Origin of the sequence: Arthrobacter sp. LAPM80, from assembly GCF_046736435.1 — a bacterium.
GTDB lineage: Bacteria > Actinomycetota > Actinomycetes > Actinomycetales > Micrococcaceae > Specibacter.
The window spans coordinates 400,648-511,798 of sequence record NZ_JBCHVD010000001.1 but is presented as its reverse complement, the minus strand read 5'-3'; the positions used below and the strand labels follow the sequence as shown (position 1 = coordinate 511,798).

The 111,151-nt window shown below is 64.8% G+C and carries 97 protein-coding genes (1 of these 97 cut by a window edge); 21 read left to right on the top strand and 76 right to left on the bottom strand.

All coding sequences use genetic code 11. The annotated features are described in order from the left end of the window. The first annotated feature begins 107 nt into the window (after positions 1-107). The 6 genes from AAGW05_RS02315 to fabF all read left to right on the top strand — a co-directional run bounded on the left by AAGW05_RS02315 (position 108) and on the right by fabF (position 6,817). On the top strand, positions 108-1,442 hold the full coding sequence (locus AAGW05_RS02315; protein WP_411802837.1) for a DUF2254 domain-containing protein: 1,335 nt from the start codon (positions 108-110) through the stop codon (positions 1,440-1,442). Between the two features lie 185 nt (positions 1,443-1,627). Then, positions 1,628-2,947 carry a PucR family transcriptional regulator gene (locus AAGW05_RS02310; RefSeq protein ID WP_411802836.1) on the top strand — a complete coding sequence of 440 codons (1,320 nt, stop codon included), beginning with the start codon at positions 1,628-1,630 and terminating at the stop codon, positions 2,945-2,947. 133 nt (positions 2,948-3,080) lie between these two features. Continuing rightward, positions 3,081-4,034 (top strand): ACP S-malonyltransferase, encoded by a 954-nt coding sequence (locus AAGW05_RS02305; RefSeq protein ID WP_411802835.1) that lies wholly within the window; start codon positions 3,081-3,083, stop codon positions 4,032-4,034. Beyond that, complete coding sequence (locus tag AAGW05_RS02300; protein WP_411802834.1) at positions 4,031-5,092, top strand: beta-ketoacyl-ACP synthase III; 1,062 nt, start codon at positions 4,031-4,033, stop codon at positions 5,090-5,092. The genes AAGW05_RS02305 and AAGW05_RS02300 overlap by 4 nt, the downstream gene beginning before the upstream one ends. Positions 5,093-5,179: 87 nt before the next feature. Continuing rightward, the gene (locus AAGW05_RS02295; protein ID WP_411802833.1) at positions 5,180-5,425 is read left to right on the top strand and encodes an acyl carrier protein; all 246 of its coding nucleotides are present in this window, start codon (positions 5,180-5,182) and stop codon (positions 5,423-5,425) included. Between the two features lie 129 nt (positions 5,426-5,554). Beyond that, the gene (gene fabF, locus AAGW05_RS02290) at positions 5,555-6,817 is read left to right on the top strand and encodes a beta-ketoacyl-ACP synthase II (protein WP_411802832.1); all 1,263 of its coding nucleotides are present in this window, start codon (positions 5,555-5,557) and stop codon (positions 6,815-6,817) included. Positions 6,818-6,957: 140 nt separating this feature from the next. Here fabF and AAGW05_RS02285 read toward each other — a convergent pair whose 3' ends face one another. The 22 genes from AAGW05_RS02285 to ffh form a co-directional block, all read right to left on the bottom strand. After that, entirely contained in the window at positions 6,958-7,461 is a 504-nt protein-coding gene (locus AAGW05_RS02285; RefSeq protein ID WP_411802831.1) for a DUF3145 domain-containing protein, read from the bottom strand. A 217-nt stretch (positions 7,462-7,678) separates the two neighbouring features. Next, positions 7,679-8,614 (bottom strand): tyrosine recombinase XerC, encoded by a 936-nt coding sequence (locus AAGW05_RS02280; RefSeq protein ID WP_411802830.1) that lies wholly within the window; start codon positions 8,612-8,614, stop codon positions 7,679-7,681. 577 nt (positions 8,615-9,191) lie between these two features. Beyond that, on the bottom strand, positions 9,192-10,397 hold the full coding sequence (gene dprA, locus AAGW05_RS02275) for a DNA-processing protein DprA (protein ID WP_411802829.1): 1,206 nt from the start codon (positions 10,395-10,397) through the stop codon (positions 9,192-9,194). 20 nt (positions 10,398-10,417) lie between these two features. Then, positions 10,418-11,971 carry a YifB family Mg chelatase-like AAA ATPase gene (locus AAGW05_RS02270; protein ID WP_411802828.1) on the bottom strand — a complete coding sequence of 518 codons (1,554 nt, stop codon included), beginning with the start codon at positions 11,969-11,971 and terminating at the stop codon, positions 10,418-10,420. Next, a complete protein-coding gene (locus AAGW05_RS02265) occupies positions 11,971-12,327 on the bottom strand; it encodes a YraN family protein (protein ID WP_411802827.1) in 357 nt (118 codons plus the stop codon). The genes AAGW05_RS02270 and AAGW05_RS02265 overlap by 1 nt, the downstream gene beginning before the upstream one ends. 205 nt (positions 12,328-12,532) lie before the next feature. Beyond that, positions 12,533-12,865 carry a DUF2469 domain-containing protein gene (locus AAGW05_RS02260; protein WP_103467284.1) on the bottom strand — a complete coding sequence of 111 codons (333 nt, stop codon included), beginning with the start codon at positions 12,863-12,865 and terminating at the stop codon, positions 12,533-12,535. A gap of 92 nt (positions 12,866-12,957) precedes the next feature. Further along, a complete protein-coding gene (locus AAGW05_RS02255) occupies positions 12,958-13,632 on the bottom strand; it encodes a ribonuclease HII (protein WP_411802826.1) in 675 nt (224 codons plus the stop codon). Continuing rightward, positions 13,632-14,516 carry a signal peptidase I gene (lepB, locus tag AAGW05_RS02250; protein ID WP_411802825.1) on the bottom strand — a complete coding sequence of 295 codons (885 nt, stop codon included), beginning with the start codon at positions 14,514-14,516 and terminating at the stop codon, positions 13,632-13,634. Before lepB (AAGW05_RS02250) ends, AAGW05_RS02255 begins: the two co-directional genes overlap by 1 nt. Positions 14,517-14,605: 89 nt before the next feature. Continuing rightward, the gene (gene lepB / locus AAGW05_RS02245; protein WP_411802824.1) at positions 14,606-15,256 is read right to left on the bottom strand and encodes a signal peptidase I; all 651 of its coding nucleotides are present in this window, start codon (positions 15,254-15,256) and stop codon (positions 14,606-14,608) included. 15 nt (positions 15,257-15,271) lie between these two features. Continuing rightward, positions 15,272-15,631 (bottom strand): 50S ribosomal protein L19, encoded by a 360-nt coding sequence (gene rplS, locus AAGW05_RS02240; RefSeq protein WP_411802823.1) that lies wholly within the window; start codon positions 15,629-15,631, stop codon positions 15,272-15,274. A 251-nt stretch (positions 15,632-15,882) separates the two neighbouring features. Next, the gene (gene trmD / locus AAGW05_RS02235; protein WP_411802822.1) at positions 15,883-16,680 is read right to left on the bottom strand and encodes a tRNA (guanosine(37)-N1)-methyltransferase TrmD; all 798 of its coding nucleotides are present in this window, start codon (positions 16,678-16,680) and stop codon (positions 15,883-15,885) included. Further along, a complete protein-coding gene (rimM, locus tag AAGW05_RS02230) occupies positions 16,680-17,249 on the bottom strand; it encodes a ribosome maturation factor RimM (RefSeq protein ID WP_411802821.1) in 570 nt (189 codons plus the stop codon). Before rimM ends, trmD begins: the two co-directional genes overlap by 1 nt. Positions 17,250-17,390: 141 nt before the next feature. Beyond that, positions 17,391-17,633 carry an RNA-binding protein gene (locus AAGW05_RS02225; protein ID WP_026555249.1) on the bottom strand — a complete coding sequence of 81 codons (243 nt, stop codon included), beginning with the start codon at positions 17,631-17,633 and terminating at the stop codon, positions 17,391-17,393. A 1-nt stretch (position 17,634) separates the two neighbouring features. After that, on the bottom strand, positions 17,635-18,042 hold the full coding sequence (gene rpsP / locus AAGW05_RS02220) for a 30S ribosomal protein S16 (protein WP_411802820.1): 408 nt from the start codon (positions 18,040-18,042) through the stop codon (positions 17,635-17,637). A gap of 301 nt (positions 18,043-18,343) precedes the next feature. Continuing rightward, complete coding sequence (locus tag AAGW05_RS02215; RefSeq protein ID WP_411802819.1) at positions 18,344-18,796, bottom strand: hypothetical protein; 453 nt, start codon at positions 18,794-18,796, stop codon at positions 18,344-18,346. A 59-nt stretch (positions 18,797-18,855) separates the two neighbouring features. Next, positions 18,856-19,740 carry a VOC family protein gene (locus AAGW05_RS02210; RefSeq protein WP_411802818.1) on the bottom strand — a complete coding sequence of 295 codons (885 nt, stop codon included), beginning with the start codon at positions 19,738-19,740 and terminating at the stop codon, positions 18,856-18,858. Positions 19,741-19,822: 82 nt separating this feature from the next. Then, the gene (locus AAGW05_RS02205; RefSeq protein ID WP_411802817.1) at positions 19,823-20,368 is read right to left on the bottom strand and encodes a GNAT family N-acetyltransferase; all 546 of its coding nucleotides are present in this window, start codon (positions 20,366-20,368) and stop codon (positions 19,823-19,825) included. Between the two features lie 25 nt (positions 20,369-20,393). Beyond that, entirely contained in the window at positions 20,394-21,134 is a 741-nt protein-coding gene (locus tag AAGW05_RS02200; RefSeq protein ID WP_411802816.1) for an alpha/beta fold hydrolase, read from the bottom strand. Positions 21,135-21,192: 58 nt separating this feature from the next. Beyond that, positions 21,193-21,516 (bottom strand): oligopeptide/dipeptide ABC transporter ATP-binding protein, encoded by a 324-nt coding sequence (locus AAGW05_RS02195; protein ID WP_411802815.1) that lies wholly within the window; start codon positions 21,514-21,516, stop codon positions 21,193-21,195. A gap of 84 nt (positions 21,517-21,600) precedes the next feature. Then, complete coding sequence (locus AAGW05_RS02190) at positions 21,601-21,906, bottom strand: hypothetical protein (RefSeq protein WP_411802814.1); 306 nt, start codon at positions 21,904-21,906, stop codon at positions 21,601-21,603. A 69-nt stretch (positions 21,907-21,975) separates the two neighbouring features. Beyond that, positions 21,976-22,599, bottom strand: a complete 624-nt coding sequence (locus tag AAGW05_RS02185) for an ABC transporter substrate-binding protein (RefSeq protein ID WP_411802813.1) — start codon at positions 22,597-22,599, stop codon at positions 21,976-21,978. Between the two features lie 342 nt (positions 22,600-22,941). Beyond that, a complete protein-coding gene (gene ffh, locus AAGW05_RS02180; protein WP_411802812.1) occupies positions 22,942-24,498 on the bottom strand; it encodes a signal recognition particle protein in 1,557 nt (518 codons plus the stop codon). Between the two features lie 308 nt (positions 24,499-24,806). On the opposite strand from ffh, the gene AAGW05_RS02175 reads away from it, so the two are divergent. Beyond that, positions 24,807-26,291, top strand: a complete 1,485-nt coding sequence (locus AAGW05_RS02175) for a glucose-6-phosphate dehydrogenase (protein WP_411802811.1) — start codon at positions 24,807-24,809, stop codon at positions 26,289-26,291. Positions 26,292-26,326: 35 nt separating this feature from the next. Here AAGW05_RS02175 and AAGW05_RS02170 read toward each other — a convergent pair whose 3' ends face one another. The 3 genes from AAGW05_RS02170 to ftsY all read right to left on the bottom strand — a co-directional run bounded on the left by AAGW05_RS02170 (position 26,327) and on the right by ftsY (position 29,560). Then, positions 26,327-26,665: a P-II family nitrogen regulator gene (locus tag AAGW05_RS02170; protein ID WP_411802810.1), complete on the bottom strand. Its 339-nt coding sequence runs from the start codon at positions 26,663-26,665 to the stop codon at positions 26,327-26,329. Continuing rightward, positions 26,662-28,053, bottom strand: coding sequence for an ammonium transporter (locus tag AAGW05_RS02165; protein ID WP_411802809.1), 1,392 nt, complete (start codon positions 28,051-28,053; stop codon positions 26,662-26,664). The genes AAGW05_RS02170 and AAGW05_RS02165 overlap by 4 nt, the downstream gene beginning before the upstream one ends. Positions 28,054-28,366: 313 nt before the next feature. Further along, on the bottom strand, positions 28,367-29,560 hold the full coding sequence (ftsY, locus tag AAGW05_RS02160; RefSeq protein WP_411802808.1) for a signal recognition particle-docking protein FtsY: 1,194 nt from the start codon (positions 29,558-29,560) through the stop codon (positions 28,367-28,369). Positions 29,561-29,633: 73 nt separating this feature from the next. On the opposite strand from ftsY, the gene AAGW05_RS02155 reads away from it, so the two are divergent. Then, complete coding sequence (locus tag AAGW05_RS02155) at positions 29,634-30,863, top strand: MFS transporter (protein ID WP_411802807.1); 1,230 nt, start codon at positions 29,634-29,636, stop codon at positions 30,861-30,863. Between the two features lie 32 nt (positions 30,864-30,895). Here AAGW05_RS02155 and smc read toward each other — a convergent pair whose 3' ends face one another. Then, positions 30,896-34,528, bottom strand: coding sequence for a chromosome segregation protein SMC (smc, locus tag AAGW05_RS02150; RefSeq protein ID WP_411802806.1), 3,633 nt, complete (start codon positions 34,526-34,528; stop codon positions 30,896-30,898). Positions 34,529-34,779: 251 nt separating this feature from the next. Between smc and AAGW05_RS02145 the strand changes: the two genes are divergently transcribed. The 4 genes from AAGW05_RS02145 to AAGW05_RS02130 all read left to right on the top strand — a co-directional run bounded on the left by AAGW05_RS02145 (position 34,780) and on the right by AAGW05_RS02130 (position 44,461). Continuing rightward, entirely contained in the window at positions 34,780-35,805 is a 1,026-nt protein-coding gene (locus AAGW05_RS02145; RefSeq protein WP_411802805.1) for a 3-oxoacyl-ACP synthase III, read from the top strand. Then, positions 35,799-38,483, top strand: coding sequence for an alpha/beta fold hydrolase (locus tag AAGW05_RS02140; protein WP_411802804.1), 2,685 nt, complete (start codon positions 35,799-35,801; stop codon positions 38,481-38,483). Before AAGW05_RS02145 ends, AAGW05_RS02140 begins: the two co-directional genes overlap by 7 nt. After that, positions 38,480-39,511 (top strand): NAD-dependent epimerase/dehydratase family protein, encoded by a 1,032-nt coding sequence (locus tag AAGW05_RS02135; protein WP_411802803.1) that lies wholly within the window; start codon positions 38,480-38,482, stop codon positions 39,509-39,511. Before AAGW05_RS02140 ends, AAGW05_RS02135 begins: the two co-directional genes overlap by 4 nt. 198 nt (positions 39,512-39,709) lie before the next feature. After that, entirely contained in the window at positions 39,710-44,461 is a 4,752-nt protein-coding gene (locus AAGW05_RS02130; RefSeq protein ID WP_411802802.1) for a DUF4082 domain-containing protein, read from the top strand. On the opposite strand, the gene AAGW05_RS02125 is transcribed toward AAGW05_RS02130, so the two are convergent. The 9 genes from AAGW05_RS02125 to coaD all read right to left on the bottom strand — a co-directional run bounded on the left by AAGW05_RS02125 (position 44,462) and on the right by coaD (position 54,788). Further along, on the bottom strand, positions 44,462-45,475 hold the full coding sequence (locus tag AAGW05_RS02125; protein WP_411802801.1) for a TolB family protein: 1,014 nt from the start codon (positions 45,473-45,475) through the stop codon (positions 44,462-44,464). It lies immediately after the preceding gene. Then, positions 45,472-46,773 carry an MFS transporter gene (locus AAGW05_RS02120; protein ID WP_411802800.1) on the bottom strand — a complete coding sequence of 434 codons (1,302 nt, stop codon included), beginning with the start codon at positions 46,771-46,773 and terminating at the stop codon, positions 45,472-45,474. Before AAGW05_RS02120 ends, AAGW05_RS02125 begins: the two co-directional genes overlap by 4 nt. 11 nt (positions 46,774-46,784) lie before the next feature. Further along, complete coding sequence (locus AAGW05_RS02115; RefSeq protein WP_411802799.1) at positions 46,785-47,012, bottom strand: hypothetical protein; 228 nt, start codon at positions 47,010-47,012, stop codon at positions 46,785-46,787. Between the two features lie 1,124 nt (positions 47,013-48,136). After that, positions 48,137-50,881 carry an NPCBM/NEW2 domain-containing protein gene (locus AAGW05_RS02110; RefSeq protein WP_411802798.1) on the bottom strand — a complete coding sequence of 915 codons (2,745 nt, stop codon included), beginning with the start codon at positions 50,879-50,881 and terminating at the stop codon, positions 48,137-48,139. Between the two features lie 219 nt (positions 50,882-51,100). Continuing rightward, on the bottom strand, positions 51,101-52,048 hold the full coding sequence (mutM, locus tag AAGW05_RS02105; RefSeq protein WP_411802797.1) for a bifunctional DNA-formamidopyrimidine glycosylase/DNA-(apurinic or apyrimidinic site) lyase: 948 nt from the start codon (positions 52,046-52,048) through the stop codon (positions 51,101-51,103). Then, positions 52,048-52,827: a ribonuclease III gene (gene rnc / locus AAGW05_RS02100; protein ID WP_411802796.1), complete on the bottom strand. Its 780-nt coding sequence runs from the start codon at positions 52,825-52,827 to the stop codon at positions 52,048-52,050. The genes mutM and rnc overlap by 1 nt, the downstream gene beginning before the upstream one ends. A 57-nt stretch (positions 52,828-52,884) precedes the next feature. Then, positions 52,885-53,088 carry a 50S ribosomal protein L32 gene (gene rpmF, locus AAGW05_RS02095; protein WP_054011667.1) on the bottom strand — a complete coding sequence of 68 codons (204 nt, stop codon included), beginning with the start codon at positions 53,086-53,088 and terminating at the stop codon, positions 52,885-52,887. A gap of 59 nt (positions 53,089-53,147) precedes the next feature. Beyond that, positions 53,148-53,627: a YceD family protein gene (locus AAGW05_RS02090; RefSeq protein WP_411802795.1), complete on the bottom strand. Its 480-nt coding sequence runs from the start codon at positions 53,625-53,627 to the stop codon at positions 53,148-53,150. A gap of 645 nt (positions 53,628-54,272) precedes the next feature. Continuing rightward, complete coding sequence (coaD, locus tag AAGW05_RS02085; protein WP_411802794.1) at positions 54,273-54,788, bottom strand: pantetheine-phosphate adenylyltransferase; 516 nt, start codon at positions 54,786-54,788, stop codon at positions 54,273-54,275. A gap of 122 nt (positions 54,789-54,910) precedes the next feature. Between coaD and AAGW05_RS02080 the strand changes: the two genes are divergently transcribed. The 4 genes from AAGW05_RS02080 to AAGW05_RS02065 are packed head-to-tail and all read left to right on the top strand — an operon-like array spanning position 54,911 to position 58,060. Beyond that, positions 54,911-55,126 carry a helix-turn-helix transcriptional regulator gene (locus AAGW05_RS02080; RefSeq protein ID WP_411802793.1) on the top strand — a complete coding sequence of 72 codons (216 nt, stop codon included), beginning with the start codon at positions 54,911-54,913 and terminating at the stop codon, positions 55,124-55,126. Further along, positions 55,123-56,094 (top strand): SDR family NAD(P)-dependent oxidoreductase, encoded by a 972-nt coding sequence (locus tag AAGW05_RS02075; RefSeq protein WP_411802792.1) that lies wholly within the window; start codon positions 55,123-55,125, stop codon positions 56,092-56,094. The genes AAGW05_RS02080 and AAGW05_RS02075 overlap by 4 nt, the downstream gene beginning before the upstream one ends. Beyond that, complete coding sequence (locus AAGW05_RS02070) at positions 56,091-57,287, top strand: aminotransferase class I/II-fold pyridoxal phosphate-dependent enzyme (protein ID WP_411802791.1); 1,197 nt, start codon at positions 56,091-56,093, stop codon at positions 57,285-57,287. The genes AAGW05_RS02075 and AAGW05_RS02070 overlap by 4 nt, the downstream gene beginning before the upstream one ends. Beyond that, positions 57,287-58,060, top strand: coding sequence for a spermidine synthase (locus tag AAGW05_RS02065; protein ID WP_411802790.1), 774 nt, complete (start codon positions 57,287-57,289; stop codon positions 58,058-58,060). Before AAGW05_RS02070 ends, AAGW05_RS02065 begins: the two co-directional genes overlap by 1 nt. Positions 58,061-58,181: 121 nt before the next feature. Here the strand turns inward: AAGW05_RS02065 and AAGW05_RS02060 are convergent, their stop codons facing one another. The 7 genes from AAGW05_RS02060 to thiL all read right to left on the bottom strand — a co-directional run bounded on the left by AAGW05_RS02060 (position 58,182) and on the right by thiL (position 65,975). Continuing rightward, positions 58,182-59,258 carry a Gfo/Idh/MocA family protein gene (locus AAGW05_RS02060; protein ID WP_411802789.1) on the bottom strand — a complete coding sequence of 359 codons (1,077 nt, stop codon included), beginning with the start codon at positions 59,256-59,258 and terminating at the stop codon, positions 58,182-58,184. After that, positions 59,218-59,460 carry a hypothetical protein gene (locus tag AAGW05_RS02055; protein WP_411802788.1) on the bottom strand — a complete coding sequence of 81 codons (243 nt, stop codon included), beginning with the start codon at positions 59,458-59,460 and terminating at the stop codon, positions 59,218-59,220. Before AAGW05_RS02055 ends, AAGW05_RS02060 begins: the two co-directional genes overlap by 41 nt. After that, entirely contained in the window at positions 59,450-60,856 is a 1,407-nt protein-coding gene (locus AAGW05_RS02050) for an SPFH domain-containing protein (protein ID WP_411802787.1), read from the bottom strand. The genes AAGW05_RS02055 and AAGW05_RS02050 overlap by 11 nt, the downstream gene beginning before the upstream one ends. A 287-nt stretch (positions 60,857-61,143) precedes the next feature. Then, on the bottom strand, positions 61,144-61,722 hold the full coding sequence (rsmD, locus tag AAGW05_RS02045; protein ID WP_411802786.1) for a 16S rRNA (guanine(966)-N(2))-methyltransferase RsmD: 579 nt from the start codon (positions 61,720-61,722) through the stop codon (positions 61,144-61,146). Between the two features lie 27 nt (positions 61,723-61,749). Beyond that, the gene (locus tag AAGW05_RS02040) at positions 61,750-63,945 is read right to left on the bottom strand and encodes an ATP-dependent DNA helicase RecG (RefSeq protein WP_411802855.1); all 2,196 of its coding nucleotides are present in this window, start codon (positions 63,943-63,945) and stop codon (positions 61,750-61,752) included. Between the two features lie 34 nt (positions 63,946-63,979). Then, the gene (locus tag AAGW05_RS02035; protein ID WP_411802785.1) at positions 63,980-64,918 is read right to left on the bottom strand and encodes a DAK2 domain-containing protein; all 939 of its coding nucleotides are present in this window, start codon (positions 64,916-64,918) and stop codon (positions 63,980-63,982) included. 40 nt (positions 64,919-64,958) lie between these two features. Then, complete coding sequence (gene thiL, locus AAGW05_RS02030; protein ID WP_411802784.1) at positions 64,959-65,975, bottom strand: thiamine-phosphate kinase; 1,017 nt, start codon at positions 65,973-65,975, stop codon at positions 64,959-64,961. 173 nt (positions 65,976-66,148) lie between these two features. Between thiL and AAGW05_RS02025 the strand changes: the two genes are divergently transcribed. After that, positions 66,149-66,913, top strand: coding sequence for a C1 family peptidase (locus AAGW05_RS02025; RefSeq protein WP_411802783.1), 765 nt, complete (start codon positions 66,149-66,151; stop codon positions 66,911-66,913). Between the two features lie 87 nt (positions 66,914-67,000). Here the strand turns inward: AAGW05_RS02025 and AAGW05_RS02020 are convergent, their stop codons facing one another. The 19 genes from AAGW05_RS02020 to AAGW05_RS01930 are packed head-to-tail and all read right to left on the bottom strand — an operon-like array spanning position 67,001 to position 89,875. After that, positions 67,001-68,389 carry a DUF6519 domain-containing protein gene (locus AAGW05_RS02020; RefSeq protein WP_411802782.1) on the bottom strand — a complete coding sequence of 463 codons (1,389 nt, stop codon included), beginning with the start codon at positions 68,387-68,389 and terminating at the stop codon, positions 67,001-67,003. Next, on the bottom strand, positions 68,386-70,680 hold the full coding sequence (locus AAGW05_RS02015; RefSeq protein ID WP_411802781.1) for a hypothetical protein: 2,295 nt from the start codon (positions 70,678-70,680) through the stop codon (positions 68,386-68,388). Before AAGW05_RS02015 ends, AAGW05_RS02020 begins: the two co-directional genes overlap by 4 nt. Then, on the bottom strand, positions 70,677-73,871 hold the full coding sequence (locus AAGW05_RS02010) for a putative baseplate assembly protein (protein WP_411802780.1): 3,195 nt from the start codon (positions 73,869-73,871) through the stop codon (positions 70,677-70,679). The genes AAGW05_RS02015 and AAGW05_RS02010 overlap by 4 nt, the downstream gene beginning before the upstream one ends. Then, entirely contained in the window at positions 73,868-76,552 is a 2,685-nt protein-coding gene (locus AAGW05_RS02005; protein WP_411802779.1) for a putative baseplate assembly protein, read from the bottom strand. The genes AAGW05_RS02010 and AAGW05_RS02005 overlap by 4 nt, the downstream gene beginning before the upstream one ends. Continuing rightward, positions 76,549-76,911 (bottom strand): GPW/gp25 family protein, encoded by a 363-nt coding sequence (locus AAGW05_RS02000; RefSeq protein ID WP_411802854.1) that lies wholly within the window; start codon positions 76,909-76,911, stop codon positions 76,549-76,551. Before AAGW05_RS02000 ends, AAGW05_RS02005 begins: the two co-directional genes overlap by 4 nt. A 5-nt stretch (positions 76,912-76,916) precedes the next feature. Continuing rightward, entirely contained in the window at positions 76,917-77,240 is a 324-nt protein-coding gene (locus tag AAGW05_RS01995; RefSeq protein WP_411802778.1) for a hypothetical protein, read from the bottom strand. Positions 77,241-77,262: 22 nt separating this feature from the next. Continuing rightward, entirely contained in the window at positions 77,263-77,769 is a 507-nt protein-coding gene (locus tag AAGW05_RS01990; protein ID WP_411802777.1) for a phage baseplate assembly protein V, read from the bottom strand. Further along, positions 77,766-78,893: a hypothetical protein gene (locus tag AAGW05_RS01985; RefSeq protein ID WP_411802776.1), complete on the bottom strand. Its 1,128-nt coding sequence runs from the start codon at positions 78,891-78,893 to the stop codon at positions 77,766-77,768. The genes AAGW05_RS01990 and AAGW05_RS01985 overlap by 4 nt, the downstream gene beginning before the upstream one ends. After that, complete coding sequence (locus tag AAGW05_RS01980) at positions 78,886-79,206, bottom strand: LysM domain-containing protein (RefSeq protein ID WP_411802775.1); 321 nt, start codon at positions 79,204-79,206, stop codon at positions 78,886-78,888. Before AAGW05_RS01980 ends, AAGW05_RS01985 begins: the two co-directional genes overlap by 8 nt. 2 nt (positions 79,207-79,208) lie before the next feature. Continuing rightward, positions 79,209-79,859, bottom strand: coding sequence for a hypothetical protein (locus AAGW05_RS01975; RefSeq protein WP_411802774.1), 651 nt, complete (start codon positions 79,857-79,859; stop codon positions 79,209-79,211). Further along, a complete protein-coding gene (locus AAGW05_RS01970; RefSeq protein WP_411802773.1) occupies positions 79,856-80,404 on the bottom strand; it encodes a hypothetical protein in 549 nt (182 codons plus the stop codon). Before AAGW05_RS01970 ends, AAGW05_RS01975 begins: the two co-directional genes overlap by 4 nt. Before the next feature lie 7 nt (positions 80,405-80,411). Beyond that, entirely contained in the window at positions 80,412-82,349 is a 1,938-nt protein-coding gene (locus tag AAGW05_RS01965) for a DUF4157 domain-containing protein (protein WP_411802853.1), read from the bottom strand. A 1-nt stretch (position 82,350) separates the two neighbouring features. Continuing rightward, a complete protein-coding gene (locus AAGW05_RS01960) occupies positions 82,351-82,617 on the bottom strand; it encodes a hypothetical protein (RefSeq protein ID WP_411802772.1) in 267 nt (88 codons plus the stop codon). Beyond that, complete coding sequence (locus tag AAGW05_RS01955) at positions 82,607-84,586, bottom strand: ATP-binding protein (protein WP_411802771.1); 1,980 nt, start codon at positions 84,584-84,586, stop codon at positions 82,607-82,609. The genes AAGW05_RS01960 and AAGW05_RS01955 overlap by 11 nt, the downstream gene beginning before the upstream one ends. Further along, positions 84,583-85,872 (bottom strand): DUF4255 domain-containing protein, encoded by a 1,290-nt coding sequence (locus AAGW05_RS01950; protein WP_411802770.1) that lies wholly within the window; start codon positions 85,870-85,872, stop codon positions 84,583-84,585. The genes AAGW05_RS01955 and AAGW05_RS01950 overlap by 4 nt, the downstream gene beginning before the upstream one ends. After that, complete coding sequence (locus AAGW05_RS01945; protein WP_411802769.1) at positions 85,869-86,702, bottom strand: hypothetical protein; 834 nt, start codon at positions 86,700-86,702, stop codon at positions 85,869-85,871. The genes AAGW05_RS01950 and AAGW05_RS01945 overlap by 4 nt, the downstream gene beginning before the upstream one ends. Then, a complete protein-coding gene (locus AAGW05_RS01940; protein ID WP_411802768.1) occupies positions 86,699-87,430 on the bottom strand; it encodes a hypothetical protein in 732 nt (243 codons plus the stop codon). The genes AAGW05_RS01945 and AAGW05_RS01940 overlap by 4 nt, the downstream gene beginning before the upstream one ends. 6 nt (positions 87,431-87,436) lie before the next feature. Beyond that, positions 87,437-87,964: a phage tail protein gene (locus tag AAGW05_RS01935; protein WP_411802767.1), complete on the bottom strand. Its 528-nt coding sequence runs from the start codon at positions 87,962-87,964 to the stop codon at positions 87,437-87,439. 9 nt (positions 87,965-87,973) lie between these two features. Further along, positions 87,974-89,875 (bottom strand): phage tail sheath family protein, encoded by a 1,902-nt coding sequence (locus AAGW05_RS01930; RefSeq protein ID WP_411802766.1) that lies wholly within the window; start codon positions 89,873-89,875, stop codon positions 87,974-87,976. 346 nt (positions 89,876-90,221) lie between these two features. Between AAGW05_RS01930 and AAGW05_RS01925 the strand changes: the two genes are divergently transcribed. Continuing rightward, the gene (locus AAGW05_RS01925; protein ID WP_411802765.1) at positions 90,222-91,010 is read left to right on the top strand and encodes a GNAT family N-acetyltransferase; all 789 of its coding nucleotides are present in this window, start codon (positions 90,222-90,224) and stop codon (positions 91,008-91,010) included. A 121-nt stretch (positions 91,011-91,131) separates the two neighbouring features. Here the strand turns inward: AAGW05_RS01925 and hutU are convergent, their stop codons facing one another. Together hutU and AAGW05_RS01915 are read right to left on the bottom strand one after the other, a co-directional pair. Then, positions 91,132-92,811: a urocanate hydratase gene (gene hutU, locus AAGW05_RS01920; protein WP_411802764.1), complete on the bottom strand. Its 1,680-nt coding sequence runs from the start codon at positions 92,809-92,811 to the stop codon at positions 91,132-91,134. 243 nt (positions 92,812-93,054) lie between these two features. Further along, complete coding sequence (locus AAGW05_RS01915) at positions 93,055-94,254, bottom strand: acyl-CoA dehydrogenase family protein (protein WP_411802763.1); 1,200 nt, start codon at positions 94,252-94,254, stop codon at positions 93,055-93,057. Positions 94,255-94,531: 277 nt separating this feature from the next. On the opposite strand from AAGW05_RS01915, the gene AAGW05_RS01910 reads away from it, so the two are divergent. Then, positions 94,532-95,998, top strand: coding sequence for a purine-cytosine permease family protein (locus AAGW05_RS01910; protein ID WP_411802762.1), 1,467 nt, complete (start codon positions 94,532-94,534; stop codon positions 95,996-95,998). Positions 95,999-96,447: 449 nt separating this feature from the next. Here AAGW05_RS01910 and AAGW05_RS01905 read toward each other — a convergent pair whose 3' ends face one another. From AAGW05_RS01905 to AAGW05_RS01890, 4 genes are all read right to left on the bottom strand, one after another. Continuing rightward, positions 96,448-97,317, bottom strand: coding sequence for a PRD domain-containing protein (locus AAGW05_RS01905; RefSeq protein ID WP_411802761.1), 870 nt, complete (start codon positions 97,315-97,317; stop codon positions 96,448-96,450). A 57-nt stretch (positions 97,318-97,374) separates the two neighbouring features. Further along, positions 97,375-97,848 (bottom strand): PTS glucose transporter subunit IIA, encoded by a 474-nt coding sequence (locus AAGW05_RS01900; protein ID WP_411802760.1) that lies wholly within the window; start codon positions 97,846-97,848, stop codon positions 97,375-97,377. A gap of 38 nt (positions 97,849-97,886) precedes the next feature. Then, a complete protein-coding gene (locus AAGW05_RS01895) occupies positions 97,887-99,437 on the bottom strand; it encodes a PTS transporter subunit EIIC (protein WP_411802759.1) in 1,551 nt (516 codons plus the stop codon). A 325-nt stretch (positions 99,438-99,762) separates the two neighbouring features. Further along, entirely contained in the window at positions 99,763-100,602 is an 840-nt protein-coding gene (locus AAGW05_RS01890) for an IclR family transcriptional regulator (RefSeq protein WP_411802758.1), read from the bottom strand. Positions 100,603-100,746: 144 nt separating this feature from the next. Here AAGW05_RS01890 and AAGW05_RS01885 point away from each other — a divergent pair, with 144 nt between their 5' ends. Next, positions 100,747-101,937: a CaiB/BaiF CoA transferase family protein gene (locus AAGW05_RS01885; protein ID WP_411802757.1), complete on the top strand. Its 1,191-nt coding sequence runs from the start codon at positions 100,747-100,749 to the stop codon at positions 101,935-101,937. Between the two features lie 200 nt (positions 101,938-102,137). Then, positions 102,138-102,656: a DUF3515 family protein gene (locus tag AAGW05_RS01880; protein WP_411802756.1), complete on the top strand. Its 519-nt coding sequence runs from the start codon at positions 102,138-102,140 to the stop codon at positions 102,654-102,656. A gap of 46 nt (positions 102,657-102,702) precedes the next feature. Here AAGW05_RS01880 and AAGW05_RS01875 read toward each other — a convergent pair whose 3' ends face one another. From AAGW05_RS01875 to AAGW05_RS01835, 9 genes are all read right to left on the bottom strand, one after another. Then, a complete protein-coding gene (locus AAGW05_RS01875; RefSeq protein WP_411802755.1) occupies positions 102,703-103,842 on the bottom strand; it encodes a methyltransferase in 1,140 nt (379 codons plus the stop codon). Positions 103,843-103,918: 76 nt separating this feature from the next. Beyond that, entirely contained in the window at positions 103,919-104,098 is a 180-nt protein-coding gene (locus AAGW05_RS01870) for a hypothetical protein (RefSeq protein WP_411802754.1), read from the bottom strand. After that, positions 104,086-104,763 (bottom strand): hypothetical protein, encoded by a 678-nt coding sequence (locus tag AAGW05_RS01865; RefSeq protein ID WP_411802753.1) that lies wholly within the window; start codon positions 104,761-104,763, stop codon positions 104,086-104,088. The genes AAGW05_RS01870 and AAGW05_RS01865 overlap by 13 nt, the downstream gene beginning before the upstream one ends. A 431-nt stretch (positions 104,764-105,194) precedes the next feature. After that, positions 105,195-106,196 carry a hypothetical protein gene (locus AAGW05_RS01860; protein ID WP_411802752.1) on the bottom strand — a complete coding sequence of 334 codons (1,002 nt, stop codon included), beginning with the start codon at positions 106,194-106,196 and terminating at the stop codon, positions 105,195-105,197. Beyond that, the gene (locus AAGW05_RS01855) at positions 106,180-107,406 is read right to left on the bottom strand and encodes an ATP-binding protein (RefSeq protein WP_411802751.1); all 1,227 of its coding nucleotides are present in this window, start codon (positions 107,404-107,406) and stop codon (positions 106,180-106,182) included. The genes AAGW05_RS01860 and AAGW05_RS01855 overlap by 17 nt, the downstream gene beginning before the upstream one ends. 101 nt (positions 107,407-107,507) lie before the next feature. Next, positions 107,508-108,173, bottom strand: coding sequence for a LuxR C-terminal-related transcriptional regulator (locus tag AAGW05_RS01850; protein WP_411802750.1), 666 nt, complete (start codon positions 108,171-108,173; stop codon positions 107,508-107,510). Between the two features lie 390 nt (positions 108,174-108,563). Beyond that, positions 108,564-109,700 (bottom strand): D-alanine--D-alanine ligase family protein, encoded by a 1,137-nt coding sequence (locus AAGW05_RS01845; RefSeq protein ID WP_411802749.1) that lies wholly within the window; start codon positions 109,698-109,700, stop codon positions 108,564-108,566. Between the two features lie 3 nt (positions 109,701-109,703). Continuing rightward, positions 109,704-110,732, bottom strand: a complete 1,029-nt coding sequence (locus tag AAGW05_RS01840; protein WP_411802852.1) for an NAD(P)H-dependent glycerol-3-phosphate dehydrogenase — start codon at positions 110,730-110,732, stop codon at positions 109,704-109,706. A gap of 5 nt (positions 110,733-110,737) precedes the next feature. Further along, positions 110,738-111,151 carry the 3' portion of a lysophospholipid acyltransferase family protein gene (locus tag AAGW05_RS01835; protein WP_411802851.1) on the bottom strand. Its footprint extends 420 nt past the window's final position, so only the last 414 of its 834 coding nucleotides appear in the window; its start codon lies off the right edge, out of view — the gene reads right to left on this strand; the stop codon is at positions 110,738-110,740.

The following is a 111,151-nucleotide window of genomic DNA, read 5'->3' as shown; positions in this document are numbered from 1 at the left end:
GCAACTGTGGCCGGTGAAACCCCAGCGGGTTTCACCGGCCACAGCCGTACCACCCCAACTACACAGGAGCATAAGATGACCTTGCAGATGCGCTTTCCGGGTGTTCCATGGCGGATGTGAACGGCAGGAGCGCCCGGATCGTTGATGCCGTGCGTACCCAGTTGTGGCCGGTCCCGGCCATCGCCGTGCTCCTGGCACTGGCCGCAGGCACGGTACTGCCTGCCATGGACGTTGCTGTGGACGGGAAGCTTCCGGAGAATATTTCGGGATTTCTGTTCGGCGGAGGACCGGATGCGGCACGGGCTGTGCTGCAGGCCATTGCCGGCTCCCTGATCACCGTTACCTCACTGACGTTCTCCCTGACGGTGGTCACTTTGCAACTGGCCAGCAGCCAGTTTTCCCCCAGAGTGCTGCGCACCTTCGCTGCTGACAGATTTGTTCACTACACCCTGGCGCTGTTTATGTCAGCCTTTGCGTTTGCGTTAACGGTGCTGCGGCGTGTCCGCAGCAGCGACGGGGCAGTGCCGGGGTTCGTGCCGGAAATTTCCGTCACAGTAGCCTTCCTGCTCTCGATCGCCAGCATTCTGGGGCTGGTGCTGTTCCTAGCACACCTGACAAATGAAATTCGGGCCGAAACCATGATGCAGCGGGTTGCCGATGAAACCATGGCAACCTTGGAACGCAATTTTCCCCACGACGCCGGCCCGCCGCGCCACGCCCCTGCCGCCGGCCCCGGGGCCATCAGGCTGGAATCCGCGCGTACGGGATTCCTGACGTCGGTTGACCGCGAGGATCTGCTGCGCCTGGCAGTGGCTGAGGGTGCTGTCATCAGGGTGGACAGCCTGCCAGGTGCCTCACTGGTCCGGGGCGTCCCATTCGCCACCGCATGGCCGCTGGATTCCCACACTGAATTCGAGGCAGGGAGGGTGGACCGCTTGAGCCACGGCACCAACGCCGCCATTCACACAGGAAGCGAACGCACCCAGGTGCAGGATGCTGCCTTCGGTTTCCGTCAGTTGGCGGACGTCGCGGCACGGGCGCTCTCCCCGGGGGTCAACGACCCCACCACGGCCGTGCACGTGCTGGGCCATCTCTCCGGGCTGCTGTGCCAGATCCCTGGCAGGGTTCCCGGCACCCGCTGCCTGGTTGATGAAGAGAACTCGGTCCGGGTGGTGTTGGAGCTTCCGGAGATGGCCCATTTCCTGGACCTGTCCATGGCCCAGCCACGTCTCTATGGGACCGGTGATCCTGAGGTGGCAAGGCGCCTGCTGGAACTGCTCCGGGAAGTCTCCTGGTGCGATAAGGCAGGTTCCCACCGCCACGCAATCCTCGACCAGGCCCAAAGAATGGAAGCCGCTATTTTCGCGGCCGGGCATTTACCCCAGGACCGTGCGGCACTGCTCGAACAGGCTCGCGCACTGGTGGCCGCCAACACGGCGTAGGCTCCGCGCACACCTCGCAGCTCACACACCATCCACACCCCGGCATGGACGGCATCACATCCACGCTGCTGTACGCCGCCACACCCGGCACAGCGGGCGGTCCGTTTTCTGCATCCACGGGCAGCCCGGCGTCGCATCGCGGGACAAATGGGAGCACCCCCCAACTAAGGACATATCCTCAAGACATGGCAGTAAAAAAAATACCGGCAGCACCGCAGCCGGCCCAGGACTCCATGGGAGCAACCGCCGCCCCGGCAGCACCAAGCCAGCACGGTGATGCGGCTGTGAATCGCCCCTCGGAAACCTTGGAGCGGCTGCGTGCAAGTGTCGGCATGCTCTCCACCATGATGCGCCGGGAACTTGAAACAACGCTGCCCTGGTACCGACGGCTCAGCGCCGATGAACGGTCCTCCCTGGGCTTGGTGGCGCAAAACGGCATCACTGCCTTTGTGTCCTGGTATGAACACCCGTCCTCCCCCAGCTGGGTCCTCTCCGACGTCTTTGGCACAGCGCCCACCGAACTGACCCGCTCCATCAGCCTGCAGCGCGCGCTGCAATTGATCCGCACTGTGGTCCAGGTCGTTGAGGACCGTGTTCCCGAGCTGGCGGCCCCCGAGGAACAGACAGCACTGCGCGAGGCCGTCCTGCGTTATTCGCGCGAGGTGGCCTTCGCTGCCGCCGACGTCTACGCCAGGGCTGCGGAAAACCGCGGGGCCTGGGACACCAGGCTGGAGGCACTGGCCGTTGACGGGATCCTGCGCGGGGAAAACACCGACGCCCTCCAGTCGCGCATTTCAGCCCTGGGCTGGACCACCCACGGGCACTTCACCATCATGGTTGGCCCTGCGCCGTCGGAAGGCAACGCCATGTTCCTGGCAACCCTGCGCCGCGCCGCCGGACGCTTTGCCGCCGACGTCATGGTTGGCATCCAGGGCGACAAGCTCATCCTCGTGCTGGGAAACGTGGCGGACCCCGAATCCGCCTACGTGCGCCTGAGTGACCTTTTCGCCCCCGGACCCGTGGTGTACGGCCCCATGGCGGCAACTCTCGCGGATGCCACAGCTTCGGCGAAGGCAGCCTTCGCCGGCATCGCCGTGGTCAAGGGCTGGTCCTCCGCACCCCGACCGGTGTCAGCGGAGGACCTGCTGCCCGAACGGGTGATCGGCGGGGATGAATCCGCCCGGCGGGCATTGCTGGTGGGCATCTACCGGCCCCTGCTTGCAGCCTCCAACGGCCTGGTGGAAACCCTCGGCAGCTACTTGCAGGGCGGGCACTCGCTCGAGGCGGCGGCACGGGAACTTTTTGTGCACTCAAACACTGTCCGCTACAGGCTCCGCCGTGTCTGCGACGTTACCGGGTGGGACCCGCTGATCCCCCGCGAGGCATTCGTCCTGCAGACGGCACTCATCGTCGGCAGGCTGGCCACGCCGACGAAACAGCCCGCAGTGAAAACGGCGGCGGCGAGGCCTGCGGGCTCAACGGCGCCTCCCGTGACAACAACTTAGTACTTTTCACCTAAAAGAAGTCGATGATTGCCGCCACACGGCGCCACTCTTGTAGACTTCCTACAAATTGTGCCGAAGAGCTTGGTGCAGGGAAATACCCTCATCGGCCACTAAGTTTGGAAAGCTGGTTAATGTGCTTGCAATAGTCTGCCCTGGACAGGGCTCCCAAACCCCCGGCTTCCTTTCACCATGGCTTGAACGCCCGGGTGTGCAGGAGCAATTGGCCGCCCTCAGTGATGCCGCTGGCATTGACCTGCTGGCCCACGGAACCACATCCGATGCTGAAACCATCAAGGACACCGCCGTTGCGCAGCCGTTGATCGTGGCGGCCGGCCTCATCACGGCCCAGGCCTTGTTGGGCGCGGACGTTGCCGCAGCCCTCGCGTCCCGCCCGGTGGTCGTTGCCGGACACTCGGTCGGTGAAATCACCGCAGCAGCCCTGACAGGGACACTTTCCAGCGCGGACGCCATGGCGTTTGTGCGCGAACGTGCCAATCGCATGGCCGACGCCGCAGCCGCAACCCCCACGGGCATGGCAGCGGTCGTGGGCGGGGACCCCGATGAGGTCATCGCCGCCATCGCCGCCGCCGGGCTGAGCCCGGCCAACATGAACTCTAAGGGCCAGACGGTTGCCGCCGGCACGCTGGAGCAAATTGCCGCCCTTGTCGCCGCCCCGCCGGCCAAGGCCCGCGTCATCCCGCTGCAGGTTGCCGGCGCGTTCCACACCCACCACATGGCCCCCGCCGTCTCAGCCCTGAAGACGCTCGCCCCGTCGCTGACCCCCCACGCACCCAAGGTGCCGCTGCTGTCGAACTACGACGGCGCCGTCGTGCCTTCAGGGGACGCGGCACTTGAGTCCCTGATCGCCCAGGTGTCCCGGCCCGTCCGTTGGGACATGTGCATGGAAACCATGTCAGCCATGGGCGTGACCGGCCTGATTGAGCTGGCCCCGGCCGGCACGCTGACCGGCCTCGCCAAGCGCGGCATGAGCGGCGTCACCACCGTTGCCGTCAAAACACCCGATGACCTGCCCGCCGCACTCGAACTGCTGGCAGCACACGCTTCGCCCGAAGAAGGATCACTGTGAGCACCGCAACCTTGAAGCAAAGCCCCACCCATGCGGGCGCAACCATCCTCGGCATTGGCGCCTACCGCCCGTCAATCATCGTCACCAACGATGACGTCTGCCAGTGGATCGACTCTTCCGACGAGTGGATCCAGCAGCGCACCGGCATCATCACCCGCCACCGCGCCCCCAAAGACGTCTCAGTGGTGGACATGGCCGTTTCCGCAGGCGCCGAGGCCCTGAAGAACGCAGGCATCGAGCCTTCGCAGCTCGGCGCCGTGCTCGTCTCCACCGTCACGCACCCGTACGCAACGCCGTCGGCCGCCGCCCAGATCGCCGACAGGCTCGGCGCCACACCGGCCCCCGCCTACGACATCTCGGCTGCCTGCGCCGGCTACTGCTACGGCGTGGCACAGGCCGACGCCCTAGTCCGTTCGGGCTCGGCGGACTATGTCCTTGTCATCGGTGTGGAGAAGCTTTCCGACGTCATCGACAACCACGAGCGCACCATCTCCTTCCTGCTCGGCGACGGCGCCGGCGCCGTGGTGATCGGCCCCTCCGACGAGCCCGGCATCAGCCCCTCGGTATGGGGTTCGGACGGCAGCAAGTGGGACACCATCGGCATGACCCACTCCCAGCTGGACATCCGCGACTTCAGCGAGCAGGCAATGAAGGGCGACGGCGTCGACCTGGCTGCCGCCGACGAAGCCCACTCCACGCTGTGGCCCACCCTGCGCCAGGACGGCCAGACTGTGTTCCGCTGGGCCGTGTGGGAGATGGCAAAGATGGCAAAGAAGGCCCTCGAAGCCGCCGGCATCACGGCCGATGATCTGGGTGCCTTTGTGCCGCACCAGGCCAACATGCGCATCATTGATGAGCTCGCCAAGCAGCTGAAACTGCCCGGGCACGTCATCATCGGCCGCGACATTGCAGACGCCGGAAACACCTCGGCAGCATCCATTCCGTTGGCAACACACCGCCTCCTCGCGGAGAACCCGGAGCTCTCCGGTAAACTTTCGCTTCAGATCGGCTTTGGTGCCGGACTGGTGTACGGCGCCCAAGTGGTGCGCCTGCCCTAACAAACGTATCCAGCCACAACCGTGGCTGGATCTACATGCCTGAAACGATCAAGTTCTTTGATCACAGTAAAAGAAAAGGAGCCATCAATGGCTAGCAACGAAGAAATCCTGGCTGGTTTGGCCGAAATCGTCAACGAAGAGACCGGCCTGGCCCCCGAGGCTGTCGAGCTGGACAAGTCCTTCACCGATGACCTGGACATCGACTCCATCTCGATGATGACCATCGTGGTCAACGCTGAAGAGAAGTTCGACGTGAAGATCCCGGACGAGGAAGTCAAGAACCTCAAGACCGTTGGCGACGCTGTCACCTTCATCGCAGGCGCACAGGCTTAATCAGCCTGAACCGGCCCAGTCCGCGCAAGCGGACCGGACATGGTGGTTGGCCGGATATGCAGGACGCCGGCCAACCACATCACCATTCTTTTTAGCCCTGCCCCACAATTTTTTTCAGAGAGTTGAACCATGGCCCGCAAAGTAGTCATCACCGGTTTGGGCGCCACGACGCCCATTGGCGGCGACGTCCCGACCATGTGGAAGAACGCCCTCAAGGGTGTCTCCGGCGCCCACACGCTGACCGATGATTGGGTGGAAAAGTATGACCTTCCCGTCCATTTCGCAGCCAAGGTGACAACTCCTGCCACGGATGTCCTGAGCCGTGTTGAGGCCAAGCGCATGGACCCCTCAACACAGTTCGCCGTAGTCGCCGCCCGCGAGGCCTGGAAGGACTCCGGCATCGAGGAGATCGACCACGACCGCCTTGCCGTAGCGTTCGCAACCGGCATCGGCGGCGTATGGACCCTCCTTGACGCATGGGACACCCTGCGTGAAAAGGGTCCCCGCCGTGTCCTGCCCATGACAGTGCCCATGCTCATGCCCAACGGCCCGGCAGCAGCAGTCAGCCTGGACCTCGGCGCCCGGGCCGGCGCTCACACCCCGGTTTCCGCCTGCGCTTCAGGCACCGAGGCTATGCACATTGCCCTGGAGCTCATCCGCTCGGGCAAGGCAGATGTTGTCATGGCCGGTGGCGCGGAAGCCGCGATCCACCCGCTGCCGATGGCTTCCTTTGCGGCCATGCAGGCCCTCTCCAAGCGCAACGACTCCCCCGAGACGGCATCACGCCCCTACGACATCAGCCGTGACGGCTTTGTCATGGGTGAGGGCGCCGGCGCACTCGTACTCGAGGCCGAGGAGCACGCGATCGCCCGCGGTGCACGCATTTACGGCGAACTGGCAGGCACCTCCGTCACGGCCGACGCGTACCACATCACAGCACCGGACCCCGAGGGCCTGGGCGCAACCCGCGCACTCAAGGCCGCCCTGTTCGACGCCCGGGCCATGCCCGAAGATGTGTGCCACGTCAACGCCCACGCCACCTCAACACCTGTTGGCGACCGCCCCGAGTACACGGCACTGAAGGCCGCCCTGGGCGAGCACGTGAACAACGTGTGTGTTTCCGCCACCAAGTCACAAATGGGCCACCTGCTCGGTGCCTCAGGTGCCGTGGAGTCGGTCCTGACAGCGCTGGCCGTCTACCACCGTCTGGCCCCAGTCACGATCAACCTGGAAAACCAGGATCCCGACATCCCCCTTGACGTTGTCACGGGGACCCCGCGCGAACTGCCCGAGGGCGAGATCATGGCCCTGAACAACTCCTTCGGCTTCGGCGGGCACAACGCAGTTGTCGCCATCCGCAGCACCGGCCCCAAGGTCGAACTGCCCAGCTAGTCTGCGGTCCGGTGGCGCCCGCCCCAAGTGGGTGTAACAAAACAAATCTAACCCGCAGTAGCGGTCGAAAATCGTGAATTTCCGCTGTTTTCGACCTCTACTGCGGGTTGGTTTGTTTGGGGCGCTTAATTTTTAGGGTGTCAGCCCACGTGATGGAGCCAGCGCACGTTGGCACCTGCCGCTGCGTGGCGGAACGGTTCAAGTTCCTCATCCCACGCCTCACCCAGGGCAAGCGAGAGTTCCTGGTAGACGCGTGACGGGTCGCCCTTGCCTGTCTCATAGGCGTAGCGGATGCGGTCCTCGGAAACCATGATGTTGCCATGGACATCGGTGACGGCATGGAAGATGCCCAATTCCGGTGTGTGGGACCAGCGGGAGCCGTCGACGCCGGCACTCGGGTCCTCGGTGACTTCGTAACGCACATTGGCCCAGCCGCGCAAGGCGGACGCCAGGCGTGCCCCTGTTCCGGCAGGCCCGCGCCAGGCCAGCTCGGTGCGCAGCACATTGGGCGCCGCGGGCTGTGCAGTCCACTGCAAGTCCGTGCGCTGATCCATTACACCGGCAATGGATGACTCAATATGCGGGCACATGACAGCAGGCGCCGAGTGCACAAACAAAACACCGCGTGTGATTTCTACCTTCATTCCATCCTCCATTGCAGTAGGTGCGTCTTCCCCAACGACCTTCTCAGGATGAATTTTTCGGTACGCGGAGCCTGTTCCAGCCAGCCCTTGTTGTCCGGGTTTCGGCCCGTCTTTTTGTCTTTGAACGATTGCTCTCTCTCATTGTGCCGTAGCCGGGCGGTTTACGCCACCGTCGGGATAATCCCCTAATGCCGCCGAGGATTTTCTCAGCCGGCGCTCAGGCGCGGGGGTGGGCGGTGCGGTAGCTCTCACGCAGCCGTTCCACTGAAACATGGGTGTAAAGCTGGGTCGTGGCGAGGGAACTGTGGCCAAGGATTTCCTGCACGGATCTCAGGTCAGCCCCGCCGTCAAGCAAGTGCGTGGCGGCCGAGTGGCGCAGGGTGTGCGGGCCCGTTGCGGAGGTGTCGCCCAGTGACGCAAAGAGCCTGTCCACGACAGTGCGCACCGTTCGTTGGTCAATGCGCCCGCCGCGTTGGCCGAGGAAGAGCGCCGCGCCGCCGTGGGGCTGGTGCAGTGTTCCCCGCCCGTGGTTCAGCCACTGGCCCAGCGCAGCATCCGCAGGAAGGCCAAAGGGCACTGTCCGTTCCTTGTTGCCCTTTCCCACGACGCTGATGGTGCGTCGTTCCCTGTTCACGTCGAGGGTGTCCAGACCGGTCAGTTCACCGACGCGGATGCCCGTGCCATAGAGCAGTTCAACCATGGCCAGGTCCCGCAGGGCCACGGGGTCCATGGATTGGGCGGCGGCTGACATGTCCTCCAGGAGGCGCCCCAGCTGTTGCTGCTGCAGGACGGCGGGGAGGGACTTCTCACGTTGTGGTGCCCGAAGCCGCAAGGCGGGGTCCACGGCGATGATTTCCTCCCGCAGCGCCCAGGCTGTGAAGCTCCGGGCGGTGGCTGCACGACGTGCGAGGGTGGAGCGCGCCAGCCCGGCTGCGCTCTGCTCCCCCAGCCACCGGCGCAACGACCCCAGGTCCAGCTCGGCCAGAGTGGTGTTCCCCTCGGCAACGGCGTGGATCAACAGGGCATCAATGTCCCCGCGGTAGGCACGGATCGTATGTTCAGAGCGGCGCCGCTCCGTGCGCAGGTATCGTTCAAAGGCATCGGCGGCATGAGCCAGCGCAGGAGGCAGTGCCAGGCGTTCTTCGGAATCCACACCCCCACTGTGCGCTGTCGGACCTCGCGGGGCAAGTTGCCCCGCCGCAAGGCCGGAAACCCGGCTGCCGTCGGCCCTGAACCGGCTGTCGGGAACAGGAAATTCTGGCTGCTCGTTGGCGTTTTCGACTAGCCCGGGTTTGCCGACTTCAGGTAGACACCCAGGCGCCTTCGCTTAATGCCTTGGAGATGGCGGATATGGCTGCATCATTCCTGATGACGATCGACTCCCATCGGCACTGGCGCCTGTTCCCAGTGTTGGGAGGGTGAACGATATGATGTCGCTGCCGCGGACCTGGTTCAGATTTAGGGCAAGCGCCTAGTCGCCGTTGAGCTTCTGCGGGCCGACTGAGAACGTGTAGTTTCCATGCAGCGAGGTGAAGGCCTCAGGGACGTTGACGTCCCCTCCCCAGGGCATCGGTGATGCCTGGGCGGGCCGGACCTTCAGTGGGTTTCACCGGCCGTGAGGACTCATCGGGCAAGGCGTTGGAAATCTTTTGCGCCTGCGCCGGGCCGGTACCGGCTGGTCTGCGTCTCCGGTCAGAGTGTAGATACTGCCACTACAAGCGGTCAGAGTTCTATTGGGGCTTTCGCTTCCATCCCCCGGCCAGCCGTTCGGCGAGACCGAGGGCTTCCAGCCTGCCCAGTCCCGCCATAACCGTTGGCGCGCTGAGCCCGGCGACAACGCTCAGCTTTTCCACGCTTGTGGCGCAGTGCAGCGGCAGCGCGTCCACCAGCAGAAGGTCGGAGGTGGACAGCCCATCATGGAGCGCTGCCGTGGACTCGGGTTCTGTGGCCAAGAACTCCCCCATGGCTCCCGCCAGTTCGGCAATGTCGGCAGCGTCGCTCACGCAGACGGCCGAGCCCTCCCTCAACAGCCTGTGGCAGCCTGCGGAGTTTGCCGAATACACCGAGCCGGGCACGGCCCCCACGACCCTGCTCAATGTTTCTGCATGGTGGGCCGTGTTGAGCGCCCCCGAGCGCCACCTGGCCTCGACCACGACCGTCACTGAACACAACGCGGCGATGAGGCGGTTGCGTTGCAAGAACCTGTAGCGCGTCGGGTTGGTGCCCGGCGGAACCTCTGCCACCACGAGCCCCCGATCCACAATGGATCGCAGGAGGTCCTCATTCCCTGAAGGGTAGAAGCGATCGACACCCCCTGCCATGACGGCGATCGTGGGCGCAAGTGAGCCGTCAAGGGCAGCACCGAGTGCGCCACGGTGTGCGTACGCATCGATGCCGTAGGCTCCGCCACTGACCACGGTGAATTCCCTTTGAACCAACGACGCGGCGATTTCAAGGGTCACATTTGCCCCGTAGCTGGTGCTGTCCCGGGAACCGACGACGGCGATGCACCGTGACTGGTCCGGAATCCACGGGTGGGAACCCCTGCACCACAAGGCGATGGGCGCCCCCAGCTGAAGGTCATCAAGAGCGTGCGGCCAGTGGTCATCCTCGGGGACCAGCAGGCCCCCACCCAGTCTCTTCACTGTCTCCAGGTCACGTTCGGGGGCTGCGTCGTCCAAGCGCGGCCGCCAACGCCCCAGCACCTCAGCCAGGCCGGCCCACCGTTCGATGCCCGCCGCGTTGAGGACCTCTGTCACCTGCCGTTCAATCACGGCGTTTGATGTGTCGTTACCTTCAATGAATGACACCGCCCCCTCCGGTCCCAAAGCCGCTATCAGCGCCAGCCCCGGCATGTCCGACGGTTCCATCAGCCGGGTCAGCGCCGCCCGGGCCACCCGCAGTCCGTTGCCCGCGAAATTATGTCCACGTCTCATTTCTTCCCCTTCCATTGCCTTCACATCCCTTCGCCGCGTTGCCGCAGCGTCAGGGCCAGTCCGACGTCGTCGCTGCCCGGGTGGTCATGTCCCTGCAGGTCGGCCACAGTCCAGGCGAGGCGGAGAACTCTGTCGTAGCCGCGGGCGCTGAGCACCCCCAATCCCATGGCCTTGTCTAACAGCGCGGTGTCGTGTCCGCCCAGCCGGAGCTGGCCGCGCAGGATCCTGCCGCCCAGGTCCGCGTTGTGAACAAGCCCCCACGGTTTTAACCGTTCGCCGGCAATGTCGCGGGCCAACTGCACCCTGGTGGCCACCTGGGCCGTTGATTCACGCGGGCCGGTGTCAGCTAATTGGGACAACTGCACCTTGGTGACCTGCAACTGGATGTCCACCCTGTCCAGCAGCGGGCCTGACAGCCTGCCAAAGTAGCGCCTGCGCGCCATGGGCGTGCATTCGCAGTTCAGGCCCTTCCCTGTCGCCTTGCCGCACGGGCAGGGGTTAGCGGCCATGACCAGCTGGAAGCGTGCCGGGTAGGAGGCTGTCCCTGCAGACCTGTGCAGCACCAGCTCCCCGCTCTCCAGGGGCTGCCTGAGGGCGTCGAGGGTGCGTTTGTCGAACTCCGGCGCCTCATCGAGGAATAAGACGCCACGATGGGCACGCGTGGCCGCCCCGGGCCGGGGTATACCGCTTCCGCCGCCAATGATGGCCGCCGTGCTGGCCGAGTGGTGGGGACGTTCATAGGGTGGGCGGCGCATCAATTTTGCGACGCCTGCACCCCTGTGGTCCAGGGAATGGATGGCAGTGACCTCCATGGCTTCGGCGTCGTTCAAGTCGGGCAGGAGCCCGGGCAACCGCTCGGCCAGCATGGTTTTGCCGGAGCCCGGCGGCCCCACCATCATCAGGTGGTGTCCACCGGCCGCCGCTATCTCAAGGGCCAGCCTTGCCACCGGCTGGCCGGCAACATCCGACAGGTCAACAGCCGCCTGTCTACCGGGCATTGCGGCGCTGGTTTCGGCGGCCCCTTGAGCCGGCTCCCAGCCTCCTTCGATGCCCTGCAGCCCCGAGGGGTCGGCGTCAAAGTCAATCGCCACTTCTGCCAGGCAGTCGTAACCGCGCACCTTGGCTCCCTTCACCAGCTGCGCCTCTGCCAGGTTCGCGGCAGCAACGACAAATTCGGTGTACCCGGCCGACAACGCGGCAAGCACGGCAGGCAGCACGCCGCGTACAGGCCGCAGCCGCCCGTCGAGTCCGAGCTCCGCAATGAATACTGTTCCGCCGGTGTGCCGGACGTTCCCTGCGGCGTTCAGCGCCGCCATGACGATGGCCAGGTCAAATCCCGAACCCTTCTTCGGCAGCGATGCCGGAACCAGGTTCACGGTGATCTTCCGCCTGCTCAGCGGGATCCCTGAGTTTTGCGCGGCCGAGCGGATCCTGTCCCGGGCCTCCTGCAGCGATGCGTCGGGGAGGCCAAGCAGGATGAAGTTTGGCAGCGTTTGGCCGATGTCAGCCTCGACCTCGACGATGTGGCCGTTCAGGCCCACCAATGCCACGGCCAGGGCCCGGCCCATCCCCATCAGGCCACGCCCTTGAGGTGGTCAACGCTCGGCTCTGCATGGCGGTCAAGGATGATGCCGACGGCGTCGATCCGCAACGGGCCAATGACCCTCTGGTGTTCCCGGGCCCACAGCACGGCCAGCGTGCGCAGCCGGGCCAGCTTTGCCCGGGTCAACGCCTCAAGCGGATCGCCGTAGCGGCGGGAGCTGCGCGTCTTGACCTCAACAATAACAAGCTCGTCCCCGTCGAGCGCCACAAGGTCTATCTCCCCGCTGGCGCAGCGCCAGTTGCTGTCGATGACCCGGATGCCGCGGTCTTCTAAGTAGTCGGCCGCGACCCGTTCGCCGTGGTGGCCCAATGCATCTTTTGCTCTCATGACTGCCTCCACTGCCAGCATGGCTGGCAACGGGGCGGCACGAAAGGCGCCCTGCACCGATTGTGGACAGCCTCAGGGCCTGTCCCGGCTGTGGGGGAACAACGGCACGCACGGCCGGGGCGCGGCGCAACACAAGGACGACCGCGAAACCGAAGTTCCGCCGTCGTCCTTGTGTTTAGTTGTCATCGCCGTGGACGGCGCTGGCTCAGCCCAGGGGGCCGAGTTCGCCGTCCTTGGGGATCTGCAGGTCATCGGACTTGATGAGTTCTTCAACGTTGACGTCTTTGAACGTAATGACGCGCACGTTTTTCACAAATCGGGCCGTCCTGTACACGTCCCAGACCCATGCATCCTGCAGGGTCAGGTCGAAGTAGACCTCGCCGTCTGCCGATCGCGCCTGCAAATCGACGTGATTGGCCAGATAGAAGCGCCGTTCGGTTTCCACGACGTAGCTGAAAAGATTCACCACATCACGGTATTCGCGGTAAAGCTGCAGCTCCATGTCGGTTTCGTAGTTTTCGAGATCTTCGGCACTCATGCTTCCATCATCCATCACATGGGACCCACTTACCCAACGGCGCGGGCGCTAAGGCGCCGCCGGGCGGGTGAAAAATGTGCCTGCCACCGAGGCTAGACGAGCCGCCAGGTCTTGCGGTGGTAGTCCGTGGCGCCGCATTCCAGGATGGCTGCACGGTGCGCGGCTGTGCCATATCCCATGTTCGAAGCCCAGCCGAAGGCCGGGAACTGTCCGTCGAGGCCCGTCATGATTCCGTCGCGTGCAACCTTCGCCAGCACGCTCGCGGCCGCAACCGACAGGCAGGTCATGTCGGCCTTGATGCGGGTTTCAATGCGCCACGGCGCGGGCGGCGCCTGCGGAGGTGCGAGCGTAAACAGGTCCAGGCCGGCCTGCACAGGTTCGCAGAGCCAGTCCTGGTTGCCGTCCAAAATCACGAAGTCAGGGGCCACGGTTGCCACGGCCTGCGCCATGGCCCGCGTTCCGGCCAACCGGAGAGCGGCGACCAGACCCAGCGCATCAATTTCGTGGGCGGCGGCATGCCCGACGGCGCTCGCTTCGGCCCAGTCCTCAATCGCGGGAACAAGCGCTTCACGAACGGCGGGGCGTAGCAGCTTGCTGTCCTTCACGCCGGGCAGTTCCACAGCCGTTCCGGGGCGGATGATCACCACGCCGACACTCACGGGACCGGCCAGGGAACCCCTGCCCACTTCATCACAGCCGGCAACCACGGCGTAGCCCTGTGCCGCCAGTTCGCGTTCCCAGTCAAGGGTGGGTGCCGCGGCGGCCACTACTTGCCTGCCGGGACGTGCTTGGGCGAACCGACGCTGACGGAGGTCTTCGGCGCCGGGACGTCAGCGAACACGTTGGGGTAGTTCCCCAGGACGCCCCACCTTGTCAAAGGCCACGCAATGACAACGGCCCTACCTTCAACGGCAGAGATCGGCACGAAGCCTGTGCCATTGAAGGACTCGTGGTACCTGGAATCCTGGGAGTTGTTGCGGTGGTCGCCCATGACCCACAGGTGGCCTTCGGGAACTGTGACGGCAAAATCTGTATCCGACGGCGCTGCCCCGGGATACAAATACGGCTCGGTGATCGCCTGGCCGTTGATGGTCAGCTTTCCTTTGGCGTCGCAACAGATAACCCTGTCGCCGGGCATGCCGATGACCCTCTTGATCAGGTGCTGCTGGGAGCTGTCAGGTGCCAGGCCGATGAACGTGGCCACCTCGCCCACCCAGCCAATCGGGCCGCCGTTCGTGGTTTCGGGCTTCAGCCATCCCAGGGTGTCCTTGAAGACGACGACGTCTCCGCGCTTGAGTGCGAACGGCTCGGGCACGAGCAGGTTCACGAACACCCTGTCCTGGATCTGCAGGGTGTTTTCCATGGACCCCGACGGGATGTAAAACGCGCGGAACAAGAAGGTCTTGATCAAAAAGGACAGGACAACGGCAATAACAATGATGGTGAGCAATTCCTTGCCCCAGGCCCACGCCTGCCGGCCGAAGCGCGCGGTGGCCGTGCCGCCGTCGTCGGGAACGCCGTCGTTCTTATCATGGTGGCCGGGCGTCAAATGCCGGGCACGCGGGTGCTGGTGGACCTGATCGTCGGGGGTGTCCTGCGCGTCGCCGTGGCTGTCCGCGCCTTCGGCATCCTCCGGAACGTTTTCTTGCATCAACGTCTGTTTCCTTAGCAAAGTTCAGTCTCAAAGAATTCTCGTGTGCACCGGGCCGGTGCTTGGGCGGTGCGGCCGTCGCCGTCCTGCTAGGGCAACGCGGTGTCGATCGGATGAATCCGCCCCAGCGGCCACACATTCGCAATCGGGGAGCCAATGACCCTCGCGGTGGAGATCAGTCCGCCGCCGGGCATGCCCAGCAGAGAGCGCGAGTCCAGTGAAACGCTTCGGTGATCTCCCATAAGCCACAATTTACCCTGCGGGACTGTCACCTCGAACTTCAACGCGCTGGGTTCATCGCCGGGATACAGATAACCCTCGCTGACGGCTACCCCGTTGATTTCCAGCAGACCGTCGGCTGAACAGCATTTGACCGTGTCGCCGGCAACACCGAGGACGCGCTTGACGTACACGTTGTTGTTGGGGGCCAGGCCCAGCCATTGCGCAGCACCCACGACGCCGTCCGCGAGGGGACCTGAGCCCGACTTCAAGGGCGTGAAGGAGCCACGGCCGTCAAAGACCACCACGTCCCCGCGCTCGATGGGGTGGCCGGCAAAGGCCATGCGTGAAACCAGGACGCGGTCGCCTGTCAGAAGCAGCGGCTCCATTGATTCCGAAGGGATGTAATAGACATCAACCCAGACGTTGCGCACCAGCGCAAGGCTCAGGAAAACGAGGGCGACTGCAAAAACAACAAAACGCCAGCCCAGTTTCCTGGACTGGCGTTTCGCTTGGGTCAAAGTGCGTTTCCCGAATTACTTGGTGGGAAGGTTGTCGCGCTTTTCCTTGATCTTTGCAGCCTTGCCGCGCAGGTTGCGCATGTAGTACAGCTTGGCGCGGCGAACGTCACCCTTGGTGACAACTTCGATCTTGTCCAGGACCGGGGAGTGTACCGGGAAGGTACGCTCTACGCCGACGCCGAAGGAGACCTTGCGGACCGTGAAGGTCTCGCGGATGCCATCGCCCTGGCGGCCAAGGACGAAGCCCTTGAAAACCTGGACACGTGAACGTGAACCTTCAATGATGTTCACGTGAACGTTGAGGGTGTCGCCGGCACGGAAGGCGGGGATGTCGGTGCGCAGGCTGGCTGCGTCGACAGAATCGAGAAGATGCATTTTTCTCACTCCAGGTAAACGCCACAGGTCATTTACTTTGTGTCACGATCGCCATGGACGGCACGGGGCCAGTCACGTAGATCGAAAGAATTGGACCGGATTCCTTGGACGGATCACCGGTGTGCCGCTCTGTTGACTGACGTTCCCCCTGTGGCAGGAACGAGCCCAGTAGGCACATCTATACATTTTGCCACACTCAATGCCGAGAGACCAATCGCATGTCACGGATCAGACCCGTGGATGCAACGCCGCTAGGAGTCCTCGCGGCGCACTGCACGGCCATTGACGACGGCGTAGCCCAGTTCCCAGAGGACGTTCTTCTCTGTCTTGCTGAAGTTGGAGACGTCGAGGATGTCGATCAGGTCGGGGCGGCGCTGGGCAGTGCGGCGCAGCTGGAGTTCCTTGCGGAACTTGGCAATCTTGCCGTGGTTGCCGCTGAGCAGGACGTCGGGAACGTCGCGCTCACGCCAGCTGGAAGGCTTCGTGTACACGGGGTACTCCAGCAGACCGTCCGAATGGGATTCCTCAATGAGAGATTCCGGGTTGCCCACGACGCCCGGGATCAGGCGGCCGATGGCTTCAACCATGGCCAGCACGGCAACCTCACCGCCATTCAGGACGTAGTCGCCAAGGCTGACGGGGCGGACTATGTAGCTGTCGGCAGCCCATTCGAGCACGCGCTCGTCAATGCCTTCGTAGCGGCCGCAGGCAAAGACAAGGTGTTCTTCCTCTGCCAGCTCGTAGGCAAGGCTCTGGTTGAACACCTCACCTGCCGGTGACGGCACGATCAGGGTTGGTCTTGAGCCTTCGGCCACGGGGCTGGCTGCCGCGATGTCCGTCAACGACTGGGCCCAGGGTTCGGGCTTCATGACCATGCCGGCGCCGCCACCGTAGGGGGTGTCATCCACGGTTCGGTGACGGTCCTGGGTGTAGGAGCGCAAGTCATGTACTGCGAGCTCGAGCAGACCCTCGGTGCGGGCCTTGCCGATCAGGCTCAGGTCAAGGGGTGCAAGGTATTCGGGAAAAATGCTGACGACGTCAAAACGCATTATTCGGGCGTTCCTTCCGCGCCGGGGAGGAACGCCGCCTCACCCGATTCGTCGTTCTCGCCGGCTTCCTTGTTCACGCTAAACAGGCCCGCGGGAGGGGTCAGCAGAACATATCCCGCTTCGAGGTTGACCTCGGGGACGATCTCGTCGACGAAGGGCACCAGGACCTCGTCGCCGTCGTTGTCTTCAATGATGAGCAGGTCCTGGACGGCCTGGGTGCGCAGCCCGGCGACCTTGCCGACCTTCGTTGCGCCGACCCGGACCTCAAGGCCCAGCAGCTCGTGTTCGTACCAAGCGTCGTCGTCCTCGTCGTCGTCCGATTCGAAGAACAAGATGGCGCCACGCAGCAGTTCGGCATCGTTGCGGGTATTGGTGCCCTCGAAGCCGAGCAGAAGGATGTCCTTGTTCCAGCGCGAGCTCTTGATGGTCAACGTGCCCAGTTTCTTGGGCTCCGCCTCGAACTGTGCGCCAACGGCGAACCGGGAATCGGGGGCGTCGGTGAGGACAAGCACTGTCACTTCGCCCTTGATGCCGTGGGGCTTGCCAATCCGGGCAACCTGAACCTGCATGGGTACTCCTAGGTACTTGCTAAAAAATAAGGGAAAAAGTTTGGCCCCGTCACCATTATGGTGCCGGGGCCAAACATGTGGCTTTACTGCTGAAAACTAACTTCGTCCACCCGGGGGCGGCGCAAAGCTTCTCGGCTCAGGTTAGCGGCGGCGGTCGGTGTCGACTACGTCAACACGGACCGGTTCGCCGTTGGCCAAGGCTGCCACCACTGTGCGCAATGCACGGGCGGTGCGGCCCTGACGGCCAATAACCCGGCCAAGATCGTCTTGATGAACGCGCACTTCGAGGGATTCCCCGCGGCGGTTGTTCTTGACGCTCACCTTGACGTCCTCGGGAGAGTCAACAATCCCGCGGACTAGGTGCTCCAGCGCTTCAGCCAACAAGTTACTCGGCCTCGGTGCTCTCGGCAGCCTCATCAGCGTCGGCCTTCTTGGCCTTCTTGGTGATGGCTTCCTTGACAACGACGTTCTTGGCTTCGGGAGCGACGAAGGCAACCTTGGGAGCCTTGGTCTTCAAGGTGCCTTCGGCGCCCTTGATGCCCTTGAACTTCTGCCAGTCACCGGTGATGCGCAGGATCTTGGCTACGGGCTCGGACGGCTGTGCGCCGACTGAGAGCCAGTACTGCGCACGGTCGGTGTCGACCTCGATGAAGGAAGGCTGCTCGGTCGGGTGGTACTTGCCGATCTCCTCGATGGCACGGCCGTCACGCTTTGAGTGTGAGTCCATGACGACGATGCGGTAGAACGGTGCGCGCATTTTACCAAAGCGCTTAAGGCGAATCTTTACGGCCACTTTTGTGGTTACTCCTGGTTCGAAAAAGGGGCGAAATCCGTTTCACGCTCCCGTGGGGCGGGCCGATCTGCGGAATTCTAAGGACAGGATCATCACGCGGAGAGAGGGGCCACGTGGATCGAGTACCTGTCCATTATGCCAGATTAACAATGCATTGTGCGACGCGTTACGTCAGGGGCTGCCCGTGTTGTTCGCCACGCGACGCCCGTTCCCGGTCCGCCGCAGCGAAAATGACACCGTTGGCGGGAAATGATCCCTGTATACGGGTGTCATAAACCGCGAACGGTGTCATTTATGAAATTCACGCGGCCGAGTAGAAGAACAGGCCCATCTTGGCGTTGCCCTCCGCGGCGGCGACGGCGGCAACTGCCATGGCCGTCAGTGCCCGCAGCAGCGGCTCGGTCACCTCGGGGGTGGACTCCATTTCCTCGGCAGCAGCCCACTGTGCAGCCAGCTCCACAACGTCCTCGGGGTCTTCAGGGGCGTCGAGCTCGGCGAAGACCTCAAGAAGTGCGTCGGGTACGGCGAAGAGGTTATCGAGCTCAATGTCGACGAGGCTGAGCTCTGCTGCGACGCCCGTTGCGTGGACCGCCTTCACGGCAAACTCGCCGAGGACTTCGATTTCAAAGTCACTCAGGCCGGGTGTCGGCAGGACAGGCACGTCGATGGCGGGCGACTTCCCGGCCTGGCGGGCCTTGGCGCGGGCAACTGCCTGGTGGTGGTCGGCGATGAAGAACTCTGAGTAATTGGCCACGCATGTGCCTTTCAAGTTGAGGTGCCGGGGCGCTGGCGCCCCGGGCGTGCCCTGCTGCATTATTGCGCGGGCGTCATGGCATCAACACTAACGCGAATCCGGTTCTTCCACGGATCTTCGAAGGTGAGGTGTGCGCCGTCATTCGCGACGGCGATGCGCTTGGCGGCCAAACGTTCGGCCAGCGCACCCAGGTCATCGGCACCCGGCAGGGCAATGCTGACCTCACCCAGCCCGAGCGTATCCTTGCGGGGACCGGCGCCGCGGCTGTTCCAAACGTTCATGGCCATGTGGTGGTGGTAGCCGCCGGCCGCAACAAAGAGCGCCTGCCCGTGCCAGCCTGCGGTCTTCTCAAAGCCGAGTGCTTCAACATAGAACTGCTCCGCGGTTGCCACATCGCCCACCTGCAGGTGGACGTGGCCGACGGCGGCCAGCGCCTCGCGCTGTCCTGTCACCGACGCCTCGCTCAGGTGCTGGTTGAGGTACTGCTGTGGCGGCAGGGCGACATTGTCCATGTGGACGGTTCCGTCGGCCCACGTCCATGCGTCGCGGGGACGGTCCCAGTACAGTTCAATGCCGTTGCCCTCTGGATCGGTGAAGTAGAAGGCCTCGGAGACGAGGTGGTCGGCGCTGCCGACGAACGCGTGCGGCTGGTACTGGGCGGCGCTTGCCACCGTGGCAGCCAGGGCAGCCTGGTCCTTGAACAGCAGTGCCGTGTGAAAGAGGCCGGCCTCGCCGCGGGCCGGCAGGGTCAGGCCCTTGGCCGGCTGCAGGTGCACCAGCAGCGTCGATCCGCGCCCGAGGTACTGGCCGCCGTCGGCCTCGGCAACAATGTCAAGGCCAAGTGCCTTGTGGTAGTAGTCGCCCATGACGGCCATGTTGCCAACCTTGAGCATGACGGTGCCCATCTGCAGGTCGCCGGGAAGAAGGTCGGGTGTGGTTGCCATGATTGCTCCAAAAGAGTTGTTGTTGGTGTTCATCATAGCAAACTAGTTGAAGCTTCAAGTTATTCCATGCAAGGCAATTTCCTCACCCGTGGGTGTGGAAGCGCTCTGATGGCACAGCCGGGCCGGCAGGCAAAACAACCCGCATGGCGATGCGGGGGCCAAAGGCGTCAAGACCCAGTGCCGCCTCCTTGCGGCGCAGCGCAGCCAGTTCGGGCCCCCACATCCCTGCCGGAAATTCGACAAACCCGCAACTGGCATAAAACGGGGCGTTGAAGGGCACCTTCGAAAAAGTGCTGAGGGTCATGGCTGCGAATCCGGCCTCACGGGCCCACGCCTTGGCCGCGGCAACCAGGGCGCGCCCGATCCCCTGGCCCGCATGGTCGGGGCTGACGGCAAGCTGTTCAAGGTGCGCCTGTCCATCCACGATTTCCAGGCGCACAAATCCAACAGGGGGCCGTCCTGCCACCATGATGTGGAACGCACCTGCGTAGTCTTCGGCCGTTCCGGGCGGCGGAAAGTCCCCGTAGGCCATGGGTGGGGTGAGTTCGCCGAAGGCCTGGTCGGCCTCCGCCTCAAGTTCGGGCAGAAGCGAAAACTCACTGAGCGCCGCGGGGCGGATTTCAAGCATGCAGCCAGTGTAGTGCGGAGCCATCTCAGGCCGCGGGCCCGCTTACTGTGTGGTCGGCAATGAATTGTGTGATCAGGGCGGCACCCTCCTGCGTGTCCTGCGGCCGGTGTCCGCCGCGGGTAATCACGTGCCGGGCTCCGGTGGTTGCCAGGTAGTCGGCGATCTCCTCATAGAGGGGCTCCCAGCCGCCGGTCATCACGAGGGTCGGCACGCCGGGGACGATGTGCAGCGGCGCCTTCCACGGCGGGGCCTGCAGGTGGATGCGTGCGGCGACCCGGGCCGCGGTCTCGGTGTTGGCAGGGATTCCCACCACGCCCGCGGACGAGGTGCTGGGCCCGGCCAGCGCACCTGTGAGCCGGCGGAACTCGGCGGCAAAGGCGGCGTCTCCCATCGAAGCGCTGCGTGCGTGAAGCGGTTCGAGATGTTCGCGATACGCGAGTGCCGCAGGCAGTTCGGCCGTCAGCGACAACAGGGAAGGCTCCACCAGGACCAGCGACCTGACGAGCTCGGGCCTTTCCACCGCGGCCATGACAGCGGTGATGGCGCCCTGGTCGTGCGCCACAAGGTGGCCACCGTCGCCGAGCGCATCCACCACGATGCGCGCATCTGCGGCAAAGTCGGTGGGCACGGGAGGTTCGACGGCGTCGAACCCTGTCCGCTTGAGGAAAAGGCAGTCATAGTTCCCGGCCATCAGGTGCTGGCGCGGCCACGCTCCGGCCCCGTAGCCGTCGAGCCCGTGGACAAACACAATCCGGGTTTTCGTCATTGAAGCAGGTTACCGGATCACCCTGACAAACCGTCGATGGGCGCCTGCCGCGGCGGTGTCAGGCGTGGAAGCTGTAGCCGCTGGGCGGATTCATGGCGGAGGGCAGCTCGCCTGCCACACCCAGCTTGGCCTTCGCCCGCTCTGCGACCGAATCGGGGATGGGCACTGTGTCGATCAGCCCGCGCGTGTAGGGGTGTTGCGGGTGGGCATAGACTTCCGCGGCCGGGCCCACCTTCACCATCTTGCCCAGGTACGGCGCCGCATCAAAGATGAACGACAGGGCGGTCGCGATGTAGTCAAAGGGCTTGTTGCGGCGGACGGCCTGGTAGATGCCCACGGGGACGGCGACAATCACCGTCAGCAGCAGGGTGAAGACGATCATGGCACTGCTCGATCGTGCCGGCCGTTACGGGAGTTCATTTCCTCCACCGACCTGTCCCCAGTTATTTTCCGGTTCCGACGGATGTCAGTAGTGCCATTCCTCGGGTGTGAGGTTCCCATACGGGCTCTGGGGCGTGACACCCTTGAGCGCATTGGCTACCCGGGTCAGGCTGTACGTGTAATGTGGCTGCCAAATCACCGGCACATCCTTGGCTAGGGCGTTCTCGTAGGCCTGCATCACCGCCGGACCTCGCTCGGTGGTGGTTTGGTTGCCACTGGAATACTGCAGGGTGAAGCTCAGCTTCTGCCCCGAGGTGACACCGACCCCACATTCACCGGCACCCGTTCCCGGTTTGGTGCACGTTGCGGCCTGGCGTGACGCTCCAGCCATTGTCTGTCAGATATTTTGTGGCCGTTGCGATATGCAACGAATACGGATTGGTCTTTTCCGTGGACGCGATCAGCGGGCTGTCCGGGAATAGCGGCACGGGCCGGTGGTCTCGACACCGTGGTTCGTGGCCGCGGAGGTCAGGGTGCCCCGCTGGTCAACAACGGACTGCAATGCCTGGCGCAAGTACAACGGCTTGAAGATCGGGCCAACCGTGGGGTTGTTGGAGTTGATCGGGAAGTAATTGGCGCCGTACAGGTTCCAAGGCGCCAGGGCGTAGGTGGCACTGAGCGGGTTCGGACCGGCCTGATCAGGTGTGGTGTCGGTGGGCCCGGGCGCACTCAAGCCCTGTGTTGGGAGGTAGCCGAAATCGATGGTTGTGGCGCCTCCCAAGACGTTGAATTCGGCCGCGTCAGTGGTAAAGGGAACCTCAATGAATTCCTTCAGGGACGCCTCCACCGGGTCTGAGTACTTGGCGTTGGGACCAAAGGTGATGAGTCCGTCCGCATTGAAGCTCTTGAGCGTCCAAGGCCCGTCAACAACCTGCCAGAGCGGGTACGTGGGAAGGGCCTTCGACGGGCCCAGCTGGTTGTACAGCATCCACTGCTCGCTGTACGCCTTGCCTGTAGTGAACACCACCGTCTGTGCATCGGGGGCATATGCCGAGACAATGTTGTCGGGGAATTGCCCGGCCACAGAGACGGCAAAATTGCGTTTTCAGCCTGGGCCATGGTGAACCAGAACAGGACGTCGGTCGAGGTGATGGTCTTGCCGCTGTTGCTGTAGACGGGCTCGGTCGCAAGGCTGAGTGAATCGCTGACGGCAGCCTTCCCATCAGCTCCGAACCAGTACAGCGGCCGCTACATCAGCTACTGCAGGTCCGAAATATTGGAAACCGAAAGACTCGCTGTCTCCGCCCTCCCCCAAGTGATCGCGAAATTTGCAGTATGGACCCGTCGGGGGTTCTCCTTGAGAATCCCCGACGGGTCCATATCAATGCCTCGGCACAGTATTTGCCTGCAGTTTACAGCTTTTCCTCTACTTGCCCAGGAACTTCTCAAAACCCTTGGGCAGGTTCAGGCTGGAGGGATCGAAGTCCTCGGCACCGGCGCCAAAGGAGGCACCCGTCGGCAGGGAGCGGGGCGCGTTGGCCTTCTCCTGTGCGGCCTTGGCCGGGTTGCCGGACCTGGCCTTCTTCTTGGCACCCTGCTTGCCCTTGCGTGCACTGTTGAAGCCGCCGGGGCCGGCAACGCCGGGCATGCCAGGGATGCCACCGCCCTGGGCGAGCTTCTTCATCATCTTCTGGGCCTGGCCAAAACGCTCCAGCAGGCCGTTCACCTCGGACACGTGGACGCCGGAACCCTTGGCAATGCGGGCACGGCGGGAACCGTTGATGATCTTCGGGGCGACACGCTCGTGCGGCGTCATGGAGCGCACGATCGCCTCAACGCGGTCGATCTCGCGCTCGTCAAAGTTCTCAAGCTGCTGGCGCATGCCTGCGGCGCCGGGCATCATCATGAGCATCTTCTTCATGGAGCCCATTTTGCGGATCTGCTGCATCTGGGCTAGGAAGTCATCGAGCGTGAAGTCTTCCTGGTCGGCGAACTTCTGCGCCATGCGCTCGGCTTCGCCCTTGTCCCAGTTCTTTTCAGCCTGCTCGATGAGTGTGAGCACGTCGCCCATGTCAAGGATGCGGCTGGCCATGCGGTCAGGGTGGAACAGTTCGAAGTCGTCGAGGGACTCGCCCGTGGAGGCGAACATGACGGGCTTGCCTGTCACCGACGCAACGGAAAGCGCGGCACCACCGCGGGCGTCGCCGTCGAGCTTGGTCAGGACGACACCTGTGAAGTTGACGCCTTCGTTGAACGCCTGGGCCGTGTTGACGGCGTCCTGGCCGATCATGGCATCGATGACGAAGAGGACCTCGTCGGGGTTGATGGCGGCGCGGATGTCCGCGGCCTGCTTCATCAGTTCGGCGTCGATGCCCAGGCGGCCCGCGGTGTCAACGATGACGACGTCGTGCAGCTTGGACTTGGCCTCGGCCAGACCGGCCAGGGCGACGGCCACGGGATCGCCGGTGGCCGATTCGAATTCGCTGCTGACGCCGGGGTGGGGTGCGAAGACGGGAACCCCCGCGCGCTCACCGTTGACCTGGAGCTGCTTGACGGCGTTGGGGCGCTGCAGATCCGCGGCAACCAGCAGGGGGCTGTGGCCCTGACCCTTGAGCCACTTGGACAGCTTTCCGGCAAGGGTGGTCTTACCCGCACCCTGCAAACCCGCCAGCATGATGACGGTGGGAGGGTTCTTGGCAAGGTTGATGCGCCGGGTCTCGCCGCCGAGGATGGCGACCAGTTCCTCATTGACGATCTTGACGATCTGCTGGGCCGGGTTCAGGGCCTCGTTGACCTCGGAACCCAGGGCACGCTCGCGGACCTTCGCGGTGAATGCACGCACCACGGGCACGGCAACATCGGCGTCCAAAAGGGCGCGACGGATCTCGCGCACCGTGGCGTCAACGTCGGCTTCGCTCAGCCGGCCCTTGCCACGGAGGTTCTTGAAAGTTGCTGTCAACCGGTCAGATAGGGAGTTGAACACGCGCCGCGCACTTCTTTCGTCAGGGGTTAACCAACGCCCACGCGACCCGGCAGGTTGGCCGGGCCGCGCTGGGGACGCGGCAATTTACGTTGATCAGGATGAGACCGGCAGGACAGGCGCTTGGCACTGCCCCACTCCCTTTCCTGAGGGACTCAACTATCAAGGGTATCAACTGCTCGGCTCCTTCGCAGCACGCACCGCCCAACTTCGCCAATTCGCGTGCAGGAGACCGCACGCAGCAAAATTACCACTCGGAGGGCGCAAGGGTGCAGAAAATCCGACATGTTTGGTGGCATGCTGAAGACGTGATGAAACCCACTTCAGTCCCCGCCAGTCCCCCTGCCACGCACGACGCCGGGTCCCCGGCCCCCTCTCCCGGCGCCGCCGGGCGGATCAAGACCCTCGTTATTTTGGGCGCTTCCGGCGATTTGACCGGCAGGCTGCTGCTTCCCGGCGTTGCCCGCCTGATTGCCTCGGGCCGTGCGCCGGGGCTGACCCTGCTGGGCGCAGGAAGCGACGACTGGACCGCCGGGAAGTGGCAGGAGCGGCTCACGAACAGTTTTGCCGACGCGCTCACCTCCGAAGGTGCGTCCACTGCGGACGGGATCAAGGAACTGCAGCGGGTGCAGCAGGGCAGCAGCTACCAGGAGCTGGATGTCACGGCCAAGGGTGCCCTTGGCGGTTTCCTCAAGAATGTTCAAGGCCCCGTCGCCTTGTACTTTGCCCTGCCGCCGGCCGTCAGCCAGAAGGCCTGCGAAATCCTGGTCAAGAGCGATCTACCCGCCGGAACCCGCCTGGTGATGGAAAAACCCTTTGGCTCAAGCACCGAGTCCGCCGCGAAGCTCAACGCGACGCTGGCCAAGCTCGTGCCCGAGGACCACATCCACCGCATCGACCACTTTCTGGGTAAGTCGACAGTCCTTAACATCATGGGGCTTCGCTTTGCCAACAGGTTATTGGAGCACTCCTGGAACGGGGAGCACATTGAAAAGGTGGAGATTGTCTTTGACGAGCCGTTGACGCTTGAAAACCGTGCCAGGTACTACGACCACGCCGGGGCCGGCCGCGACATGATCCAAAGCCATCTGTTGCAGATCATGGCGATCATGGCCATGGAACCGCCTGCGACGTTGAACGAGCACGACGTACGGGCCAACATTGCCTCGGTGCTGCGGGCCAGCACGGTTGGCCGCGGAGGGTCAGAGGACCTGGCCGATCACTCCCGCCGCGCGCGCTACACCGCAGGCACCATTGGCGACCGCCCCGTTCCCGCCTACGTGGACGAGACAGGTGTGGATCCGGCAAACGACACCGAGACGCTGGCCGAGGTTGAGGTGTACATCAACAATTGGCGCTGGGCCGGAGTCCCCTTCATCCTGCGCTCAGGCAAGGCCCTGGGCCGTTCCCGCAAGGAGGCAGTGGTGACCTTCAAGCCCGTGCCCCACCTGCCTGTCGGCTTCACGGGAACCGACTCACCCACCCGGCTGCACATTGGCTTTGGGCCCGCGACGCTGTCCCTTGACCTTGACGTCAACGGGCCGGGCGACTTGTTCACCCTTGACCGCGTGCAGCTTGGCGCCGAGCTGGCCAGCGATCCACTCCTGCCGTACGGTGAAGTGCTCGACGGCGTACTCAGCGCCGACCCGTTGCTGTCGGTCCGCGGCGACACCGCCGAGGAATGCTGGCGGATCGTGGAACCGGCCTTCGCCGCATGGAAGTCCGGTGAGATCCCCATGGAGGAATACGCTGCGGGCTCTAATGGCCCGGCGAACTGGACCACCAGCAACGATTGACCCGCCCATCCCCTCTATGACGGGGCGTTGGGGGGTTAGATGGCGGAAACACCCCGTTCGCCGGTCCTGACCCTGACGGCCTCAAACACCTCGACCATCCAGACCTTTCCGTCGCCGGCCCTGCCCGTGTTGGAGCTGGCGACGATGACATCCATGAGGTCCCAGGCCTGTTCATCCGTGGCCAGGACTTCGATGCGGACCTTTGCATGGAGGTCAACCGTGTATTCGGCGCCGCGGTAAATCTCGGTATGTCCGCGCTGGCGGCCGTAGCCGTGGGCGCTGCTGACCGTCAGGCCCTGGACGCCGTAGCTTTCTAGGGCGTTGCGGACGTCGTCGAGTTGTTCCGGCCTGATGATGGCGGTGATGAGTTTCATGCGTCGACCCTTTCTTCATTGATGGGCTCTTGTGCAGTTGCCGGTTCCGAGGATGCAGCAGCCTTGTTGCCGGAGGCCTTGGGCAGCTTCTCCATGTGGGGCTGGAAACTGCCGGAGCTGCGCCCGCCAAGATCGTAGGCCGATTCCGCGTGGATGGCGACGTCGATGCCGATGGCCTCGTGTTCGCTGGAGATCCGGAAGCCCATGGTCTTGTTGATGATCCAGGCTATGGCGTAGGCCACGATGAACGAGTACACCATCACGGCGCCGGCGCCGATGGCCTGCTTGCCAAGAAGTTCAAACCCCCCGCCGTAGAACAGGCCCTGGCCTGCTGCGGGCGAACTGGGGTTGGCGGCCAGGCCGATGAATACCGTGCCGATAATTCCTCCCACCAGGTGGACGCCGACAACATCCAGGGAGTCGTCGATGCCAAAACGGTACTTCAGGCCCACGGCAAGGGCGCACACGAGACCGGCCAGCAGGCCAAGACCCATTGACCACATCGGGGTCAATGCGGAACACGCAGGGGTGATGGCGACAAGGCCTGCGACGGCGCCCGATGCGGCCCCGAGCGAGGTGGCGTGGCCGTCGCGCAGCCTTTCCACCAGCAGCCAACCGAGGATTGCCGCGGCGGGGGCGGCGAGTGTGTTGATCCAGGCGTAACCTGCAACCGCGTTGGCCCCGAGGGCGGAACCGGCGTTGAATCCGAACCAGCCGAACCAGAGCAGGCCGGCTCCCAACATCACGAAGGGAAGGTTGTGCGGGCGGTGGCTGGGGTCCTTGCCGAAGCCCTTGCGCTTGCCAAGGACCAGTGCCAGTGCCAGTGCTGCGGCACCTGCGTTGATGTGGACCGCCGTGCCGCCGGCGAAGTCGATGACGCCGAGCCCCTGGCCCAGCCAGCCGCCGGTGTTGTTGCCGTTGGCGTCCTTGGTGAAGGAGAACACCCAGTGGGCCACGGGGAAGTAGACAAGGCTGACCCAGACCGCGGCGAAGACCATCCACGCCCCGAATTTCGCCCTGTCGGCGATGGACCCGGTGATCAAGGCGACGGTGATGATGGCAAAGGCTGCCTGGAATCCGACAAACACGATCTCGGGAATGGAACCCACCAGGGGCGCCCCCGATCCCGTGTCAAGGACGCCCTGCAGGCCCAATTTCTCGAGCGGGTTGCCGAGCAGGCCGCCTCCGATGTCGGTGCCAAATGCCGCGGAATAACCGAACAGCACCCACAGGACGCCGACGACTCCGATGGCCCCGAAGCTCATCATCATCATGTTCAGCACACCCTTGGAACGGGTCATGCCGCCGTAAAAGAAAGCCAGTCCCGGAGTCATCAGCAGCACCAAGGCTGCCGAGATGAGGACCCAAGCTGTATCGCCAGAATTCATTGCGCTGGCCTTTCATTGCAAGAGTTGCTGCCGCCGCTTCATTGGGGCTGTGCACTTTGGACTCTTACAATGCTGGTACCGGCGTGTTTCACGGCTGCGCAGACAAAATGTCAGCCATGTTACATCTGCCGCGGCCCGGTTAAGTTCACGCGACGACCATGTTTCCGGCGCATTTCACAGCGCACAGGCCGTGGCGCAAACCGGCCCACCGCCCGCAAGGCCGCACAGAATAGTCAACGCAAAATTAAACAAAAGTGCCCGCCGAAGCGGGCACTTTACGTCGGGATGCCACATATGGGCTGCCGCATTGCTTTTAATTCAGCAATGCATCCACGAAGCTCTCGGCGTCGAAGGGGGCCAAATCGTCGGCGCCCTCACCCAATCCGACAAGCTTGACAGGCACGCCAAGTGTCTTCTGGATGGCGACGACGATGCCGCCCTTGGCTGTGCCGTCAAGCTTGGTCAGCACGATGCCGGTGATGTTCACTACCTCGGCAAAGACCTTCGCCTGTGTGAGGCCGTTCTGGCCCGTAGTCGCATCCAGGACCAGCAGAACCTCGTCAACCGAAGCCAGCTTTTCGATGACTCGCTTGACCTTGCCAAGCTCATCCATCAAGCCGACCTTGTTCTGCAGGCGGCCGGCAGTATCGACCATGACCACATCGACCTCTCCGTCGATGCCTGCCTTTACCGCTTCATAGGCGACGGAGGCAGGGTCCGCACCATCGACGTCGGACTTCACGGTGGGAACACCCACACGCGCGCCCCACGTGGCCAGCTGCTCGGCGGCCGCTGCACGGAAGGTGTCGGCGGCGCCCAGCAGGACGTCCTTCTCCTCGGCGACCAGCACGCGGGCCAGCTTGCCAACGGTGGTGGTCTTGCCCACGCCATTGACGCCAACGACCATCAGGACCGCCGGTCGGTCATCGTGCCGCTCGATGTTCAGTGAGCGGTCCATGGTGGGATCGACAAGCTTGATGAGCTCCTCGCGCAGCATGGCCCGGACGTGCTCCGGGCTGCGCACGCCCAAAACCTTCACGCGGTCGCGCAGCGTATCAACAAGGTCCATGGTGGAATCGGTGCCGATGTCCGCCAGCAGCAGCGTCTCCTCGACCTCTTCCCAGACATCCTCGTCAATGGTGTCGCTGGAAAGCAGCGCCAGCAGACCCTTGCCGAGTGCGTTGTTGGACTTGGCCAGGCGGGCGCGCAGGCGCACCAGGCGGCCCTCAACCGGAAGCGGGGTCTCCAGCGACGGTGCCGCGGGGGCTTCCGGCTGACGTTCGGCAATCTCAACGTCCGACGGCGGAGCCTGGGTTTCGGGGCGATCCTGAACTAGGGTGCCACCGCCCTGGGCGTCGGCGGAATCAAGCGGTGCCGGATCGTTGGCGTCGCGCGGACCGGTGTAGTTCTGGTTGCTGCGACGGGCCTTCAGGAAGACGGGGATGAGGCCGCCGATGATGGCCAGCCCAACCACGATGGACAAGATGATGGGGAGAAGTTCATTCACCTTTCCAGTCTCTCATGGGGGTCGCGGGCAATTGCTTCCCGTCCCCCATGTGGCAAACTCGATGCTGATGCAAATGTCTAGGTCCACCCCCAAGAAAACCCTCGAACCAACCGCGGTGACGATTCCCCGCGAAATCAAGGTCCTGGTTGCCGCCGCCTTTTTGATCGCGATCGGTTTCGGGATCGTGGCACCTGTCCTGCCGCAATTTGCCCGGAGCTTTGATGTCAGCGTCACGGCGGCGGCCATTGTTGTCAGCGCCTTTGCCTTCACCCGGCTGACCTTTGCCCCCTTGAGCGGCTGGCTCGTGGAACGGATGGGCGAGCGACGCACGTATATCCTTGGCATCCTCATTGTTGCGGCGTCCTCGGCTGCCTGTGCCTTCGCCCAAAACTACTGGCAGCTGCTGGTGTACCGCGGACTGGGCGGCATCGGATCCACCATGTTCACGGTCGCTGCCATGGGGCTGATCATCAGGCTGGCTCCCCCGGCGGCCAGGGGCCGGGTGTCGAGCCTGTATTCCGGTTCGTTCCTGCTCGGAAACATTGCCGGACCGGCAGTGGGCGGGTTGTTGGCAGGCTTCGGGATGCAGCTGCCGTTCCTCGTGTACGCCGCCGCGCTGGTCCTGGTGGCCATTCTCGTGGCGACCCAGCTGCCGGCCGCCATCGCCCTTCCCGCCCAGCTGCAGGCGGCAGCGAACCCCGATGTCCGCAAACAGGTGATCCTGCCGCTGCGTTCAGCTCTGGGAATCTCTGCCTACAGGGCCGTGCTGACCTCGGGCTTCGCCAACGGCTGGTCCGCCATGGGCATCCGCATGGCCCTCGTGCCGCTTTTCGCCACCGTCGCATTGGGCGCCGGGCCGGAGGTGGCCGGCATTTCCCTTGCCGTCTTCGCCATGGGCACGGGTGTGGCCCTGATATTTTCGGGCAAGCTGGCAGACAGCTGGGGCCGGAAACCCATGATCCTGTCAGGCCTGGCCGTGAACGGCGTGGCCATGGGTGTCCTGGGCTTCACCGGAAACGAGTTCTGGTTCTTCCTTGTCTCGGCCATTGCCGGACTGGGCAGCGGACTCATGGGCCCGGCACAGCAGGCGGTGGTTGCCGACGTGATCGGCAACAAGCGCTCAGGTGGCAAGGTGCTGGCAGCGTTCCAGATGAGCTCCGACTTCGGCGCCATCCTCGGACCCATCGCCGCCGGTTTACTCGTCGATGCGTTCTCTTACGGACCGGCCTTCCTCATGGCCGCCGCCGTTGCCCTGCTCAGCTTCCTGATCTGGATACCGGCGAAGGACACAAAATTCTCATGATGTCGACAAGATCATGCCCGTGCCGGACCGGATTATGAGTCGGTCCCGGCGCGGTCCATGCGCTGGCTGATCACTGTGGATACGCCGTCGCCCCTCATGGACACGCCGTACAGCGCGTCGGCGATCTCCATGGTGCGCTTTTGGTGCGTGATGATGATGAGCTGGCTGGATTCGCGCAGTTCCTCGAAGATGCCGATGAGCCGCCCGAGGTTCGTGTCATCCAATGCGGCCTCAACCTCATCCATGACGTAGAACGGCGATGGCCTGGCCTTGAAAATTGCCACGAGAAGCGCCACGGCCGTCAGGGACCGCTCGCCTCCGGACAGCAGGGACAGACGCTTGATCTTCTTCCCTGCCGGACGGGCCTCAACCTCAATGCCGGAGGTGAGCATGTCCGATGGGTCGGTCAGGACAAGGCGCCCCTCCCCTCCCGGGAACAGGCGGCCAAAGACACGCTCGAACTGCACGGCCGTGTCGTTGAAGGCGGAGGTGAAGACCTCCTGGACCCGCGCATCCACCTCCTTGATGATGTCCATCAGGTCCTTGCGGCTGGCTTTGAGGTCTGCAAGCTGGGATGAGAGGAATTGGTGGCGTTCCTCGAGCGCGGTGAATTCCTCCAGCGCCAGCGGGTTCACCTTGCCCAGGGCCGCGAGGTCCCGTTCGGCACGTTTGAGCCGCTTCTCCTGCTCATCGCGAACAAAGGGCGTCCCCTCACGGATCTCGTCGCCGGCGTCGTCCACCTCAACACGCAGCGCCGCCCACTTATCCGTCACAACACCGGGGCCAAGGGGAACGAGCGTGTCCGGCCCGTATTCCTTGATGAGGTGGTCCACGCTCAGGCCCAACTCCTCGATTGACTTGTTTTCAAGCGTCTCGATGCGCAGGCGCTGTGCGGCGCGGGCGAGCTCGTCCTTGTGGACCGTGTCCGTCAGCCTGCCCAGTTCCTTCTCGAACTCCACGGTGGCGGCGCGCACTGCCATCAGCTGAACCTCGCGTGCCGCGCGCTGCTCCTCGGCCTCGTCGCGGACGTGCTCGGCCAGCTCGATGGATTTCTCCACGAACCGCCGCACGTGAACTGTTGCCGCAGCCACGGCGGCAGCCTTCCTCGCCTGGAACAGGCGCCGGCCGGCGCGCTGGGCAGCCTGCTCCCGCGCACGCCGCTCGGTCGCCGCCGCCTTCTCCATGGCCGCGGCTCGCGTACGCACCGTATTCAATGACTCCTCGGTGCTGCGCAGCGACAGCCGCGTCTCCATCTCCACGGCACGGGCGGCAACAGCGGCGGCACCCAGGGTGTCCCGCTCCTCCATGGAAGGCTCGACGTCGGCCGGCCCCTCCTGCGCGCTCACCAGCCGGGCAGCGATCTCCTCAAGCGAGGCCTGCTCCCGGGCCAGGTTGTCGGTGGCGGCGGTCAGTGCCTGGGCGTGCCGTTGCGACTCCCCGGCCGCCGAGCGCAGCGTGGCACCGAGCGAACCCAGCCGCTCGGCAACTGCCGCGAGCCGCGCGTCGGACTCGTGCAGGGCCGCAAGTGCCCCCGACGCCTGCGCAGCCAGGCCTTCGCGCCTGCCCCGCAAGCCGGCGAGTGCGAATCTGGCCTTCTCGCTGCGGGCTGACGCCGCCCGCAGCGCCGTCTCGGTCTCATCCACGGCGGCCTGCAGTTCAAGCAGCGACGGCGCGGTGGCTGACCCGCCCTTGAGCCAAAATGCGGTGATGACGTCACCCTCAGCTGTCACGGCTGTCAGCGCGGAGTCGTAGTCCAACACCTCACGGGCTGCTGGAAGATCCGCCACCAGCACGACGCCCGCCAACAGCACATCCAGGGCTGCCTCGAGCTCCGCCGTCGCGCTCACCTGAGCACGCCCGACGGCGGCCCCCGCCACTGCGGCAGCTGCGGCAACCGCGGCGGCCTGCTTCGCGGCGGTCCCGGGATCGCCGGGCCTTCCCGGGCCTGCGGGTGCGGTCGCGACAACAAGGGTGACACGTCCGCCGTCGTTCATCTTGACAAGGTCAAGGGCGCTGAGGGCAGCGACACGGTCGATGACGGCGACGCCCTCGGCTGCGGCATCCAGCGCGGCGGCAATGGCAGTCTCATGGCCGGGCGCCACCTGGACAAGCTGCGCCATGGACGCCACGACGCCGTGGTGGCGGGCCTCCAGCAGGTGCGCGCTGCCATCCTTGCGCAGCAGGCCGACGGCGAGGGCGTCGCGCCGGGCGGTGAGCGAATCGCGTTCGCGTTCTGCCGCCAGCTGCTCCGTGGCAAGGCCCCGGACCTGTGCGTCGACGTCGGCAAGCGCCTCGGCGGCGGCCTCGTAGTCGGCGTCGAGCCTGGCCTCACCAGCCTCCACTCCCGCCACCTGGGATTCAAGCGCGGCGAATTCTTCAGCTGCGGCGCTGTGCCTGTCGGCGCCGGCGGCCTTGCTCTGGTGCAGCCTGCCGATTTCAGCCTCGGCGGATTCCACCTTGGACCGCGCCGAGGCGACCTTGCCAGCAAGCCTGGCCAGGCCCTCGCGGCGGTCGGCGGCTGCCCGCAGCTGCTCGCGCACGCGCGCCTCCTCGGCCCTGACGGCGGCCTCGGCATCCTCCTTGATCTCCATTGCCGTCTCCAGCCCGTAGCGGCGCTCCTCCAGGGCAAGGTCCAGTTCGGCCTCTTCCGCGCGGAGGCGGGCGGCCTGCTCCGCGAGCCTGTCGGGGTCGCGGCTGGGGTCGGGTACGGCGTCGGGGGCACCCAGGTGGCGCTGGCGCTCGGCGGCCAGCACGCCAAGGGACTTGAGCTGGTCTCGGGTGGCGCACAGCTGGTACCAGTTATCGCGCGCAGCGTTGAGCACGGGGGTGGCGGCCGCGGCTTCCTGTTCAAGCCCCGCCTGCTGTTCACGGCTGGCCTGAAGCTGCTTTTCCACCAGTTCGCGCCGGTTCTTCAGCGCCAGTTCCGCAGCCTCGTCACGTTCGACGGCGGTGCTCAGGGAAACGATGTCGTCGGCCAGCAGGCGTGCCCTGGCGTCGCGGACGTCGAACTGCACGGCCTGGGCGCGCCTTGCCACGGCTGCTTGCTTGCCCAGCGGTGTCAGCTGGCGGCGGATCTCCCCCGTCAGGTCACTGAGCCGTGCAAGGTTTGCTCCCATGGCGTCAAGCTTGCGGAGTGTTTTTTCCTTGCGCCGCCGGTGCTTGAGGATCCCTGCGGCCTCCTCGATGAAGCCGCGGCGATCCTCGGGGGTCGCGTGCAGCACCTTGTCCAGCTGGCCCTGCCCCACGATGACATGCATTTCCCGGCCAAGCCCGGAGTCGGAGAGCAGCTCCTGGATGTCAAGGAGGCGGCAGGAGCTGCCGTTGATGGCGTATTCGGAGCCGCCGGCCCGGAACAAGGTGCGCGAGATGGTGACCTCGGCATAGTCGATCGGCAGCGCGCCGTCGGAATTGTCAATGGTCAGCCCAACTTGGGCGCGGCCAAGCGGCGGCCGTCCCGAGGTGCCGGCAAAGATGACATCCTCCATTTTGCCGCCTCGCAGGGTCTTGGCGCCCTGCTCGCCCATGACCCAGGCGAGCGCGTCAACCACATTGGACTTGCCCGAACCGTTCGGTCCGACAACAGCTGTGACACCCGGTTCAAAGTCAAAGGTGGTGGCCGAGGCGAAGGACTTGAATCCGCGCACGGAAAGACTTTTTAGATGCAAACTGTTTTCTTCTCCTGCGCCTGACTATTTCTCAGATGCCAATCTACCGTGAATTCCGGGCACATACCGGGGCGCGGCACGATAGTATGCGCTGCCGCGCATGTGCGTGAATACCCCTCATAGGTGCATAGTTAAGGATGCATCTTGATATGCACGGGGACCAGTCAACGCAGTTCCCGCATGAATCGGGGCAAGGTCGCCGCACGACTGGTGCCCAAAGACACGAAAAACTTCAAGAAAAAGGCTGGAACTTGATCGGCAACGCTACGTTTCGTCACCAAAACACCGCTTTGCTTGCGGTCTCCAGCATTGAGGCTCCGGTGGTGGTCAAGTCAAGCGACTTCGACGCCCGTCTGGCCCCGAGCCTGAAGCGGCTGCGTCTCTCCAAACGCCTTTTGGAGCGCGTAGCCGGTGTGGAGGAACGCCGCTGGTGGGCCCCGGGAACAGACTTTGACGATGCGGCCATTGAGGCAGGCGCCAAGGCGCTTGCCGAGGCCGGCATTGAGGCGGGCCAGGTTGGCCTGCTCATCAACACATCCGTCACCCGCCGCAACCTTGAACCCTCGGTTGCCGTGAAGGTCCACAACGGACTGCGCCTGCCCTCCTCCGCCATGAACTTCGATGTGGCCAACGCGTGCCTCGGCTTCGTCAACGGCATGACCCTTGCCGCGAACATGATCGACTCCGGCCAGATCAAGTACGCCCTGATCGTTGCCGGCGAGGACGCCCAGGCAACGCAGGAGACAACGTTCCGCCGCCTGAACTCCGAAACATCCACCCGGGAGGACTACTTGCGCGAGTTCGCCACCCTGACCCTTGGCTCGGGAGCAGCCGCCGCCGTGATGGGCCCGGCGGACCTGCACCCCGGCGGCCACCGTATTGTGGGCGGCGTCTCCCGCGCAGGGACCCAGCATCACGAACTGTGTGTTGGCGGGCCCGACGGCATGTTCACCGACACGAAGGGCCTGCTGGATAACGGCCTTGAACTCGTCACCGACGCCTGGCACGAAGCCCACACCGACGGCTGGGACTGGCGCTCCATGGACCGCTACGTCACCCACCAGGTCTCAAACTCCTACACGAACGCCATCATCAAGGCCGTGAACCTTGTCAAGGGCCGTGTCCCCATCACGTTCCCGAAGTGGGGCAATGTGGGTCCTGCATCGCTTCCCATGACACTGGCGCAGGAGTCTTCATCGCTGAACCCCGGGGACCGTGTGTTGTGCATGGGTGTCGGCTCGGGCCTGAACACCGCGATGATGGAAATTGCGTGGTAGCAGTGATTTCCCCGGACGTTGAGCGCCCCCAGCCGTGGCCCGGCGTGGAAGCACACTGGCAGCGGACCCTTTCGGTTCCTTCTTCTTCCCCCGTTGACCCCGCAGGAACCGCCCACCAATGGCATTACCTGGACAATGAGGACGACGTCGCCGCCACCGGCCTTGACCCCGTCGGGACGCTGCTGTGCGTGCACGGCAACCCCACCTGGTCCTACCTGTGGCGCACCCTTTTGGCAGGCGCCACCTCCCCCGCGACAGTTGGGGCCGGCGGGCCCTGGCGCGTCATCGCCGTCGACCAGCTCGACATGGGCTTCTCAGAACGCACGGGAACCTTCCGCCGTCTGGACGACCGCATCAGCGACCTTTCGGACTTCACGAATGCGCTGGCCCTTGACGGCCCCGTCGTCAGCGTCGGCCACGACTGGGGCGGGGTCATCTCCCTTGGCTGGGCCATCCGGCACCGCGAGCAGCTCGCCGCCGTTGTCCTGACCAACACCGCAGTGCACCCCGCTGGCTTCTCCCTGCCCCCTGCGTTGCAGCTCGCACTGCACCCCGCCGTCCACAAGTGGGGCACGACGACGTCGGCCGCCTTCCTGCGCATCACGCATGGCCTGGCGCAACCCTCCCTGGCAGCGGACGTCCGTTCGGCCTTCATGGCCCCGTACAGGACCGCGTCGCGGCGTTCCGGCGTGGGCAACTTCGTGGCCGACATCCCCTTCGCCCGTGACCACCCGTCACGGCCCACCCTGGACGCCGTGTCCTCGGACATCCGCTCCCTGGATGTACCGGCCCTGATGTTGTGGGGCCCGAAGGATCCTGTCTTCTCGGACCGCTACCTGCGCGACCTGGCGGACCGCCTGCCACAGGCGGACGTGCACCGCTTCGAGGGTGCCAGCCACCTGGTCCAGGAAGACCGCGACATTGCCACCCCCACGTTCGCGTGGCTGGCCGGCAAGGTCCTTGGCACGGGTGCCGCCACCATTCCCGAAGCCGCCGCTTCCGGGTACGTCTCCATGCTCGCCGAGATCGACTCCCGGCGTTCGGACACCTCCACGGCAATTGTGGACATGCTGCCCGCCGGAACCCCTGCGAGCCACGGGAGCACCCGGGGACTCAGTTGGGCACAGCTCGCCCACGACGTTGACGACCTCGCCGCGGGCCTGCGTGAGCTCGGGGTGAAGGCCGGGGACAGGGTCAGCCTGCTTGTCCCGCCCGGCATCAATCTGACAACGCTGATCTACGCGTGCCTGCGCCTTGGCGCCGTCATCGTCGTGGCCGATGCGGGACTGGGCACCACCGCGCTCAGTCGTGCCATCAAGGGCGCCGGACCCCAGTACCTGATCGGGATCGAACGGGCATTGGCCGGCGCACGGCTCTACAACTGGCCAGGCATCCGCATCGCGGCAGAGGACTTCAGCCCCGCAACAGCCGGGGCCAGGATGGCTGTGCTTGACGTTGCCGCCACTGTGCCGCAACTTATGGCCAACGGCCGTGTCATGCGTCTCGCCGGCAGCCCGGCGGCCTTTGGCGCAACCGCGCCGGATGATGACGCGGCTGTGCTGTTCACCTCGGGCTCCACCGGCCCGGCCAAGGGCGTCGTCTACACGAACCGCCGACTGGCCGCCATGCGGGACACCCTCAAGGCAACGTACAGGCTTGAGGCCGGGACCGCCCTCGTGGCAGGTTTCGCCCCCTTCGCCTTGCTGGGCCCGGCATTGGGCGCCACGACCGTCACCCCTGACATGGACGTCACCGCCCCGCGTACGCTGACAGCCTCGGCCCTGGCCAACGCGGCGGCAGCGATCAACGCCACGGTTGTTTTTGCCTCGCCCGCGGCGCTTGTCAACGTGGTGGCGACCGCGGCGGAACTCTCGCCCGCGCAGACAAAGGCGCTGGCCGAGGTCGGCCTTGTCCTATCGGCGGGGGCACCCCTGGCCCAGCCGCTGCTTGAGCGGGTCCAGCAGCTGGCCCCCAAGGCGGCGTTGCACACCCCGTACGGCATGACCGAGGCGCTGCCAGTGACCGACATTGACCTGCCGGGCATCCGTGCCGCAGGTGTGGGCAATGGTGTGTGCGTCGGCACGCCCGTCAGCGGCGCCGACATTGCCATTGCGCCTGTGTCGGCAGATGGCACGGTTATGCCGAAGCCGACCCTTCGTGCGGGTGTGACAGGAGAGATTCTTGTCCGTGCCCCGCACACGAAGGAACGCTACGACCGCTTGTGGATCACGCAGCAGCACAGCATGTCGATTCCCGGCTGGCAGCGCAGCGGGGACATCGGCCACCTTGATTCCGAGGGACGGCTGTGGGTCGAGGGCAGGCTGGAGCACATCCTGACCACGGCCGCCGGCATCAAGACCCCTGTGGCCGCCGAGCAGGCCGTGGAATGGGTGGCGTCCGTTGCCCGCGCGGCAATTGTGGGTGTCGGGCCCGCAGGAACCCAGGCCGGCGTTGCCATTGTTGAGACCACACCTGCCGTCAGGCGTGCGGGGCTTGCCCCTGCCGTGCTGGCCGCAGAAGTCAGGGCGGCGGCGCACAGCGTTGACATGCCATTGGCTGCGGTGCTGGTCATTGATTCCATGCCGACCGATGTGCGGCACAATTCCAAGATTGACAGGGCCAGGCTGTCACGCTGGGCCGCGCGGATGCTGGCCGGCGGGAAGGCGGGCCGGCCGTGAGCGCGACCTCTGCCGCTCCCGCAGCCCCCCCCACCCCGCCGGATGGCCGCCGTGTGCTCGTCACCGGAACAAGCGGACTGCTGGGCCGAGCCGTGGCGAAGCTGCTCTTCGACCGCGGCTTTGCCGTGCGGACACTGCAGCGCCGTCCGGTTGATGGCCCCTGGGAATCCATGCAGGGCTCCGTGGCCGATCCGGATGTCGCGGCTCGGGCCGTTGCCGGCATGGACGCCGTGATTCACTTGGCCGCCAAGGTTTCCTTCACGGGTGAATGGAACGAGTTTGTAGCAACGAACATCGTGGGTACCCGCCAGCTGATTGCGGCGGCACGGCACGGCGGCGTGCGCGACTTTGTGTTCGTGTCCTCGCCGTCGGTGGCACATTTTGGTTCATCCATTGTGGGAGCCGGGGCCGGAACCGCCAATCCCGAGCTGGCTCGCGGATACTACGCCCAGTCAAAGGCCGCGGCAGAGGAAATTGCCCTGGCCGCGGACTCCCCCGGCTTTCGAGTCGCCTCCATCCGTCCTCACATTGTTTGGGGTCCCGGCGACACCCAGCTCGTTGAACGGGTGGTGGAACGTGCCCGCGCGGGCAGGTTGCCGCTCCTGGACGGCGGCCGGGCACTGATCGACACCACCTATGTGGACAATGCCGCCGAGGCCATAGTGCGCGGGCTCGAACGGATGGAGCACGCCCACGGGCAGGCCCTGGTTGTGACCAATGGCGAGCCGCGTCCCGTCGGCGAACTGATTGCCGGCATCTGCGCTGCAGCAGGCGTTCGCGTGCCGGACTATTCGGTGCCCGGCTGGTTGGCGCGCGGCGCCGGCTCCGTCATTGAGAAGGCCTGGACGGCAGCAGGCAGCAGAGGCTGGGTCCACGATGAGCCGCCCATGACCCGCTTCCTGGCCGAACAGCTCTCGACAGCCCACTGGTTCGACCAGCGCCACACCCAGGCCGTCCTCGATTGGAAACCCGCCGTATCCCTCGACGAGGGCCTCGAGAGGCTGGCGGCCTACTACCGGATACATTGATGTCCCGGCGCAATTTTTCCCCGCCGACTACTTGTTTTGCGCCATATACCACTTGTTTCTGGCCTGACCTCTTGATTAGCCGAACATGTGCACCCTATCGTCACAGATGAAGGAGATTGTCGCCATCGCTTCGGTGGTGTGAATCTGATGCGTGCCTGCGTGTGTGTCGGGCATGCCACTGGAGATAGGTGCCCTAACTTGAAACTACGTGCAGTCACCGGTCGTAGGTACCGCCGCGTGCTGGCCACGATTGCTGCCACAGCACTAGCGTTCACCGGACTGGTGAGCGGTGTTGTGGCCGCGGCATCAGCTGCCGAATCCTGCGGTCCGGGCAGCAACCCAATCTCCTGTGAAAACTCCAAGCCAGGCACGGATCCGCAAATTTGGGACATCAACGGGGCGGGAGATGCTTCCATTCAAGGCTTCTCCACCGACATCAGCGTCAATGTTGGCCAGAGCGTTGGCTTCAAGATCAAGACCAATGCAACGGCCTACTCCATAGACATCTACCGCACCGGATTCTACGGTGGGCTCGGCGCCCGAAAGATTGACTCGATTCTCCCCTCTGCGCCGCTTCCGCAGACTCAGCCACAGTGTCTGAGCGACGTAAGCACCCAGCTCTATGACTGTGGCACGTGGGGCCTGTCCGCAACTTGGAACGTCCCCAGCACGGCAGTCTCCGGGGTCTATGTGGCGCTGCTGACCCGCAAAGACAATGGCGGCAAGAGCCACATAGTTTTTGTGGTGCGCAATGATGCCAGCCATGCCGACGTTGTTTTTCAGACCTCAGACCCCACCTGGCAGGCCTACAACACCTACGGAGGCGCGGACTTTTACCAGGGCGCCGGCGTAGGGCGGGCTTTCAAAATCAGCTACAACCGGCCCGTAGTGACCCGGGGTGACGGCGATGGACGTGACTTCTACTTCGCCAGCGAATATGCCATGGTGCGCTATTTAGAACAAAACGGCTATGACGTCGCCTACCAATCCGGTGTGGACACTGACAGGTACGGCGGACTCCTGAACAACCACAAAGTGTTCTTGTCGGTAGGCCATGACGAATACTGGTCAGGCGCCCAGCGCAGCAACATTGAAGCGGCCGCCAACGCCGGGCTCAATCTTCAATTCCTCTCCGGCAATGATGACTATTGGCGCACGCGCTACGAGCCTTCCACCACGGACAACACCAACTACCGCACTATCACCTCCTATAAGGAGACGTGGTCCAACAGCAAAATCGATCCGAGCAATCAGTGGACTGGAACGTGGCGTGACCCCCGCTTTGCTTCGCCCGCGAATGGCGGAGGCATCCCAGAAAATGCGCTCAGCGGCACCATTTACATGTCCAACTACACAGACCTTCCCGTCACAGTCTCCGCAGCCGAAGGCAAGACCCGCTTGTGGCGCAACACCTCATTGCCCAAACTAGCCGCCGGCACCCAGGCCGCACTGGCTCCCCACACAGTGGGTTATGAATCCAATGAGGACATTGACAATGGCTTCCGCCCCCCAGGATTGATCCGCCTGTCCACGACTGTGGGGCCAACACCCCAATACCTCATGGACTACGGCAATCTTGTGCGGCCCGGAACCACCACACACAACATCACCTTGTACAAAAACTCTGCCGGGGCGCTGATCTTCTCCGCGGGATCCATTCAGTGGTCGTGGGGTTTGGATGCAACGCACGACGGCGTCGGGGCACCTGCCGATGTCCGGATGCGTCAGGCACAACTAAACTTGTTGGCCGATATGGGCGCGCAGCCGGCAACACGAGACCCCGCCCTGATCGCCGCCAGCAAGAGCACCGATACAACACCGGCCGTTGCCGTAATCACTTCTCCGGCCAACGGCACCGCCGTCGCCAACGGTGCCCAGGTCACCGTCACCGGAACCGCCAGCGATACCGGCGGGGTGGTGGCCGGCGTCGAACTTTCATCCGACGGCGGAATCAGCTGGCACCCGGCAACGGGAACCACCACCTGGAGCTACAGCTACATCCAACACGGAGTAGGCACGGTGGCACTGCTCGCACGGGCCATCGATGACAGTGCTAACTATCCAAGCACACCCACTCAGATCGACCTCCAGGTGGGCGGCCCCTATAGCGCTCTCGGCCAAACGGTCCCCGCCACTGTGGATTCCGGGGACAACGGTTCACTCATGTTGGGGTTGCGCTTGACGCCCAACCAGAACGGCTTCATCTCCGGCGTCCGCTTCTATAAGAGCGCAGCCAACACGGGAACACACACCGGTTATCTTTGGAGTAGCTCAGGGGCCCAGTTGGCCACGGCCACCTTCACCGCTGAAAGTGGCAGTGGCTGGCAAACCGCCAGCTTCGTGTCACCGGTCCAGGTATTTGCCGGGCAAAGCTACGTTGTCTCCTACCTCGCCCCGAAGGGCCGCTACTCGTACCAGAGCGGTTTCTGGGACTATAGAGGAACCACGACAGCACCCCTCAGCATTGCGGGTGGCTTCGGCTCACCGGCTGCGGGGGTGTACAACACCTCCGGACAATTCCCCACAGACAGCTACGCCGGGAGCAACTACTTTGTGGACGCCGTCTTTGAAAGCACCGACAGCTCTCCCCTTTCAGTCACCGCACAGCAACCCGCCAATGGCGCATCCAGCGTGCCCGTCAACACGCCGGTCAGTGCGGTGCTGTCCAAGGATGTCAGCGCAGCCTCGGTAAACATGTCGCTGAAAAACTCGGCCGGAGCCAGCATTGCTGGAACCACGGACTACAACCCTGCCACGCGTATGGCCTCGTTCATCCCGGCCACCGCACTGGCACAAAACACCAGTTACACAGCTACCATCTCAGCCAGCAGCAATGGCATGCCCGTATCAGTGGGACAGGAGTGGCAGTTCAAAACGGTGCTCCCGGATACTACGGTCGGCAACTGCCCCTGCAGCATGTATCAAGACAGCAGCATACCCGCCGTGCTCGCCATTGCCGATGGCGTTCCCTTGGCGCTGGGTGTGAAGTTCAGCCCCACAGCCAAGGGAACCATCGATGGGATTAAGTTCTATAAGGGCCCAGGTAACACCGGCACACACACAGGAACCCTATACGCCAGTGACGGTGCCGTGTTGGCCACCGTCACGTTTACTGCCGAAAGCACTACCGGCTGGCAAAGCGCGACCTTTTCCTCTCCCGTTCCCGTCACGGCCGGAACCGAATACATTGCCGCCTACACCAACCCTGCAGGCACCTATTCGGTGAGTCCGGGAGCGTACGCCGACGATGTCAACAGTGGCCCCTTCCATGTCCCCGCTGGGCAGGGGCGGTTCTCCTACACCTCTGATTTCCCCACCAACAGCTCCTCTAGCAGCTACCTTGTCGACGTGGTGTTCAACCCAGTATTTACTGCACTGAGCGCTGGAAGCCAGCAGCCCCTTGCCGGGGCGGGAAGCGTGCCCGTTGATACAACAGTCAGCACCGTATTTTCAAAACCTGTCACCGCGAACACCGTCTCCATCACACTCAAAAATGCCACCGGAGTGAGCATCCCCGGAACCACCAGCTACGATCCAGGAACACGCCGGGCCACGTTCACGCCGTCCGCCGCGCTGTCCAATGCCACAAGCTATACAGCAACTGTCAGCGCCACGGCCACCACGGGTGAGAATGTCGCGCAGGGCGCCTCTTGGACTTTCACCACGGCTAACGCTGACACGAAAGAAGGCTCGTGCCCCTGCAGCCTGTACCAGGACAGCGCCACACCCGCCGTGCTCTCCATCGCCGATGGAACTCCCCTGTCATTGGGCGTAACCATCAGGACCAGCACCAAAGGCAATATCACCGCCATCAAGTTCTACAAAGGCCCTGGCAACAGCGGAACTCATCAGGGTACGCTGTACTCACTCGCCGGTGCAGTACTTGGCAGCGGCACCTTCTCTAATGAAAGTTCTGCCGGGTGGCAGACCCTGACCCTAGCCAGCCCCGTCCCCGTCTCAGCAGGAACAGAGTACATTGCTGCCTACACGAACCCGGTGGGCACCTATTCCGCCAACCCAGGCGGATACGGCAGCGACGTCACCGTGGGGCCCCTCCACGTCTCTGCAGGGCAGGGGCGGTACTCCTACACCTCCGATTTCCCAGGCAATACTTCCTCCAGCAGTTACTTGGTTGATGTGATCTTCGAGCCCACAGCAGCCATTCCGCCGTTGACCTTATTAGCGACAGTGCCCGTGTCTGGGGCACTGGAGCAGCCCGTCACTTCGCCCCTTTCAGCCACGTTCTCCAGCGCCCCAGCAGCCGGTTACAGCATGAATGTGCTGGCCGGGACAACGGCCATAGCAGGCACTGTGACAGCCAGTAACTCCGGCAAGACTCTGAACTTCACCCCGGCTGCCCCTCTGCCACCGGACTCCACCGTCACGGTCTCTTTGGATAACCTTGTTTCGGCTCAGGGGGCGACGCTGGCCGCAACTAGTTGGTCATTCAGGACAGCGGCCCCGAACAGCACCAGCACCAGCCTTTTCGGAACCTTGACACCGGATGTTCTGTCCAATACTGATGACACGTCGGCCATTGAACTGGGCATTAGCTTAACCCCCTCAACAGCAGGTTCTGTTACTGCCATCCGCTTCTTCAAGGGAATCGGCAATAATGGAGCCCACACGGGGTCCCTTTGGGATTCGGCTGGAAACCGGCTGGCCACGGCTAACTTCACCAATGAGACAACTTCGGGATGGCAAACGGCTATTCTTGCCACTCCTGTGCCCCTGACGGCAGGAAGCAGCTACACGGTCTCCTACTACGCCCCCAGCGGCGCCTATTCGTCAACCGGTGCGTTCTTCGCCACTGCTTTTACCCAGGGCCCACTGAGCGTGAGTGCTGGCGTCAACGGCTTGTACTTGTACGGCGCCGGAGGCCGGATGCCGGTGAATTCCTGGAACGCTACAAATTACTTCGTTGACGTGGTGTTCAGCGTCCAGCACTGATTATCGGAGTACCGACGGTGACCAGGCATGCTCAATCAAAAGTTCCGGCACGGCACCTGATTCGATCCGTACCGACCAAACGTCTTCATCCCCTGCAGTCCCTTCGCGCGGCAGCCCGTACAGGAGCGTTGAACCATCGAGCCATTCCGCTTGGTCATCTATGCTGCGCGGCTGGGCCAGAAGGGTTTCGGTGTTGCTGTCTAAATCCAGCACGGCCAAGTTCCAAAATGGTGTGGGCCCAGGCTTAAGGTTCTTTTTGAACGCGATCTTTGTCCCATCAGGAGAAAGTGAGGGGCACTCAGCATTTTCTCGCAATGACGTCAGGGTCCGCTTTGCAAGGTCACCCTGTACCAGCCATGTCTTCTGGCCCGAGGCAGCGGTGGCATAAAAGGTGTTTTGATCTTTGGTAAAGGTGACACCCCACACATTCCTGTCGACAGGGGCAATACGCGCCCCGTCGACGATCAAGGGGAAGTCCTCCAGGTTGCCATAATCTCCCCCTGCCGTTTTGGCAATGACAGTGGCAGTGGAAAAACTTGCCGGCGCATAGGCATGGCCGGTGATAAAAACAGTTGTAGCGAAGAGTTTCCCATCTGGCGAGACCCGCACCCGGCTGGGATTTCCCGGCAACGGATAGTCCTGTTGTTCACGCCACTGCGAATCGTATCTAGCGGCCTCGAAGGTTGTCACGATACCGGCGTTGGTCCGCAGGCACATTTGAGTTCCTGCAGCCGCATAAACCCTGTCACAGGCCGCCTCGGTGATGGTCCGGGGACCCGCAGGCTCTTCGAGGGAAACCATGGCGACATGCCCATATCCGGAGCCTACTGCGGTGTTTCGGAAAATGATGCGCGGGCCGCTGGGCCAGGCCGCATCTGTTGAAAGAGCCACGCCTGAGGCTCTCTGCTGACGAAGCTGGTACTGATTGTAGGACCACAAAGCGTAGATGACAGCAGCCCCTAACACCACTACGGTGATGGCCGCCAACCACGCCATACGGGTCCGCGCACTCATGCGGCATCCACGGTTGTGGGTCCGCTTTGCGCGACCTCCATCAGTCCACGGGCAAGGACGACGGAGGCCGCCAAGGCACCTGCCAGCGCCAGGGCAGCAACGATGATGGCGTGTTCACGACCAAGCATGAACCACAAGGTGCCGAACCCCACGGAGGCGAAGAAACGGGAGGCCGCAACGACGGTCTGTGCCGCCGCAATGCCGCTGGCCTTACTGGCTTCAGGAGAGAACTGTCCAGCCATGGCGGCCAGAACACCATCAGTTGCGGCGTAGAACACGCCGAGCAGCAAAAGGGCGCCAATGGTGAACAGGGCTCCCGTGGCGGGCAGTGCAGCACATAGATAGGCGGCGAGCAAAGCTCCGTGTCCTGCGACAAAAATCCTCATGCGTCCCCAGCGGTCGGCCACCCTGCCCAGCGGAACTGCGAGCATCAGGTAAGCGACGTTGGTGCCAACATATAGCAGGGGAAACCATGTGGCGGCAAAGGCGGCCCGGCTTTGCAACACCAGGTAGATGAAGCCATCGCCGATCGTCACGAGCCCCAGCATCCCTGCCAGCAGGAGCAGCCTGCGCATCTTGGGATTGTTCAGCTCACGCCAGGCGGAGGGCGTACGCGGCACAGCCCGTGCAGCGGTCTTTTCCACCGAGTACTTCTCCAGCACTCGTTGCCTTCGGCCTGGGACAAGGAGTCCCAGCACCGCCAAGCCGAGCACACCGAATGCCAAGGAAACGACAAAGATCGTGTGATAGCCGTTGGGGATCAGCAACAGGACACTAAACGCCAGTAATGGCCCGATGGTGGCGCCGACTGTATCCAGCATTCGGTGCACGCCGAAGGACCTGGCTAGGTGGTCCGGCTGCGCCACCTCTGTGATCATGGCATCCCTGGGTGCGGTGCGAATGCCCTTGCCGATTCGGTCCACCGCAATGACTGCGCTAATGGCACCGAAGCCTGTCGCGAACAGCAGCCAACCCCGGGTGACGGCTGAAAGGCCGTAGCCGAGAACGGCGATTGCCTTGTGCCGGTCCCCGTGATCTGCTGTCCACCCGGCACCAATCCGGACGATGGCCGAAATGCCTTGGTGAATGCCATCCAGAAATCCGTAGGCCACCATGGATAGTCCTAGAACACCTGTGATGTACAGCGGGAGTACGGCGGCGACCGACTCGGAGGATATGTCGGTGAGCATGCTCACGATGCCAAGTGAAATGATCACGGGGGAAATCTTGAAGGGCGTCGTGCAGCGCACCGCTTGTTCGGCTTTACTGCCTTTGCGGTCGGAGAAGGACAGGTACATGTGTAGACGGCCTATTTCCCGGCGTGCAGCACGCCGTAAACAATGTAGGAGGCGCCACCCTTGATGGAGGCGACGGTCACCGTGACTTTGTCAGCGCCACGGGTAAACCATGTTGCCGTTGAACCGACCGAAGCCGGCGCCTCTGCACTGCCAAAGCCCAGCGAGGCAAAGTGGGCCTGGTACAAGGCCTTGACCGCCAACGGCTCACGGGTTGTGTTTGCGACCAAACTGGTTTGCAAGATGGCTCCCTGGGGACTGACAGAGCTGCTAACAATCTTCGATCCCTCGAGTGCCGGGAGTGATAGGTCCGGATACCCTGCCACTAGTTTCCCAGCCGCATCCGCTGACTGTGGCAACGGCGCCGAGACCAGAGGCAGCTGCGGCTGTGAGCTGGGAAGAACCAGCTGGGTTGCAGTGGGTGCCGGCGCATTGACTTCCAATGGCCTGCCAGGATTGGCTGTCACTTCCGGCCCACCTCCCTCAACCGGAGCTGTGGTCTGCGCCTGCGGGCTGGCACTTGCCGCTGTCGCACGCAAAGCGGATTGATCCTGGCTTGTTGGGCTTGCCGCTGACGGACCCTGCGCTGTGTGGGGCGCGGCGGTGGATCGTTGCGCCTGATCCCCAGCGACACTTCCCGGCAGCAGATTCAAGGTAATGGCGACGGCCAATACCAATACAGCCATTCCCAGCCCCAGAAAGACCAGGCTTCGTGGTTTCATTGTCTTCACCCTCCCAGTCTTTCGGGCCACCCTATGGATAGCCCAGGCCACAAACTAAACGCCCACATCCATGTTGAACTCCACTGCCTTTCCGTGCCAGCTTATAGCGGTCAACACTTCCGGTGAAGATCCCGTCTACAACGAAATGGCACCGGAAACGACTGCGTCCGCAAGAGCATCACCCCAAACGCAGGCTTGAGGTGTGTGCATTTGGCTCCTTGTTCATAGTTGGTATGCCGACGAGACATTGACTTGGTAGGCAACTCATGACATACATCGTCACAAAAACAGCCGGGCACCAACAGCATCGAGGTGGGTTTCAGGCCAGACAGGGATGGCAGGATCGTGGTTCTGCACGACCCAAACCACAAGCACGTTATCGGGAACCACCTTGCCACCAACGACATGGAGCCCGCCCACCCAGCACTTGTGGACCTCGATGCATACCGGAACCGGCCTGACGGCGATTCTGCGCGACGTTATGACCGTTTTCCTGTTGGCCTTCCGGCGGCGCGGTGGCACTTGTGACGGAGACATCTTCAACAAAAGCAGGTGCCCGGCGAAGAATCGCCGGACACCTGCCTTGGCCCTATCCATTTGCCCCTATTTCAGGGAGCCATCCGTGGGCTGGACAGCCTGTGACCCTATCCGTGCAGTCCTGCGCGTCGACGGTTGCCCATGATAATTCCGGCACCCGCGAGACCCATGATCAGTGCAGCACCCCAGAGAGCGGAGGTGGCTGCACCTGTCTCTGGCAGGTCCCGGGCTGTGTCACCGGCCTTCAGAACAGTGAACTGGCCTACCAGCGTCCTGTTGGAGGATTCGCCTGTGAGCACGATCGTGTGTTCACCAATTTCAAAGTTCGCCGGAACGATCCAGCCAATTGAAACAGCGCCCTGGGCATCGGCAACGGCGCTGCCCAGGCTGATCGGCTGGCTGTGGACGGTTCCTGAAACATTTTCTCCAGGCAGGAAGCCTGTGCCCTTGAACGTGATGGCGTTGCCCACGTAAACGTTCTCCGGGACGATTTCCCCCGGTGCCGCGGTGGTGGTGGTTGCGTTGACCGGAGCCGTCGTCGCAGGCGCCGTCGTCGCAGGCGCCGTCGTGACAGGCGCAGTCGTGGCCGGAGCCGACGTCGCAGGCGCCGTCGTGGCCGGAGCCGACGTGGCAGGAGCCGACGTGGCAGGAGCCGTCGTCACAGGCGCAGTCGCGGCCGGAGCCGACGTCGCAGGGGCAGTCGTGGCCGGAGCCGACGTGGCCGGAGCCGACGTCGCAGGGGCAGTCGTGGCCGGAGCCGACGTGGCCGGAGCAGTCGTCGCCGGAGCCGTCGTCGCCGGTACGGTCGGTTCTACCGGAAGCACTCCACAGTCGAGTTTGGCATCGGCCCAGTCGGCCCACGCATGCCAGGAAGCGGTGTTGGCGGTGCCCACCAAGTTGTTGCGCAATTCGATGACACTTGCACCCTTCACGTCAACGTCGAGGGTGGTTGGCGCATCGACGCCCTGGGCAAAGGACTTGTTGTACACCTGCACGCCGTCGGCATAGACCTCAAAGGTGCTGCGCGGGGTGACCTTGTCCTTGGCTGCGCGCGGGATAACATCGTCGTCAATGCCAATTACGGCACGGAACTTGGTGCACTGTCCACCAACGTTGAATTTCACTGTTGCCGGGGTGTTGGCACCGAGACCCTTGGGGTAGGTGACTCCGCCGAGCTTGATGGCCGGGCCGTCCCCTGCCGCCTGGTCACCGACGGCCTTGTCGCGTTCCAGCGGTCCCCAGCCGTTGGTGGAACTGATCCAAGCAAGGTCCGAAACGTAGACGCTATCAGGGAGCGGGACGGTGACGCTTACAGTACCGGGGTAGTCCTGCCCATTCGCATTCAGGGTTACCGGGATGCTGTAGCTACCCGCAGCGCTCGCTGCTGCCGTCACGTTGATCTGAACGGAGGAGGTTCCCCCGGCAGGCACTGTGGGAACTGAAATGGCTGTGGTGGGAAGGCTCAGGCCAGCCACCGCCTTGAACGTAAGAGTGGCACCGGTCAGGGCCGAAGCGCCGTCGTTCTTGACGGTCACGCTCATGCTGGCGGTCTTTCCTGCATCCACTCTCACGCGGCCGTTGATCTGCGGCACGGAAGGAATGCCTACTGCAGTGCCCGGTGTGAGACGTAGCATGGCGGTCCCATGGCGCGGCACGGTGGCCGAGAAGACACTGGAGGTGTTCAGCACATCCTTGCCCTCCCACAGCGAACGGACAGTGTAGGCGCCCGCACCCTTGATCTCGTCAATGCTCGAGGTGACTACCTGCTCGGTTTCGTTCGTATTGAACAGCGCCACGGCAATGGCTCCGCCGGCGAGTTGTTTGCTCCAGACCTGGATGCCCTGGTCCTTGCGCACCCGCACTGCCTGCTTGCCCAGTGGATCCTGGTCGACGGCAATAACTCCGGCGTTGGTGACGGTTTTCAACGTTTCCGGACTCAGTCTTGTCAGGTCGGTTCCGGCGAAAAGCGGTGCTGCAAGCATCGACCACATGCCGAAGTGGCTGCGGTTTTCGGCGTCGGTGAGATTGCCGTTGCCCACCTGCAACATGTCTGGATCGTTCCAGCCACCGGGCCCTGCGTATTGTGCCAGGCTCGCTTGGCTGTCAATGATGCCGCTGATGGAGCCCCAGTTGGGGGCAATGTCATGGGTGGTGCGCCACAGGTTGGCAACATCCTTGCCCCAGGTCCAGGGCTGGGTGACGCCATACTCGGAGATGCCATAGACGATGTCTCGCCCGGTTTTCTTGAGCGCGTCGCGCATTTTGCCAAACGCCGCCGGGCGGGTCAGCTTATCTGTTTCGTCGGCGCGACACCAGTCGTACTTGAGGTAGTCAACTCCCCATGTGGCAAAGGTGTCCGCGTCCTGCTGCTCATGGTTCAAACTACCCAAGCCATAAATCGGGTAGTTGTCCCAAAAGTTCGCACAAGTCTCGGAACCGGGCACTCCGTAGATGCCGAACTTCAGGCCCTTGGAGTGGATGTAGTCTCCGATGGCCTTCATGCCGCTGGGAAAGCGCTCCGGGTTGGAGAAAAGCACACCGTCAGCACCGCGCCCACCCTGCCAGCAGTCGTCAATGACAACATACTTGTAGCCTGATGCGCCCATGCCATTGCTGGCCATGGCATCAGCAGTTGCCTTGACCATGGTTTCGTTGAGCCCGTAGCAACGGACCTGGTTCCAGCTGTTCCAACCCATGGGTGGGGTCAATGCCAAATCATTGTCCAATGCCTGTGCAGGCTGAACCGGGGCCAGTGCCATGCCCCCCACAATGGCAATGCCCATCACTGTCGCAGCACCAGCCTGCCAGCGCCGGGAACGGAACAGGCGCGAACCAAAATTCCTGAATTTCAACGAAAACTTCCTTCCAAAACGGCCGGCCACGGTTGTGACATGAATAACATCATGATATGCATATCATGGCTGCCATGCGCATTGTTACAGGCAGGATGAAGAAATTTTTTCGCAGATGCTGCCCCGACTCACCCAACGATTCGCGGCAGGTTAGCACAGCCCAACCCTCAGGCAGCGAAACGGCGCGCACCCACGATGGCGGGCGCGGCATCAGTACCCTTACATCCGGGCGTTGCGCGGCTTCGGCTGGCACACAGGGCAACTGTACGATGACCGGTTCATGAACGTATCACGACGAATCCTAGTAGTCAGCCCCAGCGAAGCGCAGCGGTAACAGGGCTCGCCCTGCCTGCCGTAGGCGTTCAGCGACCGGGCGAAGTAGCCCGATGCTCCGTTGACATTCACGTACAGGGAGTCAAAACTCGTGCCACCCGCTGCCAGTGCCCGGGTCATGACCTCACGGGCGGCGTGGATGATGCGTTCGGTGTCCGGACGCCGAAGGGTGTCGGTGGGGCGGGCGTAGTGCATTTTTGCGGCCCAAAGGGCCTCGTCGGCGTAGATGTTACCGATTCCTGATACCAGGCCCTGGTCAAGGATTGCACGCTTCAGCCCGGTTTTGCGGGCCCGGAGTTTCTGGTGGAGCGCCTCAAAGTCGAAATGTCTGTCAAGCGGGTCGCGGCCAATGTGGGCGGCCTCGTCGGGAATCAGTGCCAAGTCCGAAGCGCCGCAGCCACCGGGAAGCCCGTCGGCCGTGGGGACCAGGGAGGTGACAAACAGCCCGCCGAAGATCCGCTGGTCTACAAAGCGCAATTCCTCGGGCGCGTCTGAACGCGGAGAGAATGACAGACGGACCTTGAGGTGTTTTTCGTGGGGCTGGTCCGGGGATTCAACCAGGAGCTGTCCGCTCATGCCAAGATGCGCCACAAGGGCCGTATGCGCAGGCGCCGAGGAAAAAGGTTCATCCGAGAGCGGCATCCACAGGAATTTGCCACGGCGCACCACATCAAGCACGGTGGTGCCGATCAAGTTGCCACGGAAGTCCTCCACGCCCATGGCATGGCGTCGGATGGAGCGGGGATCTGGCACTGAAACGCCGGTAATGCTTCGTCCGGCAATCAAGCGCTCAAGTCCGCGCCGAACGACCTCAACCTCGGGCAGCTCAGGCATTATTTTCCGGCGGGTGCAGAATCCGCGGCGGAGGCACCGGCGTCGTACTTGCCTGTGGGATCCTGGCCAAACTTCTGCTGCATCACGATCCAGCCGGCAGCTGCGGCGGTGCGCTCGGCCTCCTTCTTGGAGGGGCCGATGCCGTCGCCGTAGTGGCGGCCGCCGATGAGCAGGCGGGCCTCGAAGGAGCGGTCGTGGTCCGGCCCGGTGCCGGTGATGTCGTAGACGATGGCGCCGAGGTGGCGGGCTGCGGCGATTTCCTGGATGTTTGTTTTCCAGTCAGTGCCAGCACCGAGAACCGCGGAATCAGCCAGCAGCGGCCCGACGAGGCGCATGACAAGCTCGCGGGCGGTTTCAATGCCGTGGGTGAGGTAGGTTGCACCGATCAGGGCTTCCATGGTGTCAGCCAGGATGGAGGATTTGTTGCGGCCCTTGGTGAGCCGTTCGCCCTGGCCGAGGTAAATGAACTCTCCTACGCCCAAGCTGCGGGCAATGCCGGCCAGGGCGCGGGTGGAGACGACGGCGGAGCGACGCTTGGCCAGATCGCCCTCGGGAAGGTCGGGGTTGTCGCGGTAGAGCGCGTCAGTGACGGAGAAGCCCAGGATGGAGTCGCCGAGGAACTCGAGGCGCTCATTCGTGGGGATGCCGCCGTTTTCATAGGCGTAGGACCTATGTGTGAGGGCAAGACGAAGCGTCCCGGCATCAATATCGACACCGAGACGCTTCAAAAGCAGTTTGTGTCCGTCCGTGAGCTTCGGTGATGGAAGTTCTGCGGACATGGCGCTCCTGCATTAAGTATTTACTAAATCGAACGGCCGGATGGCCGCACGGACGTCTTAGACGTCGGCGACCTTACGGCCCTTGTATTCAAGGAACAGTGCGGTGCCGGCTGAGTCGGTAACGACCTTGGCCTGGTGCGGGAGGCTGTAAACAACCTCGCCGTTTTCGATGGTCTTGACCAGAGCAGGCGCGGTGGCCTTCCACTGGGAACGGCGTGCGCGCGTATTGGCACGGGACATCTTCCGCTTGGGAACAGCCACGGCAAACTCTTTTCTCTCGATAACTCACAGGCATCTGCCCATGAGTAAAAACTTATTTGCTAGTTTTCTTCGCCGGTTAAGCCCTGTAGGGCAGCCCACCGAGAATCTAGGATCTCGTGATGGTGCCCCGGCTCATCTGCAAGGTGTATTCCGCATTCGGAACACAGACCCTCGCAGTCTTCCCGGCACACCGGCTGGAACGGCAGGGCGGTTACCACTGCGTCCCGCAACACCGGTTCAAGATCGATAGAATCGTGCTCGACCCAACGTTGCTCATCTTCCTCTTCTGCAAGGATCTCCGCGGACGGTTCCTCGTAGAAGAAAAGTTCTTGCACATCGACTTCAAGTTCATCCTCGAAGGTCTCGAGGCAGCGGGAGCAGTCACCTGTCACTTCGACAAGGACGTTGCCCGATACCAGAATTCCTTCATGGACGGCCTCAAATCGGAGTTCCAGATCCAAAACGGATCCGGGCTTCACGCCGATGAGCGGGGTGCCAAAATCATCCGGCACAGGTATTTGTTCAATGAACTTCCACATACTGCCCGGGCTTCGCCCAAGCTCCCTAACACCAATGGTGAGGGGCGTGCCATGGCTGGGCTTTTTACCCAACGTGGTTTCGCTAATGAGAACTCCTGTAAGAACATATGACCGACGCACCATCTTAGCCCGAAATTTCACGGGCATCAAAACGAGCGGTACCAGACCAAATTGGCCTTATCTAGTCTACGACAGACACAGGCTTAACGGCGACCCCTCCGGCCCGCGTGGCGCGTGATGTAACTCTCAGCCCCTTGTTGTGATGTCCGACGGCGACAGGAGTCACTAAGCCTCTGGCCGGCCATGAGTGTCATTCCCTTGGTGCTTTCACCACCGCCAATGGGACGCGCACACCGGGGCAACAACAGTTGTTCCGGCCGTAGGGATCCGCATCTTCCCGGACTATGTCGGCAATAAAAGCATGGTAGGCCTCCTACTACGCTTCGCTGGATGGTAACCAGGCCCTGGCTCCCCACAGCGGGGCCGAGAGGTTCACGGCTGTCGGAAACCACCTGGCCCTGAACTCATCCGAGAATTTATGCGCAATGTTCACTCGTGAATCCCACGCATAACCGCATATGCGCACGATTCGCCCCCCAACGCCGCGCCTAAGCTCCGGAAGCCCGTGGGGTACTACCTCTGGGTTTACCGTCGCGGGGGGATTATGGTGACGGGCCTGGTGTCCGGCCCGACGTCGCCCTGCAGGCGGCGCAACACTGCGCGGGGGACGAAGTCGGCGATGTCCCCGCCCAGGGTGTGGACTTCCTTGATCAGGGTTGATGAAAGGTGCAGGTAGCGGCTGTCGCCCGGCAGGAACACCGTCTCCACGCCTGAAAGCTGGCGGTTCATGGTGGCCATGGGCAGTTCGTAGTCGAAGTCGGAGGAGGAACGCAGGCCCTTCACAATGGCCTGGGCGCCGCGGTCATGGCAGTACTCGGACAGCAGGCCATCACCCATGGGCTCCACGACAATGCCCGACAAGGCCGAAAACGTTGTCCGCACCATGTCAAGCCGGTCATTGAGGCTGAAGCGGTACTTCTTGGCGTAGTTCGTGGACACCGCAACAATGACTTCATCGAAAAGGCTCGCGGCACGGGCAATCACCTCAATATGGCCCTTGTGGATGGGGTCAAATGATCCGGGGCATACAGCACGTCGCATACCGTCGAATGTAGCCGACTTTCACGCGAAGATGCGACTGTTTTGGCACATGTCAGCCATATTGCGCAGCCTACCGCCGGGTAACCCCGCGAGGCACTTTCAAGCCGCGCAGCACCGGCACCTTGCGCCGGGAACGCGGCAGACCAGGAAGGCCCCCTCAATTCGGTGCCCGGGATCCTGACGGCCGGACTCCTCCTTGCGGTGATCCTTGGCGGTTACCTGCTCCGGCGTTCGATCCCGACGAGGAGGATCTCGCCCGGGCCGGCGGGGTGTCACGGCAGTCGATCATCGCCATTGAAAACGGCCGGTCCAACCCGACGCCTAAGCTGGCAAAATGAACCCGCAACGGAGCCGGATTCGTGGTGTACTGACGGGTAACACCACCGGCGAGAGGGACATCATGACAACCGCACCGTTCACCCTGACAGGTAAAACCGTCCTCATCACGGGCGCCGGCATGGGCATGGGCCGCCTCTACGCCCTGCGCGCCGCCCGCGAAGGCGCCGCCACGATCGTCCTGTGGGACGTCAACCCCGATGCCATGCGCGACGTCGGCCGTGAAGTCGGCGCCCTCGGCGCCAGGGCCGTGGAACAGCAGGTTGACGTCTCGGAACTTGCCTCCATCCAGGCCGCCGCCCAAACACTGCGGGAAGTCAACGGCATCGAATCCCCCGACCTGCTTGTCAACAACGCAGGAATCGTCAGGGACGGCCCCTTCTGGGAACACGATTCCGAAAAGCACACCCGTGCCGTCATGAATATCAACGCCCTCGCGCCCATGTTCGTCACGGCCGAGTTCCTCCCCTCCATGATGCGCAAGGGCGCCGACCAGCGGATCCTGAACATCGCCTCGGCGGCAGGAACTCTGGCCAATCCGAACATGAGCGTCTACGCGGCCTCGAAGTGGGCCGTCATCGGCTGGAGCGATTCCCTGCGCCTTGAGTTGGAGCGCAGTGGGTCAGCCGTCAAAGTCAGCACCTTCTGCCCCAGCTACATCAGCACCGGCATGTTCGCGGGAGCCACGGGCCCGCTGCTGACGCCGATCATGAGTCCGGAAACCGCCGTCGACCGGGCCTGGCAGGCAATGCTCAAGGGCACCCCCATCAGGCTCACCCCGTGGACGGCGAAACTCGCCATGGCCCTGCGCGGCGTGCTGCCCACTAGGGCTTGGGACGCCGTGGCCGGTAACGTGTTCAAGGTCTACAACAGCATGGACCACTTCACCGGCCGCCAGGGCCAGGCACTTCCACACACCCCGGCAGCCGCCTCCACCCACGGTCCAGGGGCAACGAAGGAGCAGCAATGACCCACCCGTGGCAACGCACAGCGCAGGGCGCGAACCTGTTGGGTCCTGACGGCTCCCTCGGCGTGACAATCTTCGAGGAGATCACCACCCTGGCCAACCGGCACGGGGCCATCAACCTCGGCCAGGGCTTCCCCGACGAGGACGGCCCTGGAGAACTGAGCCGCCTTGCACAGGAGGCCATCGCCGTCGGCAAAAACCAGTACGCGCCGGGGAAGGGCATCTTTGACCTGCGCCAGGCCGTCTCCGAGCACCAGGAGCGCTTCTACGGGCTGACCCCGGACCCCGAAACAGAGGTCATCATCACCACGGGCGCCACCGAGGCCATCGCGGCAACCATCCTGGCCCTGACCGGTCGCGGAGACGAGGTCCTGACCTTCGAGCCGTTCTACGACTCCTACGGCGCCATGATCGCACTCAGCGGAGCAACCCACACCACCGCTCCCCTGCTGGCGCCGGACTTCATGCCGGACATGGCCGCCCTCGAGCGCGCCTTCAGCCCACGCACCAAGATGATCATCGTCAACAACCCGCACAATCCCACCGGCGCCATGTTCCCTGAGCTGGTGCTCACCGAGATCGTCCGCCTCGCCATCAAGTACGACGCCGTTATCCTCACCGATGAGGTCTACGAGCACCTCACGTTTGGTCCCCGGCACATACCCGTGGCCACGCTGCCGGGTGCAGGTGATCGCACGCTCACCATTTCCTCCGCCGGCAAGACCTTCTCCTTCACGGGATGGAAGATCGGCTGGCTGAGCGGCCCGGCCGAGCTCGTCGCCGCAGCCCGCACCGTCAAGCAGTTCCTGTCCTACTCATCCGGCACGCCCTTCCAGGGCGCCATTGCCGCAGGGCTCCGCATGGACGCAGGCTACTTCACCGACGCCGCAGCAACGCTTGCCCACAAACGGGACATCCTCGGCGAGGGGCTGCGCGCCGCCGGCTTCGAGGTCTACCTGCCCCAGGGCACGTACTTCATCAACGCCGACACGAAAAAGCTGGGCGTCACCGACGCCACTGCCCTGGCCCGCAGGCTGCCCGAACTCATTGGCGTGGCGGCCATTCCCGTCCCTGTCTTCTGCCACCCCGAAGGCGCCCGCCGCACCCGCTCCCTGCTGCGCTTTGCCTTCTGCAAGCAGGTCCCGCTCCTTGAACAGGCAGCAGAACGCCTCGCAACGCTCGCGGATAAGCTCTGATGGCGTTGTCCAGCAGGTACCTGCGCACCAGCGGCGTGCACGCGGCCATAGACGCCGATCCGTGGCACGAGAACGCGTTCGTGTTGAGCATCAACAACGCGGAGCAGTCGCACGTCAACGTCGCCGAGCCGCAGGAGGTTTTCTACGAGTACCTGCGCCGGATCGCCAACGCAATCGACCTGCTCAAGCCTGCAGGTGAACCCGTCACGGCCCTACACCTTGGCGCCGGCGCGCTGACCCTTGCCAGGTACATCCAGGCCACCCGCCCGGGGTCGGTCCAGCACGCCGTGGAACTTGAGCGCGAGCTGCTCGACTTTGTCCTTGAACAGCTGCCGCTGCCCGCGGGCACGTTGCTCAGCGGCCATGTTGGGGATGCCCGCGAGGAACTGGCAGCGCTTCCCGCGGACCTGATGTTCGACGTCGTCATTCTGGACATTTTCAGCGGACCTGACGCACCGGCCCACCTCGCCTGCGCAGACTTTTACCGCGAGGCCGCGGCGATGTTGGCGCCGGGTGGAATCCTTGCGATCAACGTCGGAGACGAGCCCGGCTTCACCCTGGTGACCAGCCAAACACGGGCGATGCAGGAGGCCGTGCCAAGCGTGGCAGCCTATGGCACGACCAGGCTGTTTACCCGCCGCTACCCCGGAAACATCATCCTGCTGGGCAGGAACAGCCCGTGGCCAGATGGCTGGGCGGAGGCGCTTGTTGCGGCCGGGCCGCACCCCGCCACGGTCCTCACCGGGGTGGAACTTGACGACCTCACGGGCTAAGGCACCGGCCCCAAACGCCCGGTTGCGTTCGGGGTGTTCAAATGGGCTCTGCCAACCACTTCCCGAGAGGGTCGATGACTGTTCCGATTAGCAAGACGCGCCTGGACGGGCCGCCGCAGCGCTAGCCCACCAACAGGGCCTTCACGGCCGCCGCCGAGAAATCCACGCCGTGCCCCGAGGCGATGGACGCGGCAGCCGCCTCCGCCAGCGCGACGGCCATGACGCCGTCGTACGGGCTGACACGGGAAGTCTCACCCGAAGCCCGGGCCGCGGCAAACTCGGCATTTTGCAAGGTGTAGGGACTGTCCGCCGGAGTTTGGGCAGGCAGGTATCCGTCACCCTCCGCCCCGATCATCTCCTGGGCCGGGGACTCGTAGGCAACTCTCCCGTCGGCCATGACCAGGCTTACGTTGGTGCGGAAGGGCATGCCGTCAGGACCCCACTCGCCCCGCAGGTGGCTCACGGCACCGCCTTCATGGGTCATGACCACGCGCGCGCTGACAGGCCGCGGCACGATGCCTCCGTCGCTCGAGGGTTCCTGCACGGCATGGACCCGGGTGACCTCACCGGCCAGCCATCGGGCCTGGTCGAGGTCGTGGATCATCTGGTCGCGGATGATTCCGCCGCCCAACGATTCGTTGAAAAACCAGGAGCCGGCCGCCGGCGCCCCACTGGACCGGCTCAACCGCACCACGGCGGGCGCCCCAATTCTCTTTTCGGAAATCTGCTCGTGAACGTCAACGTATTCGGGGAAAAAGCGGACCACGTGGGCAGGAAAGAGCCGCACTCCGGCGGCATGGGCGGCGTTGGCAATCTCCGCGGCCCGGACGGCAGTCTCGGCCAGCGGCTTCTCGCAGATGACGTCCTTGCCCGCGGCAATGGCGGCCATGGCGTAGGCGTGGTGGGAGGTGGTGGGCGTCAGGATGCTGACCATGTCGCAGGCATCGAGCAGCGCCTGAAGGGAGTCGGCTTCCGCGACGCCGAACTCCTGAACCACAGCGGCCGCGCCCGACCGCGAATACACGGTCACTGCCGCGCCCAGCTGCAGCCAGCCGGCAATGTGGACCCCTGAAATGCCGCCGGCGCCGATGAGGCCGACTCGAAGCTGCTCCACAAAAGATCCTGACTGTCCGGCGAACGACCGATTTTCCTCCACCCTACGCGGGATGCTGCAGAAATTCCGGCAGCGCCTCAACATAGACGGTTTGCGGTGGCTGAAGGTACATGACAAGGACCCGCTCCCCCACGGGAAAGGTGCTGCTCCCGTCATAGGGGCGGGCATGATACGCCGATGTGCCGCCCCTGATCTCGATCATGACCTCGCCGAGCGTGCCGGGCCCGATGGCTCCGGAGACCCTGCCAATTTTTCCCGTCAGGCTCCTGTCCTGATCACTGTGCACCCGGCTGCTCCTTTGGCTTGGAGGCGTTGACTTCCTTCAGGGCCGTTGTCAGGGCCGGCAGGTAGTTGCCCACCTGTGAGAGGATCCCGCCCACCATGTTGTTGATTCCGTCGCCGCCATTGAGCACTGTCAGCTGGCCAACATGGGCGAACGGTTCCGCCGCCGCTGCCACGATCGCCGGCATGTTTTCAGCCAGCTGCTGGCTGATGACGGCCTCCTGGTTGGTCCCCAACGCCTCGGCGCGGGCCTTGATGCCCTCGGCCTCGGCCAGCGCCTTGGCCTTGATGGCCGACGCCGCCGCCTCCCCACGCGCCTTCGTCGCTGCCGCCTCGGCCTCGCCGGTGACGCGCGTGGCGCCTGCCGTGGCCGCGGCCGCCGTCGCATTTGCCTGCGCTTCCAGCTCCGTCTTCCTGGCTCGGGCCTCGGCTGCGCTGATGTCCGCGGCCTTCTGCGCCTCGGCCTCGGTCCGTTGGGCATAGGCTCTTGCATCCGCAGGCTTCCTGACGGATGTTTGCAGCTTTTGTTCCTCCCTGTCGGCCTCGAGCTTTGCGACCTCGGTTTCCTGGACCACCACCTGCTGGCGTGCCGTGGCGTCGGCCAACGGTCCGGCCTGGGCGGCGTTGGCCCGTGCGGTTTCCGCATTGGCCTGGGCCGCCGACTGCTTGATGGCCGAGACACTTTGGGCGCTGGCGATCAACGATGCCGCCTCGGCCTCCTTTTCGGCCGCCTCGCGGTTACGGGTCGCCTCGGCAATGCGGGCCTCCATCACCACCTGGGCGATGTGCGGCTTGGCAAGGTTCTGGATGTATCCGGTGGGGTCCTCAAGGTCCTTGATCTGCAGGGAATCCACCACGAGGCCAAGCTTTTCCATTTCAATGCCGCTGGCACTTCGCACCTGGGAGGCCAATTTGTCCCGTTCCCTGATGATCTCCTCCACCGTCATGGAGCCGATGATTGACCGCAGGTGACCTTCGAAGACGTTGTACACCTGGCTTTCCATCTTGGCTTGCTGCCCTAGGAAACGGCGGGCCGCATTGGCGATAAACGGCGTCGAATCCCCAATCTTGAAGATGACAACACCCTGGACTACCACCTGGATGCCCTGGGAGGTGACGCAGTTGACCTGAAGCTCGGTCTCGTTAAGGGTCAGCGACAGCGACCTGACGGTTTGCAGGCCCGGTATGACAAACGCGCCCTTGCCCGTGACGATGCGGAAGTCCATGCCGTCGGTGGTGGCTGCCGCGGGGCGGCCGCGGCTGAAACCTGAAATGATCAGCGCCTCGTTGGGTTCGGCGACCTGCCACATCATTTTCACTGCACCACGGACGAGCAACCCGAGAACTACCAGAACAACTATCACGACAATCAACGGGATGAACGCTATGAGGTATTGCATGACCCAAGTCCTTTCGAAGGAAGAATGGTCGCAACGGTTCACCCGTTCCCCAGTCACGGGGCGATCTCACGGCCTGCAGATGCAATTGTGGGTCCAGCTGATGCGGAAACACCCGTCAAGGGTGCTTCCACCCTCCAAAGTACTCGTCATTTCGTTGTACCGGCAGTGTGCAGGCAGTGGATATTGGCCACAGTCCCTGAGGCTGCCCCACTCCAAACAGCAGCTGATGCGGTGAACCGGGTCGATTTATCGCATCTGCTGCGATTTCAAATCACATCAGGGTGGGATCAGTCGCCGGCGGGCTCGGCGAACCACAGCCGCGTCTCGCCATACTTCTTCGCGGCAAGGAGGTTCATGGAATCGGGCCAGGTGGGTTCGGGCGTCCGGGCCGAGCGTTCGACGACGACCACGGCGTAGGGGCTCAGCCGCGGACCCAGCAGCTCAAGGACTAGGGACAGCTCCTCCTCGGTCAGGGGGTAGGGCGGGTCCATGAAGACCAGGTCCCACTGGTCAACGCCGGCGTCGGCCACCCGGGCCAGAAACGACTCAACCTTGGAGCGCTGCACGGTGACAATCTTGGATTTGAGCACCTTGTTCACCAGCTCGGCGTTGCGCTGGCACACAGCGGCTGCCTTGTCATTGAATTCAATGAGCTCGACGGACTTTGCCCCGCGGCTGGCGCTTTCAATCCCCAGCGAGCCAGACCCGGCGTACAGGTCAAGCACACGGGTGCCGGCCAGCATGTTCATCGACTCGAGCCGGGAGAACAAGGCCTCCTTCACCCGGTCGGTGGTGGGGCGGGTGCCGTCCCCCGGCACTGAAACAAGCGGGCTTCCGCCTGCCGTGCCGGCAACGATCCGGCTCATGCGCCTGCCATCCAGGTCACAGTATTGCTAGCCACGTTCAAGGAATGCCTCATTTTTCTCTGTCACATACGTATCAATTTCAAGCTTCAGCGCCGGGTGGAATGCAAGGTCGGGGTCGGCGGCCACAATGTCGGTGGCATCGTCCCTGGCCCGTTCGATCAAGTCCCCGTCGCGCACCACGCTGAGCATGCGCAGGCCGCTGACACCGCCTGACTGCCGTGCCCCCAGAATGTCGCCTTCTCGGCGCATTTCCAAATCCTGCTTCGCCAGCACGAACCCGTCGCTTGTTTCTGCCACCGCCTCAAGCCGTTTGCGGCTCGGGTGGCCCTTTTCAAGGTTGGTCACGAGCAGGCATGTGCCGTCCAGCCCGCCGCGCCCCACCCGTCCCCGGAGCTGGTGCAGCTGTGACATCCCAAACCTGTCAGCGTCAAGGATCACCATGAGCGTTGCATTGTGCACGTCAACGCCGACTTCGATCACGGTGGTGGCGACAAGGACGTCGATCTCCCCGGCGGCAAACGCTGCCATGGTGGCCTGTTTGTCGGCCGAATCCAGCTTCCCGTGCAGCGGCGCAATGCGAAGGCCCGCCAGCACGGGAAGCGACTGCAGGTACGCCAGGACGCCAAGCACCCCCGCCATGGGGCGCGAATCGCCGTCGCGCCCCGACTGGTCCTCGAAGTTGTCCTCGGATTGCGGGCCCTCGCCGATCTTGGGGCACACCACATAAACCTGGTGTCCGCCGTCGACTTCTTCACGGGTGCGGGCCCACACCCTGTCCCCCCAACTTGGGTGGTCATCCAACGGGGCGAGGTGGGTGATGATGGGCGCCCGGCCGGCAGGAAGTTCCGTCAGCTCGGACACTTCCAGGTCGCCAAAGACTGTCATGGCGACCGTTCGCGGGATGGGCGTGGCTGTCATGACCAGCAGGTGCGGTGGCTTGAGCGCCTTGGGTCGCAGGGCGTCGCGCTGTTCGACGCCGAAGCGGTGCTGTTCATCGACAACGATGAGGCCAAGATCGGCAAAATGCACGTTGTCCGACAGTAGGGCGTGGGTGCCGATGACGATTCCGGCCTCCCCCGACACGGCCGCCAGCAGCGCCTTTTTTCTGGCCGCAACGGGCATGGAGCCAGTCAGCAGGGTGACCTGGGTGGCATGCTGTCCGCCCATAAGCGTCCCTGCCCCCAGATTTCCCAACAGCGCCGTGATGGAGTTCAGGTGCTGGGCGGCGAGGACCTCCGTGGGTGCCAGGAATGCGGCCTGCCCTCCGGCGTCGATCACCTGGAGCATGGCGCGCAGGGCCACAACGGTCTTCCCCGAACCCACCTCGCCCTGCAACAGCCTGTGCATGGGGTGTCCGGCCGCAATCTCGGCGGCAATAAGCGCGCCGATGTCTTGCTGCCCGGCAGTCAAGGTGTAGGGCAGGGACGCGTCGAAGGCGTCCAACAGGGCGCCACTGACGGGTGCCCGGCCGGTGGCATCCTGCCGCGAAGCCGCCAACCGCTTCTGCGCCAGGGCCGTCTGCAGCGCCAACGCCTCCTGGAAGCGGAAGCGCTTGCGGGCGCGCGGCCAGGATTCCATGGTGGAGGGCTGGTGGATTTCGCTGTACGCCTGGCTCAGGGGCATGAGCCTTTCACGGGCGGCGATGTTCTTTGGCACCGGGTCCGGAATTCGCTCCAGGTCAAGAACTGGCAGGAGCGTCTTGATGACATCTTCGGTTTTCCAGCTGGGGAACTTTGCCGTGGCCGGGTAGACGGGAACGGGCTTCGCCGCATGGAATTCCACCTCGTGCTCGGCCAGGTCGTCGTCGGGCAGCAGGACGTACCCCGGGTTGGTCAGCACCTTGTGACCGCCGTACGTGCCCACCTTGCCAGAGAACATGGCCAGCACGCCCGGCTGCAGCTCCTGTTTGGCCTTGAAGCCGTTGAAGAAGCTGATCACCAGGGCCGAGGGGCGCCCCGAGTTGTCGGTGATGACGACGTCGCTGATGGTGCCCTTGCGGGTCTGCATGTGGCGGGTTCGCAGATCAACCACCCGGGCAAGGATGGTGACGTCCTCATCCACTTGCAGCTGGTCAAGGTCTGTCAGGTCGCCGCGGGCAATGTAGCGCCGCGGGAACTGGTGGAGCATCTGCCCCACCGTGGTGATGTCCAGTGCCTTGGCCACCTGCCTGGCCGACGGCGTTCCCACCAGCCGTGACAGCTCAAGTCCCAGCTCGGTATGCATGCGCGACCCACCGGGCGGCAGGGCGGAGTCGTCGCTAGAGGAGATCATGGACGTCTTCGGGTGCGTTGGCCGAAAGGGCCGAGATGCTCACATTGCTTGGATCACCCACAGCCCGGATGGCATCAAGTGCCACGGCGGCCGAGGGGACATGGACGTGCAGCCGCCACGGGTAGGCCCCCATGGGGTCGGCCTCCTCTGAGACGGCGCTCATGATGACGGAATCGCCCAGGCTGCCGAGTTCAAGGCGAAGGCCTGCCGCGGCCAGCGGGGTCAGGGAGATGGTGCACATGACCTCCACGCCCTCCTGTTCAGGCATTGACAGCGCAATGTTGGGGTCCTGCACCTTGTAGCCCGACAGCCCGTCAAGCAGTTCCTCCTGCAGCGGCTCGCCGACGATGACCGAGCGCAGGCAGTCGAGAATCAGCAGCAGGCCGACGCCGCCGGCGTCGACAACGTGCGCCTCGGTGAGCACGCCGAGCTGCGATTCGGTCAGCACCACTGCCTCTCGCGCGGCAGCCACCGCCCCGGTGATGGTTTGCGCCAGGGCGTGGTTGGATTCGTCCCCGTGGAGGGCGGAATCAATCGACGTCGCACCCCGCGCAGCGGCCTCAAGGACCGAAAGCATGGTGCCGGGCATTGGCTCGCTCAATGCGCTCCATGCCCGCAATTGCGCCCTGTGCAGGGCCGCAGCCAGGAGGGGCCCGCTCAGCCGCTGGGCGCCAGCAAAGGGTTCGGCCATGGCGGCGATGGAAACGGAGAGGAGCGTGCCCGAGTTTCCGCGGGCCTGTTCCATGGCGGCCCGTCCGGCAACGGCCATGGTGACGCCAACGTCGGACGGTTCAAGGTCAGCCACGGCCTGTGCTGCCGCCCGCACCGTCTGGTACAGGTTTGTCCCGGTGTCCGCATCTGCCACAGGGTAGATGTTGATGGCGTTGAGGCGGTCGCTGTGGTTGGCCAGGGTCTGTTCGGACATTGTCAACCAGCGGCGGACTACCGGCGCAGTAGCGGCGATCTTAGACTGCAAAATGATCCCATCCCAGGGTGCCGTATCCGGCACCTTTGAAGTTCTGTCCGTCAATGGTGACGGCCTCACCGGCCACGTCCATTGACACTATCGAGCCTATCCCAACGAAGCATTCAGGGAGGTCCGACCCCGCCGGAAATGTGGATAACAGTCCGTGGTCCTCGCCTCCCGTGAGCACCCAGGTAAGCGGGTCAACGCCGAGGGCGTCGGCGCATTCGGTGAGCCTGCCCGCGAATTGCTTCAGGACCGCCCCATCCAGGTCGCAGCCGACGCCGCTGGCCTGCGCCAGGCGGGTGGCGTCGCGCAGCAGTCCATCGGAAATGTCCATCATGGCGGTGGCGCCGGCGCGTGCTGCCAGGGGTCCGGCAGCCAGTGGCGGCTCGGGCCGGGAGAACAGGGCTGCGGCGTGTGCTTGTGCCGGTGTGTAGCCCTGCGGCGGCAGTGCGCTTTCATGCAGCGCCCAGCCTGCCGCCGAGAATCCCATGGTGCCGCACACGGCAACCACGTCCCCCACCTTCGCGCCGCTGCGCAGGACGGGTTCGACGCCGTCCAGGGAGCCCGTGACGGCAACAGTCACCACGAGTTCGCTGCCCCCCGACAGGTCCCCGCCTGCCACGGAGCAGGCTGAAGCGCCGAGCGCAACCATGGCGGCGCTCAGGCCATCGGCAAGGTCCTCAACCCAGCTGACAGGCGTGGTGCCCGGGAGGGTGAGACTGACAACGAGGGCGGTGGCGGTGGCGCCCATGGCGTTGATATCGCTAAGGTTCTGTGCGGCGGCCTTCCAGCCGACGTCAAATCCCGAGGAGGTGCTGCCGTTGGGCCACAGCAGGCGGAAGTCCTTGTCCTGGACCTGCGTGTCGATGGAGATGACCGTGCGCCCGTCCGGGGCGGCAATGATGGCGCAGTCGTCCCCGGGGCCAAGCAACATGGACGTGCCGGCGTGCAGGCGCGGGAAAATCCGGGCCAGGAGCTCGGACTCGGACAGGTCGGCGACGGTGGAAATCATGCTTCAACCGTAGCCGCTGCGTGGGACATTGCCCGATTCGGCGATTCTGAAAACACTCTGTGGAACCTCCGCAAAAAGCCTTGACGTGCCCTGTGACATGGAGGAACGTCATTCATAACCACGCGGTTTCAGGCCTGCCCAGACCACGGCGTGGCGAAGGAGGCAATACTTTCATGGCCAGAACCAACTCCAGATACGGCTGGGTCCCGGACCTCCCGGACCAGCGCGACTTCCACTTCGCGGCACCGACGGCTGTCCACGTGGCCCTGCCGCCCGCCGTCGACCTCCGTCCCGGCTGCCCTCCCGTCTACGATCAGGGACAGCTGGGTTCGTGCACAGGAAACGGCGTGGCCGGGGTCGTGCAGTTTGACGCCCTCAAGGAGCAGCTCCCCGACACCTCAACCCCCTCCCGGCTGTTCATCTACTACAACGAGAGGGTCATCGAAGGCACCGTGGCTTCCGACGCCGGCGCACAGATCCGAGACGGCATCAAGACGGTCGCCACCACGGGCGCGTGCGACGAAACCCTGTGGCCCTACGACATCACCCAGTTCGCCGTCAAGCCGTCGGCCGCCTGCTACACCGCGGCCAAGGGCCAGCGCGCCATCGCCTACGCGCGCGTCAGCCAGTCGTTGGATCAGATGAAGGGATGCCTGGCCTCCGGATACCCAATCGTCTTTGGCTTCACCGTTTATGACAGCTTCGAAAGCGCAACTGTCGCCAGCTCCGGCGTCGTGCCCATGCCGGCGTCGGGCGAGAGCGTGCTTGGCGGACACTGCGTGATGGCAGTGGGCTACGACGACGCCAGCCAGCGCTTCACCATCCGCAACTCCTGGGGTGAGGGCTGGGGCATGGCCGGATACGCCACCATGCCGTACGCCTACCTGCTGAGCAAGTCCCTGGCAAGCGACTTCTGGTGCGTGAAGTCAACATCGTAGAAGCGGTGTGAACGCCCGCAACGGCTGCGGGATCGGGGCCTTGAAGGCCCTCATCCCGCAGCCGTCGCGGTTCAGGTAGCCAGGGGTTTAGGTAGCAAGCCTGGCGAAGAACTTCCGCAGTTCCGTGTGCACCGGATTCGGCCCGCCTGCGGGATCGGGCCCGACGGCGGACAGGCCGGCATAGGCGTGCCGCTCACCCCGGGGCGGCAGCGGCTGCGGGTTCAAGGCCGCGGCGGATCCGTCGTTTGGCCACTGCACGTCCCCCGTTGCCGTCCGTGCAGGGACCAGCCAGTAATCGCCAGTGCTGTAATCGGACGGGACACCTTGATCATTGGCCAAGAACGTGGCCTGGACACCGTCCTCAAGGTCGATCCACACAGGCTGCCCGGGGATGGATTCCGCCAGGGCCACGGCGCCCCCGGCGACCGGGTCACCGTCGTGGTCCCACCGCCGCAGGTAGGGGTGCAGCGCGGGATCGGTTCCGACCCTCGGATCGGCGACTCCCTCCAGGGCCACGGTGAACGTGTCGCGCTCGATCGAGTGCACGCGCAGCAGCGGCGAGGCCGAGTGCCGCAGCGTTGAGGCGTCGTCGACAAGTTCAACCCAGCCGCCCACCACCAGGCCAAGATCGGTGTCCCTGCCAAGCGTGGCGAGCTGGACCGTGGTTGTTTGGGCCGTGGCGTCGACGGCGGGAACACCTGACAGTGCCATCACCACCGAGCCGTTTTCCCTCGACCACTTGAACGTGGCCCCCTGCCCCTGAACGGCTGCCACGCCCGGAGCATGAACCTCAATGCGGTACAGCTGGTTTTCAAGGCCCCGGTAGCGGGCACCGGGCTCGATGGTGCAGGGGTCGTTGTTCGTGGCGGGCGGCTCCGCCCTGGCGGCCATGAGCGGGACAGTCCGGGCAAGGCTGTCGGCCCAAAACGCCTGGTTGTTCACGGGATCCTCCCCCGTGGCTGGCAGCACCCGCACCTGCCAGGTCAGCTGCGCCCGGCCCGCGGTGTCGGGTCCGCCAAGCGCCACCTCGGCAATGAACGGCTCCTCAACTGCCGCTACGTACCGTTCCCACACGTCGAGGTAGACCACGTAGCTCCCAAGTGCTGCCAGGGCGTCCACGGTGGTGTTCCCGTCAAAGGGGTATCCGGTTTGTTCGCTGTAGAGCAGCACCTGCGGATTTTCACACATGGCCCCGTTGACGTAGTAACGCCCGGGCATGATCATGAAGTCGCCAGGGTCAAGCCGCTTGCCCAGGTTCTTGCCCACTGCGGCATCCGTTGAGATGCCAAACCCGGCAGTGCCCGCCGGTCCCCCGGCCGGGCCGATGAGGTCGGCCGCCAGCGCCTGCAGGTAATGCTGGGAAATGGCCGACTGTTCGTTCAGGTCGGCGTCGAGGTGGACCCTGCCCTGCTGCATGAGGACGCGGGTGTAGTGGTGGCGCGGGTCAAAGGTGTCCCTGCTGAAGTCGCCCTTCATGGCGTTCCCCTCTCTGGTGGAAAGATGCCGGTGGAAAACCCTGCAACGGTGAATTCATCCAGCCGTGCGCGCAGGTTCGCCTCACGCTGGGGTTCGAAGAGGTCATGGAAGGCCCCCATCCACGACTCGTCGGAGGCGCCGCGCAGGATCTCCGCTGCGCAGTCGGAGGCCAAGCTGCCGTAGAGGGGTGTGCCGTAACGCTGGCTGGCGAGGGCCGGTCGCACCCGCAGGTCCTGACTGTCCGCCGTCGCACCGTCGACGGCGGCCGCCCGGACAAGGTCGGGCTGGCAGTTGAAGCGTTGCGGTGTCTTCGAGGCCGGCGCCACGTAGGAAAACCGCAGGCAGCCGATCTGGCGGCGGGTCGGGACAAGTGCGCCAAGGAACAAGCTGTCCTCCCCCAGCAGCACCTCGTGGACAAGCAACTGGCCAATCACGGTGCACCGACGCACGCACAACGAGCTGAAGGCCGGCCCTCCCGTCTCGTCGCACAGGGCGGGGCTGCAGGGATCCGTAGCGTCCCAGATGCTGTCGGCGAGCGCCAGTGGTGGCGCCTGCCCGTTGTCTGGGTCGCGGCGGACGGTGATGGTGCCAAGGATGCTGTGGGAGATCTCGACGGCGGCGCGGGTTCCGTCGAGCAGGATACTTGACTCCTCGGGGCGTAGGGGTTCGCAGTCGCAATCCAGGTTCCAGCCGGGCACGAGCGTGCAGTGGCGGATGGTGACGGCGCACAGGTCCCCGCCTGCCGTTATGTCCGTGTCCCCTGCGGCGGCGCCGTCGGGGCCCGCGCCGTCGGGGTCGTCAGACCCTGTCGGGCGGCGGGCGGCGGGGCCGTTGATAACGAGCCCGCGCCCCACAACGAGCAGCCCGTCAAGGACGAAGCGGCTGGCGTTTCCGCCCGTCACGCTCAGGGGATCGGCCTGGTCCACCCGGTAGTCGAGCAGGCGCAGCACGGGTCGGGCGCCGTCGGCCGCACGCAGCTGAAGGTATTCGGCCGGGGCGAGCGCGAACTCAAAGCGCTCCTCGTAGGCGCGGCTGTCCATGATCTCAATGACTGCGGCATTGCGCGGTTCCCCCGTGGCGGGGTCGGGGGAGCCCCTGTCCGCGGCCCATTGGGCGTGGGCACCCATGACGTCGGCGAACTCCCCCGCGAGCCTCCCTGCCTTGCGCACCCTGTACACGGCGGCACCTGCGGGCTGTGCCGGCAGCCGGGGATACTCGCCGCCGCCCATCGCCATGCTGAAGCCGTAGTGGTAGGAGACGGTGACGCCGCGGGGAAGCTGCCCGGCAGGGAAGATGAGCCTGCCCCTCTCCGGGTCCGCGAGCACCTTGTTGCGGGGTGCCTTGTACGCGTGCCAGTCGGCGAGGTTGGCTGGGACCACGTCCCCTGGCCCCAGCACCAGCTGCGCCTTGTTCCGCCACCCCCATGCTGTGACGGATATGCTGCGCCCGGGCCCAAAGTACGACGGCGATGCGCTCGCCGCAGGTGGGCGCAGGCTCACCACATCGGTGAACTCGCGTGTGTCGATGGGCAGGGGCAGGCGCAGTTCGGGGCGGGCCGCATCCGGGGAGCCGGTTGCCACCTCCTGGGTGAAAAGGGGCGTGTCGTGTCCGAGCACGCTGAACGTGAAGCACTGGTTCCCCTCCTTTTCCACACAGCAGGCGGGGGCGTCGGTGATCGGGTAGGAGGACAGCCTGGCCGGGAAGACCCCTATCGACGGGATGTTGAACCGTCCCTTGGACCTGTGCGAGTCGGGGCGCCTGACGTCCACCGAATGCGCGGCACCGTCGAGGAATCCGCCGAGCCGGTCGAGGGCGCCGCCGTCACGCAGTGACAGCGTTCCGCCACGGCCAGGGTGTTGGTGGTTAAGGTGCTGGTTCCAGCCAAGCAGGGGAAAGAACTCCGCCGCATGCCCCTCCCATCCCGCCGAATCAAGCGAGAGCTGCTCCAACACGGCAAGGGTTCCCTTGCGTCGCCTGAAGTTGATGGTGTGGGCAACCTCCCGGCGCCGGGCGAGGATCCTGTTGCGGGCGGCGCTGCTGGCACCAGTGCCCGGCAGTCCGGCGTCGTGCACGGGTTCGTACCCCACAAGGGCTCCGATGTAGGGCACGGCCCAGGCTTGTGCGGTTTCCACGAACCAGTCCGCATACAGGGTTGCGATGTCCGCTTCCACAACGAGTCCCTGCTCGTCCATGACGGCCAGGAGCTCACGCAGCGGGTAGCCCTGCTCGGCGTCACGGCTGCGGTAGATGCCCGGCAGGAGGTTGTACAGGTAGTCGGGCGGGCGGGTCATGGCTGCACCTCGTTCAGGATCAGGCTGTCGGGGACGCCCGCCTGCAGGCAGGCCAGCTGGGCCGGGAGCGGGACACCGGCAACAACGCGGTCACCTGCCACCGGGATGCGCCGCGGCACGGCCCCCGGATCGGGCGGCGGCCCGCCGGCCAGGTCCGCGATCGCCGAGGTGAGGGCCGTGTCCGCCAGGGTGGTGAGCAGGTCGAGGTCCACGTACTCGACGCCTTGGACGGCTGCCATGGCGGATATGACAGCACTGCTGGGCAGGTCCTGGCCAAGCGCCATGGCGTCGAAGCCGAAGGCGGCAAGCAGTGCAGCCCGCACGGCGGGTTCGACCAGCGTCCAGTCGTAGTCGGCGGCGACCTTGATGGTGGCCCCGAGCACCAGGGCAAGCTCCTCGCGCACCACGAGTTTCACCCGCAGTTGCGGGTCGCCGTAAAGGGTCAGGGCGCTGCGGAGGTTGCGGAAGAGGTCGGAGGTGGCGTCGATGGGGGCATCCTCCACCCCGGCGATCGTGACCTGGATCAGGGCCGAGCCGCCCGCGTGCAGCAGCGCCGAGCTGGACTTGCCGACGCCGGCAAACGTGGCCGCAAAGGCGGCGTAGTCGCTGACTGACACCAGCCGGTCAAGGGCCGTCACGGCCAGGGGCGCGTTGGCCCGTGTCGCATCACGTGTTTCAGGGTCGGCACCGCCGGATGTTGCCAGCGGGTTTGTCACGGCAGTGACGCCGAGGGGACGTGTGGCGAGCTGGCTGATCTGGCCGGGCGCGACGTTGCCCGGGGCACCGATGCCGCTGCGGTATGCGGCGTGGATGTTCTCGGCCCCCGTGGGCAGGCGCTGACCGTGCGGCGGGTTGCCGAAGGTGACTGTGGTGCCCCCTATCCCAGGAACTGCCGTTCCGGCCTCGTGCGTGCTCGTGAAGAAGCCGCGTTGGCCAGCTCCCAGGTAGGCCAGGCCGGGGACCTCCGGCCACTGCACGCCGTTGACGCGGACCACGAGGGTGCTGGCGGCGCCTGCCGGTGTGGGGGCGGCAATGTAGGTCAGCGGCGGGGCCTTGAGCGTGAACTGTTGCAGGGCGGCGGCCGCATTTCCGGCGCCGAGCACCTCTGCGGTGGATTGCCCGTGCGTCGCGTGCGCCACGTTTCCGCAAACGGTGACGGTGTCCCGCTTATACGTGTAGGCCAGGGGCTGGGCGAAGGTCAGGAACGTGTGGCGGGACTCCCCCGCCAGGACCTGGCCGTCGTTGCTTGCACCGGACTGGACGACGGCGGCCAGCATGAGCAGTTCGGCGGCGTGGATGGCGCCCATCCCACCGCCCAGGTCAACGTCGCTGCGGTCCCCCGAGACGATGACCCACCGGCCGGCCTTGAGCCCGTCGTACAGGCCGTCGAGTTCAAGGGTGTTACCGAGGACATCGTCGGTGACTGGTTGCTGGGCCAGGGCCAGCCCCTCCTGCCGGACGTAGGCGGTGGATGCCCGCAGGACGCCCATGCCGTCGGTTCCTTCGATGTTCATTTCCGCGATCAACGGATTCCACCAATCCTCGGCCAGCACCAGCGAGGTGGACCTCCCTGCCAGTCCGTAGGCGAAGCGGGATGCTGTGCGGACAGACTTGATGGTGGTCAACACGACCGTGAAGGCGTCGGCCCCGTCGGTGGAGCCGCGCTCCATGACCATCAGGTCCCCGGCCTGCAGCGTCGGGTGGGCAGTGTCCAGGAACGCCGTCGAGGGCCTTTCGTCGCCGGCCAGGGCCCAGTCCGACGTCGCCGGGTAGAAAATGCCGCCGTCGAAACTTCCGGGGACGGGGGCGTTGTTTCCGTACAGGGGCGCAGCCTGGCGCAACGCCCACACGGTGATGTCTGTGGGGGCGCTGATGGCAGCGCCGGACAGGGCCTGGTAGATGGTCGGGGCCAGCTGGGCATGCAGCCCTGTCAGCAGTTGCGGGAAGACCTCCCCGCTTCCGGCAAAGGTGGAGGCGTAGGAGCGTTCAAGGTTTTGCGCGGTGGCCGGCGGGATCGATCCCGGCAGCAGAAGCTGGCCCACGAGCCGATCGAGCGGGTTCCTGCCCTTGTCGCGGGCACTGAAGGACTCCCCCGCATTGGCGGCCGTCTGGAGTTCGGCGACGGAATTTCCGGCGCCAACGGGGTGTCCGGCAAGTAGTTCAATGGCGGCAAGGGCCTGTTCAAGGGCCGGCACGAGCCGGGCGTACCCCTTCCCGCGGGCAGCTTCGAGCTCATTGCGGATGGCGGGGAGGGTGTTCACGGCGACCCAGTCGGCTAGGTCCTGGGCCGTGACCGTGCCCAGCTTTGCCAGCACGTCGGTCAGCGCGGCGGTGACCCGCTCGGCTGTGGCGGTGCCTGCCGCCCCGCGCAGCGCCTGCAAGGCCGCGGTGACCGCGGCCGATTGGAACTCCAGGCCAAAGTCGCCGCCAAACCATCCCTGCAGGTCAACGTGGGTCCACTGGGCGGCGTCATCGACCGTGACAGCCTTGACCCGCACGGCCTTCAGGTTCCCGCTGCCCAGGCCCAGCACGAGTGCATCGTTTACGGCCAGACCCGTGGCTGTGCCTGCGAGGTAGAGGCCGTTAGCGGCAATGGAGGCCGCGCTCTGGTCCCGGGCCATGCGGGGGCGCAGCGCATTCCACTCGGAGCGTGCCGTGAGGTCATCGCTTGTTTCAAAGGCCTGCATGGTCTGCCCCGGGGCGGGGATGCTGTTGGCCCTGGCCCCGGCGGGAATGAGAACCTCAGTGGAGTTCGGGTCCACGGTGTAGGCCAGGTACGCCGTCGCGGCCACGCCCGGGCGGGGCCGCCAGCCGACCAGGGCGGCCAGCTCACACACGGACCGTTGCTCCACCGCGCTGCCAAGATAGCCTTCGTTGCAGATCCGTTCCTGGTAGAAAGTGAGGACGTCCGCGGCCGTTGCCCAGGCGTCGAGCATGGCCATTGAGGCATCGGAGAGCTCCCTGGTGCGCAGCGCGGCCAGCTGCGGGTGGGCTGCGCTTGAGAGGCGCTCCGACATCGCGGCCATGAAACTTGGCCGGGTGCCCACCCTGTGTGAGAGTGCCGGGAGCCCCGGGAGGTTGCTGGTGGGAAGAGGGGTCGCGGCCGCCGATCCGCCGCAGCCACAGCCCCCTCCGCAGCCGCCGCAGCCTGTGCCTGTGCATGTGCCGTTTCCGGCTGCCTGGGCGTTCATAGCCCGCCTCCGATGGTCAGTGTGAGCGTCCCGTGGTCAGGGAAGTCGGGTGAGTTGTCAAGGCGCACGATTTCCATCGGTCCCACGCCAAGGACCCCGTTCTCGAGCTCATGGTTGGGCGCCTTGCCTTGGCGTTGAAGCTTGGTGACGACGACGCTTTCGACGCCGGCCACGGACTGGGCTGCCGCCACGAGGGAGGAAACGTACACCCCGGCGCCAAACGTCAACCTGTCCGGGTTGAAGAACGCCGGCTGCCCGTCGGGCCCGGTTCCGCTGCCGAGCAGTTGCAGCAGGGTGCCGCGGATGTCGCCGCGGATGTAGTGCGGCAGCACGCACACCCCAAGCTCCACCTCGACGGGCACGTAGGCCGCGGCCGTGACGGCCAGATCGTGGCCCATGCGCCGATAGGGCCGCAGCCCGTCCTGGGTGTTGGACAGCAGCTGCGCTGGCGGGTCCTCCGTGCCCCACGGGTCGATCCCGACCCGTGCTTCAAACCAGCTGCCGGTCCAGGCCAGTTGGGCGGCCGCCCGTTGCAGGCCCGGCTGCGCCCCGGCGAGGGCTGCGTAGTCATCGGCCGTGATGGCGCGCAGCAGCTGCATGCGGAAGGCGTCGGGGGCCAGCAGCCGTGCCTGCGCCACGGACTCCCCGTCCATGCCGCCGAAGGCAGCGAGCGGGTTGCGCGGGCTGACCTGCACGCCGCTCCAGGACGCGTTGCGCAGCACGAGGAAGGTGATGCTGTCCCGGCCCACGTTCCCTGCAGTGCCGTTGCCAACCCTGTAGCTCGCCGTCCCGAGGAGCCCGGCCGCGGGCTGCGCCCCCAGGTCCCCGTCGCCAAAGCGCAGGGTGGCCAGTCCGGCGTCGTCAATTTCCGCCACGAACTCTCTGTCAAGGGGACCGCTCTCCAGCAGGCTTTGCTGCGGGCGCCAGAGAGTTGCCGACCCTGTGTCCGGGTCCGTGAACGCAAGTTCGACGGCGGGCAGCGCAGCCCGCGGGTCCCGCACCGACGCGGCGCTTGCGGCGCCGCGGACCCACGCATCCGTATGGGTGATAGGCGACTGGGCCAAGGCGGGCGTGATGGGGCCGGGGATGGCCGTTTCCTCCACGGCAGAACCCTCACAGCAGCACTCGCCCGTGATTTCCAGGGTCGGCACGGGATCCCAGGGCGGGTCTGTGACTGTGCGCCCGTGGTCCACGAGGATCGTGTTGCCGCGGGCGACGCCGATCCGTTCGACCGGGGCGCAGCCTGGGGCCGCGGTGCGTGTGGCCAGGCACAGGTTGAAGGTGAGCGCGTCGGCCCGGTCCCAGGCGACGGCAACCAACCAGCCGCCGTCGGTCACGGGATTTACTGAGGTGAGCGTGACGGCCTGCCGGTGGGCGGGGTCGGCGTCGGCCGGGTCACCCGTGGCGGGCCCGCGGACCTCCTCGAGGATCAGCACGTCCCCGGCGGCAAGGTTCATTGCCTTGGTGGGCATGGTGGCGGACCAGGCGGCGGGCAGCGGGGCGTCGGGGTTGGCTGCACGCCACAGGGCCTTGTCCACGAGCACGGCGCCGGTGGTGCCGGCCGGCAGCACGCAGGTGTCACCGCCCGCCGTGTCGATCTCAATCTCGCTGCAGGCGGCCTGGAACACGATGCCCGTGGCCGTGGTGTCGACGGGTTCAAATACCGTGTAGTTCCCATCGGGCAGGTTCTCGAGCATGTCCTGCGTCAGCACGCTCCCGAAGGGCACGGTGAGGGCGGGGAAACCCGTGATGAAGAACAGCCCGGAGGCGTCAACGGCGGGCGTGTCGGCATTCGTCCACACCGTCAGCCAGGCCCGCGCGTTGAGCCCTTCGTGGAGGTAATAGTCCACGAGCCGAACGTGGCGGCGCACCGACACCCTGCGCCTGGCCGTGCGCAGGTAAGCCTCGGTGGCGACGGCGTCCTGGTAGTAGCTGAGTTCGTCGGCCGCGTAGGCCAGCACCTCGACGATGGCAATCCCGACGTCGGCCGCGTGCCGCTCCTGCCAGTGCGGCATCGTGGCGGCCAGCCGGTCCAGCATGAGGCGCCGGAAGCTCTCATAGTCCTTGGCGAGATAGTCGATGTCCGGTTCAGGCGCGGGGGCGCCCTGACCTGGGCAGCCCCTGACACAGTCGACCCCTGTGGGGCAGCCCGCCTTGAAGCCGAAGCAGGCCTGGGCAAAGCGGGGGTCAAAGCCCGGCAGGGGGCCCCACGCGGAGTCGGTGCCGGTGCCGGGCGCGCCAAGGATCAGTGTGTAGCGGGAGAAGTCCCCGCGCCGGTCAACCGAAACGGCGAGGCAGGCGTCGGTGGATTCCCCGGCGGCGTCCGAAGAATCAACGGTCTGGGTGTCCCCGGTACCGTTGCTGGAGGGGCCTGCGGAGGCGGCGCCGGGGGTGCTGCCCGCCGCCCCGCCGTCGTCAAGCATGCCAAGGACGGCCAGTCCGCTCACCACAATGCCCGTCACGGCCTCACCGCCCTGGACACGCACATTGGCGGCCGTGAGCCCTGCGGGGTTGGCGCCTGAGGCGACGGCGGGAACGGCACCCATGAAGTGCACAAAGACCGTGAGCTGGTCCTCCGAGACCTCGATCCAGTCGATCGCGTTGAGTTGGGCGCGGTTGGCAAAGGCCTCCGCCCGGGCGGCCGGGCCCGGACAGGAGCAGACGGAACTTGTCAGGTTCATGGCTCACCCATTCCTGTAAATGTTTCGGAAAGCACATCGGGGCTGCCTGCCAGCCTGTAGCTGATGTCAACGCTGATGGTCGAGTCATCGGCTGTGACGGCAAGTGCCGTCACAGCCATGACGTCCCCGAGCCAGCGCTGCAACCCCGCCCGGACAGTAAATTGGAGAGCCGCGGCCAGTTCCGGGCTGTTGGGGCCGAACACGAGCTGCGCCAGGCCAGAGCCGAAGTCCGGCCGGTTGACGCGCTCGCCGGGGTTCGTGAACAGGAACTCCTCGATCATGTCCCGTACATGGCCGGCGTCGTCAATGGTGGCGGTGAGTCCGTGGTCATCAAAGCGCCAGGGGTACTCGATGTTCATGGCGCTCACACCCCCGTGACCCGAAGCTGGAAGACCAGCGGCGTCAGGGGCGTTCCGGTGGGCGCGCAGAGGGCCTGGCTGTCGGCGAGCAGCAGCGGCTGGCCGTCGGAGGTCACCCGGGTTGCCGCCGTCGTCCAGGTGGCAGTGACGCAGGGGCCGTTTCCGGCCGACGGCGGGGGCATGGCGCACCCAGCCACGGTCCATGGCGCGACCATGGTGACGGCGGGCTGCCCGCTAAGCGTGACGCGCGGGCTCGGTGCGGTTGGCTGCGCCTGGCCGCCGTGGGCGCACAGCACTGTCGCGCCGACGTGAAGCAAAGGTCCCGGCATGGTGTGCCCCTATCCCCGGCCGTCAGGTGACGGCCAGTGCCCCGTTGTTGATGGTGACGCTCGGCCCGGCCAACACGATCGTTGCCGCGCCGTTGGTGATGGTGATCCCCACTTCGTTGACGAGGATGCTGGCCCCTCCGGCGCTGCGGATCTGAATCCCACCGGCGGGCCCCGGAAGGTCGCTGATGGTGATGGAATTTTGCAGTGCGCTCGCCAGCACGATGCTGGGGCTCAGCGGGTTGCCTGCGAGCGCCATGGCAGGCATTTCCGCCGCGCTGCCCCAGAACCCGCCGGTCCAGATGGGGTAGTCAAGCTCGCCTTGTTCGTACTCGATCCAGACGGCAGAGCCGATGGCGGGGAGCACGAAAATGCCCGATTGTTTGCCCGCAAATGGCACGCACGGCAAGGCCCAGGAGGAGGGGGTGAGGGCGCTGATGCTGGGCACTAGGGCCTGGATGCGTCCCATTTGTTGTGGGTCGAGGTTTTGGACCACCGTGCCCCGGAACTTGCCGAGGTATTCCCCGCTCATGCCGCCACCGTCGGAACCGTGGAGATGAGCCCGTTGCGGGAGAGCGTGAAGTTTTGCATGAACTCCCCGGCCTTGATGGAGTGCTTGACCTCGGAGACGTAATAGAGGCCGTCGAAGGCGAGCCCGGCCCCGCGCACACCCACGAGCGAGCGCGGGGTGAGGATCCGCCCGTACCGCAGCACGTCCAGGCTGCCCTTGCCCTCGACGGTGTCTGCCGTGTTGGCGGCGGCCGCGATGCCCGTCAGGATGGCCTGGACAGGGGTGTACTTGGCTGTTTCCTTCAGTGGCTTCGTGTTCGACGGCGGCAGGTTCACCAGTCCCAGCGGGGGGTTGAGCGGGGTGATGGGCGGGATGGGGATGGGCAGCGGGATGTGCGTTTGTTGATTTTGGATGAACACGATGGGCATGACGGCCTTCTGCGGCTGGTAGGTGAAGGTGATCCTTGCTGTGTTGGTGAAGGCGTCCATGTCCATGTTGAGGGCAGTTTGCGGCGCCCCCACCTTGATGCGCGGACCCCAGTAGGCAGTGCTGGTGCCGGGGATGGGGCCCGGTGCCACGTAGAAGACGTAGCCGACCTTTGCGGCAAGTGCCGTGATGTACTTCAGGTCGGTGCCCTGCTGGGCGGGGATCCGATCGGTGGGGATGGGCACGTCAAGCATGATGCTGGGCACGATAACCGGCAGCACCCCGAGCGCCAGGTACTTCGCCAGGACAAGGGCGACGGCTGCCTCGGCCGGCATGGCGGGGAAGGGCAGGCCGGTCAAATCCAGCTTGTCCATCAGTTTGCTCAGGTCCTCCCCCGTGACCTGCAGGATGGAGTGCGCGGCGTCGCTGCCAGGCATCACCTGGACCTGGGTGACGACGCCGTCGGCCAGGACCGTGACGGAGCCGTTGAGGGTGGCGCTGAGCACCACCCTGATGATGGGGAACGGCGAGCCGCCGGAGAGTATGAAAAGGGTCGGCAGGATGGAGGAGTTGCTCATGGTGAACTGCAGTGTGAAGGCGCTGGGGCCGACGTCGCGCTCGGTGATCTCGACGCTGACCAGGGCCTCGACGATCTCGGGCGGCACAGGGATGGGGATGGCCGGGCCCACCATGAGGCCTAGTTGCAGGGAGCTAGACATGGGGCGCCCCCTGCATGCCCGCAGGCAGGGTGATGCGCAAAACGGTGCCGGGGGTCGCAACAAGGTCGCGCGGGAGCATGGCCCTGTTGGCGTCGGCAACCCGCCACGACAGCTCGGGGTCGTTGAGCGCGGCGGCCGCGACGGTGTCGATCCTGTCCCTGGCAGCCACTTGGTACGTGGCGATTTGGGCCAAGGTTTCCGGGTGCGGGAGGAAGCGGCGGGCCAGGTAGGCAATGACCGTACCCGAAGGCGTCGTGAGTGTCCTGGTGCCGGTGCCGAGATAGCGGCTGTTGGCGGCGAAGGTGGCGGCCATGGCTAGATCCCCCTGATTCCAAGCGTGTCAAGGGCCGCCTGCGGGCTGCCGGCGGCGAACTGTTCCTTTTGTTGCAGGTAGCTCATGAAGAGGCTGCCGGCGCGGTGGGTGAAGCCGACGTCGTCCACGGTGAGCACGCGCAGGCCGAGGCTGACCTTGGCCTGGATCGGGTTGAGGTTGACGTCGAACGCCTCTTCCGTGATGGAGAAGTCGGTGATGCGCACGGGGATGACCCGGTTCTTGCTCCACACGAACAGCGGCAGCGGCGCCTCCATGGGCAGGATTTCAAGCCGGCCTGCCGACTGCAGCGCGTTGTTGGCCAAAAGCTGGGCACTGGCGGGGTAGACCATGGTTTCAAGGGCGGCCAGCTGCCCGAAGATGCCGACCGTGGTGGCCGGGCCGGTGCCAAGTTCCAGCTGGTCCACGGCGTCAATCTCGGCCTCGAGCTTAATGGTCTCGGTGGGCGGGCCCTTCAGGCGCAGCACCTCCGAGCGGTCCTCCTTGCCGCTGCCGGCGCCGTGGATGGCGAGCGTGCGGGTGAGGGTTGAGGGGTTGTATTGCAGGGCAATGATGCGCACGACGGCGGACGTGTCGGGGTCGATCAGCACGATCCCGCCGCGCAGCAGCCGGGGGGCGTTGGGTGGGGCGCTCATGGCGTTCCCTCCTTCCGGGGCTGTGTTTCCTCGGTGACCCGCACGCCGTCGCCACCGTCGCGTACAAGCGTCAGATGCCGGGGAACGTCCTCATCTATCCACCAAAGGCTGACGCCAGCCAGTCGATCCGAGCCCAGCAATTCGGGGGCGGCTGTGCCCCCGGGGCCGTGCCCGTCAAGGACCGGCACGCGGCGCCGGTCGGGGTCAAACAGCCGGGCTGCCGCGGCCGCCACGGTTGCTGCGGCAGGCGGAGGGGATGATTCATTCCACCGATCCAGCAGCGTGGCCAGCGCCCTGCCGGGGTACGTGTCTGGATCCTTGTCCCCGCACAGCAGGCCTACCAAGGTTCCCGCGTGGCAACCCGTGCCCCAGCCCGCCGTGAAAAGTGTGCATCCCGGAGCTGTCGGTACCTGGTCCACGGTGATGCGAAGGTCTGCGGCGCCGATGTTCCGCCCCCCGAGTTCGCGGCTGCGCGGAGCCACGACGGCACGGATTCGATCGATGGCGCCTTGCTGGTCCCCTGTGGTTCGTTCCTTCTCTGTCATGGCAGCCTCACCGCCCCGGTGCCAACGAGGTGACGCTGGCCGCAAAGTAGGCGGCGGTGTCAGGGTCCTTGGCCGTCAGCTGGCGGCGTTTCTCCGCGCCCCCAAAGTAGAAGGCATAAATCTCAGCAAACCATTCGCCGGGGTCGCGGAATTGATAGTCGGTGAGCAAACGCGTGCGCGCCTGATACTGGTAGCTGTTCCATTTCGAGCCGTAGGACTCCTCATAGACGCGTGGCGTGGCGGTGCCCAGGTGGACGCCGCCGTCGTTGTTGAACCACGGGTGGTCCAGGCCTTCCCGCACGGCGCCCAGCGCAGGATCCGTCGTTACGCCGGTCCGGGCCGGGAGGGGCAGACCGGCAAACCACGGCAGTGCCCTGATCCGGGCCGTCATGCCTGCGGCTGACCTATTGGTCATGGACGTTTCCATTTCCGTCTGCACGTCGTCGCGCTGGGCCGATGGAAGGGCACCAATCCCGGCATTGGAATCGTTGATCATGTCCCTCGCGCAAATGCCGAACGACCCCCCGTACTGGGTCCAGCCGCCCCGCTTGGGGTCGGCCGGCAGCGTGATGCTGGCAGTCCACCCCAGTGCTTTGTCCACCGAATGTCCCGTTTCGTGCAACGCGGTCTCGGCGATCTTGTCGGTACGCAGCACATTCAGGTCCAGTTCTCGGCTCGACCCCGAGTAGATGCCCAGGGTGGTTTCGCCGCGGGCATCAGGGACCTCGGCAACCGCGCCGAGGGTCCGCAAGGTGGCATTGCGGGCAACGTGCGAGTCAGGCAGGGTGTCTAGGGCCAAGTAGGCGATGCTCAACGCCTCCGGCGTCCAGTTTGCGGGATTCATGCCGCCAATGGCTCCCCGGCCGACAGGCACATTGAAGCGCACGCTGGCAGCTGCCGCGAGTGTCGCCAAGGGTCCGCCGGCCGATTCGCGCACAATGTCGCGCAGGATGCCCTGCTGCGCAGCAGTCAACCGTCCAGGCACCAGCGTTTGAATCCAGGGTTGGATGAAGCGTGTGTGGTGCCCGGGTGTGGAGTTGGAGATGAGCCGGGTAAGTTTACCGTCGGCCTGCAGGCCGCTCAGGAACCGTTCCTGTTCGGGTGCTGGAAGGTTGATCATGGTGGTGAATACGCTCGTGACGTCGGCATCGGTGACTGCCCAGTCGAACAGGCCGTAGCTGAGCTTGTCCGTTGCCTCCGGCAACGCCCGTGCGGCACCAATGGCAGTGATGACCTTCTGGTAGCCGGGGCCGGATTTGGCCGCATCGGGCAGGTTGTCAATGAGCCTGTCAATATATTTTTGGTCAAGCCGCGACAGCCCGGCTGCCAGTGCCGGGGCCGGAAGTGCTTGAAGGATCGCCAGCGCCGACGTGGCATCGGCGTCGGTCACGGCCCAGTCCCGCAGCCCGTAGGAAAGCTTGTCCTGGACGTCGTCGATGGCGTCCAGCGAAATGGGGGCCGCGGATCCGGCACGCCCTTGCACGGTGTGGGCGCACTCGTGGGCCAGGACACGCAACCCCGCGGCGCTGGCCGGGTCCAGACTTGCAGCACTACCCAGAATGTCGTGGCCAACCGTGGCCGCATTGGCACCGAGTGATGCAACGAAGCCGCCGGCGGCATCACTGGCGTGGACCCTCACGGCTGACAGGTCCGTGCCCATGGTGTTCTCAAGGAGCATCCTGGTGGCTGCTGGCAGCGGCTGGCCCACAGAATCAACGCTCCGCCGTGCCCCGAGTGCCATGGCCGCGAGGGCGTTCCCTGCCAGCGGTTCCCGGCGGCTGTGGCGTTCGGGGCTTGCGGTGTTTCCCCCTTGGCCGGAACGCCCGGTCACGCGGGCGGCCACAGCGTCCGCAGCCAACTCCCGCGCCAGCGTCCCGCCGTGACTTATTGACGGCATGTGTGCGGGCACATAGCGGGGCGTCGGGTGTGCCTGCTTAACCAGCATTTCAGCCACGGTTCAGCCCTCCGGCCACTGATGCGCCGATCTGCCGGCCAAGCGTCCGCGGGTGCGATCCGGCGGGCACAACCACCGGGGGCAGGACCATCCGGACCGCGCTTTGGGGTGCAAAGCCTGCGGGCACGGAAGCCCCGGAAAAGCCCGTGACAATCCTGGCCAGCTCGCTTTCGAGCGCTTCGGCCAAGGCTTCGGCGCCGCCGAGCTCAAGGTCAAGTCCGTCCAGGACCAACCGCTCAATGGTGACTTCAATGTCCATGGCCGTCCGCCTCCGCTGACCAGGCAAAATCGGCTTCGTTGACGGGACGCTCCAGCTTGCGGAATTCGCTGCGGGCCGCCGCCAGCAGTTGGACCATGGTGACAAGTCCGCCGCTGTTTGCAGCCAGGAAGGCAGCATTCAGCGCCACATTGTGGATGCTGCCACCCGTCAGGTTCAGCCGGGCCAGCCTGTCCAGTTCTAGCACCCCCACAGGGGTCCGGGCCGGAAACGCTTCGGTCCACATGGCGAGCCGTTCGGCCTGGGCAGGGAAGGGGAAGTTCACCACGAAACGCAGGCGGCGCAGGAAGGCGGGGTCAACGCTGTCCTTGCGGTTGGAGGCCAGCACGGCGAGCCCGTTGAAGCTTTCCATGCGTTGGAGGAGGTAGCTCACCTCAATGTTCGCGTACCGGTCGTGGCTGTCCTTGACGTCGCTGCGCTTGCCGAACAACGCGTCCGCCTCGTCGAAGAACAGCACGGCGCCGCCTGTTTCTGCGGCGTCGAAGAGCTTGCGCAGGTTCTTTTCCGTCTCACCGATGTACTTGCTCACCACGGCGGACAGGTCGATCTTGTACAGCAGCAGGTTCAGCTCGTTGGCCAGCGCCTCGGCGGCCATGGTCTTGCCCGTGCCGCTCTCCCCCGAGAACAGGACACTGATGCCCGTGCCCCTGTTCAGCCGTTCAGCGAAGCCGTAGTCGTTGTAAACGGTTCCGCGCCGGGCCACCTGGCCGACGATCTCCTTGAGCTGGTTCAGCTCCGTGTCGGGGAGCTTCAGCTGCGCCAGCCGGGCCTTGGCGTCAACCTTCGTGGCGAGCTGGTCCAGGGCAGGCCGTGCCGCGTCAAGGGCGGCTGACCAGACGGCGGCAAAGTCAGGGGCCGCCGTCGTTGCGGCACTGCCGGAGGAGACATTCACCGGTGAGGCGGCGCGGGCAAGGGTGCCGGCGATGGCCGGCAGGTCAAGGTCGAAATGGCCCGCGAGCGTCTCGGCCCCCGCAGCGTCCAGGCCGGCCCGCCACGCATCCTCCTGTTCCGCCGCCGTCGGCCGCCCGACTTCCACGCCCGCGGCGTCGACCCTGGGCCACGGCTCGCGGACGGCAATGAACACCAGCCCGCCGGATTCGGCCAGCCATTTCCGCACCGACTGCCCCTCGGCCTGCTCGGTGTCGGTCGCGTCGAGGAAAAGTGCGACGGCGTTCAACAGCACCTCCCGATGCCACAGCCGGGCCAGCTGCATTGTCTGCGTGATCCCGCCAGGGAGGCTGCCGGCGTCGAGCGTGAACAGGTCAAGACCGAATGCCGAGGCGACGGTGGCGGCGACAAGTTCCTTGCTGGCGTGGTGGTTGCCGGGCAGCATAAACGCGTGCACGGGGCGCGCCGCCTGGACCATGCCGGCGATCCGCACCCCCGTTGCGGCCTGCGACGGCGGGAGCACTTCAGGTGTCGGCAGAGGCACTAGGAGCTGGCTGAGCCGCACGTCGAGGTGATTGAGCCCCTTGATGAAGTTCACGACCCGTTCATCGGCTGACAGCCGGGCAACGGTGAGCGGCCCGTTCACGTCGACGTCGACAAGCGGCCAGTGGCGCAACGGCCCGTCGGGGGACATGGCCTCCCACGAAGGATCCTCGAACAGCACCATGGCGAGGGCGAAGGTCGGGTGGTCGCGTCGTGCGTCGTGCTGGGCTGCGGCGCACATCGCCGCCAGGCCCGTGTCCAGTTCCACGGCCACGCACAGGAAAACAATGTCCGTTTCAAAACCGGAGAGGCCAAATGCGGCCGCCAGCCGGCACAGCGGCAGCTCGGGGTTCGTGCCGTCGGGTTTCGTCGAACCTCCGGCGCCGGCCCCTGCCCGGGGCCCCGGCCCGTCCGGCGCATCCGTCCCGTCCGCGAGCGCAGCCAGCTGCCCCTTGAGCCAGGCGAGCCGCGCTGCCAGGAAGTCATCGTTCGCGGCAAGCCATTGATCCCGCGTGCTCATGAGACCACCACCTGCTGTGCGGGGTCGAACGCAGGCACAGCCCCTGCGAACGTGACGGGCATGCTGTCCACGCCGTCAACACGCAGCCGCACCGGATACGTACCAGCGGCCATGGCCGGGACGGTGAACGTCAATGTGGTGGGCGTCGAATCATAGTTGGGGTCCGCGGGGGCGGGGTTTGTCAGCGTCGCGGGCCGCACCTGCTGGTTGCCGCAGAGGATGGATACGCGCTGGCCGTCGCCGATCCTCGGGGAGCACGTGAGCGTGAGCGTGCCGCCCGAGGACACAGTGGCCGGGGCGTGTGGGCTGAGCGTGATGGCCGGTGCCAGGGCAAGGGCGACGGCGTTGCTCACCATGGCGGGCAGCCCGGCCGTGCGGGTGACGGCCGCCGCCGTGTAGAAGCCCGGCACCCAAGTGCCCCACGCTTTCGGGTCGGCGGTGCGGTCAGGCGGCGTCACGAGAAGCTGCCCGGGGACGGGTCCGGCCAAGGGAACCAACTCGACGGGGGCAAGTTGCACGGCCGGCGGCACCGGCTGCCACAGGCTCGTGAAGCGCAGCACGGTGTCCACTGTTGTGAGGTTGCTACCTGTCACCGACACGACCTGCCCCTGCACTGCCGCAGGCTGCGGGACGGGCGGGAGCAGTGCTGTCAGTACGGCGGCGGCACCGAGGATTGTTTGGGCCCCCTGGTCCTGGGCGCCGCGGGCCAGCACCGGCAGGGCCGCGCTGCCGGGGACGGTGCTGTCGATGAGCACCACGGTGACCTCGTAGGCGGCCGACACCCGCAGGTTCGTCGCGAATCCCGTCCAGAGCTTCGACAGGTCATCCAGGCTCAGCGGCAGGGGCGATATCCGCAGGCGTTCCACCTGCCCAGCCAACCCGTTGTCGGCCAGGTCCCCACCCAGTATGAGTTCGTCGGGGCTCAGGACGGGATGGTCGTGCAGCACTGCCATGGCAGCTGCGTGCACCCGGTGGCTGACGGCGTCCTGGTCGGCGTCGTCGCGCCCGTAGGCTGTGACGAGGTAGTGCAGGTCAAGGGCCAGCGGCGGCGTGGCCTGCTCCCCCGGCCGTGCCGACGTCGGGTCCTGGTTGCGCCACGCGGCGCTGACGGCCGTGCCGTACAAGAACACGTTCAGGGACGATCCGCTGACGCTCTTGCGGGCAACATCTGGCGTACGGGTCGTGACAGTAAGGTCCGATAGCACAGGGTCCCGGGCAGGAACCTGCGCCTGCAGCAGGTTCCGCAGTGCCGCAGTCACGGCCGCGACGGCCCAGGTGCTGCTCATGGCCGGCCCCGCAGGTACTCGTCAAGGCCCATCAGGCCCGACGGTTCCGCCGGCGACGCCTGCCGGGCGGGCGGTGCTGCGACGGCCCGGATCTCGATCCGCCCGATGCTGACGTGGATGTGCGCGGGTTCCTCCCTGGCCGGTTCCGGGCGTTGCAGCGGATCGAGCCGGGGCCTCACCGCCACTCCTTCCGGGTCCGGCCCTGCCTGCCACGGACGTTTCCACACAGCCGCCTGAGTTGCCGAAGGAACGACGCCGGACCTCCCCGCCGGTTGTCCCTGTCCGGTTTCCTGGGGGCCAAATTGTGCGGCGTCCCGACCTTCCCGTGCGGCTCCCCTGCCGGTTGATGGTTCGGCTGCCAGATTTGGACTGTCATCGGATGTGAACGGCGCAGGCTTCACGAGTTCCTGCTCCTGGGCCCCCTGCCACCGGCGCCCCGGCACCGCTTGGCGCGTTGCCGGACTCGACGGCCGTTCCGTCTGGTCTGGAAGCAGTGGGCCCGGTCGCTGGACGTGGCTGACGTCCTGTCCGCTGTGCGGTGCGTTCCGGGGAGCGGGCACGACGGAGGCGTCAGGCGGCGCGGGGGTGTTCAAGGCGGCCTTGCCTGGTGCTTCCCTGTTGGTGCCGCGGGCAGGCGATTCGCGGGTCTCCCCCGGATCCGCCGCGGAGTCTCCCGCCATGCCGGGCCAGCGGGGCGCGCCCGGCTCCTCAAAGCGCGAGGCGAGGCGTGGCACCACGGCCCGCTCCGGCGTCGTTCCCGTCATGGCAGCGGCGGACCGCGGGGCGGCGGTGCCAAGTTCGCGCGCCAGCAGCACGGACACGAAACTCATGGCGCCACCAGCTCAAGGTAGGCCTGGCGTCGGCGGGGCGGGAGGGCGAGGATGTCGGCTTCCGACCAGCCGTAGGCGCCGGCAAGCGCGTGGATGTCAAGGAGCATGCGCCCGGCCCAGTGGTGCAGTTCGGCCCACAGGTAACCCGCAATGTGGAAGGGGGCCAGCCAGGCGTGCCCGCAGTCGGGGCATTCCACGGCAAGGTCGGTGGTGGCTGCCGGGTCTGCGGCGGCAAGTTCCGCGCCCAGGGTGTCAAGGACGTCGACGGGCAGGGCCGCCGGCTCCACGGAGGTGCCGCCTGCCGTTGCCGAGGTGACGCAGCGGCGCACCAGCTCGGCCTCGGGGTCGGGGGAAAGAAGTGCGAGCAGGTCTGCGCTCGTGACAGCCCGCAGCGTCAGCGAATACCCGCCGCGCAGGACAGCGAGCTGCCCGTCAGGCTGCCCGGCGTCGATGGGGGTTTCGCCCTCAAGCATGGCGGCTGGGAACGTCAGTTCTACGTCCCCGCCGCAGCCCGGGCACTGCAACAGTGCCTCCAAGTCTGGCCCGAACAGCTCGGTGCGCCACCGCAGCAGAGCCGCGTCCCGTCGCCCCAGCGGCCAAAAGGCCAACTCCGAAGGGTCGGTGCCGGGCACGGCCGCAGCCAGCATGACCAGTGCACGCGCGGCCGGCTCCCGGTCAAGACCCTGTTCCCACACCTGAAGCAGTTGGGCTGCCCCCAGCCTGGACACCGCCCGTCACCCGGTTGCCGTGCTCAGCGTGGGCTCCGTCGGCTCCGTCACGGAAACATCCCGCTCCCACCCCTCGTTTTCAAGCTTGATGTGGGAGATGGCCACGGCATTGGCGTTGGCATCCAAATCCGGCAGGGCCTGGTACTCGGAGACCCAGCAGCGGTGGATGTTGTAGGCGATCACCTTCTGGCCGGCCTCGTTGTACACCTCCAGGATGATGTCCTTGCGGAAGTCCTTCAGGGACACCTCGGCCCCCAGCCCCGACCCGAAGTCCCAGACCTTCGAAGCCCACGCCTCAAAGTCTGTGTCGTGGGTGACGCCGCGTTCTATCGTGACGGCGTCGTACTCGGTGCGCCCCGGTGATTTCCGGCTGGAGGAAGGATCCCCGCCGTCGCGGTGCTTGACCACTTCGGTGGTGCGCTTGAGGCCACCCACCTTGCTGACGCCCGCCACGTACCGGCCGTCCCACTTGACGCGGAACTTGAAGTTTTTGTACGGGTCGAAGCGCTGGGCATTGACACTGAACTGGGCCATGTCGTCCTCCTAGGCCTGTACCGCGCCGGCAATTTGCTGGAGCGAGATGATGACGAATTCGGCCGGCTTGAGCGGGGCAAAGCCGACAAGGATGTTCACGACGCCGGAGTTGATGTCGTTTTGCGTTGTGGTCTCCGAGTCGCACTTGACGAAGTATGCGTCGGTGGGGGTTGAGCCCTGGAACGCGCCCTGCCTGAAGAGGTCGTGCATGAACGCACCGACGTTGAGCCTGATCTGCGCCCACAACGGCTCGTCATTGGGTTCAAACACCACCCATTGGGTGCCGCGGTACAGGCTTTCCTCGATGAACAGTGCGGTCCGGCGCACCGGCAGGTACTTCCACTCCGAAGCCAGTTGGTCGTTGCCCTCAAGGGTCCGCGCGCCCCACACCACGGTTCCCGACGCCGGGAAGCTGCGCAGGCAGTTCACCCCGAGTGGGTTGAGTTGGCCGTTTTCGGCGTCGGTCAGCGGCACCGTCAGCGATGTCGCACCGTTGACTGTCGCCTCAAGCCCGGCGGGTGCCTTCCACACGCCCCGTGCACTGTCGGTCCGGGCCATGATCCCCGCCACCGCGCCGCAGGGAACCAGCTCCCCCATCCGGTTCCCGCGCAGCGGGTCAGGGGACAGCATGCGCGGGAAGTACAGTGCAGCGGAGTTGCTCGTCGTGGCGACCTGGGCGCCGGTGAATCCGGTGACGGCCGCGGCCGAGTCGCCCCAACCGTGCGGGGAATCGACCACCAGCACGGCACGGCGTTGCTGGCAGTAGGCCACGGCGTCCGGGACGAGCGCGGCGTACTCGATGTCGCCGTCGTTCGCTCCGGTGGCCCCGGCCAGGTAGGGCGGGATGCACAGCAGGTTGAACAGGTCCGCGTTCTCCAGCGAGTACAGGCCCGACTTCCCGGCGGCCAGCCCCGGGCCGTTGAAGTCGTTGGTGTCCAGCGCGCCGCCGTCGCTGGCCATGCCGGCCGGAAGCACGACGGCGTTGGTTGAGTCCTGCTGCGGGACCGCCGGGGTGGGTGGCGTGGTGGTGTTATCGGCCGGGACCTCAGCGATGAAGTTGTCGGCCCAGACGTCGAACTGATGCCGGGATGGGTCGGGATTGGCGCTCTGGGCCGGTCGTGCCGACGGGAGCCCGGCGGCGGTGACGAGCTGCGAGTCGCTGGCAAGGACCAGGTCGACCTGGCGCGCGCTGCCGGGGACCACCGTGAGGTTCAGGAAGGTTTCGACAGTGCCTGTGGTGCCATCCCTGACAAGCAGGTTGAACAAGTCCGGGGCGAACGTGCCGTCGCTGTTCTTGATGTACTCCACCCGGGCACGCAGGCTGTTGCCCCACGCTCCGGGGTACCTGGCGTTCAGTGTCAGGGTGTCGACCACCAGCTGGGCCGAGTCAAGCGGCGTTGCCGTTGCCGCCGCCGCGGTGGCCGCGGCTCCGACAGTGGCCGACGTCGCGCCGTCAGCCAGCGAGGCTGCCTGGGCGGCGTCGGACACGCGCATTGCCGCGGCGATGTCTGGGCCGCTCGTGTAGGTTCCCGCCGTTGTAGCGGCCGCGGCAGCTGCGGCCGCTGCACTGGCACCCTTGGCAGCCTTGGCGGTGGCGGTTGCGGCGGCTGCGGCGCTGGCGCGGGCCGTGGCGTCCGCGTAGTTGTCGTGGAAGAGGCGCACGATGATGCCCTTGCTTCCGCCGTTGCGGTAGAAGTCGCGGACGGCGTAACCCAGCGAGCTTTGCACCCATAGCCCGCCGAAGGTGCGTTCAAAGTCGGAGTAGCTGTTGATGGTGACGGGCTGGTCGGAGGGGCCGCGGGCCGCGCTTCCGATGAAGGCCGTGATGGAGGTTGCCACACCCGTGATCGTGTGGATTCCGCTGGGAACCTCTGTGACGTAGACGCCTGGATAACTTGTTGTGACTGGCATGAGAACCCCGACCAGGACTGTTGCAGTGTAATTGTGGTTGCTAAACGGCCCGCCCGTTTCAATGGCTGGCCGCAGCGGATTGTGAAACCTCGGGACGCATTGGTGATATGGGCAAGAATGCGCCCTTGAGAGGCAATGTGTCAATAAATATTTTTGTTCTCGAGGCGTCTTCGAAATATGCCATTTAATAGTTATTTATTGGATTTTCCTCTACCGACGGGTAACAACGCATTCGCCTGGAAAGGCCATTTTTCGCGTGGTTGTTAACAAGGTGTCAATAGCGGTTCCGGTCCCTTGCCCCGGGTACCGTTGCACCGCGGCCCCCAACTCTGGGAAGCTGATCCCAATGACTCATTCCCTGCAGTACCTCAAGGCCTACGACGAACAACTACGGACGCACGCGGAGACGCCAAGTGCCGTCCGCGTCAGGGTTGAAGGCCCCTTGCGGCTTGTCACCTTCGCCGGCGGCAGCGGCTTCATCACATACCAGGATCTCGACGGCGCCGACGCCGCCGGGATCGCTGCCCTGGTCGCCACGGCGCTGGATTATTTCCGTGCAGACCCTGAAATCTCGGAGGTGGAATGGAAATCCCGGGGCCATGACAAAGCGCCCGGCCTGCACGAGGCGCTGCTCGCCAACGGCTTCGTGGCAGGCGATGCGGAATCCATCATGATCGGCCCGCTGGAGGCACTGGCCGCGGACGTCCCGCTGGCTGCCGGCATCACGCTTCGGATTGTCACCACTGAGGCCGACGTCCGGGCCATGAGCGCCATGGCCGATGAAGCGTTCGGCGAGGCCGCCAACGCCCGGCGGGCCGATTCTCTCATTGCCCACCTGGCCCGCAACGACGGCATGGAACTTTGGGTTGCCGAAACGAACGGCCGCATGGTCAGCGCCGGCCGGCTGGAACCCGTTCCCGGCACAGATTTCGCCGGCATGTGGGGCGGCTCAACGCTGGAGGCGTACCGCGGCCGCGGCATTTACCGTGCACTGACGGCCGCCCGCGCCCGATCGGCCCTGGCCGCCGGCAAGACGCTGGTCCACAGTGATTCCACGGAGTTTTCCCGCCCCATCCTTGAGCGCTCAGGCTTGGTGCAGGTCTCCACCACCACGCCGTATGAATGGAAGCGCTGACGGGACGACGCCGGACACCTCCTTGCGGGGCCGGCCCACCTTCGCCGGGGCCATCGTGGGATAACAGAAAACCCCGCCGCGGACTCGAATCCGTAGCGGGGTTTTCTGTGTCAATCCGGGGCTACTGCTCCTGCATCGGGATGCGGACCCCGCGCTCGGCGGCAACATCAATTGCGCGCTCGTAGCCGGCGTCGGCGTGGCGAATGACGCCCATGCCGGGGTCGTTGGTGAGCAGGCGGGCAAGCTTCTCGGCTGCCAGCGGGCTGCCGTCGGCAACGGAGACCTGGCCGGCATGGATGGAGCGGCCGATGCCCACGCCGCCGCCGTGGTGGATGGACACCCAGGTGGCGCCGGATGCGGTGTTGAGCATGGCGTTCAGCAACGGCCAGTCAGCGATGGCGTCGGACCCGTCCTTCATGGACTCGGTTTCGCGGTACGGGGAAGCAACCGAGCCGGAGTCCAGGTGGTCGCGGCCAATGACGATCGGCGCCTTGACCTTGCCATCGGCAACGAGCTGGTTGAACAACACGCCGGCTTTGGCCCGCTCGCCGTAGCCGAGCCAGCAGATGCGTGCCGGCAGGCCCTCAAACTCAACGTGCTGCTGGGCGGCGTCGAGCCAGCGGTGGAGGTGGGCGTTCTCGGGGAACAGTTCCTTCAGTGCCTCGTCGGTGACGCGGATGTCTTCGGGATCCCCGGAGAGTGCTACCCAGCGGAACGGGCCAAGGCCCTCGCAGAACAGCGGGCGGATGTAGGCCGGGACGAAGCCGGGGAATTCGAAGGCCCGGTCGTAGCCGCCCTTGCGTGCCTCGTCGCGGATGGAGTTGCCGTAGTCAAAGACCTCGGCGCCGGCGTCCTGGAATTCAACCATGGCCTGGACGTGGCGGGCCATCGCGTTCTGTGACTTCTTGGTGAAGCCCTCGGGATCTGCTTCCGATTCGGCTGCCCATTCCTCCACTGAGAATTCGGTAGGCAGGTAGGACAGCGGGTCGTGGGCACTTGTCTGGTCGGTGACGATGTCGACGGTGAACTCGCCAGCCTTGTGGCGGCGCAGGATCTCGGGGAACACCTCCGCTGCGTTGCCAACAACACCAACGGAGAGCGGTGTCTTGGATGCCTTGGCCTCGAGGACGCGGGCAAGTGCGGTGTCGAGGTCCGGCGCCAGCTCGTCGAGGTAGCGCTTGCCGACGCGGCGCTGCAGGCGCTCTGCGGAAACGTCAACGATGAGGCAGGCGCCGCCGTTCAGGGTGACGGCCAGCGGCTGTGCGCCACCCATGCCGCCGCAGCCGCCGGTCAGGGTCAGCGTGCCGGCGAGCGTGCCGCCGAAGAGCTTCTCGCCAATGGCAGCAAAGGTTTCAAAGGTGCCCTGCAGGATGCCCTGGGTGCCGATGTAGATCCAGGAACCTGCCGTCATCTGGCCGTACATCATCAGCCCCTCGGCCTCGAGCTTGCGGAATTCGGGCCAGGTTGCCCAGTCGCCCACCAAGTTCGAGTTGGCCAGCAGGACGCGCGGGGCCCACTTGTTGGTGCGGAACACGCCCACCGGCTTGCCGGACTGGACGAGCAACGTCTCGTCGTCCTCGAGCGTCTTCAATGTGGCGACGATGGCGTCATAGGCCTCCCAGGAGCGGGCCGCACGGCCGGTTCCGCCGTAGACAACCAGGTCCTCGGGGCGCTCGGCAACCTCAGGGTCAAGGTTGTTCATGAGCATGCGCAAAGGCGCCTCGGTCTGCCAGGACTTGGCGGAAAGCTCGGTGCCGCGGGCTGCGCGGATGGTGCGGGAGGGGTCATGCATCGTTGCCATGATTCGTTCCTTAGCTGTTGGTCCATCGTTGGCCGGAAGTTTCCGGCGAAAGTTCCTATAGTTCTATCCAACCCCCGGTTGCCGCGCAATCCTAGGGGTCCACCACGCACCGTGTCTGTGATCCAAGACAATCAGGCCGGGAATGCCCGACGGCGGACCCCGCCATCGCGCCAATGGCGAGCTCTGCGGCAGGTTGACGGTTTCGGCATGGGCCAATCGTCCGCGACGTCGCCGAAGGAGCCGCTACACGAACGCGGCAATCCCCGTGATCGCGCGCCCCGCCACGAGCGTGTTGATTTCGTACGTGCCCTCATAGGTATAAATGGCCTCGGCGTCGCAGAAGATCTTCGCCATCTCGTAGTCCACGGACACGCCGTTGCCGCCGAGGATGCCCCGTCCCAGCGCCACTGTCTCACGCATGCACTTGGTCACGAACGCCTTGGCCATGGCCGAATGTTCGTTGCGCGTGGTCCCCTCGTCCTCCATCTGCGCCAGGCGCACCATCATGCCCATGGACGCCTGCGCGTTGGAGAGCATCGTGACCAGCTGCTCCTGGATGAGCTGGAAGCTGGCAATCGGCTTGCCGAACTGGTGCCGCTCCACGGCGTACTTGCGGGCGACGTCGAAAGCGGCCATCTGGATACCCACGGCCTGCCAGCCAACTGTTGCGCGCGTGGTCTTGAGCACCTTGTTCGTGTCGCGGAAGCTGTTGGCGCCGGCCAGCTTGTTGAAGTGGGGCACAACGACGTCCTTCAGGACAATGTCGGCGTTCTGGACCGCGCGCAGGGCAATGCGGTTTTCGATCAGGGTCGCCGTGAAACCGGGTGACGCAGTGTCCACGAGGAAGCCCTTGACCTGCTCGTCGGCCACGTCCTTGGCCCAGATAATGACGTAGTCGGAGAATGTGGAGTTCCCGATCCAGCGCTTCTCCCCGTTCAGGATCCAGGAATCCCCGTCGCGCACAGCTGTGGTCTGCGTCCCGCCGGCGACGTCGGAGCCCGCCAGCGGTTCGGTGATGGCAAAGACGCCCGTTTTCCGCAGCGAGTAAATGTCAGGCAGCCAGGCCGCCTTTTGCTCCTCGGAGGCCAGCAGTTCGATTGAACCGGTGAACAGCCCGTCGTGACCGCTGAAGAACGTGCCAAAGGAGGCGTCGACGCGGTGGATGGCCGCTGTGATCATGCCCGCCAAAAGATGTGAGTGGCCCTGGCGGCGCACGGGGCTGATCATGTCCAGCTTGGCGACCTCGGGGATCAGGTGGCGCGGAAACTCGCTGCGGTTCCAGAAGTCGCGGGAAATGGGCCTGACGTTGGCCTCCATCCAGTCGCGGATCTCGTTCAGCCGGGCCAACTCGTTGGCCGGGAGCAGGCTTTCGAAGGAGAAGAAGTCACCGTCGGGGTAGGGCAGCTGGCTGGTCGGGGCTGTGGTGCTTGTGGTGGCAGTCAAGGGAAATCTCCTCCGAAGCAGTAGGTCGGGCAGCAAAAAGGGCGCATAAGTCGGGGCGGCATTCCCACCGGCAACGAAAGGATGGTAGATGCCGAATGGCTCCCCTTGAACATAGCCCGAACCCCCAAGGGACCACGCCTCTGATCACACAAAGCTGCCATTCATCTCGGATCACAGACGGTATTAGTGAATCAAATCACGCCCTCTGCCCCCTTTCGTGCTCAGATGGAGGAAGGAAAAATGCCCCCAGCCACAGAGATTCCAATGGAGGAATGACATGTCAAGAATTCAAACGGTTAGGAAGAGCGGACCGGTCATTGAGCGCCGCTCCATCGACTTCGTGCCACCCCGCGAGCGCCACGGCAAGCCGTTCGGCCAGTTCACCCTGTGGTTTGGTGCGAACATGCAGATCACGGCCATCGTCACCGGCGCCCTGTCAGTGATTTTTGGCGCCCCCGCCCTCTGGGGCATCATCGGCCTGCTCGTGGGCAACCTGCTCGGCGGCGCCGTCATGGCACTGCACGCCGCCCAGGGCCCGAAGCTTGGCATGCCCCAGATGATTTCCAGCCGCGCCCAGTTCGGCGTCTTCGGCGCGGTCATCCCGCTGATCCTGGTTATCGTCATGTACCTGGGCTTCGCGGCCACCGGCGCCGTCCTGGCCGGTCAGGCAGTGAACCAGGTCATTCCCACCGGCAACCCCGCCGTCGGTGTGATCATCTTCGGCGCCCTGACGGTGCTTGTCGCCACCCTGGGTTACAAGTACATCCACATGCTGGGCCGCATCTCCACGATCGTTGGTATCGTCGGCTTCACCTACCTGGCCGTCCAGCTTTTCCTCAAGCACGACGTCGGATCCGTCATGGGTGTGGGTGGTTTCGCCATCCCCACGTTCCTGCTTTCCATTTCGCTCAGCGCAGGCTGGCAGCTGACGTACGGCCCGTACGTCGCCGACTACTCCCGCTACCTGCCGGCCAACACGCCTGCCGGGAAGACCTTCCTCGCCTGCATGTCAGGCTCGGTGCTGGGCGCCCAGTGGTCAATGACCCTCGGCGCACTGTTTGCAGCGATCGCCATGCCGGCCGGACATGAGTTCCTTGACGGCCAGGTCGCCTTTGTCGGGGAACTCTCGGGCGGCGGAGTCATTGCCGTGCTGATGTACATCGTCATCGTGGTGGGCAAGTTGACCGTGAACACGCTGAACGCCTATGGCGGATACATGACCATCCTGACCTCCGTCAGCGCCTTCACCCGCCAGCTGCGCTTTGCCCCGTGGGTCCGCTTCGCCTACGTCATCGGCTTCATCACCGTATCGGTCATCATCGCCCTTGTCGCCTCGGCCGACTTTATCTCCAACTTCAAGAACTTCGTGCTCCTGCTGTTGATGGTCTTCATCCCGTGGAGCTCCATCAACCTGGTCGACTTCTACTTCTCCTCAAAGGAAAAAGTCGACGTCCCCGCGCTTTACGATCCCAAGGGCCGCTATGGCGCATGGAACGTGCCGGCACTGCTCACCTACGCGCTGGGCGTCGTCGTGCAGATCCCGTTCCTGGCCCAGACCATGTACACGGGACCCATCACTCCCCTGCTCGGCGGTGCCGATATTTCCTGGATTGTTGGCCTCGTCGTGACGGCAGCGGTCTACTACCCTGTGGCTAAGCGCTTCAACCACCCGCCGGCGGAAATGATTTACCCGGCGGATGATGACGTCCAGGCCGAGCCTGCAGCGTCGGCAACCACCGTTTAGCACCACCGAAGGTTGATGGGAAAGCATTCATGAACGCACACCAGGGCGTGGTGGAACCGCCCACCTGGCGTGCGTCGTCGAACGAGCCCTCCTTCCGCCGTCGCCCGCTGTGCTGGCCGCCAATAAATCCGCGGCCGCGCACTGTCCGCAGTGCCCCACCCTCCAGGGCGACCCCCTCATCACGGCGCTGAGCCGCGGTTTGGGGGTCGCCGAGGGGCAGATCGTGACCGGCGCCGTCACTGACACCACCGCCGCCGTCATCCTGTGCAGCCCGAACAACCCCACGGGGACTGTGCTGGGCGACGCCGATGCCTCCTCCCAGCGAAGCCACGACTTGCTGGCCGCCCACCCCAATCTCGTTATTCTGCGCACGAAAAAAGCCCTGCAGCAACACCTAAAAAGGTATAGCTGCAGGGCCTTTTTGTGCCCAATGAAGTACCAGGTGAAATCTACGCCTGCGGCATCTCCACATAGAGCCGACTCGTATGAAGCGCCAGATAGGAGATCTCGTCCGCGCCGAGGTCCCTACCCAGTGCTCCCCCGATGAGCTTTGCCACCTCAAGGGCAGCCTCGGCCGCCTCCGGGTAGGCATCGCGCACGGACGCCAGAACATCCACCCGCAGTGCGGCGGTGCCCGTCGACTCGGCCGACCGGGCAAACAGATAGCGCAGGTGCGTCACGAACCGGGATGCGCTCATGGTGTTCTCGTCGATGTTCCGCTGCCACCGCACCGACAGCAGGGTGAACACCCTGGCGATGGTCTCGGTCATGGAGACGGTCTTGGAGAAGTCGGACTTGGCCCATTGCTGGTTGACGAAGTGGAGGGCAAACGCCACCCACTCTTCCTCCTGCAGCTGGACGTCCAGCCTCTTCGCGATGAGCTCCACCACGCGCCGCCCAAGATTCCCCTCGGCAGGGTAAAGCTGGGCCACTTCCCACCGGAGCGGGAAGTCGACCTTGATGCCGTCACGGGCGCGCTGCACGGCAAAGCTCAGGTGGTCCAGGATGGGCACCAGCAATGACTGCCGGGGCTCCAGCTTCAGCTCGCTCTGGGCCATCGCCATGATGTCCTGGACCAGCTCGATCTGCTCCAGCGGAGCCTCGCTCAGCACATCGGCAACATGGCTGGCAGCGTAGCTTCCATCCGGGACAAACCTCTGATCCGCAATGGTCAGGTCAACGGGCTGTCCGGCCTTGTGGCTGAACCCGATGCCCTTGCCAACAAGAACCATCTCACTGCCGTCGCCAAGCTCGGCGAGGAGAACGTTGTTGTTGTAGACCCGCTTGATCGTTGCGGGCCCTCCGCGGTTCACGTCCATGGCGCAGCTGTCCCACAGAAAGCTGGGGCGCCGGTAGCGCCCGTGACGGGCACCATGTTATTTCTTCCGAACAGTGATGACGGGCGAGCCGCTGGCAGCACCAAGTTCAGTCGAGGCAATGGCGAATTCCTTGCCGTTGGTCACCAGGACCGGGGTGATCATGGACGGCACCAAGGGTGCCATCGCGGCGAGGTCGCAGCTGATGATGACATCGCCCTGCTGGACCCGGTCGCCCTTGGCGTGGTGGGCCGTGAAGCCCTCACCCTTGAGCTTGACCGTGTCCATGCCAATGTGGACAAGGATTTCCGCGCCAGCATCCGTGCGTACCCCGAAGGCGTGCAAGGTTTTGGCCACGAGGATCAGTTCCCCGTCAACCGGGCTGGCGAAGTTGCCTTCAGTTGGGTCGACGGCGAATCCCTCACCTACGGCGCCGCTGGCGAATACGGGGTCCGGCACATCAGCAAGTGCCAGCACGGCTCCGGCGGCCGGGGCGAAGATCTGTTCGCCCTTTTTCTTGAACATTTTCAACATCTGTTTGACTCCTGGGTGGTTACGCTGTGGCCGTGATTTTAGTCGTCAAGGCCAAGGCTCTCATTAATGGCGTTCTTGTACAGAATGGCTTTTCCGCCGTAGACGGCTTGGACGCCGCCGCTGACTTCAAAGACACCCGTCGCACCAAGCTTGCGTAGCTTGTCCTTGTCCACCTGGGCAGGGTCCTTGACGGATACCCGCAGGCGGGTGATGCAAGCGTCCACGTCGTCAAGGTTCTCGGCTCCGCCCAGTGCGGCGAGCACCTGTGCGGCTTCACGCTGGATGGGGGTTCCCTCTTCGGCGCCGCCTACAAGGGCAGGGACCAATTCCTTCTCGCCAGCCGCGGAGGCGTCGTCGGAGTCGTTGCCGAGCGTGTCTTCCAAGTGGCCGGGGGTGGCGAACTTGAACTTCTTGATCATGAACTTGAACGTGAAGTAGTACAGGAAGAACCACACCACGCCAACGGGTATCAGCAGGATCCAGTTGGTGCGGTCATTGCCCTGGAACACGCCGAAGAGGAGGAAGTCGATCAGGCCGCCGGAGAAGGTGTTGCCAATACTGATATTGAGCAGGTCCGCAATCAGGAAGGACAGCCCGTCAAAGATTGCATGGATGACGTACAGGACCGGAGCAACGAAGAGGAACATGAACTCGATGGGCTCGGTGATGCCTGTGACGAAGGAGGTCAGGGCAACGGAACCGAACAGACCCATGTACTTGGCGCGGCGGCCCTTGGGGATGACGTGCCACATGGCCAGGCAGGCGCCCGGCAAGCCGAACATCATGGTGGCAAAGCGGCCGGCGAAGAAGCGGGTGCCTTCGGTGAACAGCCCCACATGGTTCGGGTCGGCGAGCTGGGCGAAGAAGATCTTCTGCGCACCCACCACCTGAACGCCGTTGACCATTTCGGTACCGCCGAGCGGGGTGTACCAGAACATGGGGTAAATCATGTGGTGCAGGCCTGCTGCACCGCTGAGGCGAAGAAGCGTGCCGTAAAGGAACGTTCCGAAGGCGCCCATGCCGGCGATGGCAGTGCCGGCGGTCACCAGACCCTGCTGGACGGGCGGCCATACGATGAAGAACAAGGCGCCTACAAGGATTGCGGCGAAGGCTGTGACGATCGGGACAAAGCGGGATCCGCCAAAGAAGCCAAGCACTGCCGGCAATTGGATATTGTGGAAGCGGTTATGCAGCATAACGGCCACACCACCAACCAACAGGGCACCCACCACACCGGTGTCAATGGCCGCAGCATCAGGGGTGAAGATCCCCAGCAGCGCCTTGATCGTGGCCACCATCACCAGGTACCCGACAACACCGGCCAAGGCGGCAGTTCCCTTGTCTCGCTTGGCCAGACCAATGCACAGGCCCACGGCAAGCAGGATCGCCAGGTTCTCGAAGACCGTTGAACCTGCGGCCGACATGACACCGAAGATGCCCTGCAGGACATGGTTGTCCAGGATGGGGTATGCCTTGACCGTGGTGGGGTTGGAGAGCGCACCGCCAATGCCCAGCAGCAGACCGGCTGCCGGCAAAATGGCGACCGGCAGCATGAATGCCTTGCCGATCTTTGAAAGTTGCTTGAACACTAAAGTTCCCTTCGCTCGCAGCTTTGACGACGTCGTCAAGCCAAGATCTGAGCCGATGGGGACCATGCAGGAATAACGAACATCGAAGAAAGTGGGCGGCAACATTGGCGGCCCACGAGGGATGCGCAGTCGTGGATGGACCTTCGGGCAAAGAAAGACGGATAGCCCCTGCAAAAGTATGTGCAAGGCTTGGCGTCTCAGGAGAATGCCGAAAGTTACAGTCCCGATGACAGTCGCCAATAGTGGCGACTGGTCAACAATACACCATTAAACGGGCATCAGTGAGGACCATCCGCGCACCAGATGATGGAGCCGGGGACCGCCGTCAGCCACTGGGGCGCAGGCGGCGGGATATTTCCGCGGCGCAGCGCCTCACTTCGGGCAGCCACTGGGCTGCCAGGTCCTCGATGTTGACAGTGCGCTCCTGGACGACGCCGTCGGCGGCATTCCGGGCGGCAGCCGCCGGCGTTAACGCCGGCCGGTTGGCCACCGTCAGGGTAACGCTTGCCACGGCCAGTCCGCTGCGGTCGAGCACGGGCACGGCGAGGCTGGAGAATCCGTCGGTCACCTCGTCCTGCTCCCAGGAGTAGCCCCTCTCCCGGATTCGCGCCAGCAGCTCGTTCAGCGCGGGGACGGAATGCACACCGGTTTCATACCGCGTGGGAAATGCCTCCGGTCCCGGATAGAGCGCTGCCAGCTGGTCGGGGGCCATGGATGCGAGCATGGCGCGGCCGCTGGCAGTCAGGTGCGCCGGCAGCCTGACGCCCGGATTGGTGACAAGTGCGCTTTGACGTTTGGCGCGTTCCTCGATGATGTAGATGACTTCACGGCCGTGCATGACGGCCAGGTGTGCCGTGCGCTTGGTGCGTTCCACCAGCTGAGCCATGGGAAACCGTGCCAGGCGTTGCAGGGGCGCCTGGCGGGAATAGCCGGTGCCGAGCTCGTGGGCGGTGACCCCCAGGGCATACTTGCGCTCCTCCGGAAGGTGCACCAGGAAGCCATCGTCGATCAAGGCCGTCAGTAGGTGATAGGTCGTGGAGCGGGGCAGATCCACGTCACGGGCAATGGCCGAGGCACCCACCGGGCCGGCCTGCGAGGCGACGTAGCGGAGTACCGACAGCACGTTTTTGGCGGCCGGAACCTGCGGCAATCTCTGTGAAACCATAGCCCCATTCTACCGCCGATCGTCTGTGATCACAGACGCAACCGGACTCTGTCAGCTACAGGCAGGCACGATTCGATGATGTGATGGTAGTGACACCTCCCCCGGACATCCGGGCTGACCACCATTCGAAGGATCGCATTCTTTATGAACTCCGCCAGCCCCACCACCACCCAGCCCGAACCCGCCGCACTGAACCGCCCCGGCTCGCTTGAAGGCCTGCGGGTCCTGGATCTATCCAGGGTGCTGGCCGGGCCGTTTTGCGCCATGATCCTTGCAGACCTGGGCGCCGAGGTCATCAAGGTTGAAAGTCCCGACGGGGACGATTCCCGACACTTCGGCCCCTGGTACAACGGCGAATCCGCCTACTACCGACTGTTCAACCGCAGTAAGTTCGGCGTCACGATGGACCTCAAGGTAGAGGCAGCGCGCGAGCAACTGCTTGCGCTTGTCCGCCGCTCCGACGTTGTCATTGAGAACTTCCGCCCCGGCGTTATGGACCGCCTCGGCCTGTCCCCCGAACGCCTCATGGCAGAGAACCCGCGGCTCATTATTGTGAGCATCTCAGGGTTCGGCCAGAACGGGCCGCTGCGAAAGGCCCCCGCCTACGACCTGATTGCCCAGGCCATGAGCGGACTGATGTCCATTACAGGTTTGCGCGGCGGGGATCCCACCCGAATTGGCATCAGCATCGGCGATGTCATCCCCGGTCTGTACGGCGCCATTGCAGCACTGGCCGCCATCAACGAACGCCACAACACGGGCAAGGGCCAGCACATCGACGTGGCCATGCTTGACAGCCTCGTCTCGGTGCTTGAATCCGTGGGCATGCGCGCCCTCCATGGGGAGGAGCCTGTGGCCTGCGGGAACGATCATGCAATGTCCACCCCGTTCAGCACGTACCAAACCGGGCGCGGCTCCATTGCCATCGCCATCGCCGGGGACAGGCTGTTCCCCCGTCTCACAGAAGCCCTTGACCGGCCCGAGTGGCTCAAGGACCCGCGCTTCAACGAACAAACCCGCCGCAACGAATTCCCGGTCGAATTCCGGGCAGTCCTCGAGGAGGCGTTGAGCTGCTACACCGACGACGAGGCCATCGCGTTGCTCGCCGCCCACCAGGTACCGGTTTCCAAGGTCTATTCAGTCAATGAGGCGCTGACCAGCGAGCATTCCGAATTCCGCGGAACCGTGGCAACGGAGTCGGACGGCTTCAAGACGCTGGCCTCTCCCCTGCGTCTGACGGGATCCGTGGCACCTTCCCCGGCTCCGACATTGGGGCAGCACAACGAACTGATTGCCGGCTGGATGGACGGGCCCGAGCGCACGGGACGCCCATGATCGTCCGTTAGAATTGCCCGATTCCCACCATCGAACCACCGTTACGCCGCACACACAACCGACCACGGCTGGAAGTCCGTTGTGGTGGTGGCAAGCAATCCTGGGTTGCCACCGAAGCAGTGGTCAGGCTGCTTACCTTCCGGCAGTGGCGAGAGCCAGCCGGGAGGCTCTTCACAGCTTGAGCGGATAAGCTTCTGGGCATGCCCTTGATTTCTCGTTCCCTGCGGATCGCTGTGCCTTTCGCCGCTTCAGCCCTGCTGCTATTGACGGCCTGCGCGCCGTCCGTGTCCATCGAGGAGGCTCCGGATGCCAACAATCCGGCCTGCGCTCCCATGATGCTGGCACTGCCGGATTCCCTGGCCGATGCAAAACGCCGTACGACGACGGCCCAGGCCACCGCCGCATGGGGTGAACCTGCCGTGGTGGTCCTGCGCTGCGGCGTTCAGGTGCCCGGCCCCACCACTGATAGATGTGTCACAGTCAATGGCGTGGACTGGGTGATGAAGGAGGGCGCGGACTCCTGGACTCTCACGACTTACGGTCGGAACCCGGCCACCGAGATGATATTGGGGAAGAACAAGGTCCCCTCCGATACCGTCATGACCCAAATCTCCGTGGCCGCATCCAAGATTCCCGCCACCGGCGGCTGCATCGGCCTGGGCGACGTGCCTACGGCAAAGCCCAGCCCTGCGCCGGAGCCGGCACCCACCAAGGGGTAGGTCCCTCAGGTGCCGGCGCCGGTGCCGGCGCCGGGCTCGTTGACAGCTAGGCCTTGGTGCCGAGCCTCCACAGCGAGGTGATTTCCCGTGAGCGGGCGTCAAAGAACGGGTCCGAGCTGTCCATGGAACGCGGGTGCCGCGCCGGGGTGTCCAGCTTGTCGATCACTGTGAGGCCGGCCTTTTCAATCCAGGCCAGCAGGTCCTCCCGTGAGCGCAGGCCCAGGTGTTCGGCCAGGTCGGAAATGATCAGCCAGCCCTCTCCACCAGGATCCAGGTGCCCGGCAAGCCCTGTGAGGAACGCCTTGAGCATGCGGGACTTGGGATCGTAGACCGCGTTGTCCAGCAAGGTGTTTGCCGTGCCCGGCAGCCACGGCGGGTTGCACACAACCAGCGGCGCCTTCCCCTCCGGGAACATGTTCGTCAGCAGCGGCTCAACGATGCCGGCCAGGCCCAAAAGCTCCAGGTTTTCCTGCGCACAGGCAATCGCCCGCGGCTCACTGTCCGTGGCCACGACGTGCTTGAGACCGCGCTGGGCCAGGATGGCCGCCAGCACTCCCGTGCCCGTGCCAATGTCGAACGCGAGCTCATTCGATGGCAGCGGAGCCTGCGCCACAAGCGCCAGATATTCGCTGCGGATTGGGGCAAACGTGCCGTAGTGCGGGTACATCGTGGCGTCCAGCTCCTGCACGAACAGGCCGTTGCGGCGCCATTCATAGGCTCCGACCGCCCCGAGCACATCCTGCAGTGGAACAACCGTCGGGGTTTCCACGGCTCCGGCCGCGGCAAGCCACGCCCCTGAAACATCGGGGGCCCGGCGCAGGTCAACAGCGGGGCCTTCCTCCAGCGGCACCAGCAGCTGCCCCAGCATCCGGGCCCGCTGCGTCCGCCCCTGGCGGTAACGGTAGAACGCCTTGGCGACGTCTTCCCCATCGTTCCTTGAAAAAGTGGGCAGGCGCCTGGCCATGGCCGACAGCAGCTGGCGGGCATTGTGGTAATCGCCCTGCCACAGCATGGAGGTGCCCTGCGCGGCGAGGCGGTAGGCGTCGTCGGCCGTGAGGGCGTCATCCACTACCTGCACGTTCTTTGGCGCTGAAGCACCGCTGGCGGAGAACCAGGCGGCCGTGTGCTCGGCGCCGTCCTGCGTCCAGCTCAGGGTAGGTGCCGGCTGCGTTGGCTCGATGCTCATGGGTGGGGTGGCTCCTCGGTGACTGCCGGTGGCCAGGAATTGCTCGCTGGCACCCGCGGGACGGTGACGCACCAGTTTAGCCCTTGAACGAGGCCAGCATTTTTTGTAGCGTCGCAAAATCGGCCGATTGCGCATAGTCCTTGGCCTGCCCCGTGGACAAGGCCGCGGTGACCGGGAGGCTTCCGACGTTTTCCACGGGAGCCACGTCCTGCGGAGCACTGAATCCAACGGAGTCCACCACGCTCAGTAAGGCCATCCGGTTGCCGCCGTCGTCGTACACCACCACGCTGTTCGGGAGGCAAACTGCTGGTTGACCGAGCCGTCCATGACAGTCCACGACGCCGGGTGGTCGAAGCTGATCCTGGCGTCATTCACTGTCCCGGAGTAGGTGCTCCACTGCAGTTCGCCCTTAAGCGCCACAGTGACATTGTTCCGGTGCTGCTGCGCATTCCAAAGGTCGGCAGCGTTGCCGGCCACCATGGCCGGCGCGGCATTCACGGCTCCCAGCACCACGTCCATGGCCTGACTGATGTCAAGGGTTGTGGCCATGCACTTCATGAACGCCACCGTGGTTGAGAGGTAGTTCAGCAGGAACATGGCCGGGTAGGGCTGAAATTCCCAGTTGGCGTTTTCAAATTCTGCGGCTTTGAGCCGGTATTCCGTGGCGGCCCCGGGCATGACCGCATCCCTGTTCCGTGCCGGGTCAAGGAGCGGTTTGAGGATGTCGTGGAAGTAGGGGTTCAGTGCCTTCTGATCAAGCACGGAGATGGCCGGGCGCTCGTCGGCACTGACGAGGCGCAGCGGCACGCCCGCCTCCCCCGCCACCGAAACCACCATGAAGCCGTCCTGCGCACGCAGACACACCCAGGCGACTTCACCGTGAACTTCACACCCGATGCGATGGCGGGTTGGTCGGCGCATGCGGGCATTTCCGCCGCGACAGCAGCTGATTCCTGCAGCGTGGTGGCAGTGGTTTTCAACAACTGCGAAACGTCGACCTGGACCACCCAAAACTGGCCGCCGGAGGACACGTCGGCGTATTGCCGGGGATCGAGTTTGATCCCGATAGTCATCGCCAAACCCTCGGCAATCACTCCACTGACACCCACCTGAACGGTGCCCGAGACAGCCTTCAACCAACGTGTGCACTGGGCCGCCATGTCCACGGACGATGGCGGCGCAGGACCCCCGGCGGCGGTCACCAACGTTCCCTCGGCGACGGCCCCCCGGGGCAGCGTGATCTTCGCTCCGGTAATTTCCAGCACTGCGCCGTCGGCCGATGTGCGGGATTCGGCGGAGGTGGGCGCTTCCTTGAGGGCAGGGCTGCAAGGGGGCGGTCGTTTCAAGTCTGGCTACCTCGCCTGTTCGATGTGTGAATCGCTGATCTGAGCGAAAATTTCGTTCTGTTCCTCGGTTTCGTCAAAGGCCAGGATGGTCACCATCGGATCCTCACCGGCAGGCAGCGCCCTGGCGCGCACCGCCCCCGACACCGCCTGGTTCAGCACCTGGACAAGGCGTGCGACGGCGTCCTCCAGAACGTGCTGGGCCAGGGGTACCTTCCTGTCGTCGAGAAGGTCAACCTTGACGCCCCGCCGCCGCGCGGCCCTTGCCGCCCGGGCAACCTCTGGGGTGGCCAGCAGGCGCCCACGGATCTGGTCCCGAAGCTCGGCCTCGAGCAGTGCCAGGTCCGCCCGCTGCATGTCAGTCAGATTCCCGGCGGCAATGGCCTCAAGCGCGGGGCGGGTGGCCTGCTCAAGTTCAAGGATCCACTTGTCGCGGTAGAGGCCTTGGGCATGTTCGCGCGCCAGCCGGGTGGCCGATTCGCGGCTTTGGGCCGTGTACGCGGCGATGTTGCTGCGGCTGCGCCCCAACATGATGATCACGGCCGATGCGATGGCCATCCACATGATGGGTGTCAGGACAAAGGCCAGCCCATCCACCACGGACAAGCCATGGTGCATTGACGCACGGAAATCCAACACGGCATAAATCATCATTCCCAGCCAGGCCAGTCCCAGTCGGTTCCTGAACGCCGTCGCCACAAGGAGCATCTGGACGGCGCCGTGGTGCCACGCCGCGTAGCCCGGGTGTCCCCCCACGGGCAGGACACTTGTGACAAGGACATCCATGGACACCACCCCGGCAACCACCACCCACGCAGATGCCAGCGGCAGGGTGTGTTCGGTGGTTGGCCAAATGACCAGGACCACCAGCCCAAGGCAGATCACCATGGCCAGCAGGCTTGGCCATGGCGAGGTTTCCTTGTGTAGATTGGCGATTCCGAGCAGGACATGGGCCACCGGCATGGGAATCGCGAAAGCCAGAATCAACCACTTGTTAATGACCTGGTCCATGTGAGCCCCTTCCCCGCTGCCACTGCAGCCTGACAAGGGTTCCGGAACCGGGGCTCGAAAATATCCCTGCCGTTCCCTGCACGTCCTGCATCCGCTCCATGATTGAACCCCTCACACCCATCCGCTTCAACGGCATGGCCGTCACGTCAAAACCCGGCCCGTCGTCGCAAATCTCAACGACAACGTTGGCCGTGCACAGGGCGTCAGGCTTGTGCCAGGGAAAGGAAACGTTGACTTGCACGTTGGCGACCGGGGCATGCTTTGCCGCGTTGCGGACGGCTTCAGCGGCGGCCTGGGTCAGCGCTCGAGCCACCAAAAGGGGAATCTGGACCGGAACTGGTTGTGGCGCTCCAGCCAGGTGCACCGGCACACCGCCACCGCCACTGCCGACGACGGTCCGCAGCCTGCTGAGCCACTCGGCAACCGTGAGGGATCCGCCGTCGGAGGTCTCGGCGTCGTGCTTGACGACATCCAGCTGGGCCAGGGCGGCCACGGCGCCCCTCGCCGCGGCGGATTCAACCTCGTGGCTGCGTGACTGGGAGGCCACGATGAGCGTGCTCAGGATGATGTCGTGGGTCAGCGAGTCTAGGCGGCGGCGTTCCCTCGATACGGCTTCCGAGCAGGCAGCGTCGGCGAACTTTTCCACCGCCTCGACGGCAATCCTGTCCTGTTCCAGCACGGCCCCCCGCAACGCCCAGACGGGGGCAACGATGACGGATGTCATGGCGATAGTCAGCAGCGCGTCCTGCCAGGAATCGGCCCATTCCCTGCTGGCGCCGGCGGGCATCATGGGGATGAGCAGGACCAGGAAGGCAAAGGCGAACCCATAGATTCCGGCCAATTTGTTGTTCCGTGCCACCGACATCAGGCCCACTCCGGCCCCGGCGATGCCCCACTGCCAGGGCCTCGCGTCGGGGCTCATGCCGTTGCCGATGACTGCCAGATGCCATAGCAGGAACCCTCCCATGATCATGGAGGCCGCGCCGCCAGCGAAGATGCGGCGCAGGTCCCCGCGACGGCGCGGGATGATGGCGGCCACTGTCAGTGCCGGGATCAGGAAGACAAAAACGGCGTAGTCCGGACCCATGGTGGGCCCGTCGCCCTTCAGGAGGTCGGGCAGCGCCAGAGCAATCAGCACGAGCGCGAAAGCCCCGATGCAGCGGGCCAGCACCAGTTCGGTCAGCTCAACCGAGTTTGGCCTGAGGGCCATTATGGGCTTGCCAGGTTTGGTGGGCTTCGTAGGCGGCGGCGGGTTCGGGCCGGCCGTGGATTCGGCCGAACTATGCCCCTTTAACAGGCTCATCCGGATCCCTACGCGGTCTCGGGCGCAATGACGCCATCTTCCAGGGCGCGGTGGTAAAGCTCCAACTTAGTGGGGGCGTGCCTGCCGGCGGCGGCATACTTTTCCCGAATGCGCTTGATGTTGGTGCCCACGGTGTTCGCTGAAATGTTCATCCGGGTGGCAATCTGGCCCCGGGTGAATCCCGTGGCGTAAAAATTCAGGGTTTCCCGTTCCCTGTCGCTTAATTCCGCGGCGGTGAATCCGGTGTCAGCGGAAATGGCAACGGCCAGTTCCTGGTTGTCGACGGTCTGGCCTGCCGCCACCAGGCGGACAAGGTCAAGGGTGTGGCGGATGTCCTCGGCCTTGCGCGAAATTCCGGAGGCACCGGCCGCCAGTGCTTCCCTGATGGCGTCAGTGTTGTCTCCCAGGCTGAACACCAGCACCGGATAGCCTGCCTCGAGGATGGCACGCACGTTGTCCCCGGGTTCCGAGCCGTCGGCGAGTGAAAGGTCCAGCACCACCACATCAAACATTCGCGGGGGTCCCTGCAGCAGCTGGCCGACGGTCTCGGCCTGGCCGACCACCTTCAAGGGTTTCGGCGCAACTTTCGCATCCAATGCAGCGCCGGCCGAGAAACCAATGCGGACAACTTCGTTGTCATCGACAACGCCAACACGGATGACCTGCCCGGACATTGGACCCCCAGCGCTAGTTCCAGTACTTGATATCCATCAGCATAGGGGCGGGGTCCGCGCTTTTGGCCTTGTGACAGGAAAGCCGTCATCATTACGCAAATCGGTACCGAAATGCAAGACCCTGATGGGAGAACTGTCCAAACGAGCGGGGCGGCTGATCGTTTGGGCCTCACGTCGTTCCGGATAAGGCGAACGCACCGTTGGCGATCAGCGGGGCCAGCACGCGGGGCTTGGTGACGTCGGCCTGGACCAGGCGCCCAGACGGTTCCCCGGCCGGCGGGGCCGCCATGCCAGTTCCATGCCGGCTAGGACAGGGTGGCGTCCCGCTAATTATTCTGGTTCGCGCGCCGTCACACCGTGGACCCAGGCCCGCGGGGTGGGGAGCAGCCTCTAGCGCAGTCCGACCTTGCGGTGCAGTGCCAACTGCAGCAATTCATCGATCAGTTCCGGGTAGCCCATCCCCGATGCCTGCCACATCTGCGGGTACATCGAGCTCGGCGTGAAGCCGGGCATCGTGTTGATCTCGTTGATGATCAGCTCGCCCGCTTCGGTGTAGAAGAAGTCCACGCGGGACAATCCCTCGGCGCCGACGGCGTCGAACGCCAGGGCGGCCAGCTCGCGGACGCGGGCGATGTCGGCCTCGGGCATGTCGGCCGGGCAGCTGAGGTTCACGGCACCGCCCTGGACGTACTTGGCCTCAAAGTCGTAGAACTGGTGGTGTGCGCCGTCGACCATGGCGATTTCACCGGGCAGGGAGACGCGTGGGGCGCAGCTCCCCCGGCCCTCGAGAACGGCAATCTCGATCTCGCGGCCCACGATCCCGGCCTCAATGACGAGCTTAAGATCGTGTTCGCGGGCCTCCTCGATGGCGGCATCGAGGCCGTCAAGGGAGTCGACCTTCGAGATGCCCATGGAGGACCCTGCCCGAGCGGGCTTCACGAAAACAGGGAAGCCGAGGGCGGCAACACGGTCCCGTACGGCAGCCGGGTCGATGGTCCATTCGCGGTCTGTGACAGCAACGTATGGCCCGACAGCCAGCCCGGCAGCCTCAAAAACCACCTTCATGAAGTGCTTGTCCATGCCGATGGCGGAGGCCAAAACGCCTGCCCCGACATAACGGGTGTCGCTGAGTTCCAGCAGGCCCTGGACGGTTCCGTCCTCGCCCCAGGGCCCGTGCAGCAGCGGGAACACCACGTCGACCCCGCCCAATTCCTGCGGGACCTGGGATGCTTCGGAAACCACCAGCTGGTGCCCGCCGCCCAGGTGGGCCAGCGAAACAGTCCGCTCCCCCGCCGCAACCTCCGGCAGGGCACCGGAGTTCAGGGACCAGCCCTCGATGTCTTCGCCAGCCAGGACCCACTGGCCGTTCTTCGCAATGCCGATGGGCACGACGTCGTACTTGGTCCTGTCAATGGCTCCCAGCACACCGGCGGCGGTCACGCAGCTCACGGCATGCTCGCTTGAGCGCCCGCCGAAGAGAATGGCGACGCGAATGGGCGCAGTGGTGGCAGGGGAATCGGTAGTCACGCGTTAGTCGCCTTCGGATTTCAGTTGGCGGGCCAGCAGCAGCGGACCCAGATCATCGACAGTCAGTTTACCTTCAAGGACGCCGACCACAGCATTGGTGATGGGCATATCGACGCCCATCTTGGCCGCGAGATCGGACACCGCACGCCCGGATTTGATGCCCTCGGCTGTCTGCGTCATGCGGTTGTTGACCTCATCAAGGGTCAGGCCCTCGCCCAGCATGCGCCCGGCGGTGTGGTTGCGGCTCAGGGAGGAGGAGCAGGTGGCCACGAGGTCGCCGAGCCCGGCAAGTCCTGCCATGGTCTCGGCCTTGCCGCCCAGGGCCAGCGCCAGCCGGGTGGTCTCGGCCAATCCGCGCGTGATAACCGAGGCCTTCGTGTTGTCGCCGACCTTCTGGCCCTCACAGATGCCAACGCACAGAGCGATGACGTTTTTGACGATCCCGCCAATTTCAACGCCCACCACGTCGGAAACCGTGTAGGGGCGGAAGTAGTTGGGCTTGCACACCGTCGCAACCCACTTCGCGGTGTTCTCATCGACGCAGGCAACCACCGAAGCCGTGGGCTCCTGGCGGGCAATTTCCATGGCCAGGTTGGGGCCGGAAATGACCACGACGCGGTCCGGGCTCAGACCCAGTTCCGCCTCGATGACCTCGGACATGCGCTGGTCGGTGCCCAGTTCCAGCCCCTTCATCAAACTGACGACGACGGCGTCCTTGGCAATCAGGCCGGCCCACCCCCGCAGCTGCTCACGCAAGGTTTGCGCGGGAACGGCCAGGACCACGAGTTCGGCGTCCTTGAGGACCTCTGCGACGTCTGTGGACGCCGAGATGTTGGCAGGCAGCTCGGTGGTTGAGAGGTAGCGCGGGTTGCGGTGGTGGTCGTTGACCTGGTCCACGACTTCCTGGCGCCGGCCCCACAACACAATCCTTCGGTCGGTCCCCGCAGCGGCGTCGCCAAGGATCTTCGCGAAGGTCGTCCCCCAGCTGCCCGCACCCAAAACCGCTGTCTTGGCCGGCGCATTGCCATCCATGTAACTCACTGGAGGTCCCCTGTTTCTGTTGTTCCGGCGTCGTTCGTGAACTTGTCGTCCTTCGGCGCACTGTCCTTCGGCGCACTGTTCTTCGAGCTGTCTGCGCCGCGTTCAACAAAGCGTCCGTGCGATTTCTGCTGGTGGGCCACGGGGTCCCAGCGTTCGGCCGGGGCCTTCTCGTCGCGAAGGGTTTCGAGCAACCCGGTGATGGCGGCCATGATCTTTTCGGTCATGGCGTCAAGGGTTGCCTTGTCCCCGGTGCGGCCCATGAACTCGCTCAGGTCCACGGGGTCACCGATAAGGACGCGCGTCGTCTTGCGGGGGAAAATCTTGAACCCCTTGGCGTAGCGCGGGAAGACTTCCTGGGCACCCCAATGGGCCACCGGGATGACCTTCGCGCCGGTGTTCAGCGCCAGCCG

Excerpts from the sequence above, each read along its gene's own strand:
- AAGW05_RS02315 (WP_411802837.1), top strand. The coding sequence starts at position 108 with ATGGCGGATGTGAACGGCAGGAGCGCCCGGATCGTTGATGCCGTGCGT.
- AAGW05_RS02310 (WP_411802836.1), top strand. The coding sequence starts at position 1,628 with ATGGCAGTAAAAAAAATACCGGCAGCACCGCAGCCGGCCCAGGACTCC.
- AAGW05_RS02295 (WP_411802833.1), top strand. The coding sequence starts at position 5,180 with ATGGCTAGCAACGAAGAAATCCTGGCTGGTTTGGCCGAAATCGTCAAC.
- fabF (WP_411802832.1), top strand. The coding sequence starts at position 5,555 with ATGGCCCGCAAAGTAGTCATCACCGGTTTGGGCGCCACGACGCCCATT.
- AAGW05_RS02285 (WP_411802831.1), bottom strand. The coding sequence starts at position 7,461 with ATGAAGGTAGAAATCACACGCGGTGTTTTGTTTGTGCACTCGGCGCCT.
- dprA (WP_411802829.1), bottom strand. The coding sequence starts at position 10,397 with ATGAGACGTGGACATAATTTCGCGGGCAACGGACTGCGGGTGGCCCGG.
- AAGW05_RS02270 (WP_411802828.1), bottom strand. The coding sequence starts at position 11,971 with ATGGGGATGGGCCGGGCCCTGGCCGTGGCATTGGTGGGCCTGAACGGC.
- AAGW05_RS02265 (WP_411802827.1), bottom strand. The coding sequence starts at position 12,327 with ATGAGAGCAAAAGATGCATTGGGCCACCACGGCGAACGGGTCGCGGCC.
- AAGW05_RS02260 (WP_103467284.1), bottom strand. The coding sequence starts at position 12,865 with ATGAGTGCCGAAGATCTCGAAAACTACGAAACCGACATGGAGCTGCAG.
- lepB (WP_411802825.1), bottom strand. The coding sequence starts at position 14,516 with ATGCAAGAAAACGTTCCGGAGGATGCCGAAGGCGCGGACAGCCACGGC.
- rplS (WP_411802823.1), bottom strand. The coding sequence starts at position 15,631 with ATGCATCTTCTCGATTCTGTCGACGCAGCCAGCCTGCGCACCGACATC.
- trmD (WP_411802822.1), bottom strand. The coding sequence starts at position 16,680 with ATGCGTTTTGACGTCGTCAGCATTTTTCCCGAATACCTTGCACCCCTT.
- rimM (WP_411802821.1), bottom strand. The coding sequence starts at position 17,249 with ATGCAGGTTCAGGTTGCCCGGATTGGCAAGCCCCACGGCATCAAGGGC.
- AAGW05_RS02210 (WP_411802818.1), bottom strand. The coding sequence starts at position 19,740 with ATGGCAACCACACCCGACCTTCTTCCCGGCGACCTGCAGATGGGCACC.
- AAGW05_RS02205 (WP_411802817.1), bottom strand. The coding sequence starts at position 20,368 with ATGCTTGAAATCCGCCCCGCGGCGCTCAGTGAGTTTTCGCTTCTGCCC.
- AAGW05_RS02200 (WP_411802816.1), bottom strand. The coding sequence starts at position 21,134 with ATGACGAAAACCCGGATTGTGTTTGTCCACGGGCTCGACGGCTACGGG.
- AAGW05_RS02195 (WP_411802815.1), bottom strand. The coding sequence starts at position 21,516 with ATGATCGTCTTCACCCTGCTGCTGACGGTGATTGTCGCCGTCCCCGTG.
- AAGW05_RS02190 (WP_411802814.1), bottom strand. The coding sequence starts at position 21,906 with ATGGCTGGAGCGTCACGCCAGGCCGCAACGTGCACCAAACCGGGAACG.
- AAGW05_RS02175 (WP_411802811.1), top strand. The coding sequence starts at position 24,807 with ATGAAACCCACTTCAGTCCCCGCCAGTCCCCCTGCCACGCACGACGCC.
- AAGW05_RS02170 (WP_411802810.1), bottom strand. The coding sequence starts at position 26,665 with ATGAAACTCATCACCGCCATCATCAGGCCGGAACAACTCGACGACGTC.
- AAGW05_RS02165 (WP_411802809.1), bottom strand. The coding sequence starts at position 28,053 with ATGAATTCTGGCGATACAGCTTGGGTCCTCATCTCGGCAGCCTTGGTG.
- AAGW05_RS02155 (WP_411802807.1), top strand. The coding sequence starts at position 29,634 with ATGTCTAGGTCCACCCCCAAGAAAACCCTCGAACCAACCGCGGTGACG.
- AAGW05_RS02125 (WP_411802801.1), bottom strand. The coding sequence starts at position 45,475 with ATGAGTGCGCGGACCCGTATGGCGTGGTTGGCGGCCATCACCGTAGTG.
- AAGW05_RS02120 (WP_411802800.1), bottom strand. The coding sequence starts at position 46,773 with ATGTACCTGTCCTTCTCCGACCGCAAAGGCAGTAAAGCCGAACAAGCG.
- mutM (WP_411802797.1), bottom strand. The coding sequence starts at position 52,048 with ATGCCTGAGCTGCCCGAGGTTGAGGTCGTTCGGCGCGGACTTGAGCGC.
- rnc (WP_411802796.1), bottom strand. The coding sequence starts at position 52,827 with ATGTCCGCAGAACTTCCATCACCGAAGCTCACGGACGGACACAAACTG.
- AAGW05_RS02090 (WP_411802795.1), bottom strand. The coding sequence starts at position 53,627 with ATGTGGAAGTTCATTGAACAAATACCTGTGCCGGATGATTTTGGCACC.
- coaD (WP_411802794.1), bottom strand. The coding sequence starts at position 54,788 with ATGCGACGTGCTGTATGCCCCGGATCATTTGACCCCATCCACAAGGGC.
- AAGW05_RS02075 (WP_411802792.1), top strand. The coding sequence starts at position 55,123 with ATGAACCCGCAACGGAGCCGGATTCGTGGTGTACTGACGGGTAACACC.
- AAGW05_RS02070 (WP_411802791.1), top strand. The coding sequence starts at position 56,091 with ATGACCCACCCGTGGCAACGCACAGCGCAGGGCGCGAACCTGTTGGGT.
- AAGW05_RS02065 (WP_411802790.1), top strand. The coding sequence starts at position 57,287 with ATGGCGTTGTCCAGCAGGTACCTGCGCACCAGCGGCGTGCACGCGGCC.
- AAGW05_RS02060 (WP_411802789.1), bottom strand. The coding sequence starts at position 59,258 with ATGTTGAGGCGCTGCCGGAATTTCTGCAGCATCCCGCGTAGGGTGGAG.
- AAGW05_RS02050 (WP_411802787.1), bottom strand. The coding sequence starts at position 60,856 with ATGCAATACCTCATAGCGTTCATCCCGTTGATTGTCGTGATAGTTGTT.
- rsmD (WP_411802786.1), bottom strand. The coding sequence starts at position 61,722 with ATGAGCCGGATCGTTGCCGGCACGGCAGGCGGAAGCCCGCTTGTTTCA.
- AAGW05_RS02040 (WP_411802855.1), bottom strand. The coding sequence starts at position 63,945 with ATGCATACCGAGCTGGGACTTGAGCTGTCACGGCTGGTGGGAACGCCG.
- AAGW05_RS02035 (WP_411802785.1), bottom strand. The coding sequence starts at position 64,918 with ATGTCCGAACAGACCCTGGCCAACCACAGCGACCGCCTCAACGCCATC.
- thiL (WP_411802784.1), bottom strand. The coding sequence starts at position 65,975 with ATGATTTCCACCGTCGCCGACCTGTCCGAGTCCGAGCTCCTGGCCCGG.
- AAGW05_RS02025 (WP_411802783.1), top strand. The coding sequence starts at position 66,149 with ATGGCCAGAACCAACTCCAGATACGGCTGGGTCCCGGACCTCCCGGAC.
- AAGW05_RS02020 (WP_411802782.1), bottom strand. The coding sequence starts at position 68,389 with ATGAAGGGCGACTTCAGCAGGGACACCTTTGACCCGCGCCACCACTAC.
- AAGW05_RS02015 (WP_411802781.1), bottom strand. The coding sequence starts at position 70,680 with ATGACCCGCCCGCCCGACTACCTGTACAACCTCCTGCCGGGCATCTAC.
- AAGW05_RS02010 (WP_411802780.1), bottom strand. The coding sequence starts at position 73,871 with ATGAACGCCCAGGCAGCCGGAAACGGCACATGCACAGGCACAGGCTGC.
- AAGW05_RS02005 (WP_411802779.1), bottom strand. The coding sequence starts at position 76,552 with ATGAACCTGACAAGTTCCGTCTGCTCCTGTCCGGGCCCGGCCGCCCGG.
- AAGW05_RS02000 (WP_411802854.1), bottom strand. The coding sequence starts at position 76,911 with ATGAACATCGAGTACCCCTGGCGCTTTGATGACCACGGACTCACCGCC.
- AAGW05_RS01995 (WP_411802778.1), bottom strand. The coding sequence starts at position 77,240 with ATGCCGGGACCTTTGCTTCACGTCGGCGCGACAGTGCTGTGCGCCCAC.
- AAGW05_RS01990 (WP_411802777.1), bottom strand. The coding sequence starts at position 77,769 with ATGAGCGGGGAATACCTCGGCAAGTTCCGGGGCACGGTGGTCCAAAAC.
- AAGW05_RS01985 (WP_411802776.1), bottom strand. The coding sequence starts at position 78,893 with ATGTCTAGCTCCCTGCAACTAGGCCTCATGGTGGGCCCGGCCATCCCC.
- AAGW05_RS01980 (WP_411802775.1), bottom strand. The coding sequence starts at position 79,206 with ATGGCCGCCACCTTCGCCGCCAACAGCCGCTATCTCGGCACCGGCACC.
- AAGW05_RS01975 (WP_411802774.1), bottom strand. The coding sequence starts at position 79,859 with ATGAGCGCCCCACCCAACGCCCCCCGGCTGCTGCGCGGCGGGATCGTG.
- AAGW05_RS01970 (WP_411802773.1), bottom strand. The coding sequence starts at position 80,404 with ATGACAGAGAAGGAACGAACCACAGGGGACCAGCAAGGCGCCATCGAT.
- AAGW05_RS01965 (WP_411802853.1), bottom strand. The coding sequence starts at position 82,349 with ATGCTGGTTAAGCAGGCACACCCGACGCCCCGCTATGTGCCCGCACAC.
- AAGW05_RS01960 (WP_411802772.1), bottom strand. The coding sequence starts at position 82,617 with ATGGACATTGAAGTCACCATTGAGCGGTTGGTCCTGGACGGACTTGAC.
- AAGW05_RS01955 (WP_411802771.1), bottom strand. The coding sequence starts at position 84,586 with ATGAGCACGCGGGATCAATGGCTTGCCGCGAACGATGACTTCCTGGCA.
- AAGW05_RS01950 (WP_411802770.1), bottom strand. The coding sequence starts at position 85,872 with ATGAGCAGCACCTGGGCCGTCGCGGCCGTGACTGCGGCACTGCGGAAC.
- AAGW05_RS01945 (WP_411802769.1), bottom strand. The coding sequence starts at position 86,702 with ATGAGTTTCGTGTCCGTGCTGCTGGCGCGCGAACTTGGCACCGCCGCC.
- AAGW05_RS01935 (WP_411802767.1), bottom strand. The coding sequence starts at position 87,964 with ATGGCCCAGTTCAGTGTCAATGCCCAGCGCTTCGACCCGTACAAAAAC.
- AAGW05_RS01930 (WP_411802766.1), bottom strand. The coding sequence starts at position 89,875 with ATGCCAGTCACAACAAGTTATCCAGGCGTCTACGTCACAGAGGTTCCC.
- AAGW05_RS01925 (WP_411802765.1), top strand. The coding sequence starts at position 90,222 with ATGACTCATTCCCTGCAGTACCTCAAGGCCTACGACGAACAACTACGG.
- hutU (WP_411802764.1), bottom strand. The coding sequence starts at position 92,811 with ATGGCAACGATGCATGACCCCTCCCGCACCATCCGCGCAGCCCGCGGC.
- AAGW05_RS01910 (WP_411802762.1), top strand. The coding sequence starts at position 94,532 with ATGTCAAGAATTCAAACGGTTAGGAAGAGCGGACCGGTCATTGAGCGC.
- AAGW05_RS01905 (WP_411802761.1), bottom strand. The coding sequence starts at position 97,317 with ATGGACGTGAACCGCGGAGGGCCCGCAACGATCAAGCGGGTCTACAAC.
- AAGW05_RS01900 (WP_411802760.1), bottom strand. The coding sequence starts at position 97,848 with ATGTTGAAAATGTTCAAGAAAAAGGGCGAACAGATCTTCGCCCCGGCC.
- AAGW05_RS01890 (WP_411802758.1), bottom strand. The coding sequence starts at position 100,602 with ATGGTTTCACAGAGATTGCCGCAGGTTCCGGCCGCCAAAAACGTGCTG.
- AAGW05_RS01885 (WP_411802757.1), top strand. The coding sequence starts at position 100,747 with ATGAACTCCGCCAGCCCCACCACCACCCAGCCCGAACCCGCCGCACTG.
- AAGW05_RS01880 (WP_411802756.1), top strand. The coding sequence starts at position 102,138 with ATGCCCTTGATTTCTCGTTCCCTGCGGATCGCTGTGCCTTTCGCCGCT.
- AAGW05_RS01875 (WP_411802755.1), bottom strand. The coding sequence starts at position 103,842 with ATGAGCATCGAGCCAACGCAGCCGGCACCTACCCTGAGCTGGACGCAG.
- AAGW05_RS01870 (WP_411802754.1), bottom strand. The coding sequence starts at position 104,098 with ATGGCCTTACTGAGCGTGGTGGACTCCGTTGGATTCAGTGCTCCGCAG.
- AAGW05_RS01865 (WP_411802753.1), bottom strand. The coding sequence starts at position 104,763 with ATGCGCCGACCAACCCGCCATCGCATCGGGTGTGAAGTTCACGGTGAA.
- AAGW05_RS01860 (WP_411802752.1), bottom strand. The coding sequence starts at position 106,196 with ATGGACCAGGTCATTAACAAGTGGTTGATTCTGGCTTTCGCGATTCCC.
- AAGW05_RS01855 (WP_411802751.1), bottom strand. The coding sequence starts at position 107,406 with ATGGCCCTCAGGCCAAACTCGGTTGAGCTGACCGAACTGGTGCTGGCC.
- AAGW05_RS01850 (WP_411802750.1), bottom strand. The coding sequence starts at position 108,173 with ATGTCCGGGCAGGTCATCCGTGTTGGCGTTGTCGATGACAACGAAGTT.
- AAGW05_RS01840 (WP_411802852.1), bottom strand. The coding sequence starts at position 110,732 with ATGGATGGCAATGCGCCGGCCAAGACAGCGGTTTTGGGTGCGGGCAGC.